Below are 98,424 nucleotides of genomic sequence, written 5' to 3'. Positions count from 1 at the left end.
CAGCCCGGCAGCCTCAACCTCCACCTCCAACAACGGGCAGGCGCCGGCGTCTCGCTGGCGTGGAGCCTGCAGGTCCTGGATCAGGTGCTGGCCGGGCTGCAGGCCGCCGCCCTGAGCGACATCATCCACCTCGACATCAAGCCGCAGAACATCGTCCTGGACGGCCCTGCCAACATCAGGATCATCGACTGGGGCATGTCCCAACTGCACCAAGCCGGCAAGAGCGTCTCCACGGTATCCCCCGGCGGCACCAAATGGTTCGCCAGCCCCGAGCAACTCGGCGCCACCGACGCCGCCCCCAGCGGCCTGTCCGACCTGTACGGCGTCGGCGCCCTGGCCTACTGGCTACTGACCGGCCAGGCCCCACTACGACGCGAGATCGAAACCACCATCGGCACCGACGCCGACCTGCTTCAGGTCCGCCACCTGATGCAAGCCGGCACCCGGCCCGACCGCGCCGATCACCTCACCCCGGACGTCCCCGAACACCTCGGCCGGCTCATCGACCAATGGCTCAACTACACCCCCACCAACCGCATCCCACACGGGATGAACCCCACCGCTGCACTCGGCTGGGCACGCACGGCCTTGAGCTGACAACGCCCGTATCCGCATCCCAGAGGGAGACATTGACTGGAAGTGCCCGGCCAGCCGGCCTTCCTCTGGCGTGCAGAGACATCAGCGCTAGGAAGCGGACCGGCGCAGGTCTTCTTTGGCGATCCGCTCGACGAAGATCGGAACGAAGTCACGGATCGGCCGCCCATCGAAACGGTGGTGGGCCACCACTACCGCAGAACGTACCCGTTCAGCCGAATGGCTGCGGGCGAACGCTCTGGCCAACCGTGCCTTCAGTTCATCCACCGCCAGGTGTTCACGTTCGGCGACATCAATGTCCATGTACTCTCCCACCAAAGGGGTTGAAGGGCGTATCTTGCCGAGCACCTCAGGGCCTGCTCACCGCCGCCCGGCCGTCCTCGTTGTGTGTTGTCTGCGGTGGGTTGGCCGTTGCCTGGCGGCGCAGGTCGATGATCGGCTGCAGGAGCCACAGCCAGCAGGTCGCCAGCGCCGCCGCGGCACCGAACACGATGGCGAGCCAATTGCCGAGCACAACCTCGGCCACCAAAGCCACCCCGGCGGTGATCGCGACCGCCAGTGATACGGCGCCGACGAGCCCCAGCTCGTTGGCGCGATGCACGATCTTCTCCTTCAGCCCGGTACGGAACAGCAACCGGTGCTGAACAGCGGGCGTGATGAAACAGACCGAGGCGGTGGCCGACCCCGTCAACGCGATGAAGAACAGCCAGTGGCCCGAGGTGTCCACCTTGGCGAAGCCACTCTGAAACGGCATCGCCAGCAGAAAGGCGAAGAGCACCTGCACCCCGGTCACCATGACCCTCAGCCCCTGCAGGAGCTCGGAAAGTTCGCGGTCGATGCGTTCCTTGTGGCTTTCGTCGGCGCTGCTCTCCTCGGCGCTCACAGCAGAAGATTCGCCATCAGTGAGAAGGCGGCTTTGGTTTTCCTGCCGGGGCAACGCCATCGGCCTGACACCTCCGTGAGTCTTCCGTGACACCGCCACGGGGTGGATCCGTCGATCGTGTTCTCGGCTCGCGTCCCCCTGAGCGCTCCGCGGCCTACCGGCGGGGAGCCGCAGCACCGTGTGGGAGTGTCTTGGGTGGTCGAGCGGCAGCCTGAGCCCGGAGGGTCCGCTGATCGCCGCCGATGAGGTCGTCGAACAAGGCGTGATAGTGCGTCATGGCCTGCCGCAGTTCCTGTATCGACACCCAACCGTCCCCGGCGCGCCCGCTGATCTCATGGGCCTGGCGGTAGTGCTCCAGGGTGCGGCTGTGTCGCAGCGACAGATCGGAAACCTGCTGCGCGAAGTCCTCGGTGGCATAGCCGCGCTTGGCCATGACGGCCCTCACCAGCAGATCGGCCTCGCTGACCGCGGGACTCGGCTCATTCACGAAACGCTCCTGGACCGAGACCCACCTGTCGGCATAGCCGCGGCGTGAGTCGGGATCGAGCGGCTGAATGTCGAGTGGACCCGATCGCGTTCGACGGGCTCGCATCTCACGCTCCGCCGCCCTGCGGTTGCCCGCGGCGGCAACAGTGCGTTCGTACTCAGGGCCGAATCGCTTGCGCAGGCGGCCTCGACGCCTCCGCAGCCAGAATGAGCCGACAGCCGGCACCACCACCATCATCCCGACGATGACGGCCACCCACATCACGGTCTCGGCGGACATGACCGCCTCCGCCCTGGGTATCGCCGGTGCATCCCGCCCGAAGACAGGTGACCGGACACCGTCAGTCAACGCCGCTTACCCGAAGATGGCTATGGGCGTTTCAAGCAAAGCTCATCGCGGGAGCTGATCACAGCTCACGCTCCTCGACGGGCTGAATTGTCGCCTCGACCCAGGGGATCACCTCCGGTGGCTCCGGCGACTGCACCTCGGGCGGCACCACCTACTTCCAGCCGATCGCCCCGATCCTCACCGCCTACGGCCTGAAGCTGGTGACCACCGCGCCGCCTGCAGCCACCGCGGCCGACAGCACCACGTAGGCTCACCCGAGCAGGAGCAGGGCATCGGCGATGTAGTCGCAGATCAGGCCCCTGCGCCAGCCCACCTCCAGCTCGGAGGCGGCGAGGATCTCCGACTGACCGCCACGTTCGCGCTCATTCCCGTCATGACTATGCACCTGGAGCGGCCGTGTGGCAGATGCGTGGCGATGGAGAGCCATTGCGGCGGCCGCGAGCCGTCGAGCGAGGCGAGGCGCGCGCGGTGCTGGTAGTCCCTGCGGGCGAACTGCACGTCGTCCAGGACGATCCAGTAGTCGGCGGTGAACAGCTTGGCCAGGGTCGCGAGCCGAGGAAGAGGTTGGGCTGGTGGATGGCGAACACCTCGCCGTACGGCAGGTCAGGGCGTAAGAAGCCTGCTGTCGAATCCGGCGCGGAGAAGAGCCTGGTAGGCGTCATGGACCTCTCCTGGGACGGGCTGCTCCACGGCGTAGCCGAGCTTGGGGTACTCGATCACGCGCTGGAGGTCGCCGACGAGCATGTCGATGACCAGCTTCGGATCGCCGATCGAGCTGACATAGTCGTCCAGCTCCAGCGGCTCGGAGGCGCACACCACCTCGACCTCGGGCCACACCTTCCGCGCGGTGGCGTACGCCCGGCGCTCCATGTACGGCTTGGAGATCAGCAGCACCGAACCGGGCTGGATACCCGCATCGGCCAGCATCTGGCGGGACAGGCCGATGTTCTGACCGATGTTGGTCGCGTTCGGCTCCAGGAGAATCACCTCGTCGGGCACGCCGAGTTCCAGCGCGTGCTCGCGGAAGTGGACGGCCTCGCCGCGGGGGAAGCGGGCCGCCGTGGTGGGGCTGGTGGCACCGGAGAAGACGAGCAGCGGGAACCACCCGGCGCGGTACAGCTCGACCGCTGCTCTCGCGACTCCCAGATCGTGGCTGCCCAGACCGATGGCAACATCACAGCGGCGCAGGTCGTGACGCATCTGGTGGTAGTCCCAGATCGTGCGGGCGTACCCCCACTGTTCGTCGGTGATGACCTGCTGCTTGACGCTCACTTGGCTGCTCCCTGATCGCCGTGGCAGGGGGAGACGGATCTCGCCCTGGATGGTCCGCTGGATGCCCTCGATGCTGCGCAGTTGGTGTGCGAGCCCGTGTGTGAGCGCCAGCGTGTCTCGATCGCGCGGGCGCTGCTGAAGAACGCGCCCATCGTGCTGCTGGACGAGGTGACCTCGGCGCTGGACCCGGTCAACGAGGCGGCCGTCCACGAGGGCATCCAGCGCCTGATGGCGGGCCGGACGGTGGTGATGGTGGCGCATCGGATGCGGACCGTCCAACGCGCCGACCGCATCGTCTTTCTGGACGGCGGTCGGATCGTGGAGGAAGGCAGCCACGACGAACTGCTCGACCACGGTGGCCGCTACGCCGACTTCTGGAACATCTCCATGGCTCCCGCCGCGCGAGAATGAGACCGCCAGGCCCGTGTTCCGGCCTTGGAGACCTCGGTACAGCCGTTATGGCGACGGCCGCCGGTCTTCGACTCCGCGGGAACATTTGTCCAAGACTGACAGCCGGCCGCCCATGCATAGTCTTCGCATGAGTGAATACGACATTGAGCACTCGCATGGGATGCACGTGGTCCATGACGGCCCGCGGCAGGCGCCGCCGTTGTTGCTCATCCACGGGTCGGGCGCCTCGGGCGGTTTCTGGGGTCCGGTGGTCACGGCGCTGGCCGGCCACCATCACGTGATTCGGGTCGACCTGCCGGGTTGCGGCCAGTCCCCGCCCGCGACGTCGTATGACGTGCCCGCGCAGGCGGGTCAGGTGGCGGCGCTGCTGGACGACCTCGGGCTTCGACACGTCGCCGTGGCCGGGCACTCCAGCGGCGGCTACGTCGCCACCGCGCTCGCCGAGCAACGTCCCGACCTCGTCGGTTCGCTTACGTTGATCAGCAGCGGCCCGAGTCCGGATGCGCTCCTCCGGCAGCCGTTCATCCTTCGGGTGCTGCTGGCCCCGCCGTTGGGCCCGCTCATGTGGCCGAGGCGTTCGGATGCGATGATCCGCAAGGGGATCAGCGCGACGGCCGCTCGCCCGGTGGACCTCCCGGACGACGTGGTCGCCGACGTACGGGGCATCACCTACCGCGTGATGAGGACGGTGCTGCGCCGCAACACCGCCTACATCGCCGAGCGGAGCGTGCCGGAGCGTCTGGCCGCCCTCGACGTCCCCGTGCTGGTGATCTTCGGTGCTGCCGACCCCCGCTGGGAGCCGTCGTCGGCGCACCGGTACGACGCGGTGCCGGGCGCGCGGGTCGAGCTGCTGCCCGGCGTCGGGCACCTGCCCATGCTGGAAGCGCCCGAGACGGTCGGCGAACTGCTGCTGGACTTCACGGCGACGGGCCGCCGACGACCGGTGATCCCCTGATGCCTAGACTGGCCATGTGTTGCCGACCGGGACGTCACCTGACCGGGCGTGGGTGGACGTCGCGGTCCCGCGCCCGTCGGTTCGGCTGCGGGGGGTCAGCATGGCCGGGTTCCGCCATCGTGCCCCGGCATTGGGTCGCCGTGGCGGCGGTAGTGTTGATCAGCGAGCGGGTCTGGTGGAGGCGGCGGAAGGCTGACCAGGCCAGGACATGGTCGATGGCGCGGGTCCGGGGATGAACAGACGGGCCAGGATGCGGCGGATCTCGGCGAGCGAGGGCCGGAGCAGGCGGGGTGGGGTGGCGGTCAGGGTGGTTTGAGGTGCGTCTGCTGGTCTTTTCCCTGGTCGGATGGCTTGTCGGTGTCTGGTGGTAGGGCTGCTTGGGTGACGGCGAGGAAGGCCAGGGCGAGCATGACGGTGGTGACGTGCCGGTGCCAGGGCGTCCACCTGCGGACCTGGTACTGGGTCAGGCTGAGCAGGTCTTTGCTCTGGGCGTTGTTCTCTTCGATCTTCCACCGCAGTCCGGCAAGCTTGATCAGTTCGCTGATGGGGGTGCCGCGTCGTAGACCTCTTGCGCTGGCCGCCGTGGCGCTGTCTCCTCACTCGCCGCCAAATATCCCGGCAAATGCCCAATAAAGTGCAACCGAAAATCTTCAGCCACAGCAGGAATAATCGCATCTGTCACGAGGGCGGCGTACGCCCGAGCCCCGCGCTGCGCAGGCTAGCTGACGGGGTGGCCGTTGTGCAGGTATGCGACGGTGCCGGCGTCAGCGGCGGTGATCGCGGCCTGTAGGCGTGCCCACACGTACGGCCGGAGCCGCTTCTGTGCTTGGTCGGGGGTGCAGAACTCGAAGGCGCCCAACTCGGTATCGGCAAGGCGTAGCGCGGCGGTTTGGTCGGGGGTGAGGATTCCGGCGTTGAAAATGAACATCACCGAGTCGTCCCATGGGCCGTGTGGTGGCACCCAGTCCACACACACCAATGCCATGTCCTCGGGGAGGTGGAGGCCGAGTTCTTCGGTCAGTTCTCGGCGGAGGGCATCAAGCGGTGGTTCGTTGGCTTCGGCCATGCCACCGGGGAGATCCCAATTGGGTTTGTAGGTGGGGTCGACGAGCAGCACACGGCCGTGATCATCACAAATGAGGGCGTCTACCCCCACGCGCTTGCGGGCCTGGCGGGCGTTGCCTTCGGTCAGGTGCGCGCGGTAGGCGGCGGGATCGCGTTCATAGAGCGGCCGGGTGTCGGGCTCGGTCATGGGGTTGGGCTGGTCCTTGGCTGGGTGATGTCGGTGGTGAGCTGGTAGAGCCATTCACGCTGCCGCAGCGCCTCGGCCAGGTGGTCGAGGAAGCCCCGCGCGCACGCGGTGGCGCGGTGCGGGTGGAGCTGGTCGCGCAGATCGCGTAGTTGCTGAATCACCAGATACGAGCCTAGCGACCCGGTGGTATGAAGAACATCGGTCGCGACCGCACACGCCTGGTCCAACGCGCCGCGTTCGATGAGCACACCGGCCAGGGTGAGGTGCCCGAACGCGCGGGAGCGGGTGCGGCCGGCTGGCCGCAGCTCCAGAACTCGCTGGGCGTGGCGCTGGGCTGCGAGTAGGTCGCCGAGCCGCCGCATGCACCGGGCCGCGTCTCCGGCGAGGGACGCAGCATCAAACGGCGACACCCAGGGCGACGGGGCCGCGCTGTGGCTGCCCTGCAGGGCGGTCTCAGCGTGGCCCAACAGTGCGCGCGTTTCCCGTGATCGTCCTGCGGCGGCGTGCCCGCGAGCCTGCAACGCCCACAGCCGCGCCGCCAGTTCGGGGTGAGCCGGCCCCGCCGTCAACTCGCGCTGTCCCTGAGCGGCGTAGCCGATAGCGTCATCGGGCTGGGCCCGATGGTGCGCGAGGTGGGCCAGGCTCGCGAGCACGTGAACCCTCAAATGGGGGTCGTCGCCCACGCCGGACAGGTCTCGCGCCCGCGCGAAATGCCGCCCGGCGCGGTCGTCGTCTCCTGCGTCATGCGCCATCCACCCGGCCATTTCTGTGAGTGCTGCGGCCGCAGTGAACACCTGCGCCCCCTCACCGCCGAACATGCGGGGACTGAGGTGGTCGCGTAGGTAGGTGGTGACGGTCGCGTACAGGTGAGCGCCGCCAATTTGGGCGTCCACCGCCCGCCACGCCGCCACCGCCGCCGCTGCCGCATCCTCGCCCGCCCCCGAGACGGTGGCCCGCTCTGGCACCGGAACAGGGACCGGGGGCGGTTCCGCGGCCGGGGCTGAGGTGTGCGCTGGTGGGGGCGCTGCGCGCTGCTGCGGTACCTGAAACCACAACCGATCAGCCGGGATGTGCAGCAGTTGCGCCCACTGTGTGAGCCTGCCCAAGTTGGTTATCGGCGGGCCGTTCTCAATCCTGGACAGTTGGGGTTGGGTGATGCCCACCCACGCCGCCACCGTTTCCTGTCGTAGGGGGCGGCCGTGGTGCGGGTGGGCGCGATAGGCCGCGATGACCTTGCCCATGTGCCACTGGTCGAGCGCTGAGCGCATACCAGGATGGGTCCAGAACTCCGGCGGCACCCTCGGCGGCCCGGCGGGCGTACCAGTCGCCTCACGCGCGCCCGTGGTGCATGCCGCGCACCGGCCGCTGGTGTTGTCGCGCGCTAGTCGTGTCCCGCAGCGGCAGCGCCGCGCCTGCGTGTCGGTCATCTGGACTCACCGCCACATCGGAGATCCCTTCGCTCCGAATGTAACCACGCGCTCACGTTGCGAATCCAGGTATTCGCTGGGGCGCATATCCATATGCGTTATTGGTCATGGCCGCATGTGCGGGCGGCTGGTCACTGTGGGAGCACCTCCCAGCCGACCAGCGCGAAAGGCACACTGTGACCACACAACACGCAGCACCAGAGCCGGTGATCGGCAGGGACTACCTTGCGAACTCGGGCCGCCCCATCGTCGGGGCCGCACCGGTCACGCATCCGGGACCGCTGCCCGGATCGGCCCTCCCACCCACAGCACGACGCCGGGCGGTGGGGTACGTGCGGCTTCGACCAGACACGGACACCGCCGCCAGCGAGCAGGTCACCGCGCGCCTGCGCGGGTTCGCGGCGCGGTCCGGGCTGGACCTGGTCGACATCTACACCGAGCACCCGCACCCGTACCGGCCGTCGGCTTTTGGTGAGCTTCTCCAAGCGCTGTGCCGCCCCGACATCAGCACCGTGGTGATCCCCGCTCCGGAGCATCTGTCGGAGTTCGACGGCATCTATCAGGCCATGCGCGCCCTGATCGAGATAGAGACCGGCGCTGATGTCTTGGTGATGTCCCACACCACCGAGGCCACGCCATGACCCCGGCACCTGTCCACGAGGTCCATGACCGACGGCTGAAAGAGTTGCTCGGTCAGGTGATCGCGGCGGAGGTTCCCGCGATCGTTGTGGACCAAGCCACCGCCGAACGGTGGCTCCTACGGCTGGCCGGTGCCTTGCTGGGGATCAACGCCCGGCACCGCGTCGACCCGCGCGGGAGATGCCGGCTGTGCCGCCCCGGATTCCTGCGGCGATGGTGGCCCCAGGGGGCGCGGCGGGCCTGCACTGTCCAACCGACGCTCGCGCACTATCTCCGCGACGCCGAACCGTTCCTCTTCCCCACCGAGGATCGGGGGGCCTCATGAGCGACCGGTTCGCGCCCGTGCCGCCCACCGTGCGCGCCTCCGAGGTCACCCTGTTGGCGCTGCACACCGCGATCACCATCGGCGCGCAAGTCGCCCGCATCGCCACCCGAGTGTGGGGCCTACCCCACCTCGAACACCCCGCCGAACAGACCGCTGGCCACCTGCTCGCCCGCGCCGTCGAGAACACTGGCCACCCCGACCCCAACCCCCGATACTCCGATATCAACCCCGCCACCATCGCCGCCGTGAGTATCCGGGTCCACCGCCGCGCCGACGCCCTGATCATCGACGTGTGGGACACCGACCCCACCCCACCAGGCACTACCCCACCGGACCCCCACATGAGCGCCGTAGGCGCCCTGGCGCGCCGCTGGGGCACCTACCCCTCCCAGTGCGGCGGGAAGGTCATTTGGGCCGAGATAGGCGCAGACAATCACTCACCTGCCGGGCCCGCGCAGCCTGGCGGCTCTGACCACCTCACGCCGCGCCCCGATCCCAGCGCCGATGCCTGCTGGCCGACGTGCTGATCCCGTATCGGCCCGTCGCCGAGGTGAGCGCGTTCCTCGATCAACTGCCGGACCAGCTGCCCTCTGGACAGATCGGCCAAATCGCGGGCGGGCAGCCCGTGCCGGGGTAGCGTGGATGAGGTGAGTCAGACCTATCTGCCGCCCGAGCAGTGGTATGCCAGCCTGCCCACCGTTCACCTCTCCGCGTGCATGCTGCTCACCGATGACGCCGATCGCGTCCTGCTGGTCAAACCCAACTACCGCTCCTATTGGGCGGTGCCCGGCGGGATGGTGGACGACGGTGAGCCTCCTCAGCTGTGCGCCGCGCGCGAAGTCGGCGAGGAACTCGGCCTGCAGGTCCCTGTCGGCGCTCTGTTCGTGGTCGATTGGGTGGCCCCGATGGGGGATCGGCGGCGGCCGATGATGAACTTCATCTTCGACGGTGGGATCATCGCCGATCCTTGCCGGATCCGGTTGCAGACCGACGAGCTCGACGCCGCCCAGTTCTGGCCCTGGGACGAGGCGGCCATCAAGCTGCCCGCCACGACCGCTGCCCGCATCCCGGCCGCCCGAACCGCCCGCAAGAACCAGCAGACGATCTTCCTGCCTGCCGAGCGCGATGCCTGAGCTGTGCACGTATCCGGTTACTCGGTGGAGCACTCACACAAGTACGCAGACAGTCATCGTCGGCTGTTGAGCGCGGACATCAGCTCGCGGTTGGAATCGCGTTCCGCTTGCAGTTCCTGCTCACGCTCCTCCAGACGAAGACAGCAGTAGAGACCTCATTGTCGTGTGAAGGACAACTGGTCATGACGACGAGCCGGTTCGACGAGGTCACTGAGAACTGATCCCGACTGCTCTCCGGCTGATCAACGTGCGCGAGGGCGGCTGAGGCGGCATGCTCGCCGCAGCCTTCCCCGCCTACCACCCCGAGCGGACCGTGGCAGCGATCGACATCAAATGCACCGCCTCGCTGCCCACGATGTTCGAGAGCATCTGGGCCACCGCGCCGGCGACCTACCTCTCGCGGCACGCCACGATGCTGCCGTCGGCCGCCAAGGCGACGCGGGCGGCGTTCGCTGGCCCGACCGGCGAAGCCACCATCCACGTGAGAGCCTTGGCGTGCGTAGTCTCCATCAGCGGGAAGGACGGTCCGCGTGGTCACGAACCGGCTCGTTCTCTGGGACATCGATCACACCTTGCTCGAAACGGGCGGGGTGGGGCGGGAGGTCTTCGCCGCCGCCTTCGCCGAAGTGACCGGAACGCCCATGAACGACATGGCTGAGGTCAGTGGCCGAACCGAACTGGTCATCTTCGGCGAGACCGACATGCACGGGATACCTCGCTCTGACGACTACTTCGAGAGGTTCATCCACCTTCAGGCGCGCGGCTACGAGGAGCGCGCCCATGAGATGCGCCTGCGGGGCCGCGTCCTCCCAGGCGCTCTCAACGCCCTACAGGCGCTGAGTCGCGTCGGCGGCATCACGCAGTCCGTCCTGACGGGGAACACGAAGGCATCAGCAGAAGCCAAGCTGAGGATCTTCGGGTTGAACCGACTCCTTGATCTGGAGATCGGCGCCTATGGGGAGGATGACTCCGTACGCGCCCGCCTTGTCCCCGTCGCACAGGATCGCGCCCGCAGCAAGAACGGGCTGACCTACAGCCGTGACCTCACTGTGCTGATCGGAGACACGCCTCAAGATGTCATCGCGGGGAGGGACGGCGGAGCGCGCGCGATCGCTATCGCGTCGGGCAAGAGCAGCCCCACCGACCTCAGGGCAGCGGGCGCGGACGTCGTCTTTTTCGACCTCACCGACAGCGCCGCGCTCATCCGGACCGTCACGGGGTGAGCGGGCTTACCTGCCCATCGATCCACTTGAGACGCAAGCTCCAAAGCAGGCCGTATTCAGTCCCCGTCACCCGACGGCATGCCGTAGCGGCGCGACCGGGGTGTTCGTAGTCAGAACCGGGTGGACGCATCGACGCGAGCTCGGCTTCGTATCGCCTGCTCTGTAACCCCTACGATGCCGGTTAGGTCCGCGCCGCGCAGATTCGCGTTGTCCAGGTTCGTGTCGAGCAGGTTCGCGCTGCCCAGGTCCGCGCCGGTCAGGTCCGCGTCTCGGAGGTCGGCCTCGCGAAGGTCGGCGCTGCCCAGGAACGCGCCGCGCAGGTCCGCGTCGGGCAGGTTCACTTCGCGTAAGTCCGCGTTGGGAAGCTCCGCATTGCGTAGGTCAGCATCGCCCAAGTAGGCGTAGCGCAGCTTTGAGCTGTCCAGATTCGCACCGCGGAGATCTGCGCCGGTCAGGTCCGCGCCGCGAAGGTCTGCATAATGCAGTTTCGCGCCGCGAAGATTTGCATAGGGCAGGTTCGCGCCACGAAGGTGAGTGTCGGCGAGGTTGATTGCACTGCCGACGAGTGTGGGATTGCGGCGGCCGATGACGGTCAGCGCTGCCTGGATGTCGGTGGCCGGTTCTCTCGGGATCTTGGCTCCGAGCTGAGGATCGTGTTCGCGAAGGAAAGCAGCCAGTACATCGTAGACGGTGGGGTGGTCGCGGGGAGAGTCGATGGCCAGGCGTTCCAAGGCATAGATGCCGCCGAGGCGGACGTCCAATTTGGCGGAGCCAAGTTGTTCGACAGCTTTGGTGTAGCGGTCGGTGATTTGGCCTTGTTCGGCGGTGTGCTGGGCTTGTCGAGAGGTTTCCAAAGACTCGGCGGTGTACAACAGGCCCTGAGCCGTGAAGACGACGCCACCGATGACGACCAAGCCGGTGGCGGCCTGGATGAGGGTGTGGCGGGCGGCGTTGACCGCCTCGACGCGTTCGGTGGCGGTCATCTGCTTGCGTTCGGCGGCGGTTAGCGGATGTTGCTCGCCGGCCAAGCGCCGTGCACCAGGGCCGAGCAATAGGGCAATGACTATGCTCGCGGTCGCGGTCAGGGCGGCGCCGACCAGGGTCCAGCGGGCCCAGCCGAGCACAGGCAGGACCGCCGCAGCCCAGCCGAGGGCGGTGATGAGGGCAAAGGCGGGGAGTAACCACAGTAATCGCCGCCATCGCCCAGCAACGCCCATCGGGGCGGGTAGCTCTGGGGGCGGTGTGGGCAATGTTGGCTGGCGAGTGATCGGCGGCTGGGGCGTGACTTCTGCGTTACTGCAGGCAATTGCCGATATGGCTACTACTGATGCGATGACCGCTACTGCTGCGGCTGCGACGATCGCCCTGCCTGATGTGCGCTGAGATCTGTCTTCCATGCGGCCTATTGCACCGCTCCATGCGCTTTCCCGGATCGATATCGGCTTTAGTGCCAATATCCAGTGCGCATAACTCATGCAGGCGGCGACCGAAGCGGTGGGCTGGTCCCTTACCAACGACTGTAAAGCAGCGACCTTGGCCGGCCCGCCTCCTCCGACGACCCTGCCGTACTTCGGCGGAGGCTTGGCTGGAGAAGGGGGAAGTGCCGTCGCCGACCACTCGCTGTGCCGCCCACGGGGTCGCCTGGCGGAAGGCGGGCGACCCTCTCGCCCCAAGAGCCCTCAGCCTCTGACGGTGGGTCACAGGGGGAGACCACCGGTGGCTGCACCGGTCGAGCCTGAGTCGCGGTAGGCGGCGATCGTCCGTTCGGCGATGCGCATCTGGTGGATCTCGTCGGCCCCGTCCGCGAACCTGGCCCAGCGGGCGTGCTGGAACATGTTCGCCAGCGGGGTGTCGGTGGAGTAGCCGAGCGCGCCGTGCACCTGGATCGCCCGGTCGATGATGCGGTTGAGGCTGTTGGCCACGAAGTGCTTGGCCATCGACACCTCCGTACGGAAGTCCTCGCCCTTGTCGATCTTGTACGCGGCGTGCAGCACCATCAGCTTGCACTGGTAGAGCTCCATGGCCGAGTCGGCGATCAGCCACTGCACCCCCTGCTTGTCGGCGAGCAGCGAGCCGTGGCTGTATCTGTTGAGCGCGCGGTCGACCATCATGTCGAGCGCCGTCTCCGCCTGCGAGATCCAGCGCATGCAGTGCGCCAGCCGGGCCGGGCCCAGGCGGTATTGGCCGAGCCGGTGGCCGTTGCCCCGCCCGCCGAGCACCTGGCCGTCGGGCACGCGCAGGTCGGTGATGACGATCTCGCTGTGGCCCGTCGAGCCGTGCATGGTCTCGACCTCGCGGATGTCGTTCCAGCCCGGCGAGGGCAGGTCGACGAGGAAGGCCGTGTTGGCGCCCCGCGCCCCTTCGGGCAGGTCGAGCTCGGTCCTGGCGATGAGGATGGCGAAGCCGGCCCGGCGGGCGTTGGAGATGAACCACTTGTGGCCGTTGATCACCCACTCGTCGCCGTCCTTCACCGCCCGCGTACGGATCAGCGTGGGGTCGGAGCCGGCGACCTCCGGCTCGGTCATCGCGAAGCACGACATCGTGCTCCCGTCGAGCAGCGGACGCAGGTATCTCTCCTTCTGCTCATCGTCGGCCCAGTGCAGCAGCGTGTGCATGTTGCCCTCGTCGGGCGCCATGCAGTTGAGCACCCACGGCCCGAGCCGGGTCTTGGCCGCCTCCGACTGCACCATGGCCAGCTCGACGTGGCCGAGGCCCATGCCGCCCCACTCCTTGGGCATGTGCGGCAGCCACAGCCCTTCGGCCTTGGCCTTCTCGCGCAGCCGGAAGATGGTCCGCAGGTAGGCCTCGCGGTCGCTCTCCGGCACCTCGTCGACGGCCGGGACGACCGTGCCCTGGATGAAGGCCCGGACCCGGTCGCGGATCTTCTCGTGTTCGGGGGCGAGGGTGAAGTCGATGGCCATGGTGCTCCTTCGGGGGATGTCAGGCCAGCAGATGAGCCGGACGCCAGGGTGATGTCAGGCCAGCAGATGGGCCAGACGCCGGGTGAGGCCGGTGTTGCGGCGGTCGCCGAGCCGGGCCACCGCCAGCTCCAGGGCCTTGCGCTCGCCGACCAGCACCACCCACGACCGGGCCCGCGTGACCAGGGTGTAGAGGAGTTTGCGGCGCAGCATGATGCCGCCGGACTCGGCGACCAGCGGCGCGACCACGAACGGATATTCGCTGCCCTGCGAGCGGTGCACACTGATCGCGTAGGCGTGGGTCAGGTCGTCGAGCTCGTCGAAGCCGTAGGTCACCGTGTCGCCGTCGTCGATGACGATCTCCACGAGCCGCTGCTCCTGGACGATGTCGGTGATCGTGCCCGTCTCGCCGTTGAAGACGCCCTTGTCGTAGTTGTTGCGGATCGGCATGACCCGGTCGCCGACCCGGAAGGCCGAGGCGCCCGACCAGTGCTCGGCCCGTCCTTCCTTGGCCGGGTTGAGCCGCTCCTGGAGCCGGCGGCCGAGCTCGGCGGTGCCCGCCACGCCCTTGCGCATCGGGCACAGCACCTGCACCTGGCCCGGCTCGACGCCCTGCTTGCGCGGGATCGCCACCGTCGCCAGGTGGACGACCCGCTCGGCGACCGCCTCGGGGTCGTCGAGCTCCTCGAACCAGAAGCCGCCGCCGCCCGGAATCGCGGGCAGCCGCCCGGCCTTGATGCGGTGGGCGTTCTGGATGATGCCGCTGCCGTCGGCCTGCCGGAAGACGTGGGTGAGCCGTACGCGCGGGATCTCCTCGACGCGCAGCAGGTCGGCCAGCACGCTGCCGGGACCGATGCTCGGCAACTGGTCGCTGTCGCCGACGAGCAGCAGGTGGCTGCCCGACGGGATGGCCGAGGTGAGCCGGGTGGCCAGGTGCAGGTCCAGCATGGACGCCTCGTCGACCACGATCAGGTCGGCCTGCGCGGGCGTCTGGTCGAACAGCGCGTCAGGGTCGGGCTGCTGGGCCAGCATCCGGTGGATGGTCATGGCGGGCAGGCCGGTGAGCTCCGACAGGCGCTTGGCCGCCTTCCCGGTGGGCGCGGCGAGCGTCACCCGGCCGCCCATCGCCCGCGCGGTGGCCGCGATCACCCGCACCGTGTGGCTCTTGCCGCAGCCAGGACCGCCGGTGAGGACCGAGACGGTGCTGGTCAGCGCCATGGTCACGGCCGCCTTCTGGTCGTCGTGCAGCGTGGGGTCCTCCTGGAAGGCCCGCATGGGCAGCGTCGAGCGGGCCTGCCACAGCCTGTCGAGGTGCTCGGCCAGCTTGAGCTCGCGGCTGTGCAGCTCCTTGTCATAGACCACGATCTGGTCGGGGGCCGCCTCGACGACCACCCGCCGCTCGGCCGTGAGGGCGTCGATCATCGGCCGCACCAGGTCCTGATCCTGCTCGACCAGCTCGGCGGTCTGCGTGAGCAGCGCGGTCATCGACAGGTAGCAGTGGCCGCCCCTGGCGGCGGCGCTCTCCAGCCGGTCGAGCAGCGCCGCCTTGATCCGCTGCGGGCTGTGCTCCGGCACCCCCGACTGGAGGGCGATCTTGTCGGCGGTGCCGAACGCGATGCCCCGCACCCGGCCGATGAGCTGGTAGGGGTCGGAGGCGACGAGTTCGGCCGAGTCGCGGCCGAAGACCTGGAAGATCTTGGCGGCGAGCAGCGGGCTGACCCCGAAGCCCTGCAGGACCACCATCAGCGCGGCGATCTCCTTCTGCTCCCGCCACGCCTCCAGGATCTGGCCCTGCCGCGCCGGGCCGATGTTGACGACCTCCGTGAGCCGCTGGGGCTCGGTGTCGATGACGGTCAGCGTCGCCTCGCCGAAGTGGCCGACGATGGCCTGGGCGAGCCGCGGGCCGATGCCGCGGATCAGGCCGGAGCCCAGGTAGAGCTGGATGGCCCGGGTGGTGGACGGCACGACCCGCTCGCACGCCGTCACGGTGAAGCGCCTGCCGTGGCGGGCGTGCTCGCCCCACTCGCCGGTGAGCTCGAGCGTCTCTCCCGGCTGGACGCCGGCCAGCGCGCGGCCCGCGGCGACGAAGCCGGGCGTGGACTCGGCGCTCATCCGGGCAACCGTGTATTCGTCCTCACGGACGTACACGAGCTGCTCGACAGAGGCCTCCACGGCACTGATCCAATCATTCGCGCTTACTGGCCGCGTAGGCACACTAAGCGAGGGGACCGACAGATTACCCGCCGGTCCCGCCGCGACTGATCAGCCTCCGGTCTTCCATTGGGCGATAAGCTTGTCGTAGTCCAGCGTCGCCGGCTTGCCGCGCTCGTCGGCCAGCTTCGGCACCGGGGCGCCGGGCTGGTCCAGCCAGTACTGGGCGGGCTGCTCCGGGTTCAGCTTGGGCGCGCAGTTGCCGCCGCGGCGCTCCAGCCGGGACAGGATGTCGTCCTGCTGCTTGGCCAGGTTGTCCATCGACTGCTGGGCGGTGGTCTCACCGGTGACGGCGGTGGCGACGTTCTGCCACCAGAGCTGGGCGAGCTTCGGGTAGTCGGGCACGTTGGTGCCGGTCGGCGTCCACTGCTTGCGGGCGGGTGAGTTGTAGAACTCGATCAGGCCGCCGTACTTGGCCGCGTTCTTGGCGAAGTAGTCGCTCTTGATGTCGGAGTCGCGGATGAAGGTCAGGCCGGTGATCGACTTCTTCAGCGAGACCGTCTTGGACGTGACGAACTGGGCGTACAGCCAGGCCGCCGCCCTGCGTTCCTTGGGCGTGTTCTTCAGCAGGGTCCAGGAGCCGGCGTCCTGGTAGCCCAGCTTGTTGCCGTCCTTCCAGTAGATGCCGTGCGGGCTGGGCGCGATGCGCCACTTCGGCGTCCCGTCGGCGTTGACGACCGGGAGTCCCGGCTTGGTCATGTCGGCGGTGAACGTGGTGTACCAGAAGACCTGCTGGGCGATGTTGCCCTGTGCCGGCACCGGTCCCGCCTCGCTGAAGTTCATGCCGGCCGCTTCCTTCGGCGCGTACTTCTTCAGCCAGTCGACGTACTTGGTCAGCGCGTAGACCGAGGCGGGCCCGTTGGTGTCGCCGCCGCGGGTCATCGAGGAGCCGACCGGGCGGCAGTTCTCCACCCTGATGCCCCACTCGTCCACCGGCAGGCCGTTGGGGATGCCCGGGTCGCCGTTGCCGGCCATGGACAGCCACGCGTCGGTGAAGCGCCAGCCGAGCGAGGGGTCCTTGCGGCCGTAGTCCATGTGGCCGTAGACCTTCTTGCCGTCGACGGTCCCGTTGCCGTTCACCTTGTTGGTGAAGAAGTCGGCGATGTCCTCATATGCCGCCCAGTTGACGGGCACGCCCAGGTCGTAGCCGTAGGCGTCCTTGAACTGCTTCTTGATCGCCGGGTTGGTGAACCAGTCGTAGCGGAACCAGTAGAGGTTGGCGAACTGCTGGTCGGGGAGCTGGTACAGCTTCTTGTCCGGCCCGGTGGTGAAGCTGGTGCCGATGAAGTCGTTCAGGTCGAGTGTGGGCGAGGTGATCGCCTTGCCCTCGCCCGCCATGTAGTCGGAGAGCGGGAAGACGTAGTTGCCGCGGGAGTGGGTGCCGATGAGGTCGGAGTCGTTGACGTAGGCGTCGTAGATGTTCTGGTTGCCCTGGATCTGCGTCTGCAGCTTCTCGATCACGTCACCTTCCTGGATCAGGTCGTGCTTGACCTTGATCCCGGTGATGTCGGTGAACGCCTTGGCGAGTTTCTGCGACTCGTACTCGTGCGTGGTGATCGTCTCGGAGACGACGTTGATCTCCATGCCGCGGTACGGCGCGGCGGCCTTGGTGAACCAGTCCATCTCCGCGAGCTGCTGGTCCTTGGACAGGGTGCTCGGCGTGAACTCGCTGGACACCCACTTCTGCGCCGCCGCCTTCCCCTCGGCCTCGGTGAAGTCGCTCTTGGGCTGCTGCTCGCCGCCCGAGCAGCCGTTCGCCAGCAGGACGAGCACGGCCAGACCAACCGCCGTGGTTCTGCCCCTAAGACGTCTCATCGCCTGAATGCCTCCTTCGGTCAGCCCCAAATCCCGATCACGATCGTCACCAGGAGCGCGCACGCCAGAGCCAGCCACATGGACAGGTCAGTGACGGCGATCCAACCGGCGAGTACGACGGCCGCGCTGATCAGGCCGATGTACAAGCGGTCACCACGGTCGGTCTCGATGCGCAGGAAGCCGCGCCGGGCGACCGGTGGCGAGAAGTGGCCCCAGATCGCCATGCCGCACAGCAGCAGCGCCAGGCCGATGAAGACCAGGGCCGTGGGCAGGGTCCACACCATCCACTGCATCGTCAGACCCTTCCGAGGGCGAAGCCCTTAGCCACGTAGTTGCGGACGAACCAGATGACGATGGCGCCGGGAATGATGGTCAGCACGCCCGCCGTGGCCAGCAGGCCCCAGTCCACTCCGGCCGCGCTCACCGTCCGGGTCATCGTGGCGGCGATGGGCTTGGCGTTGACCGAGGTGATGGTCCTGGCGATGAGCAGCTCGACCCAGCTGAACATGAAGCAGAAGAAGAGCGTCACGCCTACGGCGGAGCGGATCATCGGCAGGAAGATGCGCAGGAAGAATCGCGGCAGGGAATAGCCGTCGATCGCCGCCGTCTCGTCGATCTCGCGCGGTATTCCGGACATGAACCCTTCGAGGATCCAGACGGCGAGCGGGACGTTGAACAGCATGTGCGCGATGGCCACCCCGAGATGGGTGTCGAACAACCCCACGCTCTGATAAATCTGGAAAAAGGGCAGCAGGAAGACGGCCGGCGGCGCCATGCGATTCGTCAGCAGCCAGAAGAACAGGTGCTTGTCCCCGGCGAACCTGAACCGGGAGAAGGCATAAGCGGCCGGCAGCGCCACGATGAGCGACATCACCGCGTTCATGGACGTGTAGATGATGGAGTTCAGGTAGCTCGAATACCAGACCGGGTCCGTGAAGAACGTCCGGTAATTGTCGAGCGTGGTCCGCTGCGGAATGAGCGAGAAACTACCGAGGATGTCCTCGTTCGGGCGGATGGACATGCCGAACATCCACAGCAGCGGCAGCATCAGGGTGGCGGCGTACAACCAGAACACCGCCCGCGCCCATGGCAGCTGCCGCCTGGCCCGCCGCGCCACGGCGACCTGCTCTCCGGCCATCGCGGTCACCTCCCTGCCCTGGTCAGCACGGTGAAGAAGACGTAGGAGACGATCTGGACGACGAGGAAGTACAGCAGCGAGAAGGCGCCCGCCGGCCCCAGGTCGAACTGCCCGACGGCGATCTTCGACAGCAGGATGCTCAGGAACGAGGTGGCGTTGCCCGGCCCGCCCCCGGTCACCACGAACGGCTCGGTGTAGATCATGAAGCTGTCCATGAACCGGAGCAGGATCGCGATCGTCAGCACCCCGCGCAGCCGCGGCAACTGGATGTGGCGGAAGGTCGCCCAGGCGGAGGCGCCGTCGATCTGCGCGGCCTGGAAGTAGGGGTCGGGGATCGACCGCAGTCCCGCGTAGGCCAGCAGCGCCACCAGCGGGGTCCAGTGCCACACGTCCATGATCAGGACCGTGATCCAGGCGTCGGTGGAGTCGAGTGTGTAGTTGAAGTCGATGCCCAGGACGTTGTTGATCGTCCAGCCGCCCAGCCCGATGTCGGCGCGGGCGAAGATCTGCCAGATGGTGCCCACCACGTTCCACGGGATGAGCAGCGGCAGCGCGACGATGACCAGGGCCGCCGACACCCAGATCCCGCGCCGCGGCATCGCCACCGCGAGCGCCACCCCGAGCGGGATCTCCAGCAGCAGCACCTGGGCCGAGAACAGCAGGGTCCGCACGAACGCGGCGCGGATCTCGGGGTCGCGGGAGACGGATCTGAACCACTCCAGCCCCACGAAGATCCGGTCGTCGGGACTGAAGATGTCCTGGACGGAGAAGTTGACGACGGTCATCAGCGGGATCACCGCGGTGAACGCCACCGACACGACGACCGGCAGCACGAGGAACCAGGCGCGGTTGTTCTTCGGCTTGACGCTCGCCCGCGTGTCGGGCGTGCCGTCCTGCGGGGCGGCGGCGGTGACGATCTCGCCGCCCACCGGGCTGCCCGCGACGGTGACGCTCTGCTCGGTCACGGTGCGCCCTTTCCGTCGAGCGGTGCGATGGACCCGCACCTGACCGAGTCCCTGAACAGGAATGTGCGGTCCGGTGCGAGGTGCAGGAACTCCACGGTGTCCGGCGCGAACCGGGCCTCCGCCTCCGTCTTGGCGATCATCGGGTGGTCGCCGGCCTGGACGTGCACCAGGTTGTAGGCGCCCATCCGGTCGACTGACGTCACTCGTACGGGCAGTCCGGGCGAGGTTCCCTCGCCGCCGAGCCGGGCGAACTCCGGCCGCACCCCGATGTGCACCGGCCCCGGCTCCAGCTCGCCCACAGCCCGCCCGACGTCCGTCTCCGCCACTCTGACCACCCCGTCGGCGATCTCGGCGGGCACGACGTTCATGCCGGGCGAGCCGATGAAGTGGCCGACGAACTCGTGCGCGGGCGACAGGAACAGCTCCGCCGGCTCGCCCGCCTGCACGATCGCGCCCTCATTGAGCACCACCACCTCGTCGGCGAAGGTCAGCGCCTCGGTCTGGTCGTGGGTGACGTAGATGAGCGTGTGCCCGGTGTCGCGGTGGATCTCCTTGAGCTTGCTGCGCAGCGTCCACTTCAGCGCCGGGTCCACGACGGTGAGCGGCTCGTCGAGCAGCACGGCGGCCACCTCGGAGCGGACCAGCCCGCGGCCCAGGCTGACGATCTGCTGCCGGCCCGGGTCCAGCCGCCGCGACCGGCGCCGGAGGTGGTCGTCCAGCCCGAGGAGCTGCGAGACCCGGCGTACCCGCTGGTCGATCTCCGCCTTGGGATACTTCCGGTTGCGCAGCGGGAAGGCCAGGTTGTCGTAGACCGACATCTCCTCGTACAGCACCGGGAACTGGAAGACCTGCGCGATGTTGCGGCCCGCCGTCGGCACGGCGGTCACCTCGCGGTCGTCGAACCAGATGCGCCCCACGGTCGGTGAGAGCAGCCCGGAGATGATGTTCAGCAGCGTCGTCTTGCCGCAGCCGCTCGGGCCGAGCAGCGCGTACGCCCTGGAGCTCCGCCACGTCCACGTCATCGGCTGCAGCGCCCAGGTCCGGCCGCCGTCGTAGCTGTGCCCCACGCCTTCGAGCCGGATGTCAGCCATGCAGGTCGACCTCCGCGGCCGAGGTGGCGAGCAGGCGCCCGCCGGCGTCGTCGAAGACGAAGATGTGCGCCGGGTCCACGTAGGCCACGGTCCGCTCGCCGGGGGTGAAGAGCTGGGTGCCCGCCAGTTGGGCGACGAGGTGCCGCCCGTCGGCCAGCATCAGGTGCAGGAAGGTCTCGCTGCCCGTCACCTCCGCGAGCCTGATCTCCGCCGGGAACTCCAGCACATCGGATCCGCTCCGTTCGATCGTCACCTGGTGGGGGCGGACCGCGAGGACGACGTTCCGTCCTGAGGCGTGCGCTCCGGGGGAGGGGAACGAGCTGCCCAGGCACTCGATCCGGCCCTCGCGCACCACGCCGGGCAGCAGGTTCAGGGGCGGATCGCTGAGCGTCGCGGCGACGGCCAGCGTCGGCGGCTGGGCGTACATGTCCGCCACCTCGCCCACGTCCAGCACCCGGCCCTCACCCAGGACGACGGTCGGCGAGGCGAAGGTCAGGGCCTCGGCCGGGTCGGCCGTCGAATAGAGGACCACGCTCGGCGAGTCGCGGAACATGTCCTTCAGATCGCCCCGCAACTGCTCGCGGAGCTTGAAGTCGAGGTTGGCGAGCGGCTCGTCGAGCAGCAGCACGTCGACCGGCCGGGCCAGTGCGCGGGCGATCGCGGTGCGCTGCTGCTGGCCGCCCGACAGCTCGGCGGGCCTGCGGTCGAGCAGGTCGCCGATGCCCATGATTTCGGCGACCTCGTGCACCCGCCGGTCCATGTCTTTCTTGGGAAAGCGCGCCATGCGCAGCGGCGAGGCGATGTTCTCGTAGACCGAGAGCGAGGGATAATTGATGAATTGCTGATAGACGAAGGCGACCGAGCGTTTGCGCACGGAAATAGCCGTTACGTCTTTTCCGTTCACCACGACCCGCCCCGCGTCAGGCGGAAGCAGCCCCCCGACGACGCGCATCAGCGTCGTCTTCCCCGCCGCCATCGGGCCGACGAGGGTGGTCATTCCACTGGATAATTCGAGGTGGATGTCGTGCAGCCAGGTCTCCCCGCGCTGCCGTACGCGGACGCCGTCGAGAACCAGCGCCATGTGCACGAGCCTCCTTGCCGGAGTCCGGATCAACTACCGCGCCGCCCCGATGCGTGGTCGGTCAAGACACCTCCATCTAACATGCTTTGGTTGAGCGTGCAAAGAGGGAAGTTTCCATCCGGCGCTTTATTAGCGAATGCGCATATATTTATCGGCGTTTATTTGGGCGCGCTGAACAAGTACGGCCCGCACGACCGGGCACGGGCCGTACCAGATCTCAGACCTTGCTGATGCGGACGGCGTCCGCGATGACGTAGCCGGTGCCGGAGGTCCACCGGCTGACTCCCACGACGTTGGCGGTGCCCGCGTTGAGGGAGAAGCTGCCCAGGCTGTGCCAACTGCCGCCGCCGGAGCGTTGGTCCACGTACACCGTCTGGTTGCCGCTGGAGGTGGCGACGATGTACGGCGCGGCGCTGTTGTAGCCGGCGTCGTCCGGATACCAGACCTCCACGCGGTAGGTGCCCGCGCTGGGGATGGTCGCCTGGTACCAGGCGGCGTCGCTGGCGGACACGGGGTCGGCGAACCGGTAGTCGGCGCCGTAGCGCTGGGTGGAGTAGGTGGAGGTGCCCCAGTTCGCGCTGGCGGTGAACTGGCCGGAGGTGGCGTTGTCGACCGTGGTGGTCCACGACGGGGTGCCGCCACCGGTCACGTAGTTCATGTACGTGGTCCAGTTCCAGTACGGCCCCGGGTCGGTGTGGTCGGCGCCGGGCACCTCGACGTGGCCAATGATGTGGCTACGGTCCTTCGGGATGCCGTACTTGTCGCAGATGTAGCTGGTCAGCGCGGCCGAGGAGCGGTACATCGCGTCGGTGAACCAGGAGGCCTCACTGACGTAGCCCTCGTGCTCGATGCCGATGGACCTGGTGTTGTACGACCAGTTGCCGGCGTGCCAGGCGATGTCCTTGTCGCGGACCATCTGGGTGATGGCGCCGTTCGACGACTTGACCACGTAGTGGGCCGAGACCTGGGCGGCCGAGTTCTGGAACCAGGAGATGGTCCCGGCGTAGGAGCCCTGGGTCACGTGGATGATCACACGGTCGATGGCGTAGGCCGACGGGCGGCTGGAGGCGGTGTAGTTGCTGGAGCTGGCGGCCGTCCAGGTGGCGTCCGGGTAGTCGGGGCTGGCCGCCTCGGCGCTGAGCGAGCGCGTGTTGGCGTACTGGCCACGGTCGGCGGTCACCTCTTGCGGCGCCACGCGGACGTCCTTGGTCTGGATGCCGAGGCCGAGCAGTTCGTAGACCGCGTCGGCGTAGAGGCGGGCGAGCTGGGGCGAGGCGGTGTTGCCGTACTTGGCCACGGCCTCGTACCAGCGGCCGGGGTCCTTCCTGGCGGCCTGGTCGAGGCCGAGCTCGTCGGCGTTGGCGCGCAGCAGCGCGGCGCCGCCGAGGATGTTGGCCTCGGTGTCGGCGCGCAGCTTCTTGGCCGTCAGCCCGGTGAGCCCGGCCGCCTTCTCCAGCGCCTTCGTGGTGGGGTTGCTGACCAGGTGCATCACGCCGTATCCGCCGCTGGCGCTGGGCTCGCCGTTGTGGCCGTCGAGGTGGGTCTCGGCGTAGGCGAGGGCGACGAGCAGGTCACGGGGAACGTCCTGGGCCGCGGCGGCGCGGGCGAACGCATCGGAGAGGGGTGTGTCCTTGGCCGCGATGGCGGGCTGGCCGGCGAAGACCAGGAGGGCGGCGAGGACCGAGGAGACGAGAGCGGTTAATCGCTTGGGGGAGAGTGACATGGAGCTCCCTCGATTCGAGTCGACGGCTGCACAGTAAGCGCGTTCCTGACAGATGTCGATAATTGACATTACTGGGGAGTTAGAAGAAACTTTCCGCCCGCACAACGGGGCCGGGAAAGTTGGGCCCCCCGATCGGCTGAAGACTATTGCGCTCTGATCGCGAGAAGCTGAAACTTCTTTTCGTGACCATGCACCCCCTGCGCACCATCCTGGCCACGATCACCCTTGTGCTCACCGCTCTCGTAGTGCCCACCACGACGCCCGCGGTCTCGGCCGCGGCGTGCACGATGGATCCGGCGACGCCCAAGCGGCAGTTACGGGGGATGTGGGTCTCGTCGGTGGCCAACATCGACTGGCCGAGCAGCGCGGGGCTGAGCGTGGCGACCCAGCAGGCGGAGTTTCGCGCATGGCTGGACCTGGCTGTGTCGAAGCGGATGAACGCGGTGTTCGTGCAGGTCAGGCCGACGGCGGACGCGTTCTGGCCCTCGTCGTACGAGCCGTGGTCGCAGTGGTTGACCGGCACTCAGGGCAAGGATCCCGGCTACGACCCGATGGCCTTCATGGTCGCCGAGGCCCACGCCCGCAACCTGGAGTTCCATGCCTGGTTCAACCCGTACCGGATCGCCAACGACGACGACCCGACCAAGCTGGTCGCGACCCATCCGGCCCGCCAGCATCCAACCTGGCGGTTCGCCTACGGCGGCAAGCTCGTCTACAACCCCGGCATCCCGGAGGTCCGCGACTTCATCGAGGACGCCATCATGGACGCCGTCACCCGCTACGACCTCGACGGCGTGCACCTCGACGACTACTTCTACCCCTATCCGGTCAGCGGCCAGACCATCCCGGACGCGGCGACGTTCGCCCAGTACGGCGGCGGGTTCGCCGGCATCGCCGACTGGCGGCGCGACAACGTCAACCTGCTGGTGCGCGAGCTGGGCCAGCGCGTCCACGCCGCCAAGTCCTGGGTCGCCTTCGGCATCAGCCCGTTCGGCATCTGGCGCAACGCGAGCACCGACCCGCTCGGGTCGAGCACCTCGGGCCTGCAGTCCTACGACGCGATCTACGCCGACAGCAGGCTCTGGGTCAAGCAGGGCTGGGTCGACTACCTGGCGCCGCAGATCTACTGGAACATCGGCTACAGCGCGGCGGACTACGCGGTGCTGACCGCCTGGTGGTCGGGCGTGGTGCGGGGCACCGGCGTCTCGCTGGTCGTCGGCCAGGCGGCCTACCGGGCGGGAGCCAGCGGCCAGGACGCGGCCTGGCAGGACCCCGCCGAGCTCAGCGACCACCTGTACGACAACAGGAAGCACCCCGAGGTGGCCGGGGACGTCTACTTCAGCGCCAAGGACGTCAAGGCCAACCGGATCGGCGCCATCGCCGCGCTGGTCGCCGCCCACTACACCAAGCCCGCCCTGCCGCCCGTCCGCGGCACCGCCGCCGCCCCCGCGGCCCCGACGATCACGGCGGCGACCAGGGGCTCAGGCGGCGTCGCGCTCTCGTGGCCGGCGAGCGGAGCCACGGCCTACGCGATCTACCGGGTCGACGGCTCCCAGTCGGCCGCCGATCCGTGCGCGTACGCCGACGCCCGCAACCTGCTCGGCACGACCAGGCAGACCGCCTTCACCGACGCCACGGCGACGGCCGCCGGCGCCTACACCTACTACGTGACCGCGCTGAACCGGACCCACCAGGAGAGCGCGCCGAGCGCGGGCTCGGTGGTGACGGGCCCGGACGCGTTCAGCGTCGTGGTCGACAACTCCGACGCCGGGTTCGCCGCGAGCACCTCCTGGGGCACCTCGTCGTTCTCGGCGCAGCTCTACGGCGCCGACTACCGCTTCGCCGACCCCGTCGCGGCCAGCGACCCGGCCTGGTACAAGGCGGCCATCCCCAGCGCCGGGAGCTACCGGGTGGAGGTCTGGTACGCCGCCAACGCCGGCTACAACAGCGCCACGCCGTACATCGTGGCGGCATCGGGCGGGAACCAGAGTGTGGTCGTGGACCAGCGCACGGGCGGCGGCGAGTGGCGGACCCTCGGCACGTACACCCTCAACGCGGGCACCTACAACGTGGTCGGGGTGAGCCGCTGGACCTCCACGACGGGGTATGTCATCGCCGACGCCGTACGCATCACCAAGCTCACTCCCTGAACGGTCACTTCTTGAGCGCCCGGCCCTCCTCGTCGAGGTAGTCGCGCCACGAGCGCGTGGGCGTCCAGCCGAGCAGACGCACCGCCTTGGCGCAGGAGATGCCGGAGGCGTCGGGACGGGCGAGCGGCCGGCACGGGATCGTGCCGCCGTAGTACTTGTGCAGGGCCTTCGCGAAGTCGTAGCCGCCGGCGTTGTCGGGGGAGGCGATGTAGAACACCTCATGCCCCGGCAGGCCGGACTCGGTCGCCAGCACGATGGCGTCGGCCAGGTCGTAGACGTCGATGTAGCTCCACATTCCGGGCCCGGGCTGCACGTCGTCGCGGATCAGCGGGCCGAGATTGCGCTCATAGTTGTCCTCGTTCTGCACCCAGCTCGGGCGCAGGGAGATGCATCGGATGTCTGACCGGCGTACGGCGGCGTCCATGAGCTGCTCGCCGAAGTGCTTGGCGGTGGCGTAGGGGTCCTGCGGCCGGATCGGGTGATCCTCGTCCACGGGCGCGTAGTCGGGCAGGAACGGGCGCTCGGGGAAGAAGAAGCCGGGCACGGTCTCGCTGGAGATGTTCACGAACCGGGTCGCGCCGAACCTGATCGCCGCCTCCAGCATGTTGAAGGTGGCCATCAGGTTGTTCTGGAAGACCACGTGCGGCGGGTTGGTGGTGGGCACGGGGATGGCGGCGGTGTGGACGATCGCGTCGGCGCCGCGGGCCACCGCGTACGCCGCCCCGGCGTCGGTCAGGTCGGCCTGCTGGTAGCGGGGGGCGCCGGGCTCCGTCCGCTCCCAGACCGGGCGGGTGAGGTCGACGGCGGTCACCTCGTGACCGGCTTCGAGCAGGGCCCGGACGGCCGCACGTCCGACCTTTCCATGAGCACCTGTGACGACGACGTGCATGGAGGCTCCTTGGGCGCCGAGGGTCGGATGTCCAGGATAGGGGCCGGACCATCGGCACTGAAGGCTTTGAATCGTTTCGCTTCAGGTCGGTGGTTCGGGGGTCTCGAGGGGTGGACGCGCGAGAGGTCCACTCATACGTTTCCGTTTCGTTACCGCAGGAAAGGCTTGACGTCCTCGGAATGTAAAGCCTATGTTAACGCCCTAACGAGGCCATTGAATCGATTTAAGCTTCGAGCCCCAAGGGGTGTTATGAAGACCACGCGTCACAGACTCGGGGTGGCCTTCTTCGCCGCCCTCCCCCTCCTTTCATTGGCGGCATGCGGCTCGTCCGGCGGGACGACCGCCGCAGACGGCAGCGTCACGATCTCCTTCCTCTACGACAACGGCGAGGCGTCGGTCAACGCGGCCAAAGCCCTCGTCCAGGGCTTCGAGGCGGCCAATCCGAAGATCAAGATAGAGACGGAGACCCGCCCGGCGGGCACCGAAGGCGACAACATCGTCAAGACCAAGCTGTCCACGGGCGAGATGAACGACGTCTTCTGGTACAACTCCGGCTCCCTCCTCCAGGCACTGAATCCCGGCCAGACCCTTGTTGACCTCACGGGCGACCCGGTCATAAAGGACGTCGAGGAGACGTACCTGCCCGTGGTCACCCAGGGCGGCAAGGTGTACGGCGTGCCCACGGGCACCGCCACGGGAGGCGGCATCCTCTACAACAGGAAGGTCTACGAGAAGCTCGGGCTCCAGGTCCCGAAGAGCTGGGCCGAGTTCACGGCCAACAACGACAAGATCAAGGCCGCCGGGCTGACGCCGGTGATCTCCACGTTCAAGGACACGTGGACCTCACAGCTGTTCGTGCTGGCCGACTTCTTCAACGTCCAGGCCGCCTCGCCGACCTTCGCGCAGGACTACACGGCCAACAAGGCGAAGTACGCCACCACCCCGGCCGCGCTGACCGGTTTCAAGCGCCTGGAAGAGGTGCACGCCAAGGGATACCTCAACAAGGGCTTCGGCTCGGCCAACCTGGACGCGGGGATCAAGCTGCTGGCCGAGGGCCAGGGCGTGCACTACCCCCTGCTCACAGGGGTGGTGCCCGGCTTCCTCGGGAAGTTCCCGCAGTTGGCCACCGACGTCGGCTACTTCGCCCTCCCGGGTGACGACGCCGCGAAGAACGGCGCCACGGTCTGGGAGCCATCGGCCTCCTACATCCCCAAGACGAGTAAGCATCTTGACGCGGCCAAGAAGTTCCTGGCCTTCATCGCCTCCCCGGCGGGTGCGGTGGCCATCGGCAAGGGGACGCCGCCGGCCGGACCGTACCGGATCAAGGGGGCCACGCTGCCGGCGGACGCGGTCCAGGTGGCCAAGGACCTGCAGGGCTACCTCGACAAGAAGGAAGCGGCGCCCGCGCTGGAGTTCGTCTCCCCGGTCAAGGGCCCGTCCCTTGAGAACATCACCGTCGCGGTCGGCTCCGGCCTGACCACTGCGGCAGAGGGGGCGGCCCAGTACGACAAGGACGTGGAGAAGCAGGCCAAGCAACTGGGGCTCGCGGGGTGGTGACCTCCTCGAAGCCTGGCACGGTCACGTCGTCCGAGCCGCCCACAGTGGCGGCCGGGCGGCGTGCCCCCGCGCGGAAGGGCAAGGGCGGGCGCGGCAACCCGTACCCTTACCTGTTCTACGTGCCCGCGGGGATCGTCTACACAGTCGTCTTCCTGGTCCCGACGGTCATGGCCTTCTACTTCTCGATGACCAGGTGGACACTGTTCGACAGCACCTTCGTGGGGCTGGAGAACTTCACCGACTTCTTCGCCGAGCAGAACCTGCGGATCGGCTTCCAGAACACACTGATCTACGCGGTGACCACCAGCGCGCTGAAGGTCGTCCTGGGGATGGCGCTCGGCGTGGTGCTCACCTCGCGGCTGAAGATGCGCGGCCTCCTGCGTTCCGTGGTGTTCTTCCCGGTGCTGGTGAGCACGGTCGCGGTCGGCATCACGTTCAGTGTGCTGCTCAAGCCCGACACCGGGCTGGTGAACAAGGCGCTGGCCCTGGTGGGCATCTCGGGTCCTGACTGGCTCGGCGACGCGAACACCGCGCTGCTGTCGGTGGCGCTCGTGGACGTCTGGAAGGGCGTCGGCCTGGCCACCGTCATCTATATCGCGGGCATGATGTCGATCCCGCGTGACTACTACCAGGCGGTCGCGGTCGACGGCGGCAGCTCATGGCACCGGTTCAGGTATGTGACGCTGCCGCTGAGCTGGCCCGCCACCAACTCGGTGATCATCCTGTCGTTCATCGGCGGGCTGCGCTCCTTCGACCTCATCTGGACGATGACCCGCGGCGGGCCCGGTTTCACCAGCGACGTCATCGCCTCGATCATCTACAAGCAGTATCAGGCGGGGTTCTTCGGCCTCTCGACCGCCGGAAACGTGATCCTGTTCGTCGTGGTCACCGCGCTGGTCGTGCCGCTCACCCGCTTCTTGAGCGCCAGGGAGGTCAGCGCATGAGGGCACTGCGGAGGTCCGGACTCGAACTCGTCGCGGTCGTCCTGGCCGTCGTCATCTTCGTCGTGCCGTTCTCGTTCATGGTGCTCACGGCGGTCAAGGACGAGGTCCAGTCGGCGGAGCTGGACTTCGGCTGGCCGACGAGCTGGCCGGTGGTCCAGAACCTCATCGAGGTGATCGAGGCCCGCGACTACGTCCTGCTGCGAGCCTTTCTCAACAGCACCATCCTCACGGTCGCCGCCGTCGCGCTGCTCGTGGTCTTCTGCTCGATGGCCGGGTTCGTGCTCCAGCGCAGGGCGGGCCGCATGCGGTCGGTGGTCAACTTCCTGGTGCTGTCCGGGCTGATCATCCCGCCCGCGATCGTCCCGACCATCTGGGTGCTGCAGACTCTCGGCCTGTTCAAGACGCTGCCGGGGCTCATCCTGGTCGAGGTCGCCTTCCACATGTCGTACTCCGTGCTGCTTTATCGTGCTTTTGTGTCCGCGGTGCCGCGCGAGCTGGACGAGGCGGCGATGATCGACGGCTGCACCGGGTTCAAGCTGTTCTTCAAAGTGATCTTTCCGCTGCTCCGGCCTGTGACGATCACGGTCATCCTGACGACGTCGGTCGCCGTCTTCAACGACTTCGTCAACCCGCTCTACTTCCTGCCCGGCGACGAGAACGCCACCGTCCAGCTCACCCTGTACAACTTCCAGAGCCAATACAGCACGCAGTGGAACCTGCTGTTCATGGACATCGTGCTCATCACGATCCCGCCGCTGCTCGCTTTCATCTTCTTCAACCGCAAGATCGTGTCGGGGATGACCGCCGGCGCGGTCAAGGGCTGACCGCTCAGAGGAGCCGCATGACCATCGACCTGCGTTTCGAGCACCACCGAGAGCCGATCGGCATCGGAGAACCCAGGCCACGGCTGTCCTGGACGGTCCGCAACGACCGTCCGGGCTGGCTACAGCACGGCTATGAGGTCGAGATCCGCGACGCGGAGGGCAAGGTCGTCTCGGCGACCGGGCGCTCCGAATCCGTGCTGGTCCCGTGGCCCGGTGACGACCTGAGCTCGCGCGAGCGCCGTGACGTACGCGTGCGGGTCCGCGGTCAGGACGGCAAGACGAGCGAGTGGAGCGAGTGGAACTCGGTCGAGGCGGGGCTGCTGGACGCCGAGCAGTGGCGCGCGGACGCGGCGGCGCCGCCCGCCGAGCTGGTCGACGCGCCGGACGGGCCCGCGACCATGCTCAGGCGCGGCTTCGCCGTCCGCGGGCCCGTCGAGCGGGCACGCCTGTACGTGACCGGCCACGGCCTGTACGAGGTGGAGATCAACGGGCGCGTCGTAGGCGACGACGTGCTCGCGCCGGGCTGGTCGAGCTACGACCACCGGCTGCGCTACCGTACGCACGACGTCACCGCGCTGCTGTCGGAGGGCGACAACGCCATCGGCGCGATGCTCGCCGACGGGTGGTACCGCGGTCGCGTCGGCTTCAAGGACGGCAGGGTCGAGACGTACGGCTCGCGTACCGCGCTCATCGCCCAGCTCGAAGTCGTCTACGCCGACGGCTCGACCGACGTGGTGACCACTGACGGCTCCTGGCGCTGCGCCCGCGGCCCGATCCTCGCGGCGAGCCTGTACGACGGCGAGAAGTACGACGCCCGCCTGATGCCCGCCGGCTGGTCCTCGGCCGGCTTCGACGACAGCGCCTGGCTGCCCGCCGACGTCGTGGACCACGACCCCGGCCTGCTCGTCGCCCCCACCGGGCCGCCGGTCCGCCGGGTGGAGACGCTGCGTCCCGTCGAGGTCATCCAGGGCCCCGCCGGCGAGACGATCCTCGACTTCGGCCAGAACATCTCCGGCCGCCTGCGCATCCGCGTCGAGGGCCCCGCCGGCCACACCGTCACGCTGCGCCACGCCGAGGTCCTGGAGGACGGCGTCCTGTCGCGGCGCCCGCTGCGCAACGCGGCCGCCCAGGACGAGTACACCCTCGCGGGCGGCGCGGAGGAGGAGTGGGAGCCGCGCTTCACCATGCACGGCTTCCGCTACGCCGAGCTGATCGACTGGCCGGGCGAGCTCCGCCCCGACAGCGTCCAGGCCGTCGTCTGCCACACCGACATGCGCCGCACCGGCTGGTTCACCTGCTCGGACCCCCAGCTCCAGCGCCTGCACGACAACGTCGTGTGGAGCATGCGCGGCAACTTCGTCGACCTGCCGACCGACTGCCCCCAGCGCGACGAGCGCCTCGGCTGGACCGGCGACATCCAGGTCTTCGCCCCTACCGCTTCGTTCCTGTACGACTGCGCGGGCACGCTCGGTTCGTGGCTGGCCGACCTGGCCGCGGACCAGGACGATTCGGGCATGGTGCCCTACTACATTCCGTGGGTCGGCCTCGACTTCTCCGCCATGCCGACGGCGGCGTGGGGAGACGCGGCGGTGATCGTGCCCTGGGTGCTCTACGAGCGTTTCGGGGACCTCGGGGTGCTGGAGGCCCAGTACGACAGCATGAAGGGGTGGGTCGACCACATCGCGGGCATCGCCGGCGACGACCACCTGTGGGACGAGGGCTTCCAGTTCGGCGACTGGCTCGACCCCGCCGCGCCGCCGGACAAGCCCGGCAAGGCCAGGACCGACGCGTACCTCATCGCCACCGCCTACCACGCGTGGACCGCGCAGCTCCTGGCCGACACCGCGGAACTGCTCGGCCGGGGCGGCGACGCGGAGAAGTACGGTGAGCTGGCGGCCGAGGTGCGGGCGGCCTTCCGCCGCGAGTACGTCTCGCCGTCGGGCCGCCTGGTCAGCGACACCCAGACCGCCTACGCGCTGGCCCTGCACCTCGACCTGGCGGAGACGCCGGAGCAGCGGGCGCGTCAGGGCAAGCGGCTGGCCGAGCTGGTCGACCAGGACGACTACCGCATCGGCACCGGCTTCGTCGGCACGCCGCTGGTCTGCGCCGCCTTGGCGTCGGTCGGGGAGCACGACACGGCCTACCGGCTGCTGACGCAGCGCGAATGCCCGTCGTGGCTGTACCCGGTGACCATGGGCGCCACCACGATCTGGGAGCGCTGGGACAGCCTCCTGCCCGACGGCTCGGTCAACCCCGGCGAGATGACCTCGTTCAACCACTACGCGCTGGGCGCGGTCGCCGACTTCCTGCACGGCACGCTGGCCGGCCTCGCCCCCGCCGCTCCCGGCTACCGCCGCATCCGCGTCGCACCGCGGCCCGGCGCCGGCCTCACCCACGCCTCCGCCGAGCACGAGACGCCGTACGGTCCGGCGGCGGTGGCCTGGTCCCGGTCGGGTGGCAACCTCACGGTCACCGTGTCCGTACCGCCGGGGACGACGGCCGAGGTCTCGCTGCCTTCCGCGGAGCCGGTTGAGGTGGGGGCGGGGATGCACACGTTCAGCGCTGCGTACCGGGATCCGGCTGACGATCCGGTGGCTTGAGCTGGGAATCGCGTGGCACCTGGGACGGCGGTCTCTTGACGCCGCCGTTCCGGGTGCGCGGTGTGCTCGGGTCGATAAGGTGCATTGAGTGATCTGACGGGTACGACCGTTCTGGCCGCGAGGGGACGCTCGCGCGAGGAGGTCCTTTGGTATCCGGGTGGATCCTGCGCTTGGTCGCGGCCGTGGCGGTGATGGCGGCCACCGTCGTTCCCCTCGATCGGGCCGAGGCCGCGACGCTCGCTGTTTCCGCTGTGCGGGCTGTGGCGGCGACGCCCGCTGCGACCCCCGATGACGCGGTGTGCCTGGCGCGGGACATGCGGGTCACCGCGCCGTACGCGATCACCGGTTACTGGTTGGTGCCGCGCTCCGACCCGTGCGTCACGCGGCGGACCGTGGAGGCGATCCATGGGGTCGGTGGTGACACGCTCATCACGTTCGGCCCGCGTCTGGTGCCGAGCCGGGTCGATCGGGCGGGGCGGCTGCTCAAGGAGGGCGCGCCCGATCCCGACTTCGCCGGCTGCGTCGAGAGCGGGAAGACGTGCTACCAGGCCGCTCGCGAGGCGGTCCCGCGCATCCGCCGGGTGTACGGCTACGCGGCGAACGAACTGTTCGGCGACGGCCTGCTGCGGTGCCCGGCCCTGGACCGGCGGATCGAGAGCGGCGGGCGCGTCTACTACCGGCTGCTGTTGGGCAAGTCCTGCTCCAGCGGCCCGTACGACCTCGTGCTGATCGCGACCGACGGCGACGGGCTGGGCAACCTGATGGCGGAGGCGGCCGCGTACGGGATGAAGGTGTTCCCCGGACTGCCCGCCGCGCCGCAGGACGTCAAGCGGCCGTGGCTGCCGAACCTGACGCACCTCCGTGCCGTCACCGCGCTCACCGAGCGGGTGCTGACGGACTATCGGGGCAAGTACGGGGCGTCGGCGGCGTTCGCCGGGGTGTACCAGTCGTTCGAGCTGGCGGTGAAGTCGCGGCCCAGCGTCGATCCGACCATCGACCTCTACCGGGCCCAGCATGCCGTGGTGGCCGCCACGCTGCCGGGGAAGACGATCCTGGTCAGCCCCTATTTCGACGCGCGCAGGGACAAGGGGTTCCCGCCGGCGCGCGTGGGGCCGGGGATGCTCGCCATCGCCGCCACCCGGCATGGCGCGCCCATGGTCGTCGCCGTACAGGACGGGCGCGGGACCGGCAAGACGCCCGTCTACGGCCTCGACGAGGCGGCCGCCAAGGTCGATCCCCGGCTGGTGCCGGTGGTGGGCGACGTCACCAACCGGCAGGCGTACTACGGCTCGACCTACGACTACATCCAGGCGGCGGTGCGGTCACGGCCGCCGGGGGTGGAGCTGTGGGTGAACGTGGAGGCCTTCGAGCCCGCCCCGGTGCCCGGCGAGTGCGGCCGGGCCGACCCGATGCCGCTGCGTGGCCGTACGACCAAGCAACGGCTCGACGCCCAGATCATGGCGGCCGGGACGGCCGTGACCAAGGTGATCTCCTACGGCTGGGACCCGTTCCTGACGTGCCAGCTCAACTGGATGACCCCGTCGCTGAGCGACGACCTCCACGCCTCCTGGAACGAGCCGCTCATCCTCAGCGCGACCAGGAACGCGGCCGGGATCGCGATCAAAGGCAGGGACCTCGCGGGCGGCACGGTCAAGCTCCAGTACGCCCGGGCCGGCGCCGGGGCCAAGACGGTGACCGTCACCCAAGGACCGGACGAATCCAACGCCGCCTGGATCCCGTTCCCCACCCCGACCGACGTCGATCCCCGGCGACCGTGGCTGTACATCACGGCCGTGAACGGCGCCGGCCACTCCACCACCAACCCCTACGTCATCCCCGCCTAACTCCGCCCGCGCCCTCCGCCGCCCGCGCCCTCCGCAGGTCGCGGTCCAGCGTCGTAGTGCGCGACCCCTCCTGCTTCACCGAGGCGGCGGCAGCAAGCCGGCGCGGGCAGGAGGTGGTCGCGGTCACATGGCGGTGGTGTCACTCCAGCGTGTTGGCGTGTGGGTCCCAGTTGTCGGGGAGTGGGAGTGGGGTTGGTGAGGTGGTGTGGAGGTGGTGGGACTCTCCGTCTTCGCCGGCGTCGCCGATGGCGGTCATGATCTCCAGGACGTGCAGGGCGAGCGCGCCCGAGGCCCGGTGCGGGGTTCCGGTGCGCAGGGATCTGGCCATGTCCAGGACTCCCAGCCCGCGCCCGGCGGTCGTGCCCGTGACGGGCAGTTCCCGCCACTCGGCGTCATGCAGGCCGCGGGCCAGCAGCGGCCCGTCGAAGGTGTTGGGGTCGGGCAGCGACAGCGCCCCCTCGGTGCCGATGATCTCGATCATCCTCCGGCCTACGGGCGAGTCGAAGCTGAACGTGGTCGTCGCGCTGGCGCTGCCCGCGAAGTCGATCAGCGCGTTGACGTGCGTGGGCACCTCCACGGCGAACGCCGTGCCCGCCTTCGGCCCCGAGCCGATCACCCGATGGTCGCGAGCCCGCCGGGTACTGGCCGCGACCCGGGCCGCCGGACCGAGCAGGGCGACCAGGGCGGTCAGGTAGTAGGGGCCCAGGTCGAACAGGGGGCCGGCACCGCGTTGGTACAGGAACTCGGGATTGGGGTGCCACGACTCGGGACCCAGGCTCTGCAGGGCGGCCGTGACGGCGACCGGGGTGCCGATGAGGCCGGCGGCGAGCGCCTTGGCCGCCGACTGGAGCCCCGCGCCGAGGAAGGTGTCGGGGGCGTTGCCGACGAGCAGGTTCAGGTTCGCGGCCTCCGCCGTGATCTTGGCCGCCTCGTCCAGGTCCAGGGCCAGCGGCTTCTCGCCGTACACGTGCTTGCCCGCGCGCAGCGCCGCGAGCGCCACGGCGGCGTGCGCGGACGGGATCGTCAGGTTGACGACGATCTCCACCTCCGGCAGCGCCAGTACGGTGTCGACCGTGCCGGAGACCGGCACCCCGTACTCGCGCGCGGCGGTCGCGGCCCTGGCCGTGTCGAGGTCGGCCACGCCGAGCACCCGGACGTCGGGGAACGTGGACAGGTGGCGGAGATAGTGGCTGCTGATCACACCGGCGCCGACGACGGCGACGCCTACGGGGCCGGCGTTCACGAACCGCTCAGCTGGGTGAGGTAGGCATGGCTGCCCGCGAGAGCGTCGAAGATGTCGCCCGCGCAGCTGTCGAGCTCCACGATCCGCCAGGTGTCCGGGCTGGCCGCGAGGATCTCCGGCACCGGCATGACGCCCTGGCCCACGGCCACGTGCGGCTCGTCCTTGACGACTGGGCCATCCTTGACGTGCAGCGCCAGGATCCTGGAGGAAAGTCCACGTAGTAAGGCAGGTACGTCCGCGCCGCCCACGGCCGCCCAATAGGTGTCGATCTCCAGGAACACCTCCGGAGCCAGCAGGTCGGCGAGAGCCTCCAAAGCGTGGCGGCCGTCGATCCGTGGCTCGATCTCCCACCAGTGGTTGTGGTAGCCGATCCGCATGCCGTACGAGGACGCCTGCTCGGCCAGGCCGTTCAGCAGGTCGGCGGTCCTGGACAGGCCGTCGCGCGTGGTGAACTCCTCGTGCGCGATGCCGCCCGGGATGATCACCAGGTCGGTGCCGACGGTGGCGATGGCGTCGAAGACCTCGGCCGGCTCCTGGCTGAGCAGGGCGTAGGCGTGCGTGCTCGACACGGCCAGCCCGAGGTCGTCGGCCACCCGCCGGAAGCCTTTGGGGTCGCCGGTGGGGTCGAAGGGTTCGACGGCCCCGTAACCGATCCCGGCTATCCGGCGCAGCACGTCGTCACGGTCCGCGGCCAGTTGGTCTCTTACGGAATAGAGCTGCACACTGAGCGGCTTGGTCATCCTCAGCTCCCCTGGTGCTTTTAGTCCACAATCTGTACATAATCCTCTGGGGTGGATCAGGCATCGTCAAGGGCGTGCGGTGGGTCATCGTCAAACGAGCGCTGACTTGAGGATGTCCACGAGCAAGGCGGCCTGTGTGCCGTCCTGGTCGAGGTCGGGGTCGAGGATCGTGATCTCCAGACCGGCGGCTCCCGGGAGGCGGAGCAGGCCGTGGAGCAGCCCGGCCAGCCCGTCCGCGTCGAGTCCGCCGGGCGTGGGGGAGTCGACGGCGGGCAGCACCGCGGGGTCGAGCACGTCGGCGTCGACGTGGATCCAGAAGCCGTCGAGGTCGTCGCGGACCAGGATCTTCCGGGCGACGTCGAGGGTGCCGGGGCCGAGTTCGGCGCCGGGCACGTAGGCGAGGCCCGACTCCTTGACGTCCGTCAGGTCCTCCTCCTCGCGTACGCCGAGCACGATCACGTCCTCGTCGGCAACGTACGGGCGCAGGCCGCCGATGTTCACCAGGTAGTCGTCGCCATGACCGGTCACCAGGGCGAGGTCCTCTCCGGCCGCCGAGCTCACGTGCGGGGAGTTGCCGAGGTGGCGGAAGTCGGCATGGGCGTCCAGGTACGCCAGGCCGTACCGACCTGCTTCGCGCAGCGCGATGGCCGGGCCGAGCAGGATCGAGCAGTCACCGCCGAGGACGATCGGGAACGTCCCCGACTCGCGGATGGCGGCGATGCGGTCGGCCAGCTTCCTGGCGTACGCGGCGATCGCCGGGCCGTTGCGGACGCCGTCGCCAGGCTGCCAGGTGGACACATAACGAGGCGGAACCACCGCGCCCGCGTCGCTCGCGCCGATCCGCTCCCGCAGCCCGGCGTCGCGGAGCGCCCACGGGGCCTTGTAGCAGCCGGGGATCACGCCGGGGGCGGGCGGGCGGAGGCCGAGGTTTGAGGGGGCGTCGAGGATGGCGAATCTTGTGTCAGGAGTTATAGTGGTCATAGTCGTGACGGTAGCAGGAGGAAATGGGATGCGCCAATACGTCGATACGGGGTTGGTGGCGTTGGATCTGGCCAACACGTGGGACGAATACCTGGACGAGCCGGAGCGGCTGCCGGACCCTGCGGCGCTGCGACGGTTCTGCGAGGAGTTCGGCGAGAACGTCGACACCCCACTCGGCGGGACGCCTGGCCAGCGGGTTGGCGAGGAGCCTGGGGAGCGGGCGGGCGGGGAGCGGGTCGGCGGAGAGCCGGGGGTGCCGGCCGGTGGGGAGACTGGAGAGCGGGGGGATTTCTGGGAGTCCGAGTTGGCCGCTGTGCGGGAGATGCGCGGGCGGTTGCGGGCCGTGCTGGCCTGCGAGCCGTCGGAGCGGACGCGGGCGCTGGCCGGGTTCGCGGCCGGGTTGTCGGCGCGTGCGGATGTCGAGGATGTGGACGGGGTGCCGGTGCTGCGGCTCGTGGCGCTGGACGGCGCGGGGATGGCGGACCGGCTGGCGGTGCGTGCGGTGCGCGAGCTGCTCGACGTCGCCGCCGCGGGGGATTGGGTACGGCTGCGACTGTGCGCGGCCTCGCCGTGCCGTGACGCCTTCATCGACCGGAGCCGGCCGGGGCGGCGGCAGTTCTGCTCGACCCGGTGCGCCAACCGCGCCCACGCCGCCGCCTCCCGCGCCCGCCACCGCACCTGACCGGTCCCGCGCCGATCCTCCGCGCCCGGCATTGGGGGATTCCGTGTGCCGGGAATCCCCCGCCCCCACGATTAGCCCGTGGCCATCGAGATCACGATGGAACAGGCTCACGCAGGATGTTTGACGAACATTTCGAAGTCGTTGAAGCCGTCGGAGAACACGTGCACGTACTGTTCGTTGAACAGCTCGTGCCAGTTGTTGTCGAGGTCCTGCGCTGAAATGACCTCCTTGGTTATCTTCACGTTCTTCTGGCGCCCCGGCGGCGTGTTCGGAGTCGTCACCGTCAGCGTCAAACTGGTGAGGTCTTTCCAGCGGAAGTGGTGAGTCGGCTTCGGCCCGGCCAGCAGATGGACCGTGCTGTGGGTGCTTTGAAAATCACCAAATTTCTGCAGATGCTCCGGGTCGGAGTCGCAGCCGTTGGTGTTCGTCCTGATGAGCCGGGTCCAGGTGTCGCTACCGGACGCATCCCGGTAGCGTGCGGTCACCCACACGGGAATGCATTTATTGGTGTTGGAGAGTTCGCCGACGTCGAACCACATGCTGAATGCCTTGAAATCCTCGTCGCCGGGGGCAGCCGACGCGGGTGCCGCGTTGATCGGGACGGCGATCAGTGCCGCCCCCAGTAGTATCGTGGCCGTCTTCCGGAATCCTCGAATGGTGCGAATGCCCATGGTGATCCTCGTTCCTCTCTCCTGAGCTGCCCCTCCAGAATCCCTCGTGTATTGCCGCAGGCAGATCCCCAGATCTTGGGGGTGCCAGCGCTTCGTTGTGGTGAATATCCCGTAATGTTATTAGCGCTATCCCGTCACACGTCTCGTCCGGCTCTTTCGCCATCTCCAGAGCTCAGGTGCCGAACCAGTGCATCGAGAACCGCCAGGTCTTCCCCCGGCTCGATCGTCTGCGGGTTCAGCGCGATCGCGTCGTCGGGTACTCCGGACACACCGACCGCGATCCGCGGGTCCCCGTCCCACAAAGCCTGCACCAACCCGTCTCGGCTCCAGCCGCTGGTTGTCAACAATCGGACAACCGCTCGGCCGTGCGGCTGGCCCGCCTCACTCGGGTACCCGCGCTCGGCAACGACACCCGGCACTCCGCGCAAGCCGACAATCCACCGGTCGACGATCTGCTCATAGCTCGCGAGCAGTGCCTCCTCGTCCTGCTCCAGCGTCCACTCGACCGCGGCGTACAGCCCGAGCAGCTCTTCCTTGCCGACCTTCATCCCGCGCCCGATCTGCTGATTCGGTGACGCATGCGCCCGGCACCTGTCGACAATCCACCGCTTCCCCAGCACCAGCCCACTGGCCTGCGGTCCGCGCAACCCTTTCCCACCGCTGAAGATCACGGCATCCGCACCGAGCTCCGTGGTGAATCGCCACAGCGAGGAGAGGGGTGGAATCTGGGCCGCCGCATCCACGATCACCGGCACAGCCGGTGGACCGGTAGGGCAAGGGGCGAGCTCCCGGGCGACTCGGATCACGTCCTCGATCGGCAAAGCATCCGCTGCGTAGTGGGCGCCGGCGAACCACAGTACGCAGGCGGGGCGTCGTACCAGGGCGGCTCGGAGCTCCTCGATCGACGGGCCGACTTCTACGATGCGGGCGCCGGTCAGGCGGGCCGCGTAGTCGTAGCCGTTGCGTTGGCCGGCGAACATGACGACCTCGGCATCGGCCGGGAACGCCTGCGCGGGCTCACCGACACACGACGCGACCGTGAGGGTGATCGCCGCCGCGGCACCAGAGGTCACGCAGGCCGCCTCGTTGCGGGTGAGCGCGGCCAGCCGCTCACCGACGCGGTCGTGGAGTTCGGGCAGGTCGACGAAGTGGGCCGCCCCCTCCGTCATCGCCTTCAGCGCCGAAGGCGGCATCAGCGAGCCGCCCAGTGCGGTGAGTGTCGCGGAGGCGTTGATGACGGGCCGGACCCCGAAGGGATTGGTCATACGAGGAACTTCGACATCGGTGGTACGCCGGAGAGTTCGGCCAGCCAGGCATCCAGGAAGTCGTTGTCGGTGCCATCGAGGTGGGTCAGCTTGTAGACACTCGCGGCAGGCAAGACCTCGATCAGCGCGGCACACCAGTCGGGATCGTCGACGGCGAGCAACGTCCGAGCGGTCACCGCGGACGCATGCCGGACCGGATCGAAGTAGGCAAGAGTATCGGCAACAATCTGCGCCGACGAGCCGGCACGGAGGTGATCGTTGAGCTCCTCGAGCGGATAGTGGCTCGACTTCAGCCGTGCCTCTGTCGCCTGGTAGAACAGCAACCCCGAGACCCGGACCGCGCTGAACCCGGGCCGCCGCGCAGCCGTCAGCACCGCCAGGTCGTCCCCACTCACGGCCACCCGCGCCGGATCGACCTCGTCCAGGCTCATCAGGAACTCCGCGGCCCGCAGGCAGTCCGCCGCGATCCCGCGATAGATGTACGACGCCGGGTCGTCGATGCCCATCGTCAACAATCCCGGGTACGCCGCCGAGAACCCTTCGTCGGCCAGCCGCTGACCACGGTGCGTCAGGCCGAACACGACGTACCGGCTCCGATCGTTCGGGTGTGGCACGAGGTTGACGCTCCCGTGGCGCGGCGTCTGCAGGAGCGCGGGGAACGGCCCGTCACCGGCCGGGATGCTGAGATGACCGAAGACGCGGTACGGTCCGGTGCTGGTGAGCCGCACGGTGTAGCTGGTCGCCTCGTCCGTCGTCCGCTCCGGCACCAGGTCGAGCACGGGCCGAGCGGGGATCGTGGCCAACTCTTCGTCGACGGCGGACCAGTAGCTGTCGAAGTTCATCGGTTCACCGTCCCGGGGTGAGGTGTTCGGCAAGGAAGTCCTCCACGATCCGCATCACGCCCGGCAGCCCGGCGTGATGCGCGCAGTGCGGGTAGGCGTGCAGGGTGGTCTCACACGTCAGCACCCGCCGCAGCGCGAACCCGGTCTCCGGCGGGCACACGTCGTCCTCGAGCCCGATGTACAGCAGCGTCGGCGCCCGCACCTTCGGCGCGAAGTTGAGCCCGTCGTAGTACGCGACCGTCTCCCGCACCCGGTCGACGTCCTTCGGGTGCACCCGCAAGTACTCGTTGATCTCCTCGTACGGATACGACCGGGTCAGTGTCGGCGCGGTCATGATCCCGCACAGGTACGGCGCTCCCGCCGCGACGCACCTGATCACGTCCGGCAGGAGCGCGGCTGTCGAGATCCCGAGGCCACCGCCCTGACTCGACCCCTCCAGTCCGATCCGCAGATTGTCGACTTCCGGTCGATCGAGCAATACCTCGACCGCCCGCACCACGTCGAGGTAGAACCCGCGATACCCGTAGGTGTTGTGGTCGACGATGTTGTGCGTCAGCAATCCCGGGTAGCCCGGGTTGAACACGTCGTTCGACCGCAGTTTTCCGCGCGGCGCCACCGCGAGCGTGGCGTACCCGAGCTCGGACCATTTCTTCGGGATCGTCGGCTCGGAGATGTAGCCGGGGATCGTCACCAACGCCGGATGCGGGGCCGGCCTCTCGCGCGGGACGGTGTACCAGCCTGCGATCCGCAGACCGCCATAGCTGGTGTAGCGCAGATCGTAGACAATCACCTTTTCCGTGGACAACGACGGCATTTCGGTGAGGACCGGGTCCAGCGGGTACGACGCGCAGTCCGCCAGGCCGGCCGCCCAGAAGTCGTCGAAGTCGTCCGGCAGCTCGACCTCGACGATCGCGTTCTCGGGGTTCCTCAAGAGCGTTCCTCTCGATGGGGGTACTCGGGGGCGGCGCCTATACCCGCTCCGGTGCGTGCAGCGCGGTGCCGTCGGAGGCCTTGAACAAGTGCAGGCGGTCCTGGTTGAAGCCGACGTACACCGTGCTGTCATGACCTAGCCGGAACGGCACCGGGACGCGGGCCTTCAGCAACTCGCCGTCGATCCGGACCGTGACCAGCACATCCGGACCGAGCGGCTCGGACACGAACACCTTCCCGGGCTGGTAGCCCGCGACCGGGGTCGGCGACAACGTCACGTCCTCCGGCCGGACGCCCAGGACGACGGCCGGGTCGTCCGGCGAAACGTCGTACCGGCCCAGCTCCTGGCTCAACGCGCCGCTGCGGAAGGTCCGGACGCCGTCGACGTCGGCCAGCTCACCGGTGACGAAGTTCATCGGCGGCGAGCCCATGAACGACGCGACGAAACGGTTCGCCGGGCGTTCGTAGATCTCCTCCGGCGTCGCGCACTGCTGGACCACGCCGTCGCGCATCACCGCGATCCGGTCCGACATCGTCATCGCCTCGACCTGGTCGTGGGTGACGTAGATGAACGTCCGGGCGACGTCCACGTGCAGCCGCTTGATCTCCGCACGCATCAGCACCCGGAGCTGCGCGTCCAGGTTGGACAACGGCTCGTCGAGCAGATACGCACCGGCGTCCCGCACGATCGCGCGACCGAGCGCGACTCGTTGCCGTTGGCCACCGGACAGCTCGCGCGGCTTGCGATCCAGCAGGTCCTCGATGTCCAGCGTCCGGGCCGCCTGCAGCACCTGCTCGTCGATCGTGGCCTTGGGCACCCGCATCATCTTCAGCGCGAACCCGATGTTCTGCCGGACCGTCTTGTGCGGGTAGAGCGCGTAGCTCTGGAACACCATCGCGACGTCGCGCTTGTTGGCCGGCAGCCAGCTGACCGGCTTGCCGTCGAAGAAGATGTTGCCCTCGGAGGCCCGTTCCAGGCCGCAGATCATTCGCAGGGTTGTCGACTTTCCACAACCGGACGGGCCGACCAGGGTGAGGAACTCCTGATCCTCGATGGTCAGATTCAGGTCGTTCACCACGGTCTTGCCGCCGAACGACTTGGTGATGCCTTCGAGTCGAACCTCTGCCATCTGTCAGCCCTTCACGGATCCGGCGGCCATGCCCTGGACCAGCTTGCGCTGGAAGAGCAGGGCCAGTACCAGGGGTGGGACGACCGCGAGCACGCCGGCCGAGGCCATCACGGTGAACTGGGTGTTGAAGTCGGTGGCGAAGTTCGCCGCCACCACCGGGATCGTCTTCGCCGCCTTCGTGCTGGTCAGGAACAACGCGAACATGAACTCGTTCCACGCGGTCATGAACGCGAACACCGCGGCCGCGACCAGCCCCGGCGCCGCGACCGGCAGGAACACCGACCACATGGTCCGGAACCAGCCGCACCGATCCACCCGGGCCGCCTCCTCGAGCTCGCGCGGCACCGAACGGAAGAAGTCCTTCAGGATCCAGATCGTGATCGGCAGCGCGAACGTCGTGTACGAAAGGATCAGCGCCAGGTAGGTGTCCAGCAGCCCGAACGTCCGCATCAGCAGGTAGAACGGGATGATGATCGCGATCCCCGGCACCATCCGGGTGAGCAGGTAGAGCATCAGCAGCACCTGACTGCCGCGGAACTTCAGCCGCGAGAACGAGTACGCCGCGAACGTGGCCAGCACGAGATTCAGGATCGCCGTCGAGGTGGCGACGATCAGACTGTTGCGCAAGGAGTACGGCGTCTCGTCGATCGCCCGGCCGCCGACGAGTTGCTGGGCCTCATTCGGATGAAGGAAACCGAGATAGTTCTCCAACGTCGGGTGGACCGGAATCCAGTGCGGCGGAACGGAGATCGCATCCACCTCGTGCATGAAGCTCATCGCGACGATCCAGTAGAACGGCAGCACCAGATACAGCGCGAACGCGACCGCCAGCACGTACAGGACGATCTTCTTCCAGGGGATTCGGTAGCGCAGGGGAACCTTCACCAGGGTGCTCATACCTCGAAGTTCCCCTTCCGGTAGAGCAGGCCGATGTAGCCGACCGAGATCAGGAGGGTGATCGCGGTGATCACCCAGGCGTAGGCGCTGCCCAGGCCGAAGTCGGTGAAGGTCAGGACGGTCTGCACGTCGAGCAGGGCGATGGTGGTGGTCGCGTCACCTGGTCCGCCACCGGTCAGTACGTAGATGGTGTCGAAGGCGCGGAACGCGTTCATCGTCTCGAGAATCAGCACGATCAGCAGGGGGTGCAGCAACCACGGCAACGTCACCTGGACGAACCGCTGCACCGCCCCCGCTCGGTCGACGGTGGCGGCGTCGTACAACTCCGAGGGGATTGTTGATAGTCCGGCGAGCAGGATGATGACCGAGAACGGGAGCGTGTTCCACACCTGGGCCAGTGCGGTGAACAGGAACGCGCCGGTCCCGGACGTCAGCCAGGCGTGATACTCGTCGATCAGTCCGAGCTGCGTCAGCAGACCGTTCAGGGCGCCGGTCTTCGCGTCGAAGATGGTCCGCCACATCAGGCCGTTCACCACCCCCGGCATCGCCCAAGGCAACAGGGCCAGGCTGAGCAACAGACCGCGGCCGCGGAACTGCTCGTTCAGCACCAGCGCCAGGATCAGCGCGAGTACGACGGTCAGCCCGAGCACCACGACGACGAACAGGGCCGACACCTTCAGCGCGGACAGGAAGGCATGATCGCTGAGCAGGGCCTGGTAGTTGGCGAAGCCGATGAACTCCTTCGCCCGCGGGCGCTTCAGGTTGTTCTTCTGCAGGCTGACCCAGAACGAGTACGCGATCGGGTAGGCGACCAGCAGGGCGATCACGATCATGGCCGGCGCGTTCAACGCCCAGGCCTTGGCGTTGTCGCCCAGCGGCCGGCGTTCGGCGAGGACGGCCATCCTCAGTTGTACTTCTTCTTCAGCGTCTCAACGGTCTGCGCCAAGCTCGCCACCGCCGCGGCCGGCTGCGTCTGGTTGCTCAGTACGCCCTGCACGACCTTGTGCATCTCGGTTTCGAACTCGGTGTACCACGGCACGCCGAGCACGTTGCGCGGCTTGGCGATCTCGCCCAGGTGGGCGTAGATCGCCGGGTCGGCGAACTTCTCCAGCGCTGCGGTGACCTCCGGGTCGGTCGCCATCGACTTGTAGGCGAACCCGAGACCACGCTGCAGGAACCAGAACTTGGCGGTGTAAGGCTGCTTGTTCGCGTCGAGTCCGCCCAGGTAGGTGAGCAGCTTGAACGCGTTGTCCTTCACCTTGGTGTCCTTGGCCAGCGCGTAGAGCCGGGTGTTGCTGACCGTCCCGTGCACCTGACCATCGAGGCTCGGTATCAGCGCCATCCGGATCTTGCCCGCGGCCTTGGACTTGGTCGCGTCGTTGTAGTCGCGGCTGGCGTACCGCGCGCCGATCGTGTACGCGTACCGGTTCGCCTTCATCGCGTTGTCGATCGGGACCGCCGTCAGCTGCAGGCAAGCCGGGTCGATCACCTTCGACTTGGTCGCCGCCTGCTGCAGCCAGGCGAAGACGTCCTTCACCACGGTGTCGGTGGTGTTCATGATCGGCGTCTGCTGGTCGTCGAACATGTTGCCGCCGCTGCCGAAGACCAGCGCCCACACCCAGGACCACCAGGTGTCGGACAGTTGCGCCGGTACGCCGATCGGGTACTGCAGGAGGCCGGCGCTCTTGATCTTGACCGCCTGCGCTTCCAGTTCCTCCAGGCTGGCAGGGGGTTTCGTGATCCCGGCCTTGGCAAGGATGCCGGTGTTGTAGGTCAGGCAGTTGGAGTCGGTGTAGTACGGCAGGCCGTAGCGCTTGCCCTGGTACGTCATCGCCGCCGCGTTGCCCGGGTAGATCGCGTTGTACACCTCGTCGACGCCGGCCATGCCGTCGAGCGGCTGCAGGTAGTCCCCCTCGACCCAGCCCGCGAGGGAATCGTCGTACACATAAAGGGCGTCCGGGCCGCCGCCACCGGTGAACTCGGCGACGACCTTCTGCACGTACTGCGCACTCGTGATCGGGGTGTAGTTGACCTTGATGTTGCTGGTCTTGGTGAAGTTGTCGAGGTTCTGCTGGACGAGTGCGGCCTCGTAGTCCCAGCCCTCGAACTTCACGCTGCCGTCGCCGCCGCCTCCGGACTTGTCGTTGGAGCAGGCGGACAGCAGGGGCGATGCGGCGGGCAGGGCCAGGCCGAGGCCTGCGTACTTCAGGATCTGGCGGCGGTTGAGCTCCATGGTTGTCCCTTCAACGCGATGGGCGCAGTAACGCTTGGGCGATGCGTAGCCGATACAGACGCGTCGGGCGTCCTTTCGGAAGGTTCTGAGCAGTGCCTTCGACGCTCACCAGGCCCCCAGCGTCGAGTGTCCGGATCAGCCGGCGCCCGCTCTGATCCGTGATGCCGAGATGGTCGGCGAGCTCACCGGGCGAGATCGCGCGACCTTCCAGTTCGTGGTCCAGCGCCGCCAGCCGGGAGACGGTCGCGGCACTGAGGCCGACGGACTTCGCGAGCCGTTCGACGTCGTCGCCGTGCTCGCGGTACGAGTAGCTGAGCGCCGCCCGGACCGGACCCATCGGGCCGATGATCACGCCGCTGTCCTCGATCAGGTAGCCGCATGGCTTGCTCTCCCGCTCGGCCCGGGCGGCCGCTTGTTCGGCCAGGGCCACACAGTTGCGGGCGGACGCGCCGACGCCGAACCCGGCCGAGACCTGCGCACCGAGCACCGCGGCCGCCTCGGCGAGCGCGGGTACGGCGACCCAGTTGCGGGTGATGCGCTCGAACAAGGCCTTGTGGGCGAAGACGACGACACCGCGCCGGCCGCGGTCCTCGATCCACGCGCCGGCGAACTCGGGGGTGTTGAGCAACAGATTCATCAGGCCGATCCGGGCCCGTTCCTCGTCCTGCGAATGCGAGATCAGGAAGACTCCGGCGGCGAAGCGTTGTGCGCTGGCTCGCTCGGACTCGATCCGGAGCGCGAGCTCATGCAGCTCGGTCCGGATCGTCGCCGGCACCGGCATGCCGCTCATGATCGGGATCTCGCCGGACAGTTGCTCGCGGACGGCGGCGCGGACGCTGATCACGTAGCTGCGGCCGTCGAACCGGTGGTACGCGGAACGGTGGAACTCGACGATGTCCTCCACGGATTGCGTGGGGGCGTACGGCAGGTAGTCGATGGCGTCGGTGTCGAGCTCGAGCGCGGTGGCGACCGCCTCGACCACCTCGGCGGGAAAGGTGTCGATGCTGAACGGAGTGCGACCCCAGCCCCGCTCCTGGGCGCGATAGAGCGCGAGGGTCAGATCGAGCGCCGACGAGCGGATCACGCCGACCGGGAGGCCGGGTGGGAGGAGTTCGCGACTGGCCGTGTACGGGGTCGGGCCGGCCAGGAAGCCGTCGAGCCGGGTCGTCTTCAGGAACTCGGCGACCTTGGCACGGATCTCGTCCTCGTGGTCGTAGCTGACCCACTCCAGGTCGACCCCACCGAGCGTGTTCGCGGCTTCCCGGAACAACTCCCCGTGCGTCGAGTGGGTCACCACTCCGATCACAATCGCCACGACATCCCTTTGCGAACTAGGTTCGGAAATGACTCGTAAGTCCGATGCCGACCAAACTCCCCCCTCCCGGGTTCCGGGTCAAGGGATCAGCCCAAAAGAAATTCCCCGGTAACAAGCTGGCCGCCGAGGGCCAATGGCGTACCGAAGGGCTGGTTCCTTTCCCAGCTCCGCCTGCCCGGCAAACGTCTCGTCTACTGGTACGAGCGCGACGACGGCCCGCCCGGGGCCAACGGACGCGTGCTCACCATGCGGCAGGTCTACGACTTCGCTCCGCCAGAGGGGATCCTTGGGGTGCAGTGCCAGCTGTGGACCGAGCACATGCCGGACCCGGCGCACGTCGAACGCATGGCCTTCCCCAGGCTGAGCGCCTTCGCGGAGGTCGCCTGGGGAAGCGCCGGGGATTACTCGGACTTCCTGCGTCGCCTACCCGATCACCTTGCGGGGCTGGGCGTGGAGGTGGGGGCCGTCATGCCGTAGGTCCAGCATTCGGTTGCTTGCTTACGAGGAGAAGTCACCATGGGGGTCCGTTCAAAGCGAGCCAGATCTGGACCAGGATCGAGATCAGCAGCAGCACCGCTGGGAGCACGCCCGAGTACACGCCCTGCCGCCAGTTGGCGCCCCGGTCGCGCTTGCGGGACTCGATGTGGACGCCCAGCTGGCTGAGCTCGTTGTCGACTCGTTCCCCGAGGCCTTTCAGGTCGCGTTCGAGCAGCGTGAACCGGCGTTCGTTCGCCCGCTGCTCGGCTACGAACAGCTCCTGTGACATGAGTTTCAGAGTGGCGTCTTGCAGATCGACGAGGCGCCGGGCGAGTTCGCCGTTCGAAGGCTCATCGCGCATGGGAACTCCTGACCTTCACCATAGACAGGGTTGCCCATAGTAAGTAAGTGAATACTTAACGCATACCCAGCTCTTACCTCCCCCACTCCGGCCGGACCTCGCCGAGATTGCGCGGGGCGTCGATCAGGTGGTCCTGGGTGTCGGCGTAGTGGCCACGGTGGGTCGTGCTCCGGAGCACCTCGATCTCGCCGATCCAGCCGACCCGCCGTCCGGCTCTGGCGCGGACCAGGTCGCCCTCCGACAGGCGGGCCCACTGGTCCTCGGCCATGCTGTAAGCCTTGAGCTCGCGGCTGCTGCCCTCGTCGATGGCGCACCAGTAGACGTCATTCACGTGGTTGTCGTTGCTGCCCGACTGGCTTCTGCGCAGCCGTACGATCTGGCCCTCGATCCAGGTCTGGCCGGTGACGTCGAGGAGCGCGCGGACGGCGGGTACGGAGGCGATCGCGAAGCCCACGGCCAAGCCGCCAGGCTCGGTCAGGCCGCGCGGCCACAGGTCGAACGCCGACAGGATGACCAGCACGAGCCACGTCCAGAAGCCCGCGAAGAACCCGGCCGCCAGGCCCCGGCCCACGGTGTGCAGCGGCGGCCGGCCCCAGATGAGGCGCGACGGGTAGCGGACGTCCACCGCGTGCCACATGCCGCCGTAGTCGGACCAGGCCCGGCGGTCGTCGGCGGGCACGCTCACCGGCAGGCTGCGGACAGCGCGCGGCGCGAGCCCGAGAGCGGCCGCGTACGCCAGGGGGCGGCCCCAGATGGTCACGCTCGCCGCGGGCTTCTCGGCGTAGCGGGCGTTCGACAGGGTCTCGCGTACGCCCAGCCAGTGCCCCGCCGCCTGGACGCCCAGGTCGGTGCCGCGCTCGCCGTTGAGCCGGCCGGCCAGGTAGACCAGCGCGCCGTAGGCGACGATGCCCGCGCCGATGCCGCCGTCGTGTTCGGGGTCGGCCACGGTGACCGCGACGGCGACCAGCGCGGCGGGCACCAACGCGGACGCGAACAGCAGCGTCGCGTGCGCGCGGCTCCAGCGGGCCTGGGACAGTCCCCGCTGCCGGGCGTCGGCGATGACCTTCTTGCGGAAGCTCTTCCACCAGCGGCCCAGGTGGCGCGAGCCCTCGGCCAGCGCGCCGGTCGCCACGACGCCGTCGCGCGCGAGCGAGTGCACGTGGTCGTAGACGAGTTGTTCGTACGGGTTCAGCCCCTCGGCGTGGTGCAGGCGTACCAGGGACAGCTCCGGGCCGACCTCCTCGATCCGCACGGCGCCCCGCGCGGCGAGGTCGAGCAGGGTGGCGGAGGCGGCCTCGTCGCACAGGCGCCAGCCACCGGTGATGAGGTCGACCACGGCGGGCGGTTCGTCCGTGACCGGGGCGCCGGGCCGGCCGGGGGTGATGTCCGGGGTGCGGGTCGCGATCGCCAGCACCAGCAGGAGCAGCGCCCACAACGCCGCGGCGCCGGCCGAGGCGGCGAACCAGACGGTCATCAGAACCGCACCTGTACGGGCCCGCGCTCCTCGCCGGGTGCCTGGAAGTACTCGCGGGCGGTGAACCCGCTCATGCCCGCGACGATGTTGGCCGGGACGGTCTGGATCGCGTTGCTGTAGGTGAGGACGGCGTCGTTGTAGTACTGGCGGGAGTAGGCGATCCGGTTCTCGGTGGTGGCCAGTTCTTCCTGGAGTTCGGCGAAGTTCTGGCTGGCCTTGAGGTCGGGGTAGGACTCGGTGACCGCGAACAGGGTCTTCAGCGCGCCGGTCAGCGCGTTCTCGGCGCTGGCCATCTCGGCGGGGGTGTGCGCGCCGAGGGCCTGCGCGCGGGCGGCCGTGACGGCGGTGAGCGTCTGCCGCTCGTGGCCGGCGTAGCCGCGGACGACCTCCACCAGGTTGGGCACCAGGTCGTGGCGGCGCTTGAGCTGCACGTCGACCTGGGCCCAGGCGTTCTCGACGGCGTTCCGCTTGTGTACTAACCCATTGTAGATCGAGATGAAGAGGAGGGCGGCCAGCAGAACGAGTACGGCGAAGGCGCCGCCAAAGACGATCATCACAAGCCCCCTGACGTGTCACTGCGCATGCTTCATGTGAACAGGTCAGGCTTGCAACCGGCTGTACGTCAGGCGAAGAGCGCGCGCCCCCAGTAGTCGCCCGCGTCGCGCATCCCCGGCGGGCACGCCCACAGCCCGCTGGAGATGTGCTTGATGTACTCGTTGAGGCTGTCGGTCTTGGCCAGACGCATCTGCACCGGCACGAACTGCTTGCGCGGATCCCGCTGGTAGGCGATGAAGAACAGCCCGGCGTCGAGGCGGCCGAGCCCGTCGGAGCCGTCCACGAAGTTGTAGCCCCTGCGCAGCAGGCGCGCGCCGCCGTTGGTGGTGGGGTGCGCCAGCCTGACGTGGGCGTCGTCCTTGATGAGCGGCTGGCCGTCCCCGCCCTTGGCCACGAAGTCCGGCGTGTCGAACTCCGCCTTCTTGCCCAGCGGAGCGCCCGCGCCCTTGTCGCGGCCGAAGATGGCCTCCTGCTCGCCCAGCGACGTCCTGTCCCAGGTCTCGACCATCATGCGGATCTTCCTGGTGACCATGTAGCTGCCGCCGGTCATCCAGGCGGGGCCGTCCTGGGCGCCCACCCAAAGCTGCTGGCGCAGCAGCTCGGCGTCCTCCAGTTTGAGGTTGTTCGTGCCGTCCTTGAAGCCCATCAGGTTGCGCGGCGTCGCCTGGGCGCGCGAGGTGGAGGACGTACGGCCGAAGCCGAGCTGGGACCAGCGGACCGACACCTTGCCGAAGCCGATCCTGGCCAGGTTGCGGATAGCGTGCACCGCGACCTGGGGATCGTGCGCGCACGCCTGTACGCAGATGTCACCACCGGATATTTCCGGAATGAGCTGCTCACCAGGGAATTTCGGGAGATCAGCGAGAGCGGCCGGGCGCTTGCCCGCCAGCCCGAACCGGTCGTCGAAGAGCGACGGCCCGAAGCCGATCGTCAGCGTCAGCCCGGAGGCGGGCAGGCCGAGCGCCTCGCCCGTGTCGTCGGGCGCGGCCTCGGGGACCCCGCCGACTGTCCCGAACGTGCCCGCCTCCTTGCCCTGCACCAGCCTGGCGGCGGCGGCCGTCCACTCCTGCAGCAGCTCGACCAGCTCGGCCCGCTTGTCGGTGGTCACGTCGAAGGCGACGAAGTGCAGCCGGTCCTGGGCGGGTGTGACGATGCCCGCCTGGTGTTCGCCGTAGAAGGAGACGGGATCGGAGATCGAGGCCGCGTGCGCGACCGTCGGCTCCTCGACCAGCGCGCGCGTGACCACAGCCCCGGCGCCGACGGCGGCCGCCCCCGCCGCGCCCAGGCCGAACAGCTTCCTGCGGCTCATGCGATCGCTCATGGTCTTGCCTCCCCTACTTCGTGATGGCCGGGGCGATCTTGCTGATCGGCTCGGCCAGCGCGTTGATCGCGTCCGACAGCGCCTTCAGCTCGGCCTTGGACAGCTCGTTGTGCAGCTGCCAGCCGTCGCCCTTCTGGTGCTTGCCCAGCGCGGCCTCGGCCGCGGCGAACTTCTCGTCCAGCGTCTTGACCAGGTCGGGCGCGCGCTCTTCCAGCACGGGACGGAGCGCCTGTACGGCGGCCTTGGAGCCCTGGAGGTTGGCGTCGAAGTCCCACAGGTCGGTGTGCGACCAGGTGTCCTCCTCGCCGGTGATCTTGCCGGTGGCGACCTCGTCGAGCAGCTCCTTGGCGCCGTTGGCCAGGTTGAGCGGGGTCAGCTCGGCGGCGTTCGACTTCGCCACGATGGTCTTGACGTCGGCGATCAGCTTGTCGGCCACCGGGCCGTCTTTGCTGATGTCCTTGGTGATCCAGAGATCCTTCTCGATCTTGTGGAAGCCGGTCCACTTCTCGCCGGCCGCCAGGTCGGCCTCGCGGGCGTCGATCGCCGGGTCGAGGTCGCCGAAGATCTCCGCGACCGGCTCGATCCGCTCCCAGTACGTACGCGAGACCGGGAAGAGCTCCTTGGCCTTGGCGATGTCGCCCGCCTTGACCGCGTCGACGAACTCCTGCGTCTTGACCAGCAGTGTGTCGCTCTGCGTCTTGATGTAGCGCTTGTAGTTGGCGGTGGCCTCGGCCAGCTTGGCGTCGGAGCTGAGCGCCTTGTGCTCGCCCGTCACTTTGAGCGCGTTGCGCAGGCCCTTGCCCACCATGCCGGGCTTGCAGGCCGTCTCGTACGTCCCGGCGGGCAGCTCGGCGATGACCTCGCGGGTCAGGCCCGGCACGATGTTCTCCACCTCGGCCATGACGCGGTCGCCCGGCGCGTACACGTAGAACTCGGTGACCTTGGTGCCGCCGTTGGTGATCGTGAACGTGCTGGTGCCCGCGGGCACCTCGGCGGCGGCGACCTTGCACTCGGTGTCGGAGGCGGCCACGCTGATCTTCCCCGGCTTCTCCGGCGCGGCGGAGCCGGTCGCGGCCGGTGTCCCGGAGCCGCAGGCGGCCAGGGAGAGCGCACCGAACGCCAAGGCGAGGCCGCGGGTGGTGGAGTTAAGCATGATGCTCCTGTTCAGGCCGAGCTGGTGGTCGATGCCGGTGCGGGGGTGCGCTGGGGGCGCAGGAAGAGGAAGAGGGTCGGCACGAGGTAGAGGACCCAGGCCAGGACCTCCAGGACGCTCGGCTGCGGCGTGATGTTGAGCATCCCGGCGAGCAGTGCGCCCCACCAGGAGTCGGCGGGCAGGATCGCGCTGATGTCGAAGGCGTAGGTGCCCAGGCCAGGCAGGATGTTGGCCTCCTGCAGGTCGTGCACGCCGTATTTGAAGATGCCGGCGGCCACCAGGATCAGCAGCAGGCCCGTCCAGGTGAAGAACTTGGTGAGGTTGATCTTCAGGGCGCTGCGGTAGATGCCCCAGCCGATCGCCACCGAGGTGAGCAGGCCCAGGCTGATGCCGATGAGCGGCGTCGCGGTGGTGGTGGCGCCCTGGACGGAGGCGAAGAACAGCAGCGCCGTCTCCAGTCCCTCGCGGGCCACGGCCAGGAAGGCCATCACGACCACGGCGAGCGAGCCCATCTGGAGCGCGTCCGTGAGCTTGCCCCGCAGCTCCTTGGAGAGCGCGCGGGCCGTGCGGCGCATCCAGAAGATCATCCAGGTGACGAACACCACGGCCAGCAGCGAGGTGATCGCGTCGAAGAGCTCCTGTCCCGTGTGGTCCAGGTGGGCGGCCGTGAACGTCAGCAGCGCGCCGAAGCCGACGGACAGGGCGAGAGCGGCCACGACGCCGGTCCACACCTGTGGCAGCTTGTCTTTGCGGTCACTTTTGACCAGGAAGGCGATCAGGACCGAGACGACGAGTGTCGCCTCCAGTCCTTCACGCAGTCCGATGAGATAGCTGGCGAACACCGGTGCTCCCGCGCGGTAGGAAAGGCTTACCTAAATTAGGGCAGGTGGAGCCTACTTTATGCAAGCGCGGCGTCGCACAAAAGAGCGGCTCCCCCCGGGCGAACAGGGGGAGCCGCTCGAGAAATCAGGCGAAAGCCCAGGTGAAGATGTGCATCGCGCCCTCCTGGGCCGGCGAGAAGGTGATGCTCTTCACCTTCTTGCCCGCGGTGAGCGCGATCGGCTGGGCCGCGAAGACGTACGAGCCGAGCGGCCGCAGCATCCACGAGCCGTTGTAGAGCTGGTACGGCATCGAGGCCACGATCTCGTTGCCGTACCGGGGCTGGCCGCCGCCGAAGTCCAGCATCCAGTCGCTGAGCCCGAGTTTGCCGGTGCTGGTGGAGCCGTCGGTGTAGGTCACCGTCGCGGTCACCTCCGACCAGCCGTTGGTGGTCGAGCCCAGGAAGGCGATCTTCGTGGCCCCGTCGGGCGCGGCCACCTCGATCGGCTGGGTGCCCACCTTCACGTTGTCCCATTCACCCGGCTTGCGGTTCGGCCAGGTGAACTCGAAGCCGTTCCACGTGACCTTGCCGCCCGGCTTGAGCCCGGCCGCCGCCAGGCCCTGCCCCGAGTAGCTGAAGGCGGCCGCGTCGAGGTTGGCCAGCCCGGACTCGGCGTCGTCGCCGATGCCCGCGAGGTTGTGCGCCCACTCGACCGTGCCGCGCTTGGCCACGTTCAGCCGCACGCTGGCGGTGAGGTCGCCGACGGCGATCGGCACGGTGACGAAGCCGAGCGCCGTGCCCGCCGCCACCGAGACCTGGACCGCCTGGGTGGCCCTGCCCAGCGCGGGGACGGTCAGCGTGCCGCTCGCCGGGGTCACGGTGATCCCGGCCGGCGGCTTGGCCTGCCACTTGACGGTGGCCGCCGCGCCGGTGGACTGGACAGCGAGCGTGGCCGGGAAGGTCCCGCCCGGCTCGACGGGCCCGCTGCCCGGGTCGAATCCGGCGAGGTAGGGCTTGGCGCCCTCGTTGAAGCTCGGCGGGGCGTTGGTCGTACCGGTGCCGAACGTCGTGTTCGGCGACGTCCCGAGCGTGGCGTCGAGCCTGCCGCCCTGCAGGGCGAAGGACTCGGGCAGCCACGCCTTGCTGGACGCCGTCCCGTTGACCTTGAGCGACTGGATGTAGCGGTTGGCGGCGGCACCCGGGGAGTAGATGTCGATGTTCCCCTGCGGCCGCTTAATGTTGATCTTGTCGAACAGCGGGGTGTTGACCAGCAGCTCGGCCCGGCCGGGGATCGCCGGGAACAGGCCCATCGCCGACCACACGTACCAGGACGCCATCGCGCCCAGGTCGTCGTTGCCGACCAGCCCGTCAGGCCCCGGCTTGAACAGCTCCTGCTGCACCCGTCGCACCAGGTCCTGGGTCTTGTACGGCTGCCCGGCCCACGCGTACAGCCACGGCGACGGCAGCGCGGGCTCGTTGCCGAGGTAGGCGTAGGGCTCGTTCGGCCCGGCGTTGAGCGCCTTGAAGTAGGCGTCCAGCCGGGGGATGGCCTTGGCGTTGCCGCCCATCGCGTCGAACAGCCCGCGCGGGTTGTGCTGCACCATCCAGTGGTACTGGGCGCCGTTGCCCTCGATGTAGGAGTCCGGGCTCGCCGGGTCGAAGGGCGAGGTGAACGACCCGTCCGCCATCTTGGGCTGGATCCAGGAGTTGGCCGGGTTGTAGGTGTTCTGCCAGGACTGCGAGCGCTTCATGAACGTGGCGGAGACGTCCTTGTAGCCGAGCCGGGCGGCAAGCTGGGCGATGCCGAAGTCGGCGATGCCGTACTCCAGCGTCATGGACGGGTCGGAGACGACATAGCCCTTGTTCATGAAGGCGGCATTGCCCGGCCGCTCGTCGTACTTGATCTGCGGGTGGCCGATGTCCATCCCGCCGACCCGCTGGGCCGCCGTGACCATCGACTTCATCGCGTCGGCGGCCGGGAAGTCCCGGGCGCCGAAGGCGTACAGGCTGGAGACGATGGAGTGGTACGGGTCGCCGACCATGACGCCGGTGATCTCGTTCTGCAGGGACCAGCGGTCCCACACGTCGCCGAGCAGGTGCGCGTTCTCGTACATCGTCTGCGCGATGTCGCTGCCCACGGCCGGGTCGAGCAGGGCCAGGAGCTGCACCTCGCTGCGGTAGACGTCCCAGCCGGAGAACGTCGCGTAGTGGTGGTGGCCGGTGGCGACGGTGTGGGGCTTGCCGTCCGAGCCGGTGTAGGTGCCGTCGGCGTCCTCGGCTACGTGCGGCTGCAGCAGCGCGTGGTAGAGGTTGCTGTAGAAGGTGCGCCGCTGGTCGTACGTCCCGCCGCTGACCAGCACCTGGCTGAGCCGGTCGTTCCAGACGGACGCCGCGTTCAGGGAGACGGAGTCGTAGGAGCTGGCGCCGACCTCCGCCTCGAGGTTCTTCCTGGCGCCGTCGACGCTCACGTACGACAGTCCGACCCGCATCTGCACCGGCTTGGCGGCGTCGAACTCCAGGTAGGCGCCCGAGCCCGGGCCGTTCACCACGACGTCGCCGGCCGTCACGGCCGCCGCCTCGGCGACCTTGGCCTTCGAGGCGTTCTTGACGGACGGGGCGCTCGGCTGGACGACGTCGTCCTTCCACGTGCCGTAGGCGTTGATCGGCTGGTCGAAGGTGGCGTGGAAGTAGACCTTGTACCGCATCGGCGTGCCGCAGAAGCCGCCGGTCTGCACCCAGCCCTGGACGGTGTTGCCGCTGATCTTGGTCTCGCCGTCGTCCACGCCGTTGATCGAGCCGCTGGTGTTCAGCAGCAGCGTGCCGGGCTTGCCCGCGGGGAAGGTGAACCGCCCGACACCGGCCCGCTGGGTCGCGGCCAGCTCCGCCTTCACCCCGGTGTCGAGGGTGGTGGTGTAGGAGCCCGGCGTGGACTTCTCGTTGTCATGCTTGTACGTCTGGACGTAGTCCATGCCGTGCGTGGCGGGAGACTTGTCGATCTTTCCTGAGATGGGCATCACGGGGAAGTCCTGCGCCCCGGTGCACCCGGGGCCGTTGATGTGGGTCATGGAGAAGCCGCGTAAGCGGTTGTCCTCCCACTTGTAGCCACCTCCGGCGTTCGCCACCGTGTCAGGGCTCCACTGCATCATCCCGAACGGCAGGACGGCACCGGGGAAGTTCATGCCGGCGCCGCCGCCGTGACCGAAGTCGGGGCCCGCCTCCTTGGTACCGAGGAAAGTGTTGACCAACGCGACCGGATACGGTTCTGGGGCGGTCTCCGGGGAGGCGGCAATAGCGCTGGCGCCCGCCGGGATCGCCGTCGCGGCCACGAGGGCGGCGACCATCGGTAAAGACCAAAGAGACAAGGTTCGTCCTCCAGGGTTGAGATCATTTCATGGCAGCGTGAATCGCCGCCGTGCGTCAACGTGCAGAAGTTGCGGCAACAAGTTGCCAGTGGTGTGGCGTCCGCTGACGGAGTAGCTAGGGGTTGGCTGATAACGGCGCCCTTGACAAATTCGGCGTTACTCCTGGTCGATTCACGGCAGCAGGGAAATGGCCTATGTCCACTGTTCTGGTCGAGCAATCCGCAGACACCCGATCGCCGTCCGTCCGCCTCGCGCGGCTGGCGGACCCCGGCTCTCTCGTGCCGCTCCACGATGCCGACGACAGCGGTGTCCTGGCTGTATCCGGCCTGGTCGACGGCTCGCGCATCGTGGCCTACTGCACCGACGCCACCCGGATGGGCGGCTCTCTGGGCGCGGCGGGCGCCCGCCACATCGTCGACGCCATCGAGGCCGCCGTGCGGCTCGGCTGCCCGGTGATCGGGTTATGGCATTCGGGCGGCGCCCGGCTCGCCGACGGCGTGGAATCGATGGACGGCGTGGGCCGGATGTTCGCCGCCATGACGAAGGCCTCTGGAGTGATACCGCAGATCTCAGTCATTCTCGGGCCCGCCGCGGGTGCCGCTGCTTATGGCCCGGCGCTCACCGATATCGTGATCATGGCCGATTCCGGGCGGGTCTTCGTCACCGGTCCGGATATCGTGCGGAGCGTCACCGGCGAGAAAATCGACATGGCCGGGCTCGGCGGTCCAGAAGCCCATGGCGGCAAATCCGGGGTCGCCCACGTCATCGTCGGGAATGAGGACGAGGCATACGCGCGGGCCCGGCGGCTCACCGGATTCTTCGCCCGCCCGGGCAGCTTCGACCTCGACCTGCTGCAGGACTGGGAGGACCTGGGCGCGCTGCTGCCCGAATCGCCGCGCCGCGCCTACGACGTACGGCCGCTCGTGCACGGCGTCATGGACCGCGACGAGCGCGGGCCGGTGTTCGAGGAGCTCCAGCCCCGCTGGGCCCCGAACATGCTGGTCGGCCTCGGCCGCCTCGGCGGCCGGACCGTCGGCCTGCTGGCGAACAACCCCCTGCGCAAGGGCGGCTGCCTCGACTCGCTGTCGGCCGAGAAGAGTTCGCGTTTCGTCCGCATGTGCGACTCGCTGGGCGTCCCGCTCGTCGTCCTGGTGGACGTGCCCGGCTACCTGCCGGGAGTCGGGCAGGAGTGGGGCGGGGTCGTCAGGCGGGGCGCCAAGCTCCTGCACGCCTTCGCCGAGTCGGTCGTGCCCCGGGTCACCCTGATCACCCGCAAGTCGTACGGCGGTGCCTACATCGCCATGAACTCCCGCTCCCTCGGCGCCACGACGGTCTTCGCCTGGCCCGACGCCGAGGTGGCGGTGATGGGAGCCGAGGCGGCGGTCGGCATCCTGCACAGGAAGGCACTCGCCGCGGCCCCCGAGGCCGACCGGCCCGAGCTGCTGGCCCGGCTGGTCGAGGAGCACCAGCGGATCTCCGGCGGGGTCGAACGGGCGATGTCGCTCGGCGTGGTCGACGAGGTCATCGCGCCCGCGACCACGCGGTTCCGGCTCGCCGAGGCACTCGCCCGCGCACCGCACACGAGAGGACGACATTCGAATATCCCCCTGTGAAGCCCATTAGAGGAGGCGCCACCATGTCCCTGATCAGAGTCTTTCTGGAGGGCGGCCCGCCCTACCTGCCGGTTCACCGGCGGGTCCAGCGGGTGCCCACCGTCGCCGAGACGTTCAAGCTGCCGCTCGGCGCCGGGTACGAGCACTTCAGGCATCGGGGCCAGAGCACGGAACTCGATGGCGAGAAAGTCCCGGTCCTGCACTGGTTCATGCGTACCGCCATCGCCGAATGAACCGACCCCCGAAAGGCGCGTGACGCGCCTTTCGGGGGCTTTCACATCAGCTGAACACCTGCGCCCGCATGGAGTTCTCGCCTGTGAGACTGGCCGGCAGCTCGGTGCGCCGGGTGACGTTGAGCTTGCGGTAGATCCGGGTCAGGTGCTGCTCCACCGTGCTCACGGTGATGAACAGCTTGGCGGAGATCTCCCTGTTGGTGTAGCCCTCGGCCGCCAGCGCCGCCACGCGCCGCTCGGCGTCGCTGAGGATCCCGGTCACGCCGGGCGTGCCCTGGTCGTCCTTGCCGCCCCGGTTGAGCGCCAGGGTCAGCGGCTCGGCCTGGCACTCCGCCGCGAGCAGCCGGGCCCGCCTGCCGAACATGCCCGCCCGCCGGTACTCGCCGTTGGCGTGGTAGGCCGCCGTCAGGTCGAACAGCGCCCTGGCCAGCTCGTACCGGTCGCCGCCCGACTGGAGCAGGTCGGCCGACTTGCGCAGCAGCATCGGGCGGTGCCGCGTCTCGCTCACGGCGGCCAGCAGGCGCATCGCGATGCCCTGCACGCGCCGGGACTGCTGCCCGCACCGGGCGAGCTGCTCGTCGATCAGGCGGCGCGCCTCCTCGTGATCGCCCAGCCGGATCAGGGTCTCGGCCGCGTCCGTACGCCAGGCGATGAACCCCGGCACGTCCAGCTCCCACCTGCGCATGAGCTCACCACAGAGCTGGAAGTCGCGCAGCGCCTGGTGCGGCTGGCCCGCCATGAGGTTGAAGCGGCCCTTGCCGTGCAGGTACTGCAGCCCGAACCTGGTCTCCAGCATCGCCTCGGGCACGGGGTGGTTGAACAGCCGCATGTGCTCGTCCAGCCGGCCCATCGCCGCGCCCGCCAGCAGCAGGCTGCCCAGCGGCCCGCCGACGGCCACGCCCCAGCTGGTGGCCGGGATGATCTCCAGAGCCCGCTGGGCGTCGTAGGCCGCCGCCGCCAGGTCGCCCCTGCGCAGGCCGATCTCCGCCCGGATGGCGGACAGCCGGGCCTGCCGGCTCGGGGCGCGCCGCGAGGCCGCCTCGTCGATGAACGCGTCGCACCACGGCGCCGCCTTGCCCGGCCGGTCCGTGTACGTCAGAGCCAGCAGCGCCGTCTCCACCGTGTCCATCGTCATCTCGTCCAGCCGGGAGCCGCGCAGGATCCGCTCGGCCGTGGCCACGGTCTCCTCGCGGGGGCCCTGGGTCAGGACGCCGGCCAGCAGGCCCGCCGACTCCATCCGGCGGCCGACGCCGGCGGACGAGGCGGCGTTGCTCGCCTGCTCGCCGCTGACCTTCGGCAGGTGCGGCAGGAACGACGGGTACAGGCTGCGGAACCAGGGGCGGGCCGCGGCCAGTTCGGCCACGGTCTCCTGGTCCAGCTCGGGCAGCTCGTTGAGGTGGGCCAGGACGTCCTTCGCGTCCTCGACGTGCCCGTGCCACAGCAGCGCCTTGGCCAGCACCACCGTGTCGCCGCCGCCCAGGTAGCCCTTGTGCAGGGCATCGGTCAGCTCGGCCAGGTGCGTGGCGGGGGCGCTCGGGTTGATCCGCCACTCCGCCCGTACGAGCGTGGTGGTGATCCTGGCCCGCCGCCGCTCGTCCACGCAGGCCCGCCAGGCGAGCTTGAGGTACTCGATGGCCGACTCCACGCCGTCGTCGCGCAGCGCCTGCCGCGCCGCCTCCTCCAGGACCGAGATCGCCCAGGGGTCGCCGGCGTGGCTGGCCTGCAAGAGGTGCTCGGCGACGACGGAGGCGGGGGCGCCGCTCTCGTACGTCAGCTCGGCGGCCCGGCGGTGCAGGTCGATGCGTTCGGCGGCGTCGAGGTCGGCGAGCACGGCCGCCCTGGCCGCCGGGTGGCGGAAGTGGCCGTGCGCCAGCACGCCGGCGCCGGTCAGCGCCTGGATCGCCTTGGCGACCGCCGCCTCGCCCTCGCCCAGCAGCCGGCCCGCCGCGGTCTCGGCGCCCGCTACGTCGCCGCTGCTCAGCAGCTTGATGACCGCCGCCTCGCCGCCGCCGAGCAGCCGGCCGATCGAGGCGGGTTCGCCCAGGACGGCCAGCGCCCTGGCGACGACCGTCATCCGGCGGTCAGCACGGCGCAGGCAGGCCACTGTGCCCTCGCCATACCTCGCGCCGGGGGCGCCGGTGGCCTGGAAGTCCTCCACGAGCGCGCTCACCAGCAGCCGGTTGCCGCCGCTCAGCGCGTAGCAGTCGGCCGCGTACCGGTCGGCGGCCTCGGCGCCCGCCCGGCCGGTCACCCAGCGCGCCACGTCCTCGGCGGACAGGTGGGTGAGCCGGATGGGCCGGCAGTGCGGCTGCCGCAGCACCTCGGTGTGGAAGAGCGTCTGGACGTGCGCGCTGTGGTCCGGCGCGCTGAAGACCAGCATGACCTGCGCGAACTTGACCCGCCGCGCCAGGTAGGCCAGGCAGAGCTGCGAGGCGCGGTCGGCCTGGTGGACGTCGTCTACGGCGATCACCAGCGGGCAGCGCTCGGACAGTTCGAGCAGGGCCGAGCAGAGGGCGTCGACGATCTGCACGTCCATGTGGCCGATGGCCTCGGCCTGCGGGTCGATCGACAGCTGCGAGCTCATGCCCTCGTGCAGCAGGTTCATGGTCCTGGCCCGCTGCTCCTCCGTCAGGGGCGCGTTGTGCAGCAGTTGGGCCAGCACGCCGAGCGGGAGGCCGCTCTCGGCCAGGGATCCCGTGGCGGTGAGCGGTAACGCGCCGTGCTCGAACGCCTGCTCGGAGAACGCGTACAGCAGCTCGCTCTTGCCGGTCGCGATCGCGCCGGTCACCATGGCGATCCTGCCCTTGCCCGCGACCGTCTCGGTCAGCAGTTCCTCCAGGGAGGTCAGGCCCTCCCGTCGTTCGTCTATGGCCATGATCGGCCTCCCTTTGTCGGTTGGAGATCAGAGTCGGCTGGGTGTCAGAAGGGCAGCTTGCGGCCGGACGGGGTGCGCAGGTCCATGCGGCCTCGGGTGCGGGGTCCGCGCGGGCGCTGCCGGTGGATTCTCTTCAGCATCGCGGGTCTCCATTTCGGTGCGTCGTTCGGTGATACGCAGGTTGGGCTCGTTCTTGGTGAGGCGGGCGCGGGCCGCGCGGACGGCCGAGTAGGCGGCCGTGGCGATGTCCTTGTCGATGCCGGCGCCCCAGGCGACGGCGCCGCCCATCCGGCACTCGGCGTAGATCACCGTCTCGTCGCCCGAGCGGTCGCCGGGTCCGCCGGGCTGCTCGTGGTCGAGCGGGCGGCCGGTCCGGTGCACGACGCGGACCTGGATGCCCCAAGGCTCCAGCACCGAGCCGAGCGCGCGGCAGGCGTCCGCCCGGTCGCCGCCGACGTCGAACCGCCCGTCGATGTACAGCGCCGCCGTCACCGGCTCCTGTCCCATGGACAGGGGCTCCGACGGGTCGCCGCGGAGCAGGTACTCCGAGCGGAAGATGGCCCCGATCCGGCTCGGCGACAGCTCGCCGCCCATCACGTCGGCCCGCGCCTGGACCTTGGCCGACAGGTCGGCCTGCATCCCGCGCGGCAGGTTGAGCCCGTGCCAGGCGCTCATCACGTAGGCGACGCCGCCCTTGCCGGACTGGCTGTTCACCCGCACGACCGCCTCGTACGTACGGCCCACGTCCTTGGGGTCGACGGGCAGGTACGGCATGCGCCACGGCAACTCGGCGACGTCGGCGCCGCTCTCGCCGGCCGCGCGCTCCAGGTCGTCGAAGCCCTTCTTGATGGCGTCCTGGTGCGAGCCGGAGAAGGCCGTGTAGACCAGGTCGCCGCCGTAGGGATGCCGGGGATGCACGGGCAGCTCGTTGCAGAGCTCGACCGTGCGCCTGATCGCGTTGATGTCGGAGAAGTCGATGCCCGGGTCGATCCCGTGGGTGTACATGTTCATGCCCAGCGTCACCAGGCAGACGTTGCCGGCCCGCTCGCCGTTGCCGAACAGGCAGCCCTCGACCCGCTCGGCGCCCGCCAGCAGGGCCAGCTCGGCGGCGGCCACTCCGGTGCCGCGGTCGTTGTGCGGGTGGACGGACAGGCAGACGTGCTCGCGGCGCGACAGGTTGCGGTCGAGCCACTCGATCTGGTCGGCGAACACGTTGGGCAGCGACCGCTCGACCGTGGTCGGGAAGTTGAGGATGATCCCGCGCCCGCGCTCCGGCTGCCAGACGTCCATGACGGCCTCGCACACCTCGAGGGAGAAGTCGAGCTCCGTCTCGTTGAACAGCTCGGGGGAGTACTGGTAGCCCAGATCGCAGTCGCGCAGCGTCCGCTCCGCGTACTTCATCATCAGGCGGGTGCCCTGGACGGCCAGGTCCTTGCACTCGGCGCGGCTCATATCGAAGACCACCCGCCTGAACAGCGGCGACGTGGCGTTGTAGACGTGGATCATGGCCCGGGGCGCCCCTTCGAGGCACTCCACGGTCCGCTCGATCAGCTCGTCGCGGGCCTGCGTGAGCACCGTGATCCGCACGTCGTCGGGGATCCGGTCGCGCTCGATCAGCAGGCGGACGAAGTCGTGGTCGTTCTGGCTGGCGACGGGAAAACCGACCTCGATCTCCTTGTACCCGATATCCACCAGGAGGTCGAACATCTTGAGCTTCCGCTCAGGGGTCATCGGGTTGGCCAGCGACTGGTTGCCGTCACGAAGATCGGTCGATAACCAGCGGGGTGCCGCCACTATGCGATTGCTCGGCCAAGTGCGGTCGGTCAGGTCTACGGGGGTGAATCCGGCGTAACGCTCGACGCCTTTCATCATCACACTTCCTTTTTGGCCAAATGGAGGTTTTGGAGGTCGAAGGCGGGCTCCACGCCCAGCTCGGCTTCCAGCAGCGCGCGCAGCCCTTCATAGGCGCGCCAGGCATCGGCGCGCCGGCCCGCGCGGCCGAGTGCCGTGATGAGCTGGGTATGGAAGTTCTCGTTCAACGGATAGGCGGCCACGAGGACGCGGAGTTCGTCGATGAGTTCGCCGTGCAGGCCCAGCCGGATCCGGGTCTCCAGGTGCATCTCCACCGCCCGCAGCCGCTGCTCCTCGAGGGCGATGGCGCGCGGGCCGAGCACCGCTCCGCGCGGCACGTCCGCCAGCGGGGGACCGGACCACATGGACAGCGCTTTCCGAAGGACCAGGTCGGCGGCCTCGTGGTCGCCCGCCCGGTGGTGGGCGGCGGCCCGCTCGACGAGGCGGGGGAAGACGAGCGCGTCCACCCGCTCCGGGTCGGCGCGCAGCACGTAGCCGGGGGCCCGGGTGGTGACGAGCTGGGCCACGGCCGGGCCCATTCTCAGCAGAATTCGGCGGAGGTGGTAAATGTGCGTCTGCAGCGTCTTGACGGCGTCTTTCGGTTCGTGCTCGCTCCACAATTCGCGGATGAAGAGATCGACGTCCACGATCTTTCCGGCATTGAGCGCGAGTAACGCGAGCACCTGCCGGACCTTCGGGCCCGCCGGGATATGGGAGATGCCGCGGTCGTCGACCATCTCCATCGGCCCCAGCAGCTTGAAATCCGGCATCAGATTACCTAACGTGAGGATTATCAGTCCGGTGCGGCCGGGAAATGCATTCCTTGCCCCCGCCGACGACCTCAAGCTATAAGGGCGCTGGTGATCGGACAAGGCGGATCCCCAGGAGTTCGGGGTGGATCGCCGAGAGTAGTACGGGGGGTATCTAAAGTACCAATGCCCACTACAACTTTCGGATACCGCCCTTACCGGATCTCTTACCACGGGTCACAATCCGGTCATGGTCAGCTTATCGGTGTCCAATCAAGCGCCAGGCGCCACCGCCCTGCGATCCAGTGCGCGGATGCTCCGGCTGTGCTTCGTCGAGGCCCGCCCTGCCGTACTCGCTGTCTCCACCCTTCGCTTCATGACCGGAGCCGCGCTCGCCGTCCCGGTCTCGGCCGCGCCGGAGCCGGCGAAAGTGCTGCAGGGAGCCGCTGCCTGGGTTCTGTCGATCTTCGCCATCTACCTGTTGAACGGCGTCACCGACGTCACGGAGGACCGGGTCAACGGGTCCCGCCGGCCGATCGCCCGCGGTGACCTCGACCCGCTGAGCGCGGCGACCGTCGCCGCCTTCGTGGCCGGCCTCTCGATCGCCGCCACCGCCGGCCTGCCCCACGAACTGACCTGGATCATCGGGATCAACCTGGTGCTCGGCTACCTGTACTCGGCTCCGCCGTTCCATCTCAAGAGCGGTTCCGTGGGCACCGTCATGGTGCTGTGCACGTCAGGGCTGTTGTCGTACTGGGGCGGGCTGACCGTGGCCACCGGCGGCGAGAGCACGTCGACGCCGACGGGGCTGATCGTGTTCGCCATCGCCGCCACCTGTTGGATGACCTTCGTGGGCATACCGGCCAAGGATCTGTCCGACATCGCGGGAGACGCCGTGGCGGGCCGGCGCACCATCGGCGTGACCTGCGGCGAGCGGATGTCGCGGCACCTCATGTACGTGGCCGCGCTCACGCTGGCCGCCGCGTTCGGCGCGGTCGTCGGGTTCCTCGGCGTGCCGCTCGCCGGTGTCTGCCTGGCCGTGATCGCGGGCACGGTGGCGGTGATCGTGGCGGGCCGCTCAGCCGCGAGAGGCGGACCTGATCAACAACGCCGGCCTTACAGGGCGTTCATGGCTACGCAGCATCTTGTTCACATTACCGCGCTGATCTCTAATATCTGACCTTATATGTTGCTTTGGTGAGGCACCTGCGAGATAGTTGGGGCACGCGCGTCCCATGGCCAAGGGGGCTCCTTGGATGCGGCATACGATGCTGAGAACGACCCTGCGAGATTCGTTGATGCTTGTCGAGAAGAAATCCTCAGGGAATTCGAGTCACAGCTTCAAGCCACGGGCAACGCACTCTCCGCGGATCCGCGCGCCACGCACCAAGCGCTAATGACCGCCCAGTTCGTCCTCGACGATGTGGCGGCCACGCTCCGTGCCGGAAAAGTGCAGGTCAACGAGCTCTATAAGTTCCACGCATGGGAAGTCGGCACTACTCGCGCCTCGACCGGAGTTCATCCGAAGGCCTCACTTGAGGCGGGCTCGCTTTTTTTCCGGGTGGCCCTGAGCCAACTGGCGCGGCGAATAGCCGTCGAGGCCGACTCGCCGGCCGAAGCATTCACGCTCGTGGCCACCGGAATGGAGGAGAGCCTCTCCCGGCGAATCCGCGAGTCCGCGGAGAGCTATCACGGCTTCCTGCTCAACCAGGTGCAGGAGGCCCAGGGCGAGGAGCGCCGCCGCATCGCCCGTGAGCTGCACGATCGCATCGGCCACGGGATCAGCGTCGCGCACCAGCAGTTGGCCCTGTCGGAGGTGCACCGGCCCACCGACCCGGCCAGGGCCGTGGTCAAGATCGGGGTCGCCCAGCAGGCCATCCAGGAGACCATGGAGAACCTGCGGCAGATAACCTCCGAGCTGCATCCCCAGGTGCCCGTGAGGAGCCTGGAGAAGGCGCTGCTCGGTTTCCTGGAGGCGGTCGAGGACGATGTCGTGTCCGTCGGCCTCGATGTGAACGGTGACGAGTCATGGGCGGAGCCGAGGGTCCTCGACGAGGCGTTCCTCATCATCCGGGAGGCCGCCCGCAATGCCCTGAGCCACGCCGGGCCCTCGGTGATCCTCATGCGGGTGGACATCGCGCCGCACGAGCTCAGCGCGACCGTCCAGGACAACGGGCAGGGCTTCGACCTGTCGAACGCCCGCGACCGCAGCGGCGTGGGCCTCACCTCCATGCGGGAGCGCGCCGAGCTGCTCGGGGGCCGCGTGGCCATCACCAGCGAACAGGGCAACGGCTGTCTCGTCGAGCTCTTCATCCCTCTCAAGAGACAGCACCATGAACCGGACCGACCCTAACACCAAGATCAGTGTCGCCATCGTGGACGACCATGCGCTCTTCCGGGAGGGACTGCGCGAGATCCTCGAGGCCTCCGGTGACATGAGCATCGTCGGCGAGGCCGGCGACTCCCCGACCGCGCTGGCCGTCGTCGTCGAGACCCGGCCCGACGTGGTCCTGCTCGACGTGGAGATCCCCGGCGACGAGGTGACCGAGACCGTCACCCGGATCCGGTGCCTGTCCCCGGAGACGCAGATCATCATCCTGAGCATGTACGACGGGCCGCAGCTCCTCACCAGGCTGCTGGCCGCGGGCATCCGCGGCTACCTGCTCAAGAGCGTGCACCGGCACGAGCTGATCGCGGCGATCAGGAGCGTGTACGAGGACCCGGCCAGGGTGGTGCTCGCGGTGTCGCGCCACAGCCTCGCCCATGTGGAGGGGCCATCGCCCGGCGTGCTGTCGCAGAAGGAGCAGGAGGTGCTCCAGCTTGCCGCGCAGGCGCTCAGCAACGGCCAGATCGCCCGCCGGCTCGGGCTCGCCGAGGCCACCGTGAAGCGGCACATGCGCAACATCTTCGTCAAGCTCAACGCCGTGTCCAGGATCGACGCCGTCAACAAGGCGCTCGCCGCGTCCCTGATCTCGCCGCAGAGCAGGAACGACCCCGACTGAGCCGGGGTCTGACCTGGTGTCAGAGCGGGAGTTTCAGCCGGAGTTTCAGCCGGAGCAGACGCGTCAGAGCAGGAGGGATCCCGGCTGGTTCGCGTCGATGGGCGGCAGGATGCCGGCCAGTCTGTCGCGGGTCTCCAGGGTGAGGCGTACGTCGGAGGCGGCGAGGTTCATCTCCAGGTGCACCTGGTCGCGGGTGCTCGGCACGGGCACGACGTGCTCGCCGTGGGAGAGCAGCCAGGCCAGCGCCAGCCGGCCGGCGCCCAGGTCGAGCTGTGCCGCCGCGGCCTCGATCTGCCGCAGCGGGCGCACGCTCAGCCGCAGGTGCTCCTGCTGGAAGCGCGGGTCCGCGTGCCGCCAGTCGTCGGTGCCGAGCTGGAGCGGTGACCTGATCCGGCCGGTGAGGAAGCCGCGGCCGAGCGGGCGGGCGGCGACCACGGCGAGGCCGAGCCGTCGCGCCTCGTCGAGGAGCTCCGGCGGGGCGTAGCGGCCCCAGAGTGAGAACTCGATGGCGAGCGCGGTGACGGGATGGACGGCGTGCGCCCGCCGTACCTGGTCGACGGTGCCGTTGGACAGGCCGAGATAGCGGATCTTGCCCGCCCGCACCAGCTCGGACAGCCGGGACACGGCCTCCTCGACCGGGACGCGGTCGTCCTGGCAGTGCAGGTAGTACAGATCGACGCAGTCGACGCCGAGGCGTTCCAGCGACGCCTCGCAGGACCGCGCCAGGTAGTCGGGGCTCGCGTCGAACTCGATCGGCTCGCCGGGCCCGCCGCGGCGCACGCCGCCGCGCGTCGAGACCACCACCTCGTCGCGCCGCCCGGCGATGGCCCGGCCCACAAGGCGCTCCACCTCTCCGGCGGCGTAGAAGTCGGCGGTGTCCAGGAGCGTCACGCCACCGTCCAGGGCCTTGCGCAAAAGGCCGAACGCCTCGTCGCCGCCGATGGGGCCATAGGCGCCGCTCAGGGCCAGCGAGCCGAGTCCGATGTTCGAGATGACCGGCCCGGCCCGTCCCAGCCTCGTGTAACGCAATTGGACCGCCTTAGTGTGCCAATCGCAGACTGCTGCATTTCTATTGATACCTAGCATCACTCAAAGCGTGGTCAAAGTCCGCTCAAAGTCTGACTTGGAGCTACGGGCGGGCTTTGCCAGGCGCTGGAAGTTACCTGTTTATCCACTTATATCTACGTTTTGCGGGGCCTCCTGGATGATGTGAGTTGTGGACGTACCCGCTGACCTGGGAACTTCTTCGGAGAACGCCGTGACCTGCGATGACCCCTACGTGTACCCCCTACTTTCTGGGGTTGACGCCCCATAAAGCTGTTAAGTGTGCTTTCGGAAAAATATGTGGCTGTATAGGCTGTGCAGGTGGTCGTTGGAGGGTCGGGTGGCGGGAGGTTGCTGGCGGTCAGCGACCTCCATGTGGCCTTCTCCGAGAACAGGGCCGTCGTCCAGAACGTCTTTCCGTATTCGGACGACGACTGGCTGCTGATCGCCGGAGATGTGGGCGAGCGGTTCGCCGACATCGAATGGGCGTTGACGCTCCTCAAGAGCCGTTTCTCCACGGTCGTCTGGGCGCCGGGAAATCACGAGTTGTGGACGCCGCGCGACGATCCGATCCAGTTGCGGGGAGAGCACCGCTACCTCGCTCTGGTGGAGATGTGCCGGAGCCTCGGCGTGCTGACGCCGGAGGATCCCTACCCGATCTGGAGGGGGCTAGGCGGTCCGGTGACGGTCGCCCCGCTGTTCCTGCTGTACGACTACACCTTCGGCGCGAACGGCGCGGGCAAGCGGCTGGCCCTGGAAGGGGCGCACGAGGCGGGCGTCGTCTGCACGGACGAATATCTGCTGCACCCGGACCCCTACCCGACACGCGACGACTGGTGCCGGGCGCGGCTCGCGGAGACCCGGCGCCGCCTCGACGAGCGGGATCCGCGCCTGCCCACCGTCCTGGTCAACCACTACCCGCTCGTCCGTGAGCCGACGTTGATCCTGCGGTACCCGCAGTTCGCCCTGTGGTGCGGGACCGAGGCGACCGCCGGCTGGCCCCGGCGCTACGACGCGGTCGCGGTCGTCTACGGGCACCTGCACATCCCTCGCACGACGTTCCACGACGGGGTGCGCTTCGAAGAGGTCTCTCTGGGTTATCCGCGCGAGTGGGTCCCGCGCGGGCGCACCGGCGGCCCGCTCAGGACCGTACTCCCAGCTCCGGAGTGAAGATGATCGAGCAGATCCTGCCCGCGACGGTCAAGGCGTACGACACCTTCGACGACCCGCCCGGGACGGTGCTCTTCCCCGAAGAGGAACAGTTGATCAAGCGGGCCGTCGAGAAGCGGCGCAGGGAGTTCACCACGGCGCGGCTGTGCGCGCGCAAGGCGATGGAGGGGCTCGGCGTGGCGCCGGTGCCCGTGCTGTCGGGGCTGCGCGGCGAGCCGCTGTGGCCGCTGGGCGTCATCGGGAGCATCACCCACTGCGCCGGCTACCGGGCCGCCGCGCTCGCCCAGGGGGCGGGGACGATCGGCATCGACGGCGAGCCCAACGAACCGCTCGCCGACGGCGTCGTGGAGGCCATCTCGCTGCCGCAGGAGCGCGAGATGCTCCGCCGTCTCGCCGCCGGGCATCCGGCGGTGTGCTGGGACCGGCTGCTGTTCAGCGCCAAGGAGTCGGTGTACAAGGCGTGGTTCCCGCTGGCGAAGCGGTGGCTCGACTTCCAGGACGCGCGGATCAGCGTGGACCCGGTGCGCCACACGTTCACCGCGCATCTCCTGATCCTGGGGCCCCGCTGGCAGGGGCGGCGGCTGGGCGGCTTCACCGGCCGGTGGATGACCGGCAACGGCCTGATCGTGACCGCCATCGCCGTCGTGACCCCGCAGCCGGCCGCCATCCACGACCGTGAGGCCCAGTGAACTCCGCGGGGCCTGGCCGGCCCCATGCGAAAGGCCATCACACCCAATGGTGTGATGGCCTTTCGCATTCTGGGGTGCAACGGCGAACGAACTGTGCATCGCCTCCCGTGCGGACAAGTGCCGGTCAATCCGTCTGAGTTGAATTCTAGGCCCGCCTGAATGGGTTCAACGACCCCTAGCCGACCCCTGGAGCGGGTCGCGAAATGATGGCCCCTATCGAGTGCGTTCGGCGTGACGCGTCGGCAGGGGCGGGTTAGGGGTGACGTGGACGGGGAGCCGTTATTAGCTTTGTGAGTAGTTCATATCCCGAGTTATCGGCGGGAGAGATTCCCCCATGGCGCCACATTATCTGTTCATGTGTCATTCCGAGCACGGCCAGGTCATTCTCGCCGAGCTGGTCGTGCGTTACGCCGCGAAATCGCGGCCGGCCGGGACGGACCGCTGATGGCACTCGAATTCCGCGTCCTCGGCCCGCTCCGGGTGTTCGACGGCGGCGAGGAGCTGCAGATCTGCGCGAACAGGGAGCTGGCGATCCTGGCCAGCCTGGTCCTGAACGCCAACCGGGTCGTCAGCGTCGACCGGCTGATCGAGACGGTCTGGGCCGGTTCTGCGCCGCAGAGCGCGTGGCGGCAGGTGGCCATCTGCGTGTCGCGGCTGCGCAGGACGCTGGGGGCCACGGCGATCGAGACGTCCAGCCCCGGCTACCTGCTGCGGGTCTCGGCCGAGGGCATCGACTGGCTCCGGTTCGGGACGCTGGTGGCGCGGGCGCGCGGCCAGGCGGCGGGCGGGGCGCGCGAGGACGCCGTCCTGCTGCTGCGCGAGGCGCTCGCGCTGTGGCGGGGCAACCCCTTCGAGGACATTCGCGGCCTGCGGTACGACGTGGCGCGGATGGAGGAGTCGCGCCTCGAGGCCCTGGAGGCGTGCCTGGAGCTGGAGATCGAGCTGGGGCACCACCACCGGGTGATCCCCGAACTGCTGGCCCTCGTGGCGGAATGCCCGTTCCGGGAGCGGGTCCGTGCCCAGCTCATGCTGGCGCAGTACCGGGCCGGACGGCGGGCCGAGGCGTTGCGCACGTACCAGGAGACGCGCCGCTACCTGCTGGAGCAGATCGGCCTCGAACCCGGCCCGGCGCTGCGGCGGCTGCACGACCAGATCCTCCGCGACGAGTCCGGGCTCATGCGGCCCGCCGCCGCCCACCGGCCGGTCGGCGCGGGTCCGGTCGTACCGTCGCAACTGCCGCCGCAGGTGCTGCCGTACGTCGGCCGCACGGGCGAGCTCGCCGCGCTGGACGCGGCGTTGCGGCCCGAGCCGGAGGTGGCGGTGCCGGGGACGATGGTCCTGAGCGGGCCGCGCGGGGTCGGCAAGTCGGCGCTGGCGCTGCGCTGGGCGCACGCCAGGATCGACTGGTTTCCGGATGGGCAGCTGTACGCCGACATGGGCGGCGTGTCTGCTGGCATGGGCGCCGGTGTGGGGGGCGTGTCCGCTGGCGCGGTCGTCGACCGGTTCCTGCGGGCGCTCGGTGTGCCCGCCCAGGACATTCCGCTCGACCCCGCTGAGAAGCTGGCGCTCTACCGCAGCTGTACGGCGCGCCGGCGGCTGCTGGTGGTGCTGGATGACGTCAAGGACAGCGACCAGGTGCTCCCGCTGCTCCCCGGTGGCGCGAACTGCCGGGTGATCATCACCAGCGCCGACCTGCTCGACGACCTGGTGGCCAGGCAGGGGGCGCACCGCGAGTTCGTCCGCCCGCTCCCGGCCGAGGTGACGCGGGAGCTCGCCGACATGCTGGTCGGCGCGCCCTACACCCCGACCGTGGCGCAGGCGGTCACCGACCTGGTCGCGACGTCGTCAGGCAACCCCCTGTCCGTACGCCTCGGGGCCGCGCAGATGCGTTCGCGGGCCCGCTACCATCACGATCTGGCCAGGATGGCGCCCAACGCCCCGGCCAGCGCGGCCTGCGACGCCGCCCCGCCTGGTGAACGCCAGCCGACATGACCGTCGGGGCGGATGAGCACGGCACCGGTGTCGCCGACGCCGTACTCGTTCGCCCAGGTCGGCGAGGTGAGGGGGGCGCCGCTGTCGGGCTCGCGGGAGATCTCGACGATGGACAGTGTGAGGCCGAGCTGGTGCGCCGCCTCTTTGGCGGGCTGGACCCAGCCGCTGCCTGTGGGGGTCATGAGGGTGAACGCCGGGCCGAGCAGATCGAGCGTCGACACCCGGCCTGCCTGACCTGCCTGACCTGCTCGATCCGTTTGGCCCGCCCGGTCCGCGTGGACGTGTTGGTCTGTCCCGCTGTTCTGGGACGTCAGCCACACGTGGGGGGCGCGGTGGCCGGGGCGGGCCGTGGGGACGTACGTCCGGTAGGGGTCCTCGGGTGCCGGGTCTGGCGTGCCGTCCGGTACCACTGCGGTCGACTCGTAGTGGAAGCCCAGGATCAGGCCCTCGGAGCTGCGGCGTCCAGCCTGCTGCTCGATCGCCTGGCCCATCGACAGGCGTCCCTGCATCATGTGGAAGGTGATCAGGGCGTTGGTCAGGCTCTCGTCCACCGTCCTGGCGGCGATCGGGCGGCGCTCGGACTCGTACGTGGCCAGCAGTTCCTCGCCGGCCGTTCCGGTGAGGACGGCGGCTAGCTTCCAGGCGAGGTTGTGCGCGTCCTGGATGCCGCAGTTCATGCCGAACCCGCCCTGCGGAGTGGTCGCGTGCGCGGCGTCGCCGGCCAGGAAGACCGGGCCACTGCGGAACCCCGTCGCCACCACCGCCTGCTGCAGCCACGGCATGACCCCGACGACGGTGACGGGCAGGTCGGGGATGCCGACGGCCGACCGCACCGCCGCCACGCACGCCTCATCCGTGAAGTCGGCCGCGCTGCCGCCGGTGCTCGGGTCGTACCCGGTCTGGATCATCCACCGCCGCTTGTTGTCGACCGCCTCCACCGCGCAGGGCGGCTCGCTGCGCAGGAACGACAGCGCGACCCGGCGGTCGGCGGGCAGTCCGCCGAGGTCGGCATCGAACATGACGCTGACCATGTGCCCCAGCGGCGGCGGCCCCAAGACCTCGATCCCAAGCCGATCCCGGATCCCACTGCGACTCCCGTCGGCCGCCACCAGATAACGCGCCCGCACAAGCAGCCGACCGTCCCCGAATCCGGTCGCGGCCGCGGCCGTGGTCGCGGACCCGGTCGTGGGTGCGGCTACACAGCCGTCGTCGGATCCGGCTGCGGACTCGCTGATGGGTCCGTCCGCAGGTCCGCCCCCAGGCGTGGGGGTGGGGGTGGTGGGCTCGATGATCGCTGTTACGCCGGCCGTGGTGATGTGGAAGTCCGTCATGGTGGTTCCGAAGCGGACGTTGGACTCGGGGTGGGACTCGGCGAAGCTGCGGAGGATCACTTCCAGGATGTCCTGGGAGCAGAGATACGTGTACGTGGGGCTCTGCGGCGCGTCACGGTCGATCGCCGCCGCTGCCCGGACGAAGTCGTTGGATGCCAGCGAGGTGCCGACGCCGACGGCCAGTACGTCCTCGCGCGGCATTCCCGCGCTCTCCACCTCTTCGGAGATTCCCCAGGCCCGGAAGATTTCCATGGTTCTGGTGGAAATGAGGCGTGCTTTCGGGAAAATCGCGGTCCCTGGGTGCTTCTCGGTGAGAAGGGAGGATATTCCGTGGCGGGACAGCTCGATGGATGCCGACAGGCCAACCGGCCCGCCGCCGACGATAAGAACCTCAACATCGACCTCGTGCATGCTATTAGCGTCGTATATCTCCTTATCGCCGTCAACGCAGAGATAACCGGATGATACAGGCGTGATATCCGCCTTTAGTAGCTTTATCGGTGCAGGTACCGATTGTTTGGTATGCGCATTGTCAAACCCCTGGAGACGATGATGCTCTTTGCCGAAGGCTCCGTGGCCCTGGTTACGGGCGGGTCGCGCGGCATCGGCCGGGCGGTCGCGCTCGACCTGGCCCGGGAGGGTGCCCACGTCGTGGTCAACTACGCCCGTTCGGAGGCGGACGCCGAAGAGGTCGTCGCCCTGATCGGGAAAGAGGGCGGCAGCGCGACGGCCGCGCGGGCCGACGTCACGGACGAGGCCGAGGTACGGCGGATGTTCCAGGACGTACGAGCCGACCACGGCCGCCTGGACGTGCTGGTGACCAGCGCCGGGATCACCCTGGACCGCTTTCTGGTCGCCATGAGTCTGGATCAGTTCCGTGAACCCATCGACACCAACGTCATCGGCACCTTCCTGACCTGCCGGGAAGCGCTCCGCATCATGCAGCATCAGCGGCGGGGCGCCATCGTGACGGTGTCCTCGACCAGCGGGCTGGACGGCGGCTTCCCCGGCCAGACGAACTATGTGGCCTCCAAGGGCGCGATCATCGCCTTCACCCAGGCGCTGTCGAACGAGGCGGCTCCGCATGGGGTCCGGGCCAACGTGGTGGCGCCCGGGTTCGTCGCCACCGATATGACGCGCAAGGTGCCCGCCAAGATCAGGAAGGACTACGAGTCGCGGATCCGGCTGGGCCGCATGGGCCGGCCCGAGGAGATCGCGACGATCGTGAGTTTCCTCGCCTCTGACAAGGCGTCGTACATGTCCGGTGCGGTGGTGGTCGCCCACGGCGGCGGCCTCGGTTGACCGCTGCGAGCGCTGATCTGCTGCGAGCCGACCTGCCGTGAGCCGACCTCTGCGAGCCGACCCCGTTACGAACCGTGTACCAGTTCCCGACCGCAAGTCCCTGTCACGAGGCACATGGAGGATGGATGACCCTCGACCAGCTCCGCGCGAAGGCCGCCGAGCGTCGGCAGACGTGCACCCAGATCAAGAAGATGATCGTGTCCCGGCTCGACCTGGAGATCGAGCCGGACTGGATCACCGACGACCAGCCGCTCTTCGGGCGCGGCCTCGAACTCGACAGCCTGGACGTCCTGGAGCTGTACGTCGCCATCGAAGCCGAGTTCGGCGTGGCGCTGTACGACAGCGAGATGGCCGTCTTCGGTTCGGTGTCGCGGCTGGCGGACGAGGTCAACCCCGCGCTGCGGGCGACGACATGACGATCGGCGCCACCCAGCTCGCCTCGGCCACGGCTGCTGCCACAGCGGCGGCGACGACCGCGGTGACGGCGGCCAAGACGGCGGACGTCGCAGCGCCGGCCACGGCGTCGCGGACGGGGTCGGCTACCGGGTCGGCCACTAAATCGGCCGCGAGGGCGGCCACGACCGCGTCGGCGGCTACGGCGACCGGGTTGAACCATGATCAGATCAGGCAGGTGCTGCCGCATCGCTGGCCGATGCTGCTGCTCGACCGGGTCAGCAAGGTGGAGCCGGGGGTCAAGGGGACCGCGACGAAGAACGTCGCCGGGACCGAACTCTGGTTCCAGGGCCACTTCCCGACCGCGGCCGTGCTGCCCGGCATCGTGATCATCGAGGCGCTGGCCCAGTTGGCCGGGGTGGTCTTCGCCCTGGCCGGTGCGAGCGAGATCAGTTATCTGGCCGGGGTCAGGTCGATGCGGTTCCGCCGTCCCGTCGTTCCCGGCGACCAGCTGACCCTGTCGGCCGAGCGGACCGCGGGCGGTGCCGGGTTCGCCGAATACCGGGTGTCGGCGCGGGTGGATGGCCAGGTCGCCGCCGAAGGAAATCTCACGATCGCCGATCCGGCGGGTCAACGTTCCGTACGAAAGGTGTGAAGCATGGCTACCGTCCTCGCGAACCTGCATCCAGAGGGCACCGTTTACGGCGAGGTGGGTGACAGCTCGGTCCCGCTGCGCTTCTCGGCGTCGTCCGACGAGTACCGGGTGCTCAGGGAGCGCGCCGCCGTACTCGATCTGAGCGGGAACCGCCTCATCGAGATCACCGGCCCCGCGGCGGTGGACTTCGCGCAGCGGCTGCTCGCCCGCGACGTGGAGTACCTCACCTCGGAGCGCTGCATGATGAGCCTGGTCCTGGACGAGAACGGGCAGGTCGTCGACCAGGTGCTGGCCTTCGGCCGGGAGAACGGGATCCTGCTGGAGAGCTCCTGCGGCGCCGGCACGCGGCTGCTGGAGCATCTGGAGGAGCACAACGACGAGGGCGTCGTGATCACCGACCGGTCGGCCGACCTCACGGTTCTGGCCCTGGAGGGCCCGTACGCCTGGGGTGTGGTCGGGCGGCTGATCGACGGCGAGCTGGCCTCGCTGCCGTTCGAGTCGGTGGTGGAGACCGACTGGAACGGTACCGAGATCATCTTCGCCCGGACCGGCTTTACCGGCGAGTACGGCTACCAGATGATCGTCCCCATCGAGGCCGCGGCCGAGCTGTGGTGCCAGGCGCTCGAGCACGCGGGAGCGGCCGGGCAGGAGGCCCTGGAGCTGGCCATGCTGGAGGTACGCCAGCCGATCCCGCGCCACGAGGCCACCGCCGGGGCGAGTGTGATCGAGATCGGCGCCAACTGGCTGGTCGACGTCACCAAGGACGAGTTCGTCGGCAGGGAGGCGGTGCTGGCGGCGTTCGAGTCGGGTCAGGGTCGCCGCACGGTCGGGTTCACCGGTGGCGACTCCATCCCCGAGGTCGGCGCCAGGGTGCTGGCCGGTGGTGAGGACATCGGCGAGGTAGTGCACGCGGTGCACAGCGCCGGTCTCGGCGCCACGCTCGGGCTGGCCAGGGTCGACGCCGAGTTGGCCGCCGCCGGGCTGGAGTTCACCGTGGGCGGCGTCGAGGTGACCACGCTGACCAGTCCGTACATCGTGCCCAAGAGCTGGAGCATCCCGATCATCTGATCGGCCGGCCCTCTGAGAAGGAGACAAGCATGGCGCTGCGGCCTGTCGTCGTCACCGGCCTGGGCATCATCTGCGCGATCGGCCGCGATCCGGCGGAGTTCTGGCAGCGGCTCATCTCGGGCACCGGCGGTCTCACGCCGGTCCTGGACGAGTCCTTCGCGGTGTTCGAGGCGCGGCATGCCGGCCAGGTACCCGACGAGTGGATCGACGGGCAGCTACCGGAGTCCGACGCCGGCCTGGACCGTACCGCCCGGCTTGCGCTGATCGCCGCCCGCCAGGCGATCGAGCAGGCGGGCCTGGCGGGTGAGGACCCCGACCGGTTCGGCATCATCCTCGGCAAGTGCCAGGCCACCCCCGACGCCGCGGGCCGCTACCAGCCCATGCACCGTACCGAGGACGTGGTCGCGGACCGGCTCAGGATGCGCGGCCCGCGCATCCTGGTGTCCACCGCCTGCGCGGCGGGCGGCAACGCCGTCGGCCTCGCCAAGGACAAGATCCTCACCGGCGAGGCCGATGTCGTCCTGGCCGGTGGTGTGGACCCGCTGCTCTTCGGCACGTACGCGGGCTTCGCCGGGCTCAAGGCGCTCAGCACCGGCCCGTGCCGGCCGTACAGTCACTCCGACGGGCTCAACCTCGGCGAGGGAGCGGCGTTCCTGCTGCTCGAGCCGCTGGACCGGGCGCTCGCGCGGGGCGCCACGCCGCTGGCGGAGGTCGCCGGTTACGGCCTGTCGGCCGACGCCTACCACGCCACCGCACCCGACCCCACGGGGCGGGGAGGGGCGAGCGCGGTACGGCGGGCGCTCGCGGACGCCGGCCTGACCCCCGACGACGTGGGCTACGTGAGCGGCCACGGCACCGGCACTCCTGCCAACGACGCCATGGAAGCCAAGGTCATGCGGGTGGTGTTCGGCGAACGGGCCGGGCAGGTGCCCACCAGCAGCATCAAGTCGTTCGTCGGCCACACGCTGGGCGCCGCGGGCGCGGTGGAGGCCGTCGCGAGCGTACTGGCCCTGCGGCACGGCACCGCGCCGCCCACCATCGGCTTCGACGACGCCGTGCCGGGTGACCTGGACTTCGTGCCCAACGTGGCACGGGAGCTGCCGATCGAGACCGTCGTGTCGAACAACTACGCGTTCGGCGGCAACAACGTCTCGCTCGTGCTGACGACGCCGCGACCCGAGCGGGAGTACGACGAACTGCCGGACAGAGCGGCCGTCATTACCGGGCTGGGGCCCGTCACCGGGCTGGGCACCGGCATCGGCGAGGTGACCGAGGCGATCGTCACCGGCCGTCAGGCCGCCGGGTGGCCGCCGTCGCTCGACGGGCGGACGTTCGCGCCGCGCTCGCTGTGGCGGCACATGAACCACCTGTCCAGGATGGCGATCGCCGCGTCCCGGCTGGCCTGGGAGGACGCCGGGCTGCAGTTGCCCAGGAAGGAGCTCGACGACGTCGGGCTGGTGTTCGCCACGGGCGCCGGGTCGGCGGAGAGCACCGGCGGGTTCGACGAGAGCATCGCCGCCAACCCAAACAAACCGGCCGTGCTGAGCTTCTCCAACGTCGTGCTGAACGCCACCGGTGGCGCGGTCTGCCAGACGCTCGGCCTGCGCGGGCCCACCACCACGATCTGCAACGGCGGCGCGTCGGCGTCGATCGCCCTCGACTGCGCGCTGGAGATGATCCGGGCGGGCAAGGCGGACGTGGTGCTGGTGGTCGCGGCCGACGAGACGGTGGCCACGGCCGCCGGTGACGCCGTGGTGTCGCCGTACGACCGGCGGCACTCCGGCACGGTTCCCGGGTCCGCGGCGGTGGCCTTCGTGGTGGAGTCGGCCGACCACTGCGCGAGCCGGGACGGCCGGCCGTACGCGCGGGTCCTGGGGACCGGCCATGCGAGCGGCGGGGAGCCGATCACGACGGGTCACGCGAGCGGCGCGGATCCCGCGAACGGCGAGGGCCTGGTCGCGCGGGCGCTTGCCCGGCTGCCCGAGGCCCGGCCCGAACTGGTCGTTGGTGCGGGCACCGGGGTTCCGGGGGACGCCGAGGAGTCGGCCGTGGTGCTGGCGGCATTGCCCGGTGCGGTGCTCACCGCGTCGGCGGGGCTGACCGGTGACTGCCAGGCCGCCACCGGTGCGATGAACATCGCCATGGCCGCCCTGGCCATCCGCGACGGGATCGCGCCCGCTCTCACCGGGCTGGTCGAGCCGCACGCGGGCGAACCTGCCTCGTATGTGACCAAGCCGGACCTGGCCGACCCGGTCCGGCAGGCGCTGGTGCTGACCGCCGCGCCCGGCTCGGTGCGCGGAGCCGTGCTGCTGGGGGCGATATGACCGCGACGCTGCCCCTTTCCGGCCCCGTGGACTCGCCGCCTTTCACTGAGCCCGAGCCCGCGCGAGCACTGCCCTTCGACGTGGCCGAGACGGACCGGCTGCTGACCACCACTCGCTCCGTCAGGCGGCGGCTCGACCTGGACCGGCCCGTGCCCCGCGAGATCGTGCGGGAGGCGCTCCAGGTCGCCGTCCAGGCCCCGACCGCCAACAACCACCAGAACTGGCGCTGGCTGGTGATCACCGACCCGGCGGTCAAGGAGCGGATCGCCGAGATGGTCACGACCTCCTGGACGTTCCACCGCAACGACATGTGGACGAACGCGGGCAGACGGCGCAACAACCGGCAGGCCCGCAAGAACTACGACTCGGCAGAGGCGCTGGTCGAGACCATCGGGCGGGTGCCCGTCCTGGTCATGCCCTGCGTCCTGGGCCGGCCGCCGGACATCGAGGCCATCAACACGGCCTGGGACCGGCGGATGGCCGACAAGGTCCCCGAGGACCCGGGACACCTGGTCCAGCACGGCCCGATGCGGGCGAGCATCTTCTACGGCTCCATCTTCCCGGCGATCTGGTCGTTCCAGCTGGCACTGCGCAGCCGGGGCCTCGGCAGCACGATCACCTGCATGCACGTCCCCCATGAGCGTCAGGTGGGCGAGCTGCTCGGCATCCCGACCGGGGTCACCCAGGTGTGCCTGATCCCGGTCGCCTACACGCTCGGCACCGAGTTCCGGCCGGCGGATCGGCACGGGGCGAACGAACGTACGTACTGGGAGAGGTGGGAGGCATGACCGTCGACTACGCCGACGTCGTCATTGCCGGGGGCGGCATCGCGGGCGCCTCGGCGGCCTGCAAGCTGGCCGCCGGCGGGCTGTCCGTCGTGTTGCTGGAGAAGCAGGAGGAGTACCGGGACCTGGTCCGCGGCGAGTGGCTGGCCCCCTGGGGGATCAGGGAGGCGCAGCGGCTGGGCGTGTACGACTGCTTCGGGGCGGGCGGCGGCTGGGAGATCCGGGAGTGGATGACCTGGGACGAGGCCGTCACCGAGGACGAGGTCGAAGCGGTGGACATGACCCGCTTCATCCCCGGCATCGGCGGGCCGATGTCGTTCCCGCACCACCAGGTGTGCGAGCTGATGGCGGCGCAGGCCGCGGACAGCGGCGCCCGGCTGGTGCTGGACGCGGCGCGCGTCTCCGTCACGCCGGGCCGCGAGCCGGTGGTGACTTACCAGACCGCAGAGGGCCCGCAGGAGATCCGGGCCAGGATGGTGCTCGGCGCCACGGGCCGGGGCAACACCGTCGGCCGCCAGATCGGCGTCAGAATGCGCAACTCCATGCATCACTGGGGCGGCGGCATGATGGTCGAGGGGATGGCCGGTTGGCCCGCCGACGTTCAGGCCATGGGCACCGAGGGCGACGTCATGTTCATGGTCTTCCCCCAGGGGTACGGCCGGGCCCGCCTCTACCTGAACTTCCCCACGGTCAACAAGCTCCGCTACCGCGGCCCCGGCGGTGTCGAGCGGTTCCTGGCCGCGTTCGAGCTCGACTGCCTGCCCGACAGGGGCAAGGCGGTGACCGAGGCCGTCCCGGCGGGCCCGCTGTCGGTGTGGCCATCGGTCTCCAGCGTGCCCGAGGGGCCGCCGCTGGCCGAGGGCGTGGTGCTGATCGGCGACGAGGCCGGCAACGCCGACACCGTGCTCGGCACCGGGCTCTCCTGCGCCCTGCGCGACTCGCGGACCGTCTGCGACATCCTGCTCGGCGGCGACGACTGGTCGCCCGGAGCGTTCGCGCCCTACCTGGAGGAGCGGGACTTCCGCCTGGAGCGCCTCGACTTCGGCGCCTCGATCATCAGCAGGCTGCACGTGGAGTTCGGGCCCGCGGCCGTGGCGCGCCGCCGCCGGGTCCGCAAGCTCATGGCCAAGAACTTCGCCGCGCAGGTGACCGGGCTGCTCAACATGGTCGCCCCCGAGGACGTGCCCGAGTTCGGTTTCAGCGAGTTCTTCGCCGAGCGGTTGTTCAGGGAGACGGCATGAACAAGAAGCGGATCCAGGTCAACGACGTCGAGCTCGCCTACGTCGACGAGGGCGAAGGCGACCCCGTCATCCTGCTGCACGGCTTCCCCGACTCCTCCTACCTGTGGCGGCACCAGATCCCGGCCCTGGTCGAGGGCGGCTTCCGGGTGATCGCGCCGGACCTGCGCGGGTTCGGCGACTCCGGCAAGCCGCAGGAGATCGAGGCGTACGGGATGCAGACGATCGTCAACGACGTCGTCGCGCTGACCATGCGGCTCGGCATTCGCCGGCCGCACATCGTCGGCCACGACTGGGGCGCGGCCATCGCCTGGATGTACGCCTTCCTGATGCCCCGCAGGATCGACCACCTGGCCGTGCTGTCGGTCGGGCACCCGGGCGTCTTCGCCACTCCTTCGCTGGAGCAGCGGGCGGCCTCCTGGTACATGCTCTTCTACCAGTTCCCCGGTGTGAGCGAGGAGCTGCTGCGGCGCAACGGGTGGCGGCTGTTCAAGGAGATCATGGGCCGCGACGGTGACTACGACCGTTACCTGCGCGACCTGGCCCGGCCCGGCGCCCTGACGGCGGGGCTGAACTGGTACCGCGCCAACCGCTCGCCCGCGGCCGAGCTGCGGCCGGCCCGCCCCTTCCCGCCCGTGCTGGCCCCCACGCTCGGCATCTGGGGAGCGGGGGACAAGGCGCTGCTGGAAGAGGGCATGTCGGCGTCCGGCAAGTACGTCAAGGGGCCGTGGCGCTACGAGCGCGTCGAGGACGCGGGCCACTGGCTCCCGCTCGACGCCCCCGACGAGGTGAACAAGCTCCTCCTCGGCTTCCTCGGCACCGAGCAGGCCGCCCACGAGGACAGGCGACCGCGCAGGCGGTTGTAGGCGAAAGGCAGCTTTAGGCGAAAGGAGTGCGCGTCATGCTTGGATTTCTCTTCCCAGGACAAGGCACGGTCCGTGTCGGTATGGGTGCGTGGCTGCGTCGCCGACCCGTGGCGCGAGCGCGGCTCGACGAGGTTGACGCGCTGCTCTCCCAGCCCATCACCCCGCTGTGCGCTCGCGGGCCGCTCGACAGGCTGGTGGCGACCGAGCACGCGCAGATCGCGGTGACGGCGTGCAATCTGGCGGCGCTGGCCGTGATGCTGGAGGAGGGGTTCGAGCCGCTGGTGGTCGCCGGGCACAGCGTCGGCGAGCTGAGCGCCCTGCACGCGGCGGGCGTGCTCACCCTCGCCGACACCGTACGGCTGGTCGAGCTCAGGTCCCGGCTGATGGCCGGCGTCGGCGTCATGGGCGGGATGCACGCGGTGATGGGCCTGCCGGTCGAGGACGTCGAGGAGCTGGCCGCGGAGGCGGGCACCGAGGACGAGCCGCTGGTCGTGGCCCTGGAGAACGCGCCGGGCCACGTGGTGGTCTCCGGCGCGCTGCCGGCCCTGGACCGGCTGGGCAAGCTCGCCACGCGGGCCAGCAAGATCGTGCCGCTACGGGTCGGCAACGCCTTCCACTCGCCGCTGATGGCGGCGGCCGTCCCCGCCTGGGCCGCGGCGGTGCGGGCCGCGCCGATGGCCGAGCCCCTCGTGCCCGTGGTCCCGAACGTGACCGGTGAGCCCACCACCGACCTCGCCACGCTCAGGGACGCGCTGATCGCCCAGCTCACCGGGCGGGTCCGGTGGACGGACACGGTGGCCGCGGTGGAAGGGCTCGCCCCCGGCGTCGAGGTGGGCGACAGCAAGGTGCTCTCGGGCCTGTCGCGCCGGGCGGGCGCGCGCTGTCTGAGCCTGGCCGAGCCCGCCACCCTCCGGCGGCTGTCCAGGGGGATCGCGGCATGAACCGGTGGGGCAGCGCGATGGTCGGCTTCGCCGGGCTCTCCCGGCCGCAGGAGCTGGTCGGCGACATGCGCCTCGAAGAGGTGTACACGGCGGCCGAGCGCCTCAGGTCCGGGTACGGCCGCACGCTCCAGCACTGGGCCGGGCGCCTGGCGGGCAAGTACGCGGTGCTCCGCCTCCTCGGCGTCACCCCCACGGCCGAGCACCTCGGCCAGGCGGAGGTGCTGCCCAGGCCCACCGCCAACTGCGCGAAGACCGCCGTCTGCCACACCGGGCACCCGCCGGCCGTCCGGCTCGGCGGGGCGCTGCGCGCGGCGGCGGGGCCCGACCGGCAGATCCGGCTCTCGCTCAGCCACACCGACGGCAAGGTGCTCGCCGTGGCCGTCGCCTCGGCGCGGCTGCCCGAAGACGAGGACGAGGCATGACCATGGACGCCAGGAAGGCCGCCGAACAGCACCTGGAGGCGTGGCAGGCCGGTGACCCCGAGGCCGTGGCCGCCACCGCCGCCTCCTACAGCGACCCCGACTCCGGCGGCGAGCTGAGCGGCGCCGCACTGGCCGCGCACGCGGCCGGCACGCTGGCCCGCTTCCAGCGGCCGCGGTTCCTGGTGGACCGGGTGGTCGGCGACGGCGACGCCGTCACGCTCTGGTGGACGCTCCAGGCCGACCACCGCGCGCCCTACCTGGGCATGCCCACGGTCGGCGGGACCGTCGGCGTCCAGGGGAGCGACCTGGTGACCCTCGGCGCGGACGGCCCGCGCGTGCGGCGCTGCTTCGACCGGCTGGCGGTCGCGGAGGCGCTCGGCTACTCGGCGCGGTTCGTGCCGGCGGCCGATGAGGTCAGGCAGTTCGGCGTCAGCGCGCGCGTCCCCACCGGGCGCACCGAGCCGCCGGGCGTCCTGACGCTGACCTGGCTGGAGGTCCGTGACGACGCGGAGGCGGCGGACGTGGACCTGCTCAGCGTGGAGGTCGTCAAGTCGCTGCGGGCGTCCAAGGGCTTCCTCGGCCTGGCGACGTTCGACGTCGGCGACCGCAAGTTCACAGTGACCGCCTTCGACCGCCCCGAGTCCGTCCGCGCGGTGCACGCCAGGCCGCATCAGCGGAGCATGCGCCGCTTCTTCAAGGGCGGCCTGTGTACCCGGGTGCTCACCAGCGTCTGGATCCCCTCCGACATCCGCGAGTACGCCCGCTGTCCCGCCTGCGACACCGTCGTCCGGGTCGGTCCGGACGCCGCCTGCGGCTGCGGGTGGATCCCAGGCGACGCCTCCCTACTGTGACTGGAGCCTTCATGTCCGACTTCACCACCGAGCACCGGCTCGGCGACGGCGGCGGCCCCGCTGTGGTCTTCATGTCCGCGCTGTTCGCCGGCGGCTGGATCTGGGAGCACCCCTACCGCCATCTGGCGCGGGCCGGCGTGCCGGTGCTGCGTACGCACGAGGCGATCTGCGCGCTCGACCGCCGGGTGGCCGGGTCGATCGAACGGCTCGGCGACGCGCTGCTGGCCGCCTGCGACGAGGCCGGCGTCGAGGACCTCATCCTCTGCGCCAACTCACTCGGCGGCCTGGTCGCCATCGACCTGGCCGGCCGCCGCCCCGACCGGATCAGGGGCATCGTGGTGAGCGGCGCCCCCGGCCTGACCCCGGACCCCGACGTCGGGCTGAGCTTCGACCGGCGGGCCAGCGTGCAGCCGTTCGGCGACGACTTCGGCGCCCGCATGGTGTCCGCGCTCTTCCACGGCACCGAGCCCTTCTTCACCCGGGAGCAGATGGACGAGGTCGGCACCATGCTCCGGCAGCCGGAGGCCATGGTCAGCATGGCCCGCAGCCTCAAGGCCACCCGCCGCTACCAGGTCAAACCTGCCCTCGACAAGGTCCGCTGCCCGTCCCTGTACGTCTGGGGCAGGCACGACCGGATGACGCCGGTCGGCCCATGGCTGGAGCTGCTCGCCGGCTACCCGGAGAACGACGTGGTGGTGGTCGAGGACAGCGGGCACATCCCGATGATCGAGCGGCCGGGCGAGTACAACGCCGTGCTCGAACCGTTCGTGGCCCGCTGCGCCAAGGTCTCGGCATGAGGCTGCCAGCCGTACAGTCCGTGCTTCCTGCCGTGCTGGTGGGTGTGGACATCGTGGACGCCGACCGGCTCGCCAGGGCGGCCGGGCGCGGCGGGGCCGTGTTCACCGACCACCTCACCACGCCCGCCGAGCGTGAGCTGGGCGTGGAGGAGGTGGCCTTCTCCGTCAAGGAGTGCTTCATCAAGGCGGTCGGCGGGCGCCCGCCCGGCTTCACCTGGCACGACTTCGAGGCCCGCGCCGGGCGGCCCGCCGCCTGGACGGGGCGGCTGCTCGACGAGGCGGCCGCGGAACTGACCGCCTCGACCGGGCTCACGCTGACCGGCGGCTCGTCCTACGCCGTCCGGGGCGCGTGCGAACAGGCGGCCCTGGTACGGCTGGCGCCCCGCGAGGGCCGGGTGGCCGGGGCGGCCCGATGGGGGATGGGCTCCGGACTGCTCGTCTCCCTGGCCATCGTGTACGTCGACAACGAGGGAGACCCAGGATGTCCCAGGTGAGGCCCGGCCAGTCGATCCAGCGGGCACTCGACGAGGCGGGCGCCGGCGCGACGATCGAGCTGGCGGCGGGCACGTACGCAGAGAACGTGTGGATCAGGCACAGCGGCGTGACGCTGACCGGCGCCGGGGCGGGCCGCACGGTGCTGGTTCCCGGAGACTCCGTCCCCGAAGGGATCCCGCCGCTGCACGACGCGGCGGCGGACGTCGTCAGCGGCATCACCGCGCACGGCGTCGGCGACGTCACGATAGCCGGGCTGACCGTGCGCGGCGCCTCGGGCGCGGGGATCTACGCCCACACCGTGACCGGCCTGACCGTACGGGACGTCGAGGCGGCCGGCAACGCGGTCTGGGGCGTCTACGTGCGCGAGTCGAGCCGGTGCGAGGTGACCGGCTGCACGGCGTCGGGCAGCCAGTACGGCGGCATCGCGCTCAGCTTCTGCCCCGAGACCGACGGGCTGGTGGCGGACAACGAGACCTTCGCCAACGCCTTCGGGATCTTCATTGACAATTCCTCCCGCGTCAGGGTCCTGCGTAACTCCTGCCACGGCAACGCCGCCGGGCTGCTGATGCTCAACCAGACCTACGAGGGCGAGCCCGACGGCGGCGTCCGCGACTGCCTCGTCTCGGGCAACGACCTGTACGGCAACGGCCTGGCCGCGGGCGGCGACGCCCCCGACGCGCTGGGGGCCGCAGGCCCGCCGATCTCCGGCGTGGGCCTGGCGCTGATCGGGACGCACCGGGTCAGCGTCGTGGACAACCGGATCCACGACAACCATCCCAGCGGCGAGACGGTCATGGGCGCGGCGTTCGTCATGGGCTCGTCCAAGGGCTGGGGAGGCGACGACGCCGTGGACAACCACATCCTGTGGAACCTGGTGACCGGCAACAGCCCGCTCGACCACCAGCTCGGCGTCGATCTGGAACGCCAGGTCTGCGCGGGCAACACCGCCGACAAGGGCGAGCCGGAGGGGTGGGGCCGGTGACCGCGACCCTGGCCTGTGCCGGCCTGAGCAAGAGGTTCGGTGACGTGCTCGCCGTACAGGATGTGGGGTTCGCCATCGAACCCGGTGAGGCGTACGGACTGCTCGGGCCGAACGGCGCGGGCAAGACGACCACGATCTCCATGCTCGTCGGCCTGCTCAAGCCCGCGACCGGGAACGTGCTGGTGTGCGGCACGGACCTCGCCGCCGAGCCGATGGCGGCCAAGGCGAAGATCGGCTACGTGCCGCAGGAGATCGCGCTCTACCCGGAGCTGACCGGGCGGGAGAACCTGCGTTTCTTCGGCCGGCTGTTCGGCCTGCCGAGGCGGGCGCTGGCGGCGCGCATCGACGAGGTGCTCGACCTGGTCGGGCTGTCCGACCGGGCCGACGGCAAGCTCGGCGCGTACTCGGGCGGCATGAAGCGGCGGATCAACATCGGCGCGGCGCTGCTGCACCGGCCCGAGGTGCTCATCCTGGACGAGCCGACCGTCGGCGTCGACCCGCAGAGCCGCAAGGCCATCCTCGACGGCGTGGAACGGCTGGTCGCCGACGGCATGGCGCTGCTCTACACCTCGCACTACATGGAGGAGGTCGAGCGGGTCTGCGACCGGGTCGGGATCATCGACCACGGCCGGATCGTCGCCGAGGGCACCCGCCACGAGCTGGTCGCCATGGTCGGCAGCGCCGACACGATCGAGCTGATGCTCGACGGCGACGTGGACGGCGCGTTCGACAAGCTCCAGGCGCTGGAAGGCGTCATCGAGGCGGTCAGGACCGGCACCGGCTCCGTGCGGCTGCTCGCGGAAGGCGGCCGCTACGTGCTGCCCGCGATCATCGCCGCCGTGGACGGCCGCGCCACCGTGATCGCCGTCGAGGTCATCGAACCCGACCTGGAGGCCACCTTCCTCCACCTCACCGGCAGCAAGCTGCGGGACTGACCATGCTGAGACCCCTTCTGTCCGTGGCCGCGCTGGAGCTGCGTACCCGGACGCGCGACGGGACGGCCCTGGTGGTCGCGCTGATCGTGCCCATCGCGCTGGCCACTCTCTTCGGCTTCGCCCTGGGCGGCGACGACCCGCCGCTGCGCGCCACGATCGGCTTCGTCGACCTCGACCGCGGCGAGTTCTCCGCCAGCGTGCGGCGGGAGGTCATGTCCAGCGAGCAGCTCAAGGGCATGCTGACGCTGCGCGACCTGCCCAGCAGGCAGGAGGCGCAGCGGTCGCTCGACTCTGGTGACATCGGCTCGGCCATCGTGTTCCCCCAGGGCTTCACCAAGAGCGTCGGCGCGGGCGCCGGCGGCCAGGTCGCCGTGCTCACCTCCGCCGAGTCGCCGCTCGCGGGCGTGGTGGCCAACGCCATCGTCGACCGCATCTCCTCGGTGGTGGACGCCCGCACGCTCGCGGTCCGCGCCTCGCTCGCGTACGGCGTGCCGGGCGACCGGGTGAAGGAGCTGGTGGAGCGCAACGGCGCCGCCGGGCCGGGACTGAGCCTGGCCGACGACCCCATGGAAGGCGGGAAGGTCGACCTGTCGGTGTACTACGGCTCCGGCATGGCCGCCCTGTTCGCCTTCTTCGTGGTGGGCGCGTCGTTCAGGAGCCTGCTCACCGAGCGGCGGCAGGGCACGCTCGACCGGATGCGGGCGGCGCCGATCCCTCGGTGGGCGCCGATCGCGGGCAAGGCGCTCGTCGGGTTCGGGCTCGGCGTGGTCAGCGTCTGCGCCACCTGGGTGTCCTCCTCGCTCATCTTCGGCACGAGCTGGGGCGACCCGGTGGCGGTCTTCGCGCTGCTGGTCGCGCACGTCCTCGCCGCCGCCGCGATCACCATGCTGGTGGCCAGCCGGGCGAAGACCGACGCCCAGGCCGACGGGATCACCATGGTCGTCTCGTTCGTGATGGCCTTCTTCGGCGGCAGCCTGGTGCCGCTGTACAACCTGCCCGGCTTCCTGCAGAAGGTGGCGCTGCTCACCCCGAACGGGTGGACGTCGACCGGGCTCGTCCAGCTCGCCGGCTCCGGTGGCGGCTTGACCACGGTGATCGTCCCGATCGGCGTGCTGTGCGCGATCGCGCTGGCGGCGGGCGGCCTGGCCGCGGCCGGCTTCAGGAAGGGGCTGCTCGGATGAGGCCACAAGGCGCCGCTCGGCCGCGGCCGCAAGGCGCTGCTCGAATGCGGCCGCAAGGGGCTGCTCGGCTGCGGCCGCGTCCCATCCTCGCGCTGGTGGCGGCGAACCTGCGCCGGCTCTCCCGCGACAAGGTCGGCCTGTTCTTCATGGTGATCATGCCGTTCGTCAACCTCGCGTTCGTCGGCATGGCGCTCGGCGGGGGCGCCGTGGGGGCCGCCAAGCTGCCCGTCGGAGTCGTCGCCCCGAGTTCCGATCCGGTGGCGGCCGCCGTGCTCAAGGAGCTGCGCGCGCACCCTGACCTCGCCATCACGTCCGTGGCGACCAAGCAGGACCTGCGGTCGGGCGTCCGCGAAGGGTCCCTGGCCGCGGGGGTGGTGATCCCGACCGGCTCGACCCGGCTCGAACTCGTCATGACCCAGGTGAACGGCAGCGGCATGGCGGCCCGCAGCGCCGTCGACGTCGCGGTCGGCAGGGTGGCCGCCGTGCTCGAAGCCACCAGGGCGGTCGAGGCCGCGGGCGCCACGCCCGCGCAGGCCGCCGCGCGTGTCCGCGAGGCACAGGCCGAGTCGGGCCGCGTCTCGGTCGTCGGCTCCGGTACGTCCGGCGCCACCCCCAGGGGCTTCGCCTACACGGCCCCGGGCAACCTGCTGCTGTTCACGTTCATCAACTCCATGGCCGTCGCCGCCGCGCTCGCCGAGAGCAGGCGGCTCGGGATGCTCCAGCGCGCGCTCACCGCACCCGTCAGGCGCCGGTCGGTGCTCGCGGGGGAGGCGCTGAGCAGGTTCGTCGTGGCCGTCGCGCAGTCGCTGTTGATCATGGTGGTGAGCTCGCTGGTGTTCGGGGTGTCGTGGGGCGACCCGCTGGGCGTCGCCGCGGTGGTCGGCGCGTTCTCGCTGGTGGCCACCGGCGCCGCGATCCTGGTCGGCAGCCTGGTGCGCGCGCCGTCGCAGGCGCCCGCCATCGGGCCGCCGCTCGGCATCGTGCTCGGCATGCTGGGCGGCTGCCTGTGGCCGAGGGAGTCGGCGGGGGACTTCCTCAACTCGCTCGGCCATCTCTTCCCGCACGCCTGGGGCATGGACGCGCTGCTGGCGCTGACCAGGCCCGGCGCGGGCATCGGCACGGTGCTCCCCGAGCTCGCCGTGCTCTCCGGGATGGCGGCCGGGCTGCTCGGCCTCTCCCTGTTCCTGTTCAACCGGCGTTCCTGTTAACCAGGACGCACCAGAACCCTCACCTGAGTCCGCGTAGTTGAGTTGATGGGAGTACGTGATGACGACTATTCCGTTGTATCCGGGGACGGCCCCCGTGGGCGGCGACCACGCCACCGATGTTTATCGCTACGCGGCCAGGAAGGGCGCGATCGAGGCGCTGGAGGTGGCCGCCGCCGATCTCGGCATCGGCCTGCATGAGATGCACGCGGCGGTGGCCCAGCTGGTGGACAACCGCTTGCTCATGACGGAGGACGGGGCGGGCCGCCGGTTCGTCCCCGTGGATCCCGAGGTTGCCGCGGCCTCGCTTGTCTCCTCTGTCGAGCGGGAGATTTATCAGCGTCGCGAGCTGATCGACCAGATTCGTGAGCGGATCAGTGTGTTCCGGCAGGACTACACCGGTTCCGGCAAGCCCTCGGCGCCCAGCGCGATCGAGTACCTGGTGGGGTCGATGGAGGTCCGGGGTTTCCTCAAGATGGCCAGTGACTCGTGCCGGGACGAGGTGCTGGTGCTCCAGTCGAGCCTGAGCGACGCGGACGAGCTGTCGCAGGCGTACTCGCCGCTGCTCGGCCGGGGCATCACCGTGCGCATCATCTGCCAGCACCGCAACCGGGCCGACCTGGCCACGCGGATGAGGATGAAGAAGCTGACCGACGCGGGGGCCTCCGTGTGCACCGTCAGCCACATCCCGCGCTCCGCCGTGGTCTTCGACCGGTCGCTGGTGGTGCTGTTCGGGCTGTCGGACGGGGAGACGAACGTGGCGCGGGTGCACAACCACGGGGTCGCGCAGTTCCTGCTGGACCTGTTCAACCACCTGTGGGAGACGGCCACGCCGCTGGAGGGCATCGAGTCCGGCTACGCCAACGTGGCCGACGACCTCCAGCAGGCCATCGCCGCGCTGATGGCCAAGGGCTACACCGACGAGGTCGTGGCCCGCAAGCTGGGCATGTCGGTACGCAGTTGCCGCCGGCACATCGCCACGCTGATGCGCGACCTCGACGCGACCAGCCGTTTCCAGGCCGGAGTGCAGGCGGCCAGGAAGTTCCTGCCCAACGGCGCCTGACCCGCCTCCTGCCGGACCCGTCTCTTGGCGGGTCCGGCTTACGTCATGTGGCCTGCATCGCGATCGACACCTCGGCCAGCTCCAGGGCCCGCTCGCAGATCAGCTCGATGCCGCGCACCAGCTCGTCGAACGGCATGCGCGGGTCGAGGCACATCCGGATGGAGCAGTTCGCGTCCTCGGCGCTCACCCCGATCGCCGTCAGGACGTGCGACGGCTCCTGGGAGTCGGAGTTGCACGCGGACCCCGTGGACACGGCCACGGAACGCAGGCTGGACACGAGGCTCTCCCCGCGGACCCCGGGCAGCACCAGGTTGAGCACATGAGGCACCCCGGCATGCGCATCGCCGTTGATCCGCGTGCCAGGAAGGCGGGTGGTGATCAGGTCGAGGGCCGTCTCGCGCAGCCGTACAGCCCGCATCCAGTCGTCGTCGAGCCGCCGCAGCGCCAGCTCGCACGCCTTGCCCAGCCCCACCACGAGGTGCGTGGGGATGGTGCCGCTGCGCAGCTCGTACTGGCCGCCGCCGTACGTGATCGGCCGCAGGCGCACGCCGGGCCGTACGTACAGGGCGCCGATGCCCTTTGGGCCGCGTACCTTGTGCCCGGAGATCGCCAGCGTGTCCACCCCGGTCTCGATCACGTCGATGGGGATCCGGCCGGCGGCCTGGGCGGCGTCCACGTGCAGCAGGCAGCCGAACTCGTGGCAGAGCGCGGCCAGCTCCGACACCGGCTGTATCGAGCCGATCTCGCTGTTGACCAGGGCGGCGGTGGCGACGCGCGAGTGGACGTCGAGCTGCTCGGCCAGGTCGGTCAGGTCGATCAGCCCGTCCTGGCGTACCGCCATCGTGCGGGTGTCGATGCCCTGCCCCGCCAGCGCCCGGCCGATCGCCAGCGCGGACTTGTGGTCGGTCGGGCAGAACAACGCGTTGACGGGCGCGCGCTCCGCGTGGGCGAACATGCCGAGCAGCGCGATGTTGTTGCTCTCGGTCGCGCCGGAGGTGAAGACGATGCCGCGCGGGTCGGCGCCCAGCAGCTCGGCCACCGACACGGCGGCCAGGTCCACCGCCCGGCGGGCCCGCTTGCCGAGAACGTGCGGCGACGACGGGTTGCCGAAGTCCTCTCTCAGGTACGGCAGCATCGCGTCGACCACTTCGTCGTCCACGCGGGTGGTGGCGCAGTTGTCCAGATAAATGATCTTCATGGGTCCTGCCCTTCGCGCCGGGTCAGCTTCTGAACGTGCTGACCGTCACGAGCTTCGAATAGATCTCGTCGGTTGACATCTCCCCGCTCCCTCCGGGGTCGGCGATGATCACCAGCATGTCCGGCAGCCGGTAGAGCTCGAGGGCGATGTCGACGCCCGTCTGGACGGGTGCGAGACACTCGCCAGGCGCGAAGATCACGATCGCCCGGTAGCCGGCGTTGTGCACCTCGGAGATCATCTCGGTGATCTCGCCGGCGCATCCGGTGATGCCGCAGCTGATCAGCGTGCGGTAGTTGCCCTCGTCGTCGAGGAAGGCCACCTCGGTGTCCTTCTCGCCCGAGTCGAGGAACCGCTTCTCCAGCCGTCCCTGCTTGACCAACCGGTCGGCGGCCTTCTGGAAGCGGTACTTGAGCCACGTCTCGGGGAAGGCCAGCGGGTGCTTGCGGCTCGGCAGCACGAGGTCCGGCCCGAACCCGGCCTCGCGCAGCACCCGCTCGTACTCTTCGGGCAGCCCGGTGAAGCGCTCCAAGAACTCCGCCCGCAGCTCGCTCGCCGGGCGGCCCGACGTGGGCACGTACTGCCAGTCGTTGATGAGCAGGAGCAGCCGCACGTCGTCGCAGGTCTCCGTGTACGACGTGAGGAGGTCGACGGACAACTGCCAGCTGTACTCCGGGAAGATGCCCACCCGGCCGGCGATCCGGCGGCGCATCAGCTCGGACCGCTGCTCCTTGATGACGCCGGGGACGAGCCGCCCCTCGTCTTCGAAGAGCATGAAGTGGCCGCCCATGACGACCAGGTTGTCCACGCCGGAGGCGGTCAGCTCACGGTCTATCAGCCGGCGCAGCTCCTCTTCGGAGCCGACGAGCTGGTGGCTCTTGGATACTCGGGCGGCGAGCGCGTCTTTCATGGTGTGACCACTCCAGGGGTGCGTCAGGGCTGGGTGAGTGCGTGCCTCGGAGGCTCGATGACCGCTGCTTCCAGGGGCTCCGTGGTGACGGGGATCAGCCGGCCGGCCAGTGCTCGCAGCGGTTCGGGACCGGTCAGGTGGTGGACGGAGGCGCCCGTCCAGCCGTGGGCCGACAGCAGGGCGAGGACCCGGGGGATGCGCAGGGCCCGGCCGCCGGCGAGCGTGTAGCTGTCGGACAGGTCGACGTCGGCGAGCCCGTTCACCTGGCGGACGACCTCGGCGAGCGCCTGCCCGGCTTCGGGGGCGGCCATGGTCAGGTCGTCACGGGCGGGCATGCCTCGCGGGGTCGGCGGGGCGCTGAAGCCGGTGCGGCGCGTGACGTCGCTGATGCGGGGGTCGTCGTCGGCGAGCAGGACGGCCTCGTACCCGCGCAGGAAGCGCTCCATGTCGGCGGCTCCCATGATCGAGGAGCGGGCGTGGAAGCCGACGACGACCGCGTCACGCCACTCGTCGATCCTGAAGTACGTGTCCGCCTCCTCGTACGCCCAGGCCGACGGCACCGGCTTCCAGGTGAACGTGGTCCGCCGGGCCCGCGCCTCGCTGGAGCGCTGCTTGATGAAGTTGACCTCCGACCCGAGGCGTACCGGCTCACCGCGCCGCGAGCCCTCGCGCGACATCCGCTCCACGACCTCGTCGTAAGGCGCGCAGGAGTGCGTACGGGCGAGCTCGAAACGCTCGGCCGCGCGGTGCAGCAGCTCCGAGAACCGTGGGTCGTCGTGGCAGTCGACGGTCACCAGCATCGGCGCGAACATGCACGTCATCACGCCCGCGTACGGGCCGGGCTCGCGGTTGCCGGAGAACGACAGGTGCGCGACCGTCCCGAGGCCGGTGTAGGCGGCCATCATGGCGGTGTACGCGGTCACGTGGACCAGCGACGGCCACACCTGGTCCGCCGCGGCGATGCGCCGCACGGCGTCGAGCAGCGCCGGAGAGGTCAGCGTCGCACTCCGGGCGACCGGCTCGCAGTCAGGCGTCATCGAGGGGGCGCGCCTTGCCGCGAACGGGTCGGCTGGGATCCGGGTGATCTCCTCGTCCCAATACGCCAGGGAGCGGGCCGCCACCGCGGCGGCCTCGGCCGACGACTCGTGGCGGGCCAGGTCCGAGGGCTGGTTGCGGACGGGCTCCAGCGTGGCCGGCCGGCGGGAGCTGAAGCCGGCGCACTGGACCGTGAGCTCGCGCTTGATCTCCCGGACCGTCCACGCGTCCACGGCCAGGTGGTTGAGCACCAGGACGATCTGCTTCGGGACCCCGCCCGTGGTGATGACGCAGGCCCGGATCGGCCACTCGGAGTCGAAGCGGAAGTCGGTGGTGCAGATCCGCTCGACGATCTCGGCGGGGGCGGGGGTGCCGTCTCGTTCGGTGGTCGCCAGGATGACCGGCAGCGCGGCCGGCGGGTGTATCCGCTGCTGCGGCTCCGGCCCCGGGTCGAGGTGGTAGGTGGTCCGCAGCGACTCGTGGCGGCGCGTCAGGTAGTTGATCGCCGCGCGGCAGTTCGCCACCGTGACGTCGTGCGGGATGGCGAGACGCAGCACGATGTGCGTGTCATGCCGTTCGCCCGGCGGCAGCCGGTGGTATTTCAGCCACATGTAACGCTGGCCCCAGCACAGATTCGCGTTCTTCGCGGCGGACAACTCAGCCTCCCATGTGCGCCCGGTGGTGCGAGTTGCAGCACTTCGCAGATCCGTTGAATGTGATTCATAATCTGCGTTCACGAGGCGTGCGACAACCGGGCGCCGATGACCGGCTCCGGAAGGCCATTAGTTGCCAGTGCTTTTCTAAAATGGCCGGCTTGACGCGTCGTCGCGCATTCGGCCAAGCTCGGAGCGGACAGCATGGAGCGGCTCGGCTTTCGGCCTGAGGTGGCGCGTTGACTATGTTGGAAATACCATCCGAGTTCCAGAATATTCTGCGCTCGCATTTGCCGTACGCGGACGCGGGCGACTTCTCCGCGTCGGACGAGCTGGCCGGGCTCGGCCTCGACTCGATGGGCGTCGTGCGGTTGCTGGGCGACATCGAGGACCGCTACGACATCGAGCTGCCCGACGACCTCCTCAACGAGGAGACGTTCGACACCGTCGGCTCGCTGTGGCAGGCCCTGTCCGCGCTACTCGACCTCGAAGGAACCGTCGGTGACGAGCGAACACCGTTACGAGTGTGAGGATCGCCGGATGCTGACGCGCGTCGACGACGTGGTGCGGTGCGGCGACCCTGAGCGCCCCGCGGTGACCTACCAGGACGAGACACTCAGCTACGGCGAGCTGGCCCGCCGCGTCGGCCGCGCCGCGAGCGGCCTGCGCCGTCTCGGGCTGCGCCGGGGCGAGCGGGTCGTCGTCTACCTGGAGAAGCGGATCGAGACCGTCGTCGCCATGCTCGCCGTGTCCGCGGCGGGCGGGGTGTTCGTCCCGGTCAATCCGCTGTTCAAGCCGCAGCAGGTGGGGTACGTGGCCGCCGACTGCGGGGCGGTCGCGGTGGTCACCACGGTCGAGCGGCACCGCCTGATAGGCGCCCGGCTCCAGGAGGTGGAGTCGCTGCGCGACCTGATCCTCATCGGCGACCGGCCGCAGGTCCCGGAGCCGCGCCCGGTCACCACCTGGTCCCGGTTGTGCGCCTCCGAGGAGGCCCCCGCCACGGAGGGCGTGATCGACGCCGATGTCGCGGCGATCCTCTACACCTCGGGCAGCACCGGCAGCCCCAAGGGCGTCGTCCTGTCGCACCGCAACCTGCTCGCCGGCGCCCGCAGCGTCGCCCAGTACCTCGGCCACACCCGCGACGACGTGGTGCTCGCCGTACTCCCGCTGAGCTTCGACACCGGCTTCAGCCAGCTCACCACGTCCTTCATCACGGGCGCGCACGTCGTCCTGATGAACTACCTGGTGCCCGGCGCGGTCGTCCGCCTCTGCGCCCGGCACGGCGTCACCGGGCTGACTTGTGTGCCGCCGCTGTGGCTGCAGCTCGCGGGGCAGACCTGGCCGGCGGAGGCCACCCGCCGCCTGCGCTACTTCGCCAACACCGGCGGGCGCCTGCCCAAGCCTGCCCTGGACGCGCTGCGGGCCACGTTCCCGCAGGCCAGGCCGTACCTCATGTACGGGCTGACAGAGGCGTTCCGCTCCACCTACCTCGACCCGGCGCAGGCCGACCGCAGGCCCGACTCGATCGGGAAGGCGATCCCCAACGCGGAGATCCTCGTCGTACGGCCGGACGGTGGCGTCTGCGACCCCGGCGAGAAGGGGGAGATCGTGCACCGTGGCGCGCTCGTGGCGCTCGGCTACTGGAACGACCCCGAACGCACCGCCGAACGGTTCCGCCCCTACCCGCCGGGCGGCAGTCCGTGGGGGAGCGAGCTCGCGGTCTGGTCGGGCGACGTCGCCTACCGCGACGAGGAGGGGTTCCTCTACTTCGTGGGACGTACCGACGAGATGATCAAAACCTCCGGCTACCGGGTCAGCCCCAGCGAGATCGAGGAGGCGGCCTACGCCACCGGGCTGGTGGGCGAGGCGGTGGCGTTCGGCGTCGCCGACGACACGCTCGGCCAGCAGGTGGTGCTCGTCGTCAGCGGGCCGAGCGGCGAGTCGTGCGACACCGAGACACTGGTGAAGGCGCTCGAACGCGACCTGCCGCGCTACATGGTCCCCCGCCGGGTGGTGGTGCGCGACCGGCTGCCGAGATCGGGCAACGGCAAGTTCGACCGTACGGAGCTGCGCCGGGCGGTGACCTGGTGATCTCCATCCCGAGCGGCTGGTACGGCAGGCACGACAGCCAGCTCACCGTGGGCGGCATCCCCGTCGAACGGCTGGCCGCCCGCGTGGGCAGCACGCCGTTCTTCGCCTACGACAGGGAGCTGGTCAACCGGCGGGTCGCGTCGGTGCGCGCGGCGCTGCCCGGGGACGTCGAGCTGAGCTACGCGGTGAAGGCCAACCCGATGCCCGCCCTGCTCCAGCACATGAGCGGCCTGGTCGACGGCTTCGACGTGGCCTCCGCGCAGGAGATGCGGCACGCGCTCGACACCCCGGGGCCCGCGTCGCGCATCAGCTTCGCCGGGCCCGGCAAGTCGGCGGCCGAGCTGGCGCAGGCGGTCGCCGCCGGCGTCACCATCGAGCTGGAGTCCGAGCTGGAGGTGGAACGGGTCCGGTCGGCGAGCGCCGCCGCGGGCATTCCCGCGCGGGTGGCGTTGCGCGTCAATCCGGACTTCGTGGTCCGCGGGTCCGGCATGCGGCTGGGCGGCGGGCCGCAGCAGTTCGGCATCGACTCCGAGCGGATCCCCGCGGTCCTGGCCGGGCTGGGCGGCGACGAGTTCGACTTTCAGGGCTTCCACGTGTTCGCCGGGTCGCAGAACCTGCGGGTCGACAGCATCTGCGAGGCGCAGCGCCGTACCGTCGAGCTGATTGTCGGCTTCGCGGACGCGGCGCCCGGGCCCGTGCGCTACCTCAACATCGGCGGTGGCTTCGGCATCCCGTACGCGCTGCGCGACCGGCCGCTCGACCTCGGCCCGATCGGCGACAACCTGGCGCGGCTGGTCGACGGCCTGGTCCGGCCCCGGCTGCCCGAGGCGCGGATCGTCGTCGAGCTGGGGCGCTACCTGGTCGGCGAGGCCGGCGTCTACGTCACGCGCGTGGTGGACCGCAAGGAGTCGCGCGGCAAGGTGTTCGTCGTCGTGGACGGCGGGCTGCACCACCAGCTCGCGGCGTCCGGCAACTTCGGCCAGGTGATCAGGCGCAACTACCCGATCGCGGTGGGGAACCGGATGGACGACCCGCCCGAGGAGACGGTGACCGTCGTCGGCTGCCTGTGCACCCCGCTCGACCTGCTGGGGGACGACGTCTCGCTGCCCAAGGCCGGGGTGGGGGATCTGATCGTGCTGTTCCAGGCGGGTGCGTACGGCCTGACGGCGAGCCCCGCCGCGTTCCTGAGCCACCCGGCTCCGGCCGAGGTGCTGGTCTGAGCCGGAATTCCGGGCCCACCGTCCCTGGAGGGCCACCGTCCCTGGAGGGCCACCGTCCCTGAAGGACCCGCAATCCCTTGAGGACCCGCAGTTCCTTGAGGGCCTGAGGGGCTTTCG

90 protein-coding genes and 1 pseudogene are annotated in these 98,424 nt (G+C 69.5%); 45 read left to right on the top strand and 46 right to left on the bottom strand.

Annotated elements, in window-relative coordinates; translation table 11 throughout:
* Window positions 1-597: protein kinase (locus KLK06_RS31770; RefSeq protein WP_214639331.1), on the top strand; the 597-nt coding region annotated here is incomplete at its 5' end.
* An 87-nt stretch (window positions 598-684) separates the two neighbouring features.
* Here KLK06_RS31770 and KLK06_RS31765 read toward each other — a convergent pair.
* From KLK06_RS31765 to KLK06_RS31745, 6 genes and pseudogenes are all read right to left on the bottom strand, one after another.
* Window positions 685-897 carry a three-helix bundle dimerization domain-containing protein gene (locus KLK06_RS31765; RefSeq protein ID WP_214639330.1) on the bottom strand — a complete coding sequence of 71 codons (213 nt, stop codon included), beginning with the start codon at window positions 895-897 and terminating at the stop codon, window positions 685-687.
* Window positions 898-943: 46 nt separating this feature from the next.
* The gene (locus KLK06_RS31760) at window positions 944-1,537 is read right to left on the bottom strand and encodes a DUF6328 family protein (RefSeq protein ID WP_214639329.1); all 594 of its coding nucleotides are present in this window, start codon (window positions 1,535-1,537) and stop codon (window positions 944-946) included.
* Window positions 1,538-1,631: 94 nt separating this feature from the next.
* Window positions 1,632-2,243, bottom strand: coding sequence for a hypothetical protein (locus KLK06_RS31755; protein WP_214639328.1), 612 nt, complete (start codon window positions 2,241-2,243; stop codon window positions 1,632-1,634).
* Between the two features lie 319 nt (window positions 2,244-2,562).
* Complete coding sequence (locus KLK06_RS61775) at window positions 2,563-2,697, bottom strand: hypothetical protein (protein WP_284735180.1); 135 nt, start codon at window positions 2,695-2,697, stop codon at window positions 2,563-2,565.
* A 29-nt stretch (window positions 2,698-2,726) separates the two neighbouring features.
* Window positions 2,727-2,858, bottom strand: a pseudogene (locus KLK06_RS63170) (WbqC family protein); the annotation flags it as partial.
* Window positions 2,859-2,915: 57 nt separating this feature from the next.
* Window positions 2,916-3,584, bottom strand: coding sequence for a YdcF family protein (locus tag KLK06_RS31745; RefSeq protein WP_308168532.1), 669 nt, complete (start codon window positions 3,582-3,584; stop codon window positions 2,916-2,918).
* A 96-nt stretch (window positions 3,585-3,680) separates the two neighbouring features.
* On the opposite strand from KLK06_RS31745, the gene KLK06_RS31740 reads away from it, so the two are divergent.
* The gene (locus KLK06_RS31740; RefSeq protein ID WP_250906289.1) at window positions 3,681-3,995 is read left to right on the top strand and encodes a hypothetical protein; all 315 of its coding nucleotides are present in this window, start codon (window positions 3,681-3,683) and stop codon (window positions 3,993-3,995) included.
* A 127-nt stretch (window positions 3,996-4,122) separates the two neighbouring features.
* The gene (locus tag KLK06_RS31735; protein ID WP_250906288.1) at window positions 4,123-4,950 is read left to right on the top strand and encodes an alpha/beta fold hydrolase; all 828 of its coding nucleotides are present in this window, start codon (window positions 4,123-4,125) and stop codon (window positions 4,948-4,950) included.
* A 718-nt stretch (window positions 4,951-5,668) separates the two neighbouring features.
* Here KLK06_RS31735 and KLK06_RS31730 read toward each other — a convergent pair.
* Window positions 5,669-6,202: an NUDIX hydrolase gene (locus tag KLK06_RS31730; protein ID WP_214639327.1), complete on the bottom strand. Its 534-nt coding sequence runs from the start codon at window positions 6,200-6,202 to the stop codon at window positions 5,669-5,671.
* Complete coding sequence (locus tag KLK06_RS31725; RefSeq protein WP_214639326.1) at window positions 6,199-7,470, bottom strand: helix-turn-helix transcriptional regulator; 1,272 nt, start codon at window positions 7,468-7,470, stop codon at window positions 6,199-6,201. The genes KLK06_RS31730 and KLK06_RS31725 overlap by 4 nt, the downstream gene beginning before the upstream one ends.
* A 491-nt stretch (window positions 7,471-7,961) precedes the next feature.
* On the opposite strand from KLK06_RS31725, the gene KLK06_RS31720 reads away from it, so the two are divergent.
* From KLK06_RS31720 to KLK06_RS31700, 5 genes are all read left to right on the top strand, one after another.
* Complete coding sequence (locus KLK06_RS31720; protein WP_214639325.1) at window positions 7,962-8,270, top strand: recombinase family protein; 309 nt, start codon at window positions 7,962-7,964, stop codon at window positions 8,268-8,270.
* Window positions 8,267-8,593 carry a hypothetical protein gene (locus KLK06_RS31715; RefSeq protein ID WP_214639324.1) on the top strand — a complete coding sequence of 109 codons (327 nt, stop codon included), beginning with the start codon at window positions 8,267-8,269 and terminating at the stop codon, window positions 8,591-8,593. Before KLK06_RS31720 ends, KLK06_RS31715 begins: the two co-directional genes overlap by 4 nt.
* Complete coding sequence (locus KLK06_RS31710; RefSeq protein WP_214639323.1) at window positions 8,590-9,120, top strand: hypothetical protein; 531 nt, start codon at window positions 8,590-8,592, stop codon at window positions 9,118-9,120. The genes KLK06_RS31715 and KLK06_RS31710 overlap by 4 nt, the downstream gene beginning before the upstream one ends.
* Window positions 9,121-9,240: 120 nt before the next feature.
* Window positions 9,241-9,726: an NUDIX hydrolase gene (locus tag KLK06_RS31705; RefSeq protein WP_214639322.1), complete on the top strand. Its 486-nt coding sequence runs from the start codon at window positions 9,241-9,243 to the stop codon at window positions 9,724-9,726.
* Window positions 9,727-10,256: 530 nt separating this feature from the next.
* Window positions 10,257-10,949, top strand: a complete 693-nt coding sequence (locus tag KLK06_RS31700; protein WP_214639321.1) for a haloacid dehalogenase-like hydrolase — start codon at window positions 10,257-10,259, stop codon at window positions 10,947-10,949.
* A gap of 110 nt (window positions 10,950-11,059) precedes the next feature.
* Here KLK06_RS31700 and KLK06_RS60315 read toward each other — a convergent pair whose 3' ends face one another.
* The 10 genes from KLK06_RS60315 to KLK06_RS31650 all read right to left on the bottom strand — a co-directional run bounded on the left by KLK06_RS60315 (window position 11,060) and on the right by KLK06_RS31650 (window position 23,891).
* Window positions 11,060-12,424, bottom strand: coding sequence for a pentapeptide repeat-containing protein (locus KLK06_RS60315; protein ID WP_250906287.1), 1,365 nt, complete (start codon window positions 12,422-12,424; stop codon window positions 11,060-11,062).
* Window positions 12,425-12,646: 222 nt separating this feature from the next.
* Window positions 12,647-13,870 (bottom strand): acyl-CoA dehydrogenase family protein, encoded by a 1,224-nt coding sequence (locus KLK06_RS31690; protein ID WP_214639320.1) that lies wholly within the window; start codon window positions 13,868-13,870, stop codon window positions 12,647-12,649.
* A gap of 54 nt (window positions 13,871-13,924) precedes the next feature.
* Window positions 13,925-16,039, bottom strand: coding sequence for an ATP-dependent RecD-like DNA helicase (locus KLK06_RS31685; RefSeq protein WP_308168531.1), 2,115 nt, complete (start codon window positions 16,037-16,039; stop codon window positions 13,925-13,927).
* A gap of 90 nt (window positions 16,040-16,129) precedes the next feature.
* Complete coding sequence (locus KLK06_RS31680; protein ID WP_214639319.1) at window positions 16,130-17,893, bottom strand: ABC transporter substrate-binding protein; 1,764 nt, start codon at window positions 17,891-17,893, stop codon at window positions 16,130-16,132.
* A 20-nt stretch (window positions 17,894-17,913) separates the two neighbouring features.
* Window positions 17,914-18,186, bottom strand: coding sequence for a DUF2160 domain-containing protein (locus KLK06_RS31675; RefSeq protein ID WP_214639318.1), 273 nt, complete (start codon window positions 18,184-18,186; stop codon window positions 17,914-17,916).
* 2 nt (window positions 18,187-18,188) lie between these two features.
* Entirely contained in the window at window positions 18,189-18,941 is a 753-nt protein-coding gene (locus tag KLK06_RS31670; RefSeq protein WP_372454864.1) for a carbohydrate ABC transporter permease, read from the bottom strand.
* Between the two features lie 95 nt (window positions 18,942-19,036).
* Window positions 19,037-19,996, bottom strand: coding sequence for a carbohydrate ABC transporter permease (locus KLK06_RS60310; protein ID WP_214639316.1), 960 nt, complete (start codon window positions 19,994-19,996; stop codon window positions 19,037-19,039).
* Window positions 19,993-21,087 carry an ABC transporter ATP-binding protein gene (locus KLK06_RS31660; RefSeq protein ID WP_214639315.1) on the bottom strand — a complete coding sequence of 365 codons (1,095 nt, stop codon included), beginning with the start codon at window positions 21,085-21,087 and terminating at the stop codon, window positions 19,993-19,995. Before KLK06_RS31660 ends, KLK06_RS60310 begins: the two co-directional genes overlap by 4 nt.
* Window positions 21,080-22,168 carry an ABC transporter ATP-binding protein gene (locus KLK06_RS31655; protein WP_214639314.1) on the bottom strand — a complete coding sequence of 363 codons (1,089 nt, stop codon included), beginning with the start codon at window positions 22,166-22,168 and terminating at the stop codon, window positions 21,080-21,082. Before KLK06_RS31655 ends, KLK06_RS31660 begins: the two co-directional genes overlap by 8 nt.
* Before the next feature lie 217 nt (window positions 22,169-22,385).
* On the bottom strand, window positions 22,386-23,891 hold the full coding sequence (locus KLK06_RS31650; RefSeq protein WP_214639313.1) for an N-acetylmuramoyl-L-alanine amidase: 1,506 nt from the start codon (window positions 23,889-23,891) through the stop codon (window positions 22,386-22,388).
* 188 nt (window positions 23,892-24,079) lie between these two features.
* Between KLK06_RS31650 and KLK06_RS31645 the strand changes: the two genes are divergently transcribed.
* Entirely contained in the window at window positions 24,080-26,041 is a 1,962-nt protein-coding gene (locus tag KLK06_RS31645) for a family 10 glycosylhydrolase (protein WP_214639360.1), read from the top strand.
* 4 nt (window positions 26,042-26,045) lie between these two features.
* On the opposite strand, the gene KLK06_RS31640 is transcribed toward KLK06_RS31645, so the two are convergent.
* Window positions 26,046-26,930, bottom strand: a complete 885-nt coding sequence (locus tag KLK06_RS31640; protein ID WP_214639312.1) for an NAD(P)-dependent oxidoreductase — start codon at window positions 26,928-26,930, stop codon at window positions 26,046-26,048.
* A gap of 249 nt (window positions 26,931-27,179) precedes the next feature.
* Here KLK06_RS31640 and KLK06_RS31635 point away from each other — a divergent pair, with 249 nt between their 5' ends.
* From KLK06_RS31635 to KLK06_RS31615, 5 genes are all read left to right on the top strand, one after another.
* Window positions 27,180-28,487 (top strand): ABC transporter substrate-binding protein, encoded by a 1,308-nt coding sequence (locus tag KLK06_RS31635; protein WP_214639311.1) that lies wholly within the window; start codon window positions 27,180-27,182, stop codon window positions 28,485-28,487.
* A complete protein-coding gene (locus KLK06_RS62550) occupies window positions 28,484-29,431 on the top strand; it encodes a carbohydrate ABC transporter permease (protein WP_214639310.1) in 948 nt (315 codons plus the stop codon). The genes KLK06_RS31635 and KLK06_RS62550 overlap by 4 nt, the downstream gene beginning before the upstream one ends.
* Window positions 29,428-30,255, top strand: coding sequence for a carbohydrate ABC transporter permease (locus KLK06_RS31625; RefSeq protein WP_214639309.1), 828 nt, complete (start codon window positions 29,428-29,430; stop codon window positions 30,253-30,255). Before KLK06_RS62550 ends, KLK06_RS31625 begins: the two co-directional genes overlap by 4 nt.
* Before the next feature lie 17 nt (window positions 30,256-30,272).
* Window positions 30,273-32,855 (top strand): glycoside hydrolase family 78 protein, encoded by a 2,583-nt coding sequence (locus KLK06_RS31620; RefSeq protein WP_214639308.1) that lies wholly within the window; start codon window positions 30,273-30,275, stop codon window positions 32,853-32,855.
* Between the two features lie 146 nt (window positions 32,856-33,001).
* A complete protein-coding gene (locus tag KLK06_RS31615) occupies window positions 33,002-34,699 on the top strand; it encodes a DUF4434 domain-containing protein (RefSeq protein WP_214639307.1) in 1,698 nt (565 codons plus the stop codon).
* Between the two features lie 139 nt (window positions 34,700-34,838).
* On the opposite strand, the gene KLK06_RS31610 is transcribed toward KLK06_RS31615, so the two are convergent.
* The 3 genes from KLK06_RS31610 to KLK06_RS31600 all read right to left on the bottom strand — a co-directional run bounded on the left by KLK06_RS31610 (window position 34,839) and on the right by KLK06_RS31600 (window position 37,663).
* Window positions 34,839-35,942: a Gfo/Idh/MocA family protein gene (locus KLK06_RS31610; protein WP_214639306.1), complete on the bottom strand. Its 1,104-nt coding sequence runs from the start codon at window positions 35,940-35,942 to the stop codon at window positions 34,839-34,841.
* Window positions 35,939-36,682 (bottom strand): sugar phosphate isomerase/epimerase, encoded by a 744-nt coding sequence (locus KLK06_RS31605; protein WP_214639305.1) that lies wholly within the window; start codon window positions 36,680-36,682, stop codon window positions 35,939-35,941. The genes KLK06_RS31610 and KLK06_RS31605 overlap by 4 nt, the downstream gene beginning before the upstream one ends.
* 90 nt (window positions 36,683-36,772) lie before the next feature.
* Window positions 36,773-37,663, bottom strand: coding sequence for an arginase family protein (locus tag KLK06_RS31600; RefSeq protein ID WP_250906286.1), 891 nt, complete (start codon window positions 37,661-37,663; stop codon window positions 36,773-36,775).
* 28 nt (window positions 37,664-37,691) lie between these two features.
* On the opposite strand from KLK06_RS31600, the gene KLK06_RS31595 reads away from it, so the two are divergent.
* Window positions 37,692-38,345 (top strand): CGNR zinc finger domain-containing protein, encoded by a 654-nt coding sequence (locus tag KLK06_RS31595; RefSeq protein ID WP_214639304.1) that lies wholly within the window; start codon window positions 37,692-37,694, stop codon window positions 38,343-38,345.
* A gap of 107 nt (window positions 38,346-38,452) precedes the next feature.
* On the opposite strand, the gene KLK06_RS31590 is transcribed toward KLK06_RS31595, so the two are convergent.
* The 9 genes from KLK06_RS31590 to KLK06_RS31550 all read right to left on the bottom strand — a co-directional run bounded on the left by KLK06_RS31590 (window position 38,453) and on the right by KLK06_RS31550 (window position 47,628).
* Window positions 38,453-39,016, bottom strand: a complete 564-nt coding sequence (locus KLK06_RS31590; protein WP_214639303.1) for a hypothetical protein — start codon at window positions 39,014-39,016, stop codon at window positions 38,453-38,455.
* A 134-nt stretch (window positions 39,017-39,150) separates the two neighbouring features.
* The gene (locus KLK06_RS31585) at window positions 39,151-40,281 is read right to left on the bottom strand and encodes a hypothetical protein (protein WP_214639302.1); all 1,131 of its coding nucleotides are present in this window, start codon (window positions 40,279-40,281) and stop codon (window positions 39,151-39,153) included.
* On the bottom strand, window positions 40,278-41,123 hold the full coding sequence (locus KLK06_RS31580; protein WP_214639301.1) for an acetylxylan esterase: 846 nt from the start codon (window positions 41,121-41,123) through the stop codon (window positions 40,278-40,280). Before KLK06_RS31580 ends, KLK06_RS31585 begins: the two co-directional genes overlap by 4 nt.
* Before the next feature lie 4 nt (window positions 41,124-41,127).
* Entirely contained in the window at window positions 41,128-42,054 is a 927-nt protein-coding gene (locus KLK06_RS31575) for an acetylxylan esterase (RefSeq protein ID WP_214639300.1), read from the bottom strand.
* A 37-nt stretch (window positions 42,055-42,091) separates the two neighbouring features.
* Window positions 42,092-43,183 (bottom strand): ABC transporter ATP-binding protein, encoded by a 1,092-nt coding sequence (locus tag KLK06_RS31570; RefSeq protein ID WP_214639299.1) that lies wholly within the window; start codon window positions 43,181-43,183, stop codon window positions 42,092-42,094.
* 3 nt (window positions 43,184-43,186) lie between these two features.
* Window positions 43,187-44,080 carry a carbohydrate ABC transporter permease gene (locus tag KLK06_RS31565; RefSeq protein WP_214639298.1) on the bottom strand — a complete coding sequence of 298 codons (894 nt, stop codon included), beginning with the start codon at window positions 44,078-44,080 and terminating at the stop codon, window positions 43,187-43,189.
* Complete coding sequence (locus KLK06_RS31560) at window positions 44,077-44,982, bottom strand: carbohydrate ABC transporter permease (RefSeq protein ID WP_214639297.1); 906 nt, start codon at window positions 44,980-44,982, stop codon at window positions 44,077-44,079. Before KLK06_RS31560 ends, KLK06_RS31565 begins: the two co-directional genes overlap by 4 nt.
* A 2-nt stretch (window positions 44,983-44,984) precedes the next feature.
* Window positions 44,985-46,313: an extracellular solute-binding protein gene (locus tag KLK06_RS31555; RefSeq protein WP_214639296.1), complete on the bottom strand. Its 1,329-nt coding sequence runs from the start codon at window positions 46,311-46,313 to the stop codon at window positions 44,985-44,987.
* A 10-nt stretch (window positions 46,314-46,323) separates the two neighbouring features.
* Complete coding sequence (locus KLK06_RS31550; RefSeq protein WP_214639295.1) at window positions 46,324-47,628, bottom strand: hypothetical protein; 1,305 nt, start codon at window positions 47,626-47,628, stop codon at window positions 46,324-46,326.
* A gap of 246 nt (window positions 47,629-47,874) precedes the next feature.
* Between KLK06_RS31550 and KLK06_RS31545 the strand changes: the two genes are divergently transcribed.
* A complete protein-coding gene (locus KLK06_RS31545; protein WP_214639358.1) occupies window positions 47,875-48,105 on the top strand; it encodes a family 20 glycosylhydrolase in 231 nt (76 codons plus the stop codon).
* Window positions 48,106-48,139: 34 nt separating this feature from the next.
* Here KLK06_RS31545 and KLK06_RS31540 read toward each other — a convergent pair whose 3' ends face one another.
* The 7 genes from KLK06_RS31540 to KLK06_RS31510 all read right to left on the bottom strand — a co-directional run bounded on the left by KLK06_RS31540 (window position 48,140) and on the right by KLK06_RS31510 (window position 57,130).
* On the bottom strand, window positions 48,140-48,466 hold the full coding sequence (locus tag KLK06_RS31540; RefSeq protein ID WP_214639294.1) for a hypothetical protein: 327 nt from the start codon (window positions 48,464-48,466) through the stop codon (window positions 48,140-48,142).
* 73 nt (window positions 48,467-48,539) lie between these two features.
* Window positions 48,540-49,940, bottom strand: coding sequence for a DUF2207 domain-containing protein (locus KLK06_RS31535; RefSeq protein WP_214639293.1), 1,401 nt, complete (start codon window positions 49,938-49,940; stop codon window positions 48,540-48,542).
* Window positions 49,940-50,494 (bottom strand): LemA family protein, encoded by a 555-nt coding sequence (locus KLK06_RS31530; protein WP_214639292.1) that lies wholly within the window; start codon window positions 50,492-50,494, stop codon window positions 49,940-49,942. Before KLK06_RS31530 ends, KLK06_RS31535 begins: the two co-directional genes overlap by 1 nt.
* A gap of 68 nt (window positions 50,495-50,562) precedes the next feature.
* The gene (gene efeB, locus KLK06_RS31525; RefSeq protein WP_214639291.1) at window positions 50,563-51,816 is read right to left on the bottom strand and encodes an iron uptake transporter deferrochelatase/peroxidase subunit; all 1,254 of its coding nucleotides are present in this window, start codon (window positions 51,814-51,816) and stop codon (window positions 50,563-50,565) included.
* Window positions 51,817-51,829: 13 nt separating this feature from the next.
* Window positions 51,830-52,969: an iron uptake system protein EfeO gene (gene efeO / locus KLK06_RS31520; protein WP_214639290.1), complete on the bottom strand. Its 1,140-nt coding sequence runs from the start codon at window positions 52,967-52,969 to the stop codon at window positions 51,830-51,832.
* A gap of 11 nt (window positions 52,970-52,980) precedes the next feature.
* The gene (gene efeU / locus KLK06_RS31515; RefSeq protein ID WP_214639289.1) at window positions 52,981-53,811 is read right to left on the bottom strand and encodes an iron uptake transporter permease EfeU; all 831 of its coding nucleotides are present in this window, start codon (window positions 53,809-53,811) and stop codon (window positions 52,981-52,983) included.
* Window positions 53,812-53,935: 124 nt separating this feature from the next.
* Window positions 53,936-57,130, bottom strand: coding sequence for a GH92 family glycosyl hydrolase (locus KLK06_RS31510; RefSeq protein WP_214639288.1), 3,195 nt, complete (start codon window positions 57,128-57,130; stop codon window positions 53,936-53,938).
* 215 nt (window positions 57,131-57,345) lie between these two features.
* Here KLK06_RS31510 and KLK06_RS31505 point away from each other — a divergent pair, with 215 nt between their 5' ends.
* Both KLK06_RS31505 and KLK06_RS31500 read left to right on the top strand, forming a co-directional pair.
* Window positions 57,346-58,764 carry an acyl-CoA carboxylase subunit beta gene (locus KLK06_RS31505; protein ID WP_214639287.1) on the top strand — a complete coding sequence of 473 codons (1,419 nt, stop codon included), beginning with the start codon at window positions 57,346-57,348 and terminating at the stop codon, window positions 58,762-58,764.
* A gap of 23 nt (window positions 58,765-58,787) precedes the next feature.
* Window positions 58,788-58,997, top strand: coding sequence for a DUF5988 family protein (locus tag KLK06_RS31500; RefSeq protein WP_214639286.1), 210 nt, complete (start codon window positions 58,788-58,790; stop codon window positions 58,995-58,997).
* A 46-nt stretch (window positions 58,998-59,043) separates the two neighbouring features.
* Here KLK06_RS31500 and KLK06_RS31495 read toward each other — a convergent pair whose 3' ends face one another.
* From KLK06_RS31495 to KLK06_RS31485, 3 genes are read right to left on the bottom strand one after another with little or no spacing between them, the layout of a single operon-like run.
* Window positions 59,044-61,872 carry a helix-turn-helix transcriptional regulator gene (locus tag KLK06_RS31495; RefSeq protein WP_214639285.1) on the bottom strand — a complete coding sequence of 943 codons (2,829 nt, stop codon included), beginning with the start codon at window positions 61,870-61,872 and terminating at the stop codon, window positions 59,044-59,046.
* Window positions 61,873-61,899: 27 nt separating this feature from the next.
* Entirely contained in the window at window positions 61,900-63,741 is a 1,842-nt protein-coding gene (locus KLK06_RS31490; protein WP_214639357.1) for a 2-isopropylmalate synthase, read from the bottom strand.
* 2 nt (window positions 63,742-63,743) lie between these two features.
* Complete coding sequence (locus KLK06_RS31485) at window positions 63,744-64,493, bottom strand: AfsR/SARP family transcriptional regulator (protein WP_214639284.1); 750 nt, start codon at window positions 64,491-64,493, stop codon at window positions 63,744-63,746.
* A gap of 229 nt (window positions 64,494-64,722) precedes the next feature.
* Here KLK06_RS31485 and KLK06_RS31480 point away from each other — a divergent pair, with 229 nt between their 5' ends.
* From KLK06_RS31480 to KLK06_RS31470, 3 genes are all read left to right on the top strand, one after another.
* Complete coding sequence (locus KLK06_RS31480; RefSeq protein ID WP_214639283.1) at window positions 64,723-65,652, top strand: UbiA family prenyltransferase; 930 nt, start codon at window positions 64,723-64,725, stop codon at window positions 65,650-65,652.
* 216 nt (window positions 65,653-65,868) lie between these two features.
* Complete coding sequence (locus KLK06_RS31475; protein ID WP_214639282.1) at window positions 65,869-66,825, top strand: sensor histidine kinase; 957 nt, start codon at window positions 65,869-65,871, stop codon at window positions 66,823-66,825.
* Complete coding sequence (locus tag KLK06_RS31470; protein ID WP_214639281.1) at window positions 66,806-67,474, top strand: response regulator transcription factor; 669 nt, start codon at window positions 66,806-66,808, stop codon at window positions 67,472-67,474. Before KLK06_RS31475 ends, KLK06_RS31470 begins: the two co-directional genes overlap by 20 nt.
* Before the next feature lie 63 nt (window positions 67,475-67,537).
* On the opposite strand, the gene KLK06_RS31465 is transcribed toward KLK06_RS31470, so the two are convergent.
* Complete coding sequence (locus tag KLK06_RS31465) at window positions 67,538-68,503, bottom strand: aldo/keto reductase (protein ID WP_214639280.1); 966 nt, start codon at window positions 68,501-68,503, stop codon at window positions 67,538-67,540.
* A 336-nt stretch (window positions 68,504-68,839) separates the two neighbouring features.
* Between KLK06_RS31465 and KLK06_RS31460 the strand changes: the two genes are divergently transcribed.
* From KLK06_RS31460 to KLK06_RS31450, 3 genes are all read left to right on the top strand, one after another.
* Entirely contained in the window at window positions 68,840-69,688 is an 849-nt protein-coding gene (locus KLK06_RS31460) for a metallophosphoesterase (RefSeq protein WP_214639279.1), read from the top strand.
* 2 nt (window positions 69,689-69,690) lie between these two features.
* Complete coding sequence (locus KLK06_RS31455; protein WP_214639278.1) at window positions 69,691-70,377, top strand: 4'-phosphopantetheinyl transferase; 687 nt, start codon at window positions 69,691-69,693, stop codon at window positions 70,375-70,377.
* 444 nt (window positions 70,378-70,821) lie between these two features.
* Window positions 70,822-72,369 carry an AfsR/SARP family transcriptional regulator gene (locus KLK06_RS31450; protein ID WP_214639277.1) on the top strand — a complete coding sequence of 516 codons (1,548 nt, stop codon included), beginning with the start codon at window positions 70,822-70,824 and terminating at the stop codon, window positions 72,367-72,369.
* Here KLK06_RS31450 and KLK06_RS31445 read toward each other — a convergent pair.
* The gene (locus KLK06_RS31445; RefSeq protein ID WP_250906284.1) at window positions 72,285-74,111 is read right to left on the bottom strand and encodes an FAD-dependent monooxygenase; all 1,827 of its coding nucleotides are present in this window, start codon (window positions 74,109-74,111) and stop codon (window positions 72,285-72,287) included. The two genes, KLK06_RS31450 and KLK06_RS31445, sit on opposite strands and share 85 nt — an antisense overlap.
* 111 nt (window positions 74,112-74,222) lie before the next feature.
* Here KLK06_RS31445 and KLK06_RS31435 point away from each other — a divergent pair, with 111 nt between their 5' ends.
* The 18 genes from KLK06_RS31435 (at window position 74,223) to KLK06_RS31350 (ending at window position 91,203) form a co-directional block, all read left to right on the top strand.
* The gene (locus KLK06_RS31435; protein WP_250906283.1) at window positions 74,223-75,002 is read left to right on the top strand and encodes a 3-oxoacyl-ACP reductase family protein; all 780 of its coding nucleotides are present in this window, start codon (window positions 74,223-74,225) and stop codon (window positions 75,000-75,002) included.
* A 125-nt stretch (window positions 75,003-75,127) separates the two neighbouring features.
* Window positions 75,128-75,418 (top strand): acyl carrier protein, encoded by a 291-nt coding sequence (locus KLK06_RS31430; protein ID WP_214639276.1) that lies wholly within the window; start codon window positions 75,128-75,130, stop codon window positions 75,416-75,418.
* The gene (fabZ, locus tag KLK06_RS60300) at window positions 75,415-76,050 is read left to right on the top strand and encodes a 3-hydroxyacyl-ACP dehydratase FabZ (protein WP_250906282.1); all 636 of its coding nucleotides are present in this window, start codon (window positions 75,415-75,417) and stop codon (window positions 76,048-76,050) included. Before KLK06_RS31430 ends, fabZ begins: the two co-directional genes overlap by 4 nt.
* 3 nt (window positions 76,051-76,053) lie before the next feature.
* Window positions 76,054-77,118 (top strand): aminomethyltransferase family protein, encoded by a 1,065-nt coding sequence (locus KLK06_RS31420; RefSeq protein WP_214639275.1) that lies wholly within the window; start codon window positions 76,054-76,056, stop codon window positions 77,116-77,118.
* A 29-nt stretch (window positions 77,119-77,147) separates the two neighbouring features.
* The gene (locus tag KLK06_RS31415) at window positions 77,148-79,442 is read left to right on the top strand and encodes a beta-ketoacyl-[acyl-carrier-protein] synthase family protein (RefSeq protein WP_214639274.1); all 2,295 of its coding nucleotides are present in this window, start codon (window positions 77,148-77,150) and stop codon (window positions 79,440-79,442) included.
* A complete protein-coding gene (locus KLK06_RS31410) occupies window positions 79,439-80,230 on the top strand; it encodes a nitroreductase family protein (protein ID WP_214639273.1) in 792 nt (263 codons plus the stop codon). The genes KLK06_RS31415 and KLK06_RS31410 overlap by 4 nt, the downstream gene beginning before the upstream one ends.
* Complete coding sequence (locus tag KLK06_RS31405; protein ID WP_214639272.1) at window positions 80,227-81,468, top strand: NAD(P)/FAD-dependent oxidoreductase; 1,242 nt, start codon at window positions 80,227-80,229, stop codon at window positions 81,466-81,468. The genes KLK06_RS31410 and KLK06_RS31405 overlap by 4 nt, the downstream gene beginning before the upstream one ends.
* Entirely contained in the window at window positions 81,465-82,331 is an 867-nt protein-coding gene (locus tag KLK06_RS31400; protein ID WP_214639271.1) for an alpha/beta fold hydrolase, read from the top strand. Before KLK06_RS31405 ends, KLK06_RS31400 begins: the two co-directional genes overlap by 4 nt.
* Before the next feature lie 35 nt (window positions 82,332-82,366).
* Complete coding sequence (locus tag KLK06_RS31395; protein WP_214639270.1) at window positions 82,367-83,272, top strand: ACP S-malonyltransferase; 906 nt, start codon at window positions 82,367-82,369, stop codon at window positions 83,270-83,272.
* Complete coding sequence (locus KLK06_RS31390) at window positions 83,269-83,694, top strand: phosphopantetheinyl transferase (RefSeq protein ID WP_214639269.1); 426 nt, start codon at window positions 83,269-83,271, stop codon at window positions 83,692-83,694. The genes KLK06_RS31395 and KLK06_RS31390 overlap by 4 nt, the downstream gene beginning before the upstream one ends.
* Window positions 83,691-84,545, top strand: coding sequence for a nuclear transport factor 2 family protein (locus tag KLK06_RS31385; protein ID WP_214639268.1), 855 nt, complete (start codon window positions 83,691-83,693; stop codon window positions 84,543-84,545). Before KLK06_RS31390 ends, KLK06_RS31385 begins: the two co-directional genes overlap by 4 nt.
* Window positions 84,546-84,556: 11 nt before the next feature.
* Window positions 84,557-85,342: an alpha/beta fold hydrolase gene (locus KLK06_RS31380; protein ID WP_214639267.1), complete on the top strand. Its 786-nt coding sequence runs from the start codon at window positions 84,557-84,559 to the stop codon at window positions 85,340-85,342.
* On the top strand, window positions 85,339-85,836 hold the full coding sequence (locus KLK06_RS31375) for a 4'-phosphopantetheinyl transferase superfamily protein (protein WP_214639266.1): 498 nt from the start codon (window positions 85,339-85,341) through the stop codon (window positions 85,834-85,836). Before KLK06_RS31380 ends, KLK06_RS31375 begins: the two co-directional genes overlap by 4 nt.
* Entirely contained in the window at window positions 85,824-86,819 is a 996-nt protein-coding gene (locus tag KLK06_RS31370) for a nitrous oxide reductase family maturation protein NosD (RefSeq protein ID WP_214639265.1), read from the top strand. Before KLK06_RS31375 ends, KLK06_RS31370 begins: the two co-directional genes overlap by 13 nt.
* Complete coding sequence (locus KLK06_RS31365; RefSeq protein WP_308168530.1) at window positions 86,816-87,754, top strand: ABC transporter ATP-binding protein; 939 nt, start codon at window positions 86,816-86,818, stop codon at window positions 87,752-87,754. The genes KLK06_RS31370 and KLK06_RS31365 overlap by 4 nt, the downstream gene beginning before the upstream one ends.
* A gap of 2 nt (window positions 87,755-87,756) precedes the next feature.
* Window positions 87,757-88,935: an ABC transporter permease gene (locus tag KLK06_RS31360; RefSeq protein WP_250906281.1), complete on the top strand. Its 1,179-nt coding sequence runs from the start codon at window positions 87,757-87,759 to the stop codon at window positions 88,933-88,935.
* A 44-nt stretch (window positions 88,936-88,979) separates the two neighbouring features.
* On the top strand, window positions 88,980-90,143 hold the full coding sequence (locus KLK06_RS31355) for an ABC transporter permease (protein WP_214639263.1): 1,164 nt from the start codon (window positions 88,980-88,982) through the stop codon (window positions 90,141-90,143).
* Between the two features lie 58 nt (window positions 90,144-90,201).
* Window positions 90,202-91,203, top strand: a complete 1,002-nt coding sequence (locus KLK06_RS31350) for a hypothetical protein (RefSeq protein ID WP_214639262.1) — start codon at window positions 90,202-90,204, stop codon at window positions 91,201-91,203.
* 43 nt (window positions 91,204-91,246) lie between these two features.
* Here the strand turns inward: KLK06_RS31350 and KLK06_RS31345 are convergent, their stop codons facing one another.
* Genes KLK06_RS31345 through KLK06_RS31335 form a run of 3 tightly spaced genes read right to left on the bottom strand, consistent with a single transcriptional unit; the run spans window position 91,247 to window position 94,999 of the window.
* Window positions 91,247-92,401: a cysteine desulfurase family protein gene (locus KLK06_RS31345; RefSeq protein WP_214639261.1), complete on the bottom strand. Its 1,155-nt coding sequence runs from the start codon at window positions 92,399-92,401 to the stop codon at window positions 91,247-91,249.
* A 22-nt stretch (window positions 92,402-92,423) separates the two neighbouring features.
* On the bottom strand, window positions 92,424-93,308 hold the full coding sequence (locus KLK06_RS31340; RefSeq protein WP_214639260.1) for an LPD16 domain-containing protein: 885 nt from the start codon (window positions 93,306-93,308) through the stop codon (window positions 92,424-92,426).
* 23 nt (window positions 93,309-93,331) lie between these two features.
* Entirely contained in the window at window positions 93,332-94,999 is a 1,668-nt protein-coding gene (locus KLK06_RS31335; RefSeq protein WP_214639259.1) for a condensation domain-containing protein, read from the bottom strand.
* A gap of 242 nt (window positions 95,000-95,241) precedes the next feature.
* On the opposite strand from KLK06_RS31335, the gene KLK06_RS31330 reads away from it, so the two are divergent.
* From KLK06_RS31330 to KLK06_RS31320, 3 genes are read left to right on the top strand one after another with little or no spacing between them, the layout of a single operon-like run.
* The gene (locus tag KLK06_RS31330) at window positions 95,242-95,526 is read left to right on the top strand and encodes a phosphopantetheine-binding protein (RefSeq protein ID WP_284735179.1); all 285 of its coding nucleotides are present in this window, start codon (window positions 95,242-95,244) and stop codon (window positions 95,524-95,526) included.
* Between the two features lie 10 nt (window positions 95,527-95,536).
* On the top strand, window positions 95,537-97,087 hold the full coding sequence (locus tag KLK06_RS31325; protein WP_214639257.1) for an acyl-CoA ligase (AMP-forming), exosortase A system-associated: 1,551 nt from the start codon (window positions 95,537-95,539) through the stop codon (window positions 97,085-97,087).
* Entirely contained in the window at window positions 97,084-98,307 is a 1,224-nt protein-coding gene (locus KLK06_RS31320) for a pyridoxal-dependent decarboxylase, exosortase A system-associated (RefSeq protein WP_214639256.1), read from the top strand. The genes KLK06_RS31325 and KLK06_RS31320 overlap by 4 nt, the downstream gene beginning before the upstream one ends.
* The last annotated feature ends 117 nt before the right edge of the window (window positions 98,308-98,424 follow it).

Origin of the sequence: Nonomuraea sp. NEAU-A123 (genome assembly GCF_018603905.1) — a bacterium.
GTDB lineage: Bacteria > Actinomycetota > Actinomycetes > Streptosporangiales > Streptosporangiaceae > Nonomuraea.
Note: the sequence above shows the minus strand (reverse complement) of the source record. Positions and strands in the feature narration are given on the sequence as shown.

What these genes read in the sequence shown, in the direction of transcription:
- KLK06_RS31480 (WP_214639283.1), top strand. Translation starts at nt 64,723, where the DNA reads ATGGTCAGCTTATCGGTGTCCAATCAAGCGCCAGGCGCCACCGCCCTG.
- KLK06_RS31670 (WP_372454864.1), bottom strand. Translation starts at nt 18,941, where the DNA reads ATGCTGCCGCTGCTGTGGATGTTCGGCATGTCCATCCGCCCGAACGAG.
- KLK06_RS31370 (WP_214639265.1), top strand. Translation starts at nt 85,824, where the DNA reads ATGTCCCAGGTGAGGCCCGGCCAGTCGATCCAGCGGGCACTCGACGAG.
- KLK06_RS31380 (WP_214639267.1), top strand. Translation starts at nt 84,557, where the DNA reads ATGTCCGACTTCACCACCGAGCACCGGCTCGGCGACGGCGGCGGCCCC.
- KLK06_RS31435 (WP_250906283.1), top strand. Translation starts at nt 74,223, where the DNA reads ATGCGCATTGTCAAACCCCTGGAGACGATGATGCTCTTTGCCGAAGGC.
- KLK06_RS31375 (WP_214639266.1), top strand. Translation starts at nt 85,339, where the DNA reads ATGAGGCTGCCAGCCGTACAGTCCGTGCTTCCTGCCGTGCTGGTGGGT.
- KLK06_RS31355 (WP_214639263.1), top strand. Translation starts at nt 88,980, where the DNA reads ATGCGGCCGCAAGGGGCTGCTCGGCTGCGGCCGCGTCCCATCCTCGCG.
- KLK06_RS31690 (WP_214639320.1), bottom strand. Translation starts at nt 13,870, where the DNA reads ATGGCCATCGACTTCACCCTCGCCCCCGAACACGAGAAGATCCGCGAC.
- KLK06_RS31325 (WP_214639257.1), top strand. Translation starts at nt 95,537, where the DNA reads ATGCTGACGCGCGTCGACGACGTGGTGCGGTGCGGCGACCCTGAGCGC.
- KLK06_RS60315 (WP_250906287.1), bottom strand. Translation starts at nt 12,424, where the DNA reads ATGAGTTATGCGCACTGGATATTGGCACTAAAGCCGATATCGATCCGG.
- KLK06_RS31680 (WP_214639319.1), bottom strand. Translation starts at nt 17,893, where the DNA reads ATGAGACGTCTTAGGGGCAGAACCACGGCGGTTGGTCTGGCCGTGCTC.
- KLK06_RS31495 (WP_214639285.1), bottom strand. Translation starts at nt 61,872, where the DNA reads ATGGCCATAGACGAACGACGGGAGGGCCTGACCTCCCTGGAGGAACTG.
- KLK06_RS31570 (WP_214639299.1), bottom strand. Translation starts at nt 43,183, where the DNA reads ATGGCAGAGGTTCGACTCGAAGGCATCACCAAGTCGTTCGGCGGCAAG.
- KLK06_RS31585 (WP_214639302.1), bottom strand. Translation starts at nt 40,281, where the DNA reads ATGACCAATCCCTTCGGGGTCCGGCCCGTCATCAACGCCTCCGCGACA.
- KLK06_RS31565 (WP_214639298.1), bottom strand. Translation starts at nt 44,080, where the DNA reads ATGAGCACCCTGGTGAAGGTTCCCCTGCGCTACCGAATCCCCTGGAAG.
- KLK06_RS31390 (WP_214639269.1), top strand. Translation starts at nt 83,269, where the DNA reads ATGAACCGGTGGGGCAGCGCGATGGTCGGCTTCGCCGGGCTCTCCCGG.
- KLK06_RS31530 (WP_214639292.1), bottom strand. Translation starts at nt 50,494, where the DNA reads ATGATCGTCTTTGGCGGCGCCTTCGCCGTACTCGTTCTGCTGGCCGCC.
- KLK06_RS31385 (WP_214639268.1), top strand. Translation starts at nt 83,691, where the DNA reads ATGACCATGGACGCCAGGAAGGCCGCCGAACAGCACCTGGAGGCGTGG.
- KLK06_RS31675 (WP_214639318.1), bottom strand. Translation starts at nt 18,186, where the DNA reads ATGCAGTGGATGGTGTGGACCCTGCCCACGGCCCTGGTCTTCATCGGC.
- KLK06_RS31400 (WP_214639271.1), top strand. Translation starts at nt 81,465, where the DNA reads ATGAACAAGAAGCGGATCCAGGTCAACGACGTCGAGCTCGCCTACGTC.
- KLK06_RS31625 (WP_214639309.1), top strand. Translation starts at nt 29,428, where the DNA reads ATGAGGGCACTGCGGAGGTCCGGACTCGAACTCGTCGCGGTCGTCCTG.
- KLK06_RS31535 (WP_214639293.1), bottom strand. Translation starts at nt 49,940, where the DNA reads ATGACCGTCTGGTTCGCCGCCTCGGCCGGCGCCGCGGCGTTGTGGGCG.
- KLK06_RS31650 (WP_214639313.1), bottom strand. Translation starts at nt 23,891, where the DNA reads ATGTCACTCTCCCCCAAGCGATTAACCGCTCTCGTCTCCTCGGTCCTC.
- KLK06_RS31410 (WP_214639273.1), top strand. Translation starts at nt 79,439, where the DNA reads ATGACCGCGACGCTGCCCCTTTCCGGCCCCGTGGACTCGCCGCCTTTC.
- KLK06_RS31645 (WP_214639360.1), top strand. Translation starts at nt 24,080, where the DNA reads ATGCACCCCCTGCGCACCATCCTGGCCACGATCACCCTTGTGCTCACC.
- KLK06_RS31500 (WP_214639286.1), top strand. Translation starts at nt 58,788, where the DNA reads ATGTCCCTGATCAGAGTCTTTCTGGAGGGCGGCCCGCCCTACCTGCCG.
- KLK06_RS31620 (WP_214639308.1), top strand. Translation starts at nt 30,273, where the DNA reads ATGACCATCGACCTGCGTTTCGAGCACCACCGAGAGCCGATCGGCATC.
- KLK06_RS31725 (WP_214639326.1), bottom strand. Translation starts at nt 7,470, where the DNA reads ATGCGCTCAGCGCTCGACCAGTGGCACATGGGCAAGGTCATCGCGGCC.
- KLK06_RS31735 (WP_250906288.1), top strand. Translation starts at nt 4,123, where the DNA reads ATGAGTGAATACGACATTGAGCACTCGCATGGGATGCACGTGGTCCAT.
- KLK06_RS31655 (WP_214639314.1), bottom strand. Translation starts at nt 22,168, where the DNA reads ATGGCGCTGGTTCTCGACGGCGTCCGCGTACGGCAGCGCGGGGAGACC.
- KLK06_RS31545 (WP_214639358.1), top strand. Translation starts at nt 47,875, where the DNA reads ATGCGGCAGGTCTACGACTTCGCTCCGCCAGAGGGGATCCTTGGGGTG.
- KLK06_RS31595 (WP_214639304.1), top strand. Translation starts at nt 37,692, where the DNA reads ATGCGCCAATACGTCGATACGGGGTTGGTGGCGTTGGATCTGGCCAAC.
- KLK06_RS31760 (WP_214639329.1), bottom strand. Translation starts at nt 1,537, where the DNA reads ATGGCGTTGCCCCGGCAGGAAAACCAAAGCCGCCTTCTCACTGATGGC.
- KLK06_RS31715 (WP_214639324.1), top strand. Translation starts at nt 8,267, where the DNA reads ATGACCCCGGCACCTGTCCACGAGGTCCATGACCGACGGCTGAAAGAG.
- KLK06_RS31660 (WP_214639315.1), bottom strand. Translation starts at nt 21,087, where the DNA reads ATGGCTGACATCCGGCTCGAAGGCGTGGGGCACAGCTACGACGGCGGC.
- KLK06_RS31430 (WP_214639276.1), top strand. Translation starts at nt 75,128, where the DNA reads ATGACCCTCGACCAGCTCCGCGCGAAGGCCGCCGAGCGTCGGCAGACG.
- KLK06_RS31600 (WP_250906286.1), bottom strand. Translation starts at nt 37,663, where the DNA reads ATGACCACTATAACTCCTGACACAAGATTCGCCATCCTCGACGCCCCC.
- KLK06_RS31755 (WP_214639328.1), bottom strand. Translation starts at nt 2,243, where the DNA reads ATGTCCGCCGAGACCGTGATGTGGGTGGCCGTCATCGTCGGGATGATG.
- KLK06_RS31640 (WP_214639312.1), bottom strand. Translation starts at nt 26,930, where the DNA reads ATGCACGTCGTCGTCACAGGTGCTCATGGAAAGGTCGGACGTGCGGCC.
- KLK06_RS31395 (WP_214639270.1), top strand. Translation starts at nt 82,367, where the DNA reads ATGCTTGGATTTCTCTTCCCAGGACAAGGCACGGTCCGTGTCGGTATG.
- KLK06_RS31445 (WP_250906284.1), bottom strand. Translation starts at nt 74,111, where the DNA reads ATGCACGAGGTCGATGTTGAGGTTCTTATCGTCGGCGGCGGGCCGGTT.
- KLK06_RS31590 (WP_214639303.1), bottom strand. Translation starts at nt 39,016, where the DNA reads ATGGGCATTCGCACCATTCGAGGATTCCGGAAGACGGCCACGATACTA.
- KLK06_RS31420 (WP_214639275.1), top strand. Translation starts at nt 76,054, where the DNA reads ATGGCTACCGTCCTCGCGAACCTGCATCCAGAGGGCACCGTTTACGGC.
- KLK06_RS31765 (WP_214639330.1), bottom strand. Translation starts at nt 897, where the DNA reads ATGGACATTGATGTCGCCGAACGTGAACACCTGGCGGTGGATGAACTG.
- KLK06_RS31405 (WP_214639272.1), top strand. Translation starts at nt 80,227, where the DNA reads ATGACCGTCGACTACGCCGACGTCGTCATTGCCGGGGGCGGCATCGCG.
- KLK06_RS31635 (WP_214639311.1), top strand. Translation starts at nt 27,180, where the DNA reads ATGAAGACCACGCGTCACAGACTCGGGGTGGCCTTCTTCGCCGCCCTC.
- KLK06_RS31710 (WP_214639323.1), top strand. Translation starts at nt 8,590, where the DNA reads ATGAGCGACCGGTTCGCGCCCGTGCCGCCCACCGTGCGCGCCTCCGAG.
- KLK06_RS31510 (WP_214639288.1), bottom strand. Translation starts at nt 57,130, where the DNA reads ATGGTCGCCGCCCTCGTGGCCGCGACGGCGATCCCGGCGGGCGCCAGC.
- KLK06_RS31415 (WP_214639274.1), top strand. Translation starts at nt 77,148, where the DNA reads ATGGCGCTGCGGCCTGTCGTCGTCACCGGCCTGGGCATCATCTGCGCG.
- efeO (WP_214639290.1), bottom strand. Translation starts at nt 52,969, where the DNA reads ATGCTTAACTCCACCACCCGCGGCCTCGCCTTGGCGTTCGGTGCGCTC.
- KLK06_RS31330 (WP_284735179.1), top strand. Translation starts at nt 95,242, where the DNA reads ATGTTGGAAATACCATCCGAGTTCCAGAATATTCTGCGCTCGCATTTG.
- KLK06_RS31475 (WP_214639282.1), top strand. Translation starts at nt 65,869, where the DNA reads ATGACCGCCCAGTTCGTCCTCGACGATGTGGCGGCCACGCTCCGTGCC.
- KLK06_RS31730 (WP_214639327.1), bottom strand. Translation starts at nt 6,202, where the DNA reads ATGACCGAGCCCGACACCCGGCCGCTCTATGAACGCGATCCCGCCGCC.
- KLK06_RS31345 (WP_214639261.1), bottom strand. Translation starts at nt 92,401, where the DNA reads ATGAAGATCATTTATCTGGACAACTGCGCCACCACCCGCGTGGACGAC.
- KLK06_RS31505 (WP_214639287.1), top strand. Translation starts at nt 57,346, where the DNA reads ATGTCCACTGTTCTGGTCGAGCAATCCGCAGACACCCGATCGCCGTCC.
- KLK06_RS31450 (WP_214639277.1), top strand. Translation starts at nt 70,822, where the DNA reads ATGGCACTCGAATTCCGCGTCCTCGGCCCGCTCCGGGTGTTCGACGGC.
- KLK06_RS31350 (WP_214639262.1), top strand. Translation starts at nt 90,202, where the DNA reads ATGACGACTATTCCGTTGTATCCGGGGACGGCCCCCGTGGGCGGCGAC.
- efeB (WP_214639291.1), bottom strand. Translation starts at nt 51,816, where the DNA reads ATGAGCGATCGCATGAGCCGCAGGAAGCTGTTCGGCCTGGGCGCGGCG.
- KLK06_RS31555 (WP_214639296.1), bottom strand. Translation starts at nt 46,313, where the DNA reads ATGGAGCTCAACCGCCGCCAGATCCTGAAGTACGCAGGCCTCGGCCTG.
- KLK06_RS31580 (WP_214639301.1), bottom strand. Translation starts at nt 41,123, where the DNA reads ATGAACTTCGACAGCTACTGGTCCGCCGTCGACGAAGAGTTGGCCACG.
- fabZ (WP_250906282.1), top strand. Translation starts at nt 75,415, where the DNA reads ATGACGATCGGCGCCACCCAGCTCGCCTCGGCCACGGCTGCTGCCACA.
- KLK06_RS31455 (WP_214639278.1), top strand. Translation starts at nt 69,691, where the DNA reads ATGATCGAGCAGATCCTGCCCGCGACGGTCAAGGCGTACGACACCTTC.
- KLK06_RS31340 (WP_214639260.1), bottom strand. Translation starts at nt 93,308, where the DNA reads ATGAAAGACGCGCTCGCCGCCCGAGTATCCAAGAGCCACCAGCTCGTC.
- KLK06_RS31360 (WP_250906281.1), top strand. Translation starts at nt 87,757, where the DNA reads ATGCTGAGACCCCTTCTGTCCGTGGCCGCGCTGGAGCTGCGTACCCGG.
- KLK06_RS31490 (WP_214639357.1), bottom strand. Translation starts at nt 63,741, where the DNA reads ATGAAAGGCGTCGAGCGTTACGCCGGATTCACCCCCGTAGACCTGACC.
- KLK06_RS31560 (WP_214639297.1), bottom strand. Translation starts at nt 44,982, where the DNA reads ATGGCCGTCCTCGCCGAACGCCGGCCGCTGGGCGACAACGCCAAGGCC.
- KLK06_RS31540 (WP_214639294.1), bottom strand. Translation starts at nt 48,466, where the DNA reads ATGCGCGATGAGCCTTCGAACGGCGAACTCGCCCGGCGCCTCGTCGAT.
- KLK06_RS31485 (WP_214639284.1), bottom strand. Translation starts at nt 64,493, where the DNA reads ATGCCGGATTTCAAGCTGCTGGGGCCGATGGAGATGGTCGACGACCGC.
- KLK06_RS31605 (WP_214639305.1), bottom strand. Translation starts at nt 36,682, where the DNA reads ATGACCAAGCCGCTCAGTGTGCAGCTCTATTCCGTAAGAGACCAACTG.
- KLK06_RS31470 (WP_214639281.1), top strand. Translation starts at nt 66,806, where the DNA reads ATGAACCGGACCGACCCTAACACCAAGATCAGTGTCGCCATCGTGGAC.